This window comes from Pseudarthrobacter sp. fls2-241-R2A-127 (assembly GCF_030209355.1).
GTDB lineage: Bacteria > Actinomycetota > Actinomycetes > Actinomycetales > Micrococcaceae > Arthrobacter.
The window spans coordinates 1-82,639 of sequence record NZ_JARVSF010000007.1; the positions used below are offsets into that span (position 1 = coordinate 1).

An 82,639-nucleotide genomic window follows, 5' to 3' on the forward strand; every position below is an offset into this window, starting at 1 on the left:
CAGCTGGTTAGTCAACCCGCTGAGGATATGGGAGGTCTCTTCTCCTGCAGCCACGTCCAACCTCTCTTTGCGCGCATGAATCGGCGCACTCAGGCCAGGCAGGGTGACTGCCCGGCGTATATACGCCGTGTGCGACGTATCGGTTACAACAGCCCGGTCATGTGTGCCGGGCAGCTTCCTAGCGCTCCTAAGCCTGCCCGGAGTCACAGGGGTGCAGTCCGGTGGGCATAGTTGTCATCAGCCACTCTAGCCCTGACGGCAACACGATGCGTAGCTGCGGTCCGGGCGCTGCAGTTGTATTTCGTTCGTCATACTGGTTGTGTGGCCAAAAGCCCTTGCCTGGGCGCCGCCGCAACGGGATGTGACGCAGAATATGCGCGATCCAGGGGGCGGCAGCTTGAAGCGCAGGCACAAAGGGTGTTGGCTTGGGAGTAATGGAAATCACTATGCACAACGCATGTATGACGTATTGGAGGAACACGTGAGCGAGGCCGACGCCGCCACTTCGGTAAATGTGGCGGAAAAATTGGGTTTCAAAAATGGGGATCTGATTCAGGAGTTCGGTTACGACGACGACGTCGATTTCGACTTGCGTGACGATATTGAAGACCTCACCGGCTCAGAGCTGCTGGATGAGGACGACCACGATGTGGCCGACGCTGTCATCCTTTGGTGGCGTGACGGCGACGGTGACCTGGTGGACAGCTTGATGGATTCGCTCACCACCCTGAGCGAAAACGGGGTCGTCTGGGTCCTGACCCCCAAGTCGGGCCGGGACGGTTACGTTTCGCCGGCGGACATCCAGGAAGCAGCGCCGACTGCCGGCCTGCATGTCACCACCTCTGCCGGTGTCTCCAAGGACTGGAGCGCAGTGCGCCTGGTCAGCAGGAAGAACAAATGACGGCAGCGGTTGAGGCCGCTTCCGCAGTTGTCCCCGCTGTGGGCGCACTCGCGCCCGACTTTGAGCTGGCCAACCAGTACGGTGAGCCGGTTCGCCTCGCGTCCTTCCGCGGACAGAACGTAGCCTTGGTGTTCTACCCGTTCGCGTTCTCCGGAATCTGCACCGGCGAGCTTTGCGAGATACGTGACAACCTGGCCACGTTCGAGGATTCGAATGCCGTGGTCCTGGCCGTGTCCGTTGACAGCAAGTTCAGCCTCCGCGCCTACGCTGCCCAGGAAGGGTATGGCTTCGACCTGTTGGCAGATTTCTGGCCTCACGGGGCCGTGGCGAACGCCTATGGCGTGTTCGACGCCGGCAGCGGCATGGCCAAGCGGGCCACTTTCATCATCGATGCCGGCGGCAAGATCAGGTACAGCGTGGTGAACCCGCGGGGGCAAGCCCGCGACTTCGGTGCTTACCGTGCAGCTTTGGCGGATTTGAAGAGGGCCTGAGGCGGCATGGCTGAACAGCGGCGGGGGACAGGCCTGACAGGCTTTGCCAGCATGCCGCCGGTGGCCCCGGCCCCGCCCTCCGGCGAGGACCTTGAGGTTCTGGTCCGGATCCGTGACCTCCTGGCGGGCGAACCCTTTGCCCTGCTGACTGGTGCCGGGCTCAGCACGGATTCCGGGATCCCCGACTACCGCGGCCCGGACTCACCGCCCCGTTCACCCATGACCTACCAGGAGTTTGTCCGCGACGCCGCCAACCGGCGCCGCTACTGGGCCAGGAACCACATTGGCTGGTCCCATATGCGGCATGCGGATCCAAATCAGGGCCACTATTCCGCAGCCCAGCTCGAACGGCGCGGTTACCTCACCGGGCTGATTACGCAGAATGTCGACCGGCTGCATCAGGGCGCGGGCAGTTCAAACGTCGTCGATCTCCACGGCCGGTACGACCAAGTGATCTGCCTGGACTGCGGGCGGACCTACTCCCGGCGCCTTTTGGCCGGTGTCTTCGAAGAACTCAACCCAGGCTTCCTGGAGCGGGCGGCAGCTTCCGGGCTGGTGGAAATGGCGCCGGACGCGGACGCCACAGTTGAGGACCAGGCGCTCATCCACAGCTTCGTGGTGGCTCTGTGTCCTGCCTGCGGCGGGACCTTGAAGCCCGACTTTGTCTACTTCGGTGAGAACGTCCCCAAGGACCGGGTGGAGCGGTCCTACGCGATGGTGGACGAAGCTGCCGCCCTCGTGGTGGCCGGGTCTTCCCTGACGGTCATGAGCGGCCTGCGGTTCGTGCGGCACGCCGCCAAGCAGTCAAAACCGGTGGTCATCATCAACCGGGGTGCGACCCGCGGCGATGACAAGGCAACCATCAAGCTTGAAGCCGGAGTCAGCCAGGCATTGGCGTACTTGGCATCTGAACTCCCTGAGCTCTAGGGTGGGGCGTTCCCGGCGGGGGCCGATTCGCGTTTGCGGTCCAACGTCGGGTAGAGTTTATGTTCGTTGGTTGCGGCGTTACGGCCGGAAACCGCGTGATTTGGGTCTTTAGCTCAGCTGGTAGAGCGCCACGTTTACACCGTGGATGTCATCGGTTCGATCCCGGTAGGACCCACCACTATGAAACCCCGTTGCCCCGCCCCTCCGGCGGGACGGCGGGGTTTTTTCGTGCTTCGGCACTCCCACGCCCAATGTCAGTGCCCTGCCATAGCTTGCAGGAATGGAACACGTCATAGTTCACACAGACAACGAGGGAATGCCGACGACGGTGCTGAGCCGGGGCAGAGAATGGGCGGTGGGTGCCGAGCCGGTGAGGTGGTTCGAGCGCATCAATTGGTGGGAGACCAACCGCCGGATGCCCAAGGGCAACAGCGGCGTGGATGTCGAGGTCCTGCAGTTGCAGGTGAGGCTGGGAAGCAACAGCCGGTCTGCGCTGACCACCATGTATCTTCAGCGCGACGGACTTGGCGGCGGATGGCGGCTCAGGGAGTCGGAAGCGGGTGCGGCCTGACGGGCCCCGTTCCGTCCGCCGGCATCAGGGCATTGGAAAACCCTCCACCGCGACTATTGGGGGATGCCGCGGTGGAGGGCCTGGGATGAATATACCGTGAACTCCCGGAAACAAAAAGTCCTGTTGCGGGTGCCTTGTCCGGCAAACGGCGGCCGGGACCCCCGGCCGCCTCGGTAAGCCACTATGATGGTTTCTGTTCAGCTGAATGGACACCTGACGAGCGCACGCGCCTACTGAAGGAGAATCATGGCCGATTCCCGCACCTCACGTTCCTCCGACGGGCCCGCAAGCGCGTCGCCGGCGCCGGCCGTCACCCGAGCTGCCGCCGTCCTGGAAGCACTTGCCGCGTCCGCGGGGGGACGGTTGACCCTCAGTGATCTTGCCCGCGAGCTGGGAATCCCGAAATCCTCCACCTCCAACCTGCTCTTGGCGCTCGAAGATGCCCGCCTTATCAACAGAAAGGGCTCGGAATTCACCCTGGGCCGCAAACTGGTTGAACTTGGCGCGGCCTATCTCAGCCGCATGGACGAGGTCCAGGAGTTCTACCGGTACTGCGAGCAGGCGCCTACCCTTTCCGGTGAGACGGTGCGGATTGCCATGCTGGACGGGACCAATGTCATCTATCTGGCACGGTATGAGGGGCATCCGGCCGTCCGCCTCACCTCCAATATCGGCGACAAAATGCCGGTCTCGCTCTGCGCCGTGGGCAAGGTCTTGATCGCCCGGCTTCACGACCACGACATCGAAGCCTTGTTCCCCGATGACGCCGAGCTGCCAGTCCTTACGCCGAAGTCCCTGCGGACCGGGCGGGAGCTGAAGGGCCAGCTGCGGTCCATCCGGGAACAGGGCTACGCCTTCGAGGACGAGGAATCCACCACGGGCGTGGTCTGCCTCGGGGTAGCCGTTCCCACCAGGGGGTCCCACGGTCCAAGCCTTGGATTGTCCGTTACGGCGCTGAAGGCGACGTATACCGCGGAGCAGGGAGCGCAGATGGTCAAAGAACTGCAGGAACTCGCCCGGTCGCTGGGCAATCCCATGAGCTAGGACGGCGCCCCACAAGGGCCCGTACCCATACTTGTCCATAAACCCTTGCCTACCGTCCAACTTGCTGTACTCTGTTCAACATAGTGATCAGCACTTTTGGTGCTGTTGCTGACCCGCCAGGCCAACGGGGGCCTGGCGCGTGATGAGGGAGTTCTTGTGACAACTCGTACTAATGCACCGCAGGCCGCGGACGGCACCGTCGTTGACGCGGACCAGCTGCGAAGGGCAACTTTGGCAAGTTCAGTGGGTTCCGCACTGGAGTACTACGACTTCTATATCTACGGCCTGGCGTCCGCCCTGATCTTCGGCCCGCTCTTCTTCGCCCCGCTGGGTGAGAGCGGCGCCGTCATCGCCTCCTTCGCCACTTATGGTGTGGGCTTTGCGGCCCGGCCCTTCGGCGGAGTCGTCTTCGGCCACATCGGTGACCGATTCGGGCGCAAGATGGTCCTCATCCTCACCATCGGCATCATGGGAATGGCCAGCTTCGCCATTGGACTCCTCCCCACCTTCGACCAGGCCGGAATGCTCGGCGCCGTTCTGCTGGTAACCCTCCGCATCATCCAGGGCCTCGGGGCCGGCGCTGAACAGGCAGGTGCCACCACGCTCATCTCCGAGGTGGCGCCGCGCCGCCGTCGTGGTTTCTTTGCCTCCCTGCCCTTCGTTGGCATCCAGCTGGGCACCCTCCTCGGTGCCGGAACATTCGCCCTGATGGCCCTTGCGGACAAATCCGTCCTGCAGGGCTGGCTGTGGCGGGTGCCGTTCCTTGCCAGCATCATCCTGATCGCCATTGCGGTGTTTATCCGCCTCCGCCTCAAAGAGACGCCCGTATTCCAGGAACTTGAGAAGCACAAGGCTGTGGTGAAGAACCCGGTCTCCCAAATCTGGCGGCACTCCAAGAAGAATGTCCTGGTGGGCATCGGCCTGCGCATGGGTGAAAACGGAAACTCCTCCATCTACTCGGCCCTGCTGGTTTCGTTTATCAGCATGCCCGCGGGTGTCTTCCCCGGTGACAAGTTCATCGGCCCCACCGGACTGCTGATCGCGGCCGGCTTCGCCGCCGTCATGGTGGTCGCTTTCGGTGCCCTGTCCGACCGCGTGGGTCGCGTCCCCGTGTACCGCTATGGTGCCCTCTTCCAGGCGGTCATCGCGCTTCCGGCTTTCTACCTGGTGACGCTTGGCAACGTCACGCTCGTTTGGGTGGTCATGGTGGTTGGCATCGCCCTGGGCGTCCAGGCCATGCTCGGGCCGCAATGCGCCCTGCTGCCCGAGCTGTTCGGTTCCCAGCACCGCTTTACCGGCGTTGCACTGAGCCGCGAACTGTCTGCTGTACTTGCCGGCGGCTTCGCCCCGATGATCGGCGTTGCGCTGCTGGCGGCCACCAACCATTCCTGGCTGGTTCCTGCCCTGTACTCCCTCGTCCTGGCATTGATCTCCTTCGTCACCACTTTCTTCACGCCGGAAACCGGCGGACGCGACCTGGTCCTCGTCGAAGACGCCAGCTGACGCAGCCTGGACGCCCCGGCCCGGATTATCCGGGCCTGGGCGTTTTTGCATCTGCGGGAGAAGGTGCGGCCCGGATCGTTGAAGCCTGGGGGCCCGGGCTGTCAGTACAGGGATCGCCCGCACGCAGGGGGTGCCGGGCACAAAAAAGTACGGCCGCCGCCCCTGACGCAGGGGGCGGCGGCCGTACTGTGGTGCCGGGTCAGTAAAAGTGGATCGTGTCCACGAGGTGGGGGAGTTCGCCGCCGTCGAGGAAGATGCGCAGGTTGCTGCAGAAGCGGTCTGCGATCAGCCTGTTTTCGGCTGCGCTCAAGGCGGACGTATGCGGCGAGACCAGGACTCGCGGGTGGCTCCACAGCGGGCTTTCGAGGGGGAGCGGCTCCACAGCGAAGACGTCGAGGCAGGCGTAGGAGAGCTGGCCGTTGTCCAGTGCTTCAAGCAGCGCTTCCTCATCCACCACAGTGCCCCGACCGACGTTGACGAAGACGCTGCCGGGCTTCATGGCAGCAAATACGTCCCGGTTGAAGAGCTTCTCCGTGTACGGGGTGCCTGGGAGGGTGTTCACCACGGCATCGGCGGTGGCGAGGAGGCCTGTGAGGCCGTCGTTTCCCGTCACCTGGTCGATGCCGTCCAGGGGCTCCGGGGTCCTCTTGGTGCCGCTGACAGTCATCCCAAGGGCGCGTGCCAGCCGGGCCGTCTCAAGGCCGATCTCGCCGAGCCCGGTAATAACCAGCCTGGAACCGCTGACCAGCCGCGTGGGGGTGCGGAGTGAAGGCCAGTTCCTGGCCTGCTGGTCCTGTGCCAGCTCGGCGGTGCGCTTGAACCCGTTCAGGATGCCCATGGTCGCAAACTCCGCCAGTGGAAGTGCGTGCACGCCGGCGGACGTGGTGACTTTGAACTTTTGCAGAACCTGCTGGTCCAGGCCGGATGTCTTTACCGCCCCGCCTGCGCCTGCTGCCATGGCGTGCACCCATTGCAGGTGCCCGTTCTCGGTGGCGACCCGGGCCAGCCCGGAGGGGCTTTCGTTGGGGAACCCGTAGAGGACCTGTGCGCTGTTCAGCATCGACCAATAGCGTTCGTCCTGTTCCGGTGTCCGCCGGAAGTCCGGATCTCCGGCGTGGTCGGCCGGAAAACGCTCCGGCGGTAGGAGGTCCGGCTCGTACAGGACAGTGACGGACGGGTCAACGGCCCTGATGCGATCCACCAGCTCAGCTTCGAGCGGCACGGCAATGGCCACGGTAGTTATGGAAGTCATAGTGTTCATCATACTGAATTATGGCTAGGATATTGAACAATTCTTTTTAGACACGACGACGTGAGGCTGGGTCATGGAGGACAAGCGCGCAGGCTTTGCAGGCCTGGGGTTGATGGGCGGACTCATGGCGGCGAACGCCGTCCGGAACGGCTGGCAGCTCACGGGCTGGAACAGGTCTCCGGAGCCGGCGGCCCGGATGAAGGCTCTAGGCGGAACAGTTGCCCCAAGGGTGGAAGACCTGGGCCATCTACCCATCATCGTGTTCATGCTCCCGGACCTGCCGCATATCGAGGACGCCACAGCGGGGCTGCTTGCCGGCTGGACCAAAGAGCCGCCAGCGCCCAACACCGTCCTGCTGGTCATGAGCAGTGTCTCGCCCACCGCCGTCCAGGCCTTTGGACGCCGCGTCGCCGAACTCACCGGCGGGCGCGCCCAGGTTGTTGACGCCCCGGTCAGCGGCGGCACCAAGGGTGCCGCGGACGGCACCCTCGCCATCATGGCCGGCGGCGAGGAGTCCGCGTTCCGCGAGGTGGAGCCACTCCTGCACGCCATGGGCACCACCATTCGCCACCTCGGTCCCCTGGGCGCAGGGTCGCTCGCCAAGGCGTGCAACCAGTTGGTGGTGGGGACGACGACGGCGGCGCTCGCCGAAGCCGCTGAACTGGCGGAGCGTTCCGGGCTGGACCCGGCGTCCCTTTTCGACGTCCTGTCCGGCGGCCTGGCCGGCAGCAGGGTGCTGGATATCGTCGGCCCGCGCCTGGTCAGCAAGGACTACACCCCCACGGGCCCGGCAAAATTCATGCACAAGGACCTTTCCTTCGTGCTGGACGCAGCCCGCGCAGCGGGCACGGCAACACCCATCGCCACGGCCGCCATCGAACTTTACGCCGAACTGAAGCGCCAGGGCCTCGGCGACCGGGACCTCGCAGTAGTGCGCCAAACCATCTCCCACCTCAGCCACAGTGCCGCAGCTGCGGCGGAAGGAACAGTTGCACAATGAGTTCTCTTTTTGATTTGTCGGGCCGGGTTGCGTTGGTGACGGGGTCGAGCCGGGGGATCGGCAACGCGTTGGCCCGGGCTCTGGCCGACGCCGGCGCCACCGTGGTGCTCAACGGCGTCAACCCTGAGCGGTTGAAGGAAGCGGAAGCGGAGCTCGCGGCGGATTACCCGCCCGGCCGCATCCATGGCGTGGCCTTTGACGTCACCGACGGAGAAGCCGCTGCCCGCAGCATCGCCTGGATCGAGGAGAACGTGGGTCCGTTGGTGATCCTGGTGAATAATGCCGGGATCCAGCACCGGGTGCCGATGCTGGATCTGGACGTGGCGGACTGGGACCGGGTGCTGTCGACGGACCTGACGAGCGCGTTCCTGGTGGGGCGGGAGGCTGCCCGGCACATGATCGGCCGGGGACGCGGCAAGATCATCAATATTTGTTCGGTACAGACCGATCTGGCCCGGCCCACGATTGCCCCGTATGTGGCGGCGAAGGGCGGGCTGCGGAACCTGACGCGGGCGATGACGGCGGAGTGGGCCGGGTCCGGGCTGCAGATCAACGGGATCGCCCCGGGATATATCCACACGGAGATGACTCAGAACCTGGTCGATGATGAGCAGTTCAACTCCTGGATCCTGGGGAGGACCCCGGCCCACCGCTGGGGGACGGTGCAGGATCTGGCCGGACCGGTGGTGTGGCTGGCCTCGAACGGGTCGGACTTCGTGAACGGGCAGACCATCTTCATCGATGGCGGAATGACGGTGGTGGTCTGATGGCGTCGGCAGCAATCACGGAAAATCTGCCGGTCTCGGGGCCGGCGCTGGTGGCCCATGCCGCCGGTGACCTGCGGATCGATGAGGTCCCGCTGCCCCAGCCGGCGGAGGACGAAGCGGTGGTGGAGGTCGCGTTCGGCGGGATTTGCGGGTCAGACCTGCATTACTGGCTGCATGGTGCGGCGGGGGAGTCGATCCTCAAGGCGCCGCTGGTCCTGGGCCACGAGATTTCCGGGACGGTGGTCCGGGCCGCAGCCAACGGAGCCGGCCCGGTGACGGGGACCGCCGTCGCCGTGCACCCGGCCACTCCGGGCCCCGGCGCCGCGCGCTACCCGGCAGACCGGCCCAACCTGTCCCCGGGATGCACGTATCTTGGCAGCGCCGCCCGCTTCCCGCACACGGACGGGGCGTTCAGCCGGTACGTGAACCTCCCCACCCGGATGCTCCGGGCGCTGCCGGATGGCCTTGACCTGCGCACCGCGGCCCTGATCGAACCGGCGTCCGTAGCCTGGCACGCCGTGTCCCGTGCCGGGGACGTCCGCGGAAAAACAGCGCTTGTCATCGGATCCGGGCCCATCGGTGCCTTCGCTGTTGCGGTCCTCAAACGCGCAGGCGCCGCGCGGATCACCGCCGTGGACCTGCACCCCAAACCTTTGGACATCGCCCGCGCGGTCGGGGCCGATGAGGTGATTAACGCCGCCGACACTGCCGCGATCGCGGCCGTGGAGGCCGACGTCGTGATCGAATCCTCCGGCAACCACCACGGACTGGCCTCAGCCATTTCCGGCGCGGTCCGAGGTGGGACGGTGGTGATGGTGGGCCTGCTGCCCACCGGCGCGCAGCCGGTGCCCATCTCCCTGGCCATCACCCGCGAACTGGACCTCAAAGGATCCTTCCGCTTCAACGACGAAATCGACCAGGTGATCGACGCCCTCGCCGACGGTTCACTGCACATCGGCCCCGTCATCACGCACCAGTTCCCGCTCGCTGACGCCCTCCACGCCTTTGAAGTAGCCAAGGACTCCACCAGCTCCGGCAAAGTCCTCCTCAGCTTCGGCGCGGAAGGAAGCAGCTGAGCGTCAGTGCCGGACGGGGATGAACACCCGCGGCTGCTCCGTCCACGTTTCGGCCATCTGGGACATGGTCCGGCGCATGATCCGGTCGGAGGCCTCGCGGGCAGCCGGGGCGTCCCCCTTGGCGATGGCTTCCGCTACGTCTTCGTGCCACTGAAGGGCGGCCTGGTGGGGATGGTCCGGCATCAGGCCGTGCACTGTCCGGCCGGTCAGTGTTTCTGCCACCTGCCCCATGAGGTTGGCGAACATTTCGTTGCCGGAGCCGGAGAGCAGCAGCGAATGGAAGCGGATGTCCAGTTCCAGGAACCGGGCAACTTCGCCCTTGTTCCCCGCATCCCGCATGGCACGGGCAACGTCGACGAGTTCCAGGCGCAGCGGCGCCGGTGCGTTCTCTGCCGCCAGCTCGGCTGCTGCAGGTTCCACCGCGGCGCGGAGTTCGGCCAGGGAGCGCAGCTGGGCGCCGCGCGCGTCGCTGGCCAGCCGCCACCGGATAACCTGCGGATCAAAGGGGTTCCAGCGGCTTGAAGGCAGCACCCGGATGCCAACCCGCTTGGTGGTTTCCACCAGCCCCAGGGACTGCAGGACGCGCACCGCTTCGCGGATTACCGAGCGGGATACCTTCAGTTCGTCCTCCAGCTGCTCGGCGAGCATGACGTGTCCCGCGGGGAGATCCCCTGAGATGATCCGGGTGCCCAGGTTCTCGATGGCACGGTGGTGGAGGCTGCTGGTCATGCTGCTAAGCCTAGTTGCTGGCGAATGGTGGATCGCCGGGCGCCCGGGAACGCCGGGACAGGTGGGCGCCGCAGTCCTAGACTGGCACCGACACAATCGGGTTTCATGACGCGGACGTTACTTTCGCGTCACCGCCGGAATATATATGCTTTATTCCGACCCCCTGATATACCCCGGCAGCCAACCCGCACCGGAACCCTGGATCCGGGGCAAACAATGAATTGGAGTTATTGATGTCTGCACACATCGGTGTCACCGGCCTCGCAGTGATGGGCGCCAACCTTGCCCGCAACCTCGCCCGCAACGGGTTCACGGTTGCCCTTCACAACCGGTCGGTGGAGAAGACCGACGCGCTCCTGGAGAAGCACGGCGCGGAAGGCGATTTCATCCGCACCGAATCCCTGCAGGAACTGGTCGATTCCCTGGAGAAGCCGCGCCGGGTACTGATCATGGTCAAGGCCGGAAAGCCGGTGGATTCGGTCATCGAGCAGCTGGAGCCGCTGCTGGAACCGGGCGACATCATCATCGACGCCGGCAACTCGCACTACGAGGACACCCGCCGCCGCGAAGCCGCTCTGGCCAAGAAGGACCTGCACTTTGTGGGCGTCGGCGTATCCGGCGGCGAAGAAGGCGCACTGAACGGCCCGTCCATCATGCCCGGCGGCTCCAAGGAGTCCTACAAGGCCCTCGGCCCGCTGCTGGAGAAGATTTCCGCAAAGGTGGACGGAGAGCCCTGCTGCGCATGGATTGGCACCGACGGCGCCGGCCACTTCGTCAAGATGGTCCACAACGGCATTGAATACGCCGACATGCAGGTCATCGGTGAAGCCTTCGACCTCCTGCGCTCGGGAGCCGGCATTGAGCCCGCCGAGCAGGCGAAGATCTTCTCCGAGTGGAACAAGGGTGACCTTTCGTCCTTCCTCATCGAGATCTCGGCCGAGGTCCTGGGCCATGTTGACGCCAAGACGGGCAAGCCGTTCGTCGACGTCGTGGTTGACGCCGCCGGCCAGAAGGGCACGGGCCGCTGGACCGTCATCTCTGCCCTGGAACTGGGCTCGCCGGTATCCGGCATCGCCGAATCCGTCTTCGCCCGCGCACTGTCCTCGCAGGCAGCACAGCGCAAGCTGGGCCAGGAACTGCTGGCCGGCAACGAGGCCACGGTGGAAATCCCGGAGACGTTCGTCGAGGACGTCCGCCAGGCGCTGTACGCCTCCAAGCTGGTCTCCTACGCGCAGGGCCTGGACATGCTCACCTCCGCAGCCAAGGAATACGGGTGGGACCTGAAGCTGGACGAAATCGCCTCCCTGTGGCGTGCCGGCTGCATCATCCGCGCAGAACTCCTCAAGGACATCACCAAGGCGTACGCCGCGGACGAGAAGCCGGCCAACCTGCTGTTCGCCCCGGCGTTCACCAAGGCCATCGGCGACGCACTCCCGGCGTGGCGCCGCGTTGTTGCCACCGCTGTGCAGCTCGGCATCCCGGTGCCGGTGTTCTCCTCCTCGCTGGCGTACTACGACGGCCTGCGCCGCAAGCGCGTTGCCGCCGCCCTCATCCAGGGCCAGCGCGACCTCTTCGGCGCCCACACCTATGGCCGCGTTGACACCGAGGGTACGTTCCACACCCTCTGGGGCGAGGACAAGTCCGAGGTCTCGGCCGTCGACACGCACTAGTCCACGCCGCTTCCGGCCCGGCGGCCGGCGCTTCCCGATACTCTGGGGGCGCCGGCCGTTGGTGTTTCCGGCCGTAGCTGTCCTTTCATCCGTGCAGGCCGCCCTCCCGGTGCGCCGTCCCAAGGAGTCCCGCCATGAACCAGCCCGTCGCTTTTGTCACCGGTGCGTCCACTGGAATCGGCTTTGAAGCTGCCCGGAAGCTCGCCGCGCACGGATTCACGGTGTACGCCGGCGCCCGCCGGGTGGAGAAAATGGAGCCGCTCAGGGCCGACGGCGTCCGTATCCTGGCGCTCGACGTGACGGATGAGGCGTCACTGGAGGCCGCCGTCGGGGAAGTCCTCGCGGCCCACGGCCGGATTGACGTGCTGGTCAACAACGCCGGCTACGGATCCTATGGCTCCCTCGAGGAGGTGGAGCCGGCCGAGGGGCGCCGGCAGTTTGCTGTCAATCTCTTCGGCCTGGCGCGGATGACGCAACTCGTGCTGCCGGGCATGCGGTCCGCCGGCAGGGGGCGGATCATCAACATCTCCTCGATCGGCGGCAAGATGTACGAGCCGCTGGGCGCCTGGTACCACGCCACGAAGTTCGCGGTAGAGGGCCTTAGCGATTCGCTCCGTGTGGAGCTCAAACCGCACGGCATCGACGTGTCCATCATCGAACCGGGTGGCACCCAGTCCGAGTGGGGCGCTATCGCCGCTGAGGGCCTGTTGGCCAATTCGGGCGCCGGACCGTACGCCGCCCAAGCCAAGGTGGTGGCGGCAGCGCTGGCTTCAACCGACGGTTCGGCGCTGTCCTCGCACCCTGCCGTGATTGCGGACGCGATCGTTCACGCCGCAACTTCGCCGAAGCCCAAGACCCGTTACCCGGTGGGCAAGGGCGCGGGGGCCATCCTGCTGCTGCGCCGGCTGCTTCCGGACCGCGCGTTCGACGCCGTGTTGTGGAACATCTACAAGCGCTTCCCCGGCCAGCAGGGCCCGCGGCCAGGTCAGGGAACGAACTAGATCCGGTACTCGATATCGTATTCGGCCGGATCCACCGCGGGCTTGGTTTCCCGCTGGGCATCCCGGTGGCGCCACTTTGCAGGAACGCCGGTCACGATCGACTCCGGCGGCGCGTCCTTGACCACCACGGCGTTGGCACCAACGGCGCTGTCCCGGCCGATGGTGATGGGCCCCAGGATTTTGGCTCCGGCCCCGATCGTCACGCGGTCCCCGATGGTGGGGTGCCGTTTGATCCGCGCCAGCGAGCGGCCGCCCAGCGTGACGCCGTGGTAGATCATCACGTCCTCGCCAATTTCTGCGGTTTCGCCAATCACCACCCCCATGCCGTGATCGATGAAGAAGCGGCGGCCGACCGTGGCACCCGGATGGATCTCGATGCCGGTGGCGAACCTCCCCAGCTGCGACAGCAGCCGCGCCGGGAAGCGCAGCGAAGGGTTCTGCCACATCCGGTGCGTCAGCCGGTGGATCCAGATGGCGTGCAGGCCGGAATAGGCGAAAAAGTTCTCAAAAGAACCTCGAGCCGCCGGGTCGTGGGACCGGGCGGCCTCGAGGTCTTCTTTAAGTCTTGCGAAAAAGCCCACAAAGTTCTTTCTACACGAAACGGGCGGGCAGCTGAGTCTGCTTAGCCCCGGATGTCGTCATACAGCACGGTGGAGATGTAACGCTCACCGAAGTCGCAGACCACGGCCACGATCAGTTTGCCGGCGTTTTCGGGTCGCTTGGCCAGTTCCAGCGCTGCCCAGACGATGGCGCCCGAAGAGATGCCGCCCAGGATGCCTTCCTTGATGCCCAGCTCGCGGGCAACGCGGACCGAGTCCTCCAGCGTTGCGTCGATGACCTCATCGTAGACATTGGTGTCCAGCAGTTCCGGAACAAAGTTGGCGCCGAGGCCCTGGATCTTGTGCGGGCCTGGAGCGCCGCCGTTCAGGATGGGGGAGTCCTTGGGTTCCACGGCCACGATCTGGACGCCGGGCTTGCGCTCCTTAAGGACCTGTCCGACGCCGGTAATGGTTCCGCCGGTGCCGACGCCCGCCACGAAGATATCAACGGCACCGTCGGTGTCCTCCCAGACTTCCTCTGCCGTGGTCTTCCGGTGGATCTCCGGGTTGGCTTCGTTGGCAAACTGCTGTGCCCAGATGGAGTTCTCGGTGTTGGCCACGATCTCCTGGGCCTTTTCCACGGCACCGCGCATGCCCTCGGAGCCCGGGGTCAGAACGATCTCGGCGCCGAAGGCACGGAGCATGACGCGGCGTTCGGTGGACATGGTCTCCGGCATGGTGAGGATGACCTTGTACCCGCGGGCTGCACCCACCATGGCGAGGGCGATGCCCGTGTTGCCGGAGGTGCCCTCGACGATGGTGCCGCCGGGCTTCAGTGCACCCGACTTTTCCGCGGCATCGATGATGGCGACGCCGATACGGTCCTTGACGCTGTTGGCCGGGTTGTAGAACTCCAGCTTGACCGCAACGGTGGCGTCCAGTCCCTCGCTGAGCCGGTTCAACCGAACCAGCGGGGTCCCGCCGACCAGTTGCGTTACATCGTCATAGATCCGTGCCATGTACATACGCCTATCTCTAAGGGGTGAATACTGAGGTCAGCCTAACGAGGCCGCGTAACGCTGGCTAAGCGTTAAGCCATGCAGAGTAATATTTCCTGGCCTTGGCCAGCTTGGGGTTGATGATCACCTGGCAGTACCCCTGTTCGGGGTGCTTGGCGAAGTAGTCCTGGTGGAATTCCTCCGCCACGTGGAACCGGGGCAGGCGGCTGACTTCGGTGACGATGGGATGCTTCCACAACGTCTGGTTGCGTTCGATCGCTTCCTCGAACAGGATCTTCTCCTCCGTGGTCTCGTAAAACATGGAGGATCTGTACTGGGTGCCGACGTCGTACCCTTGGCGGTTCAAGGTGGTGGGATCGTGCAGGGCGAAGAACATGTCCAGGATGACCTCGGCCGGAATGATCTCCTCGTCGAAGGTCACGGCCACAACCTCCGCGTGCCCCGTGGTTCCGCTGCACACCGAGTAGTAGTCGGGCTGGGGATCGTGGCCGCCGGTGTAGCCGGACACCACCGATGTGACGCCCCTGGTCTTCTGGTAGACAGCGTCGAGGCACCAGAAGCAGCCCCCGCCAAGAACAAAAGTTTTCATGACCTCTTCAATGGTTGACGGCCCCGGATGATTCCCGCCGGCTCTTCCCGGCACCGCAACATGCGGCGCCGGGAAGGCGATGGGGTAAAACTAAGACTATGGAACCTGTGGACACCGACGTTACCGGCCAGGCAGATCACGACGGCGAAGCCTCCTCCGACGCGCTGGCCCACGACAGTGCCGCCGAGGCGCCAACCCTGGCCGAATTGTTGCTTGCCGTTGAGGAGCTGTGGCCTGAATCGTTGGCGGAGAGCTGGGACGAGGTAGGGCTCGTGGCAGGCCACCCGTCTGCTCCCGTCAGCAAGGTGATGTTCGCGGTGGACCCCACCCTTGACGTCATCGAAGAAGCCATTGAATGGGGTGCCGGCCTCCTCATTACCCACCACCCGCTGCTGCTGAAGGGTGTCACGTCGGTAGCCGCAACCACGGCAAAGGGCCGGGCTGTCCACCGGCTGATCGAGTCGGGGACGGCACTGCTGACCGTACACACCAATGGCGACTCCGCCGTCGGGGGCGTTTCCGACGTTCTGGCCGATGCGCTGGGACTGCAGGACGTCGCGCCGCTTACCGCCGCAGCCAACGGGCTGCCGGAGGAAGGCATTGGGCGGGTCGGCGACCTGGCGGACGCCATGAGCCTGGGTGATTTCGCTGCACGGGTGTTCGGCATCCTTCCCTCAGTGGCCGGGGGTGTTCGCGTTTCCGGGGACAAGGACGGCGTGGTGCGGCGGATCGCCGTGTGCGGAGGCGCCGGCGATTCCCTGTTTAACGAGGTCAGGGCCAGCAACGCGGACGTGTACGTCACCGCAGACCTTCGCCACCACACCGCTTCCGAGGCCCGGGAGGCTGCCCGCAATGGCCGGCCCTACTTGGTGGACGTCTCGCACTTTGCCAGTGAATGGCTGTGGTTGCCGGCCGCCGCCGCAGCCCTCGGCAATGTCCTGGCGGACCAGGGGCATGACCTGGAGATCCGGGTCAGCACCACCAACAGTGATCCGTGGGACTTCATCCTTACCCCGGGCTGAGCCCGGCAGCGAGGCAACGGTGCAGGCCAGGCGATAGAGTCTAGGAAGCGCCGGTAGGGTGCCCGGCCCGAGGCCGGATGGGATCAAGCGGAGGTAACAGTGGCGAAGGCAGCACCGGCGGAACAGTTGAAGTTGCTCGAACTGCAAGGACTGGACGCCAGGCTGACCGGCCTCGCCAACCGCCGGCGGACGCTCGAAAATGATCCCCGAATCAAGGACCTCGAAGCGGCGTTGTCCGTGGCCAATGGAGAACTGGGTGCTGCCAAGGTGGCGGTGCATGACGCCGAGTCCGCGCTCAAGCGGGCGGAAGCCGACGTCGAACAGGTTGCCTCGCGCATCGAACGCGACGAAGCCCGGCTCAACAGCGGCACCGGGCTTTCCAAGGACCTGGTGGCCTTGCAGAAGGATATTGAGTCGCTGAACAAGCGGCGCTCAGACCTCGAAGACGTGGAACTGGAAATCCTGGAGCGGCTGGACACGTTGCGGGAGCGGCAGGCCGCCCAGCAGGCGATCGTCGATGACATCCAGGGCTCGTTCGGCGCCATCCGGGCCGAGCTCGACGCAGCCCTCGCTGAAGTGGCCGCCGAGGCCGAAGAGCTCGTGGCCCGGCGCGCCGAATTCGCCGCAGGGCTGGATGCAGGCATGCTGGCCGTCTACGAAAAAACCCTCGCCAAGCGGGGCGTTGGCGCCGCGCGGCTCTTCCACGGGACGTCGGAGGCTTCGGGAATGAAGCTCAGCCCCGGCGACCTCGCCGAGATCAAGGCCGCCGCTGCCGACGACATCGTGTTCTGCCCCGACTCCGGCGCCATCCTGGTCCGCTCGGACGAGTGGGCCTGACAACAGGCGACCGGCCCGGCCGCAGGCTTACCCCGGCAGGATGATGTTCAGGGCGTGCGGCTTGCGGACGGTGCCGGGCACCAGTTCCGCGTGCCACTTTTCGCGGGCGGCCTTCAGGAGGTCCGACGGCGTGGCCGGGGCTTTTCCGCGGCGTACCAGCAGATGCCGGGCCAGTTCGCCCCGGGTGTGCTTGGCGAAGTGGCTCACCACCTTGCGGACTCCCGCGGTCTCCGTAAAGACGTTCACGGCGACTGTCTGTTCCGGCGGCGGGGCCCAGGCGGCGGCGTAGGTGCTGGACCGGCAGTCAACCAGCAGATGCCCCTGCGCCGTTGCCCCCAGGGTGTCGCCCAGCTGGGCCTTCCAAAAGGGAGCCAGCCGGCCGACGTCGGGCAATGCCGTGCCCATCGACAGCCGGTAGGCGGGAACACTGTCGCCAAAGCGCAGTGCCCCCCACAACGCGGAAATCACCAGGACGGACTCATCGGCCTTGCGGCGCTGCACTGGCGTCAGGGTCCGGTAACCCAGGGCGTCGTACAGGACGCCGGAGTAGATGCTGTGTGCCGGCGCGGCGGGCTCGGCGTGCAGGCGGGTATTGCGTTCGACGTCGTCCCGCAGCGAAGCTCCGACGCCCAGCAAAGCGAGAGCGTCCTGGTGCGCACTGACCGTGCCCAGTGCCTCAAGGACTTTGGCCCGGTACGGGTTGAGGTCCGGGAAGCCCAGGGAGGACCAGTCGACGGCGGGACCGCGCAGCGCGGGCGTCTTGCCTTCAGACGGGGGAAGCAGAATCAGCACCGTCCGATCCTACCGGCGACGAAAGCGGTCGGGAGCGCCGGTAGACTGGACCCGGATGGGACAGCCAGACGGCCGCGCGCCACGCAAGTGGCTCGAGGAACGTCCGGGCTCCGCAGGGCAGGGTGGTGGGTAACGCCCACTCGGGGTAACCCGCAGGCCAGTGCCACAGAAAACAGACCGCCTGCATGTCCGGCCTTGGCCGGAGAGGGCAGGTAAGGGTGAAACGGTGGTGTAAGAGACCACCAGCTTCCCGGGTGACCGGGAAGGCTAGGTAAACCCCACCCGGAGCAAGGCTAGACAGGACACGTTCGAGGGCTGCCCGCCCGAGTGTCCGGGTAAGCCGCTGGAGGGTGCCGGCAACGGTACTCGTAGATGGATGGCCGTCGCTCCCTTTCCGGCAACGGCAGGGGAGAACAGAACCCGGCGTACCGGCTGTCCCATCCTCAAAACCGGGTTTGACCTTGGGCGCTGTGTTGGGGATGCTTGACCGTGCCCGTTATTACTGATCTCCGGCCGGCCGCCGGAACGGCTGGAAACTTATCCGGCCTGCGCTCCCAAATTACCGCCCTCGCCGGGTTCCTTGGGCTGTCGGCCGCGGCCTGTGTGCTTGCCTCGATCCCCATCATCCTCAATTCCACGGGCTGGTACGCCGGCTCGGTCAAGGCGCCGTGGATGCCGCCCTCACTGATGTTCCGGATCACCTGGATGGTGCTGTATGTCGTAGTGGCCGCCGCGGCCTGGCTGGTCTGGCGCAAAGGCGGACTGACCGGTCCGGCCCTGGCCGGCTACGGCGTCCAACTCCTGCTGAACGCCGCGTGGCCGGTGACGTTCTTCGGGATGTACCCCATGGCCGGCGCGGCGGCCCTCTGGGCGGCGTTCCTGGTCATCTGCTGCCTGGCTGCAACCCTGGCCTTCCTGATCCTCCGGTTCGGTCCGGTCGACGCCACCGCCGGGCTGCTGGTGTTGCCGTACTTTTCCTGGGTCGTCTTTTCCGCCAGCCTGAACCTGTACGCCGCCGCCCACAACTGAGCGCGCAGCCCATGTGAGTGATTTCACGCAGCACTGGCGTGTTCGGGGGGCTGCGCCAAATTAGAATGGATCCCGGACGCAGGAGTTCTACCGCCGAAAAGTTGCGTTCGCAGCCGGCGGTTTTTCTTTGCACGCGATCCAGGTGCCTGAGGGTCGACCCCTGCAGGTGCCGGTGCCCCTGGACATCATCAGGTGGCCTACATCTGTGTACGAGGACGTACACGGCTGACCCGAGGAAGGTATTTCTGTGAGCCAGACGTCTGATTCTTGTCTTGATACGTGGATGGGCCGGGAGGCCCTCGCCGAGGCCATGATCCCGGTGATTGGCAGGCTGTACCGCGACAACAACGTGGTGACCAGCATCCACGGCCGGAGCCTGATCAACAAGTCCACCATGAACATCCTCAAGGCACACCGCTTCGCGCGCCGGATGAGCAAGGACGAACTGCTCCTGGAGGACACGGCGCCGCTGCTGAACACGTTGGCCGGCCTGGACTTGGGCGCTGCCGCGATCGACATCGCCCGCCTGAACCAGAAATTCAAGGAAGAAGGCAACGGAGCCACCCTTGAAGAGTTCCTTCGCGCCGAACTCGCCGAGATCGTTGGCAAGCGTGGTGCCGACGAGCGCACCAGCACCGACGTGGTGCTCTACGGCTTCGGCCGTATCGGGCGGCTCCTGGCACGCCTCCTGATCGAAAAGGCCGGTGGTGGCCACGGCCTGCGCCTGCGCGCCATCGTGGTGCGCCGCGGATCCGACAACGACCTTTCCAAGCGGGCCAGCCTGCTCCGCCGGGACTCCGTCCATGGCTCCTTCGAGGGCACCATCCGCATCGACGAAGAAGCCAACACCATCACCGCCAACGGCGTGCGCATCCAGGTGATCTACTCGAACGACCCCGCCACCATCGACTACACCGCCTACGGAATCAAGGATGCCCTGGTGGTGGACAACACGGGCCGCTGGCGCGATGCCGAGGGGCTGTCCCAGCACCTTCAGAGCAAGGGTGTTGCACGCGTGCTGCTGACGGCTCCGGGCAAGGGTGAGCTGAAGAACATCGTCCACGGCATCAACCACCGGGACATCAACGATTCCGACCGGATCGTGTCCGCCGCCTCGTGCACCACCAACGCCATCACCCCGGTCCTGAAGGCCATCAACGACAAGTTCGGTGTGATCCACGGGCACGTGGAAACCGTCCACTCCTTCACCAACGACCAGAACCTGATCGACAACTTCCACAAGGGCGACCGCCGGGGGCGTTCCGCCGCGCTCAACATGGTCATCACCGAAACCGGCGCCGCCAAGGCGGTTGCCAAGGCCCTGCCCGAGCTCCTGGGCAAGCTGACCGGCAGCTCCATCCGCGTTCCCACCCCGGACGTCTCCCTGGCCATCCTGAACCTCAGCCTGGAGAAGGGCACCACCAAGGATGAGGTGAACAACTACCTGCGCGAGATGTCGCTGCACTCGGACCTGCGCAAGCAGATCGACTACATCGACTCGCCCGAGGTTGTCTCCACCGACTTCGTGGGCTCCCGACGTGCAGGCATTGTTGACGGCCTGGCCACGGTTTCCACGGACAAGAACCTGGTCCTCTACGTCTGGTACGACAACGAATTCGGCTACAGCTGCCAGGTGGTACGGGTCATGGAAGAAATGGCCGGCGTGAACCCGCCTGCGTTCCCCGCCAAGGAAAGCGCGGCCGCCCTGGCCGCAATCGCCGTCTGACCAAAAGCGACACGTCCGGCCAATTCCCGGCTGGTTCACTGGAATCAGCCGGGAAACCGGACCAAACTGGTGGCATGGACAAAGAATCGACTCTTCAGCACGAAACCACCCTCGAACACGCACTCGACGTGGCGAAGGCCAACCACAAGGAAGCCCTGAGGCTCCTTGAGGGCGCCCGCGCCGCGCACCAGGCAGGAGACGCCAGCGAAGAGCGCGTCCGGCAGCTCGAGGAACTCCTGGCTACCGCGGAGGAGGATCTCCGAAGGGTCACGCGCGAGCAATAGATGAGGGCGGCGTGTGATCCATCACTCGTCCTCCACAGTGTGGATATAGGCGGCCGGCTGCGTCCCCTGTCCTAGGCTCTTGGAGTGCCTACCTTTAGCGATCGGGTCTCAGGGCCGTGACTGTCAGCTGGTCCGCCTACCGCCGTGCGCGCCGCCGTTCCCGGCAGGCCTGGGGGCTGCTGGCAGCGGTCGCCGTCTCTGTCATAGCCGGGCTGTTCTGGTTCTTTACTGCCGGACAGTTCGCCGCGGCTGGCCCGGCGCCCGCCGGACCAGCCGAGGCACCGGTGTTCGATGCCGCCTTTATGAAACCGGTGGCCGAGCCCAACCCCGTACCCGCGGGCGCCGCTCTCGCCGCCCTTGACGGCCTGGCCGTGAAAGGCAGGGCACCGAATACCGGCTACAGCCGGGAAGCCTTTGGCCAGGCGTGGCTCGATGTGGACCGGAACGGTTGCGATACCCGCAACGACATCCTGCGGCGCGATCTTGCCGGAGTGGTATTCACCGAAGGTTCCGCGTGCAAGGTAACGGGCGGCCATTTCCAGGAACCGTACACCGGACAGGCCATCGAATTCCGTCGCGGCGCCGAGACCAGCAGCGCGGTGCAGATCGACCATGTGGTGCCCTTGGGTGACGCCTGGCAAAAGGGTGCGCAGGGACTGGCGCCCAAGGAACGCCAGAGCCTGGCCAATGATCCCCTGAACCTGATCGCCGCCGACGGTCAGTCGAACCAGAAAAAGAGCGCCGGGGACGCGGCAACGTGGCTGCCGAAAAACACCGCGATCCGCTGCCATTACGTGGCCCGGCAGATCTCCGTCAAGGCTGCTTACGGCCTGTGGGTGACGGCTGCCGAGAAGGATGCCATGAAACAGGTTTTGGCATCCTGCCCCGGGCAGCAGACGATTGCCGCCCGTTGAGCGGTAAGCGGCAGGCGCTTAGTGGCCGAACGGGTCGGGATCGACGCCGGGCATCCAGATCAGCCCTGGAACGCCCCACCCGTTCTTCTTGGCCTGCTTGAGGGCCTTGCGGGAGTAGCGGTCCATTAGCCGGTTGACATACAGCTTGCCGTCCAGATGGTCGAATTCATGCTGGATGACCCTGGCAAACCAGCCCGTGGCCTCAAATTTCACCGGCTCGCCAAAACCGTCGAAGCCTTCCACCCGGGCCCACTCGGCCCGCTTGAGCGGGTACTGCTCGCCCGGGAAGGACAGGCAACCCTCTTCCTCCTCGTCCGGGTCCGGGGTGGCGCCGGAGACCTTGGAGAGGGTCAGGACAGGGTTCACCAGCACACCGCTCGGGGGAGCGCCGTCGTCGTTGGCGTACTTGTAGACAAAGATCCGCTTGCCGACGCCGACTTGCGGTGCCGCGAGGCCCACACCGTTGGCGGCGTCATTGGTCTCGAACATGTCGGCAATCAGGGTCCGCAGTTCGTCGTCGAAAACCTCGACTTCCGCTGCCCGGCGGTGCAGGACGGGCTCGCCCCAGATGGTGATCGGCAGAACGGTCATAGTATTAGTCCTTCGGCTTCGAGGCCGGCGCCGCCGGCATCACTGCACGTACCTTGGTGGGACACAACAAGGGAGGCCGCACCGGATATTCCGGTGCGGCCTCCCTTGTTGACGGCTGCAAGTGCCGCCCCGTGAGGGTGAGCGACGGGGGTTGAACCCGCGACCTCCTGGACCACAACCAGGCGCTCTGCCAACTGAGCTACGCCCACCATGAGCTTCAAGGGCTTTCCGTGTTACCGGCTCCCTGGAAACGCAACTCAAATAGCTTACCTGCTCGGAAGGGGTGCTTCGTCCACTTTCGGCGATTTCCGCGAAATTTCATCCAAACGTGGCGCAGATTACTCTCCGGCCAGGCCGGCCGCATCGTCGCTGGTGATGCGCCGGGCAATCTTCTGGGCCGTGGTGCTGTCGGGCCCGGGCGCCGGCACGAACACCGCTTCGCGGTAGTAACGGAGTTCGTCGATGGAGTCCTTGATGTCACCCAGTGCGCGGTGGCCGCCCTTCTTGGCCGGTGACTGGAAGTACGCCCGCGCGAACCAGCGGCGGGAGAGTTCCTTGATGGTGCTGACGTCGATCACCCGGTAATGCAGGTGCTCCACGACGGCGGGCATGTCGCGGGAGAGGAACACCCGGTCGGTGCCCACGGAGTTGCCGCCAAGCGGAGCCTTCCTCGGATCCGGAACCCAGGCCGAGATGTACTCCATGACGGCGGCCTCGGCCTCCGCCATGGTCTTGCCGTGGGGGAGTTCCGCGAGGAGCCCGGACTTGGTGTGCATGTCCCGGACGAAATCGGACATCTGGGCGACAGCGGCATCCTCGGGCTTGATGACCACGTCCACACCGTCCCCGAGGATGTTCAGTTCCGAATCGGTGACCAGGGCTGCCACCTCGATGAGGGCGTCGTTCTTGATGTCCAGGCCGGTCATTTCGCAGTCGATCCAGACGATTCGTTCGTTAGATATAGGCACCGGACCAGCCTACCGTTACACTCCCGGACGCCCGGCCGATGCTAGGATTTCGCATACGCGGCGGGGCGACCCGCCGCCCTCGAGTACGTCCCCGGCCGCCCTCGCGGTCCGCCGGGCCACAGCGGAAACGCAAGAAGATTGGACATTCCTGAGATGACGGCGGCCGGTACTGCCCCGGGCGGCGGTGCAGAAGTGGACAATCCCCGCTCGCCCCTGCTTGCCGGGTTCCTCGGATCGATGTTCATGATGATCGGTTCGGCCGGCGTGGGCTGGCTCGCGCCGGTCTCCGAACTCCGCCGTATGCCGCTGTTCATTTGGATGCGCACCGAAGCGCCGGGCGTGGCACTGTCCATCGTCCTGGTCGCCGCAGGGGGCATGCTGCTGGTGCGTGCCTGGCTGCGGCTCGGCCAAAAAGTGCGGGTATGGGGCGACCAGGCCCGGCGTGCCACCTTGGCGGCGGTGGTGGCGTGGGGACTCCCCATGATGTTCAGCGTGCCGTTGTTCAGCCGCGACGTCTATGCCTACATCGGCCAGGGGCGGCTCATGGTGGAAGGGTTCAACCCCTACGAACACGGCATATCCGCACTGTCCAACTACTTCCAGTTGGGGGCTGACAAGCAGTGGACCGAAGCCCCCGTTCCGTACGGCCAGCTGTTCCTCTGGATCGAGCAGTTCGTCGTGTGGGTAACCAGCGTCCAGCCGGAAACCTGCATCATGCTTTTCCGGCTTGTTTCCCTGGCCGGCGTGGCGCTCTGCGTGATCTATGTGCCCCGCCTGGCAGCGTTGCACGGCATCAATCCGCACCGGGCCCTGTGGCTCACCGCTGCCAACCCGCTCTTCCTGACCAACTTCATCGCCAGCGTGCACAATGACTCGCTCATGATCGGGCTGGCACTTGCCGGGCTCTACTACTCCGCGACCCGCCGCGAGGTCCGGGGAATTGTCCTGGTCACGCTGTCCATCGCCGTCAAGCCCATCACCATCGTCTTCCTCCCGTTCATCGGCCTCCTCTGGGCGGGGAGGAACGCTGGGTGGCTGCGGAAGTTCGCGTTCTGGGCCCTCACAGCTGGCCTGAGCCTGGCATTGCTGGCCCTCATGAGCATGGTCAACGGCTTCGGCTTTGGCTGGATCAACGGGCTCTCCGCCCCCGGAAGCATCTCCATCTGGTATGCCCCGGTGGGCCTGATTGGCATGGTGGTGGGTTCCCTTTCCAACGCCTTCGGGCTGGACGGCTCAGTCCCGGCGGGTTGGGTTTTCGACGCCGGCAAGCTGCTGGCCGTGGCCATCCTCGCCTGGCAGATCCTCAAGGGCGACCATGACCGCCTGATGCGCCGGCTCACGCTCGGCCTGGCCGCAGTGGTCCTGCTGGCGCCCATCATCCAGTCCTGGTACGTGGTATGGCTGATCCCGTTGTTTGCCGTGACCGGCATCCGCAACGACTGGCAAGTCAAGGCCCTGTACTTCGTGGTGTCGTTCTTCATGATCTACGCCATTTCGGACCAGCTGGACGTGTTCCCCTACTTGCAGACCCAGGACCTGGGCTTCGCCCTCCTGCTGGCCCGGATCGCCGCGGCCCTGACCGCACTCCTCTTTGGGCTTTACCTGATCTTCTGGGATCCCGGCACCCGCCGGCTCTTCCGCAAGACGCACGAGCCCGTCGTCGAACGCCCGGTGATCTAGCGGTACTCAGCACCGCCTGCGGCGCCGAGGCTAGGACTTGCCGGTGCCGGCGCCGATCCTGCGCAGGGCCTCCCTGCGCGACAACGGACTCAGCTCCTGCCCATGCCGGGCGACGAAATCGGCTACCCATTCCGGTGACGTTTTGGCGAACTCGCGCAGCGCCCAGCCAATCGCCTTGCGGATGAAGAATTCCTGGTCCGCCATGTTCGGCTCAATGACGTCGGCGAGCAGCGCCCTGTCGGTGGCCTGCTTCGCCCGGAGCTGCGACGTAATGGACGCGCGCCGGATCCAGAAGTCCGGATCCCGGCTCCATGTCCTGAGGACAGCGGACATCTCGGCAGGGTGCACCAACAGCAGCCCGCAGATCCGGCCGGACACGCCGTCCACAAAGTCCCACCAGGCGCCGGTGCGGATGATTTCCTCGTACACCGGCAGCATCTCCAAGTCGTTGGCAAGCAGCCGGTTGGCGGTCAGGTCGATGGCTGCATAGCGCTCTTCCCGGAACGCGGCCGTGCGCCACAGTTCCAGGACTGTGGCGCGCAGCCCGGCGGCCGATGCGGGGGGAAACTCTGACGTGGCCTGCGCCGCGATCCGGCGGACATTCGGGACACGGACCCCCAGGGACGGCACCGAAGATTTCATGTAAGCCTGCGCACCGGCGGCACGCGCGGGATCGGACAGCTCCCACAGTGCGCTCTTGACTGCAGCGATAAGGTGCTGGTCGGGTCCCGCTTCCATGTGGCAACTCTAACCAGCCGGGATCCGGCCGGATAACGTATTCTGTTTAGCGCTAACAAAACTTACTGTGAAGGACGCCATGCCCGGAACCGAAGTCCACCTGGCCCACGGACCCTACACCGCCGTCGTGACCACCCGCGGCGGCGCCCTCCGAGAGCTGCGCTGCGGTGACCGGAACCTGGTGGTGGGCTTTGGCCCGGGAGGCGCTGTGCCCGACTACCGGGGCGTCATCTGCGCGCCGTGGCCCAACCGGCTTGCGGACGGCACCTATCCCTATGCCGGCACGTCATATGCTGCAGCCGTCAATGAGCCCGAACGCGGCTCCGCCCTGCACGGGCTGGCGATCCACCGCGCGTGGGCGGTCCAGGAGGCTGGCGCGGACAGGGCGGTCCTGCGCTGCCGTATCCCGTCCGGCCCGGATTATCCCGGCGACCTTGAGCTCACGGTCACGTACTCCCTTTCGGACGACGGCCTCCAGGGAACAGTGCAGGCGGTCAACGCCGGCACCCGGCTGGCGCCGTACGGGGTGTGCCCGCATCCCTATCTGGTGGCCGGTCCTTCCCCCTTGGATGACTGGTCGCTGGAATTTGCCGCCGGCACCTACCTGGAGGTCACGCCGGACCGGCTGCTGCCCGTGGGCCTGCGTCCGGTCGAGGGAGGCGACTTCGACTTCCGCTCGTCCCGGCTCCTTGGCCAGGTCAAGATAGACCACGCTTTCAAGGACATATCCCGCGACGCTGCCGGGCTGGCACGCGTCCGGGTCCTTGATCCATCGGGAACCGGCGTTGAACTGGAATGGGGGCCGGAGTGGCCCTGGGTCCAGGTGCATACGGGGGATAAGCCTGTTGGACCGGACCGCCTGGGCCTGGCGGTTGAGCCCATGACGTGCCCGCCGGACGCCTTCAATTCCGGAACAGACCTGATCCATCTCGAGCCGGGCGGGTCCCACTCAGCAAGCTGGACCATCCGCGCCGTGGACCAGCGGGACTAACGGGAGCCGGCTGCCGCGGCTCGGGTTGTTGCGGCCGCGCAGTCCGCCCAGCCGGCACGCTCCAGCCATGACGCACACAGCCCCGTCCACTGTCCGGGGCCGGGGTCCCCAACCGCCAGGCCCAGGCCGTGGCGCCCCGCAGGGAAGACGTGCAGTTCGGCGGGAACGCCGGCGGCTATCAGGGCCTTGGCGTAGTTCAGGCTGTTGGCCACCGGGACGGCGTCGTCGTCCGCGGTGTGCCAGAGGAAAGCCGGCGGGGTCCGGGCCGTCACGTTCAGCTCGGCGGACAGCGCCACGAGGAGGTCCGACGGCGGCAGGTCGCCCAGGAGGTTGTCCACCGACCCCTGGTGCATGTCCTGGACCATGGACACCACCGGGTAGCAAAGGATCGAGAGGTCAGGGACGGCGGCGTCGACGTCGAGGTCCCGGTTGCCGGTGATGGTTGCGGTGGAGAGCGTGGCCGCCAGATGGCCGCCGGCCGAGAATCCCAGGACCCCCACGCGCTTGTGGTCCACGTCGAGCCCGTGCGGTCCGCTCCGGATGAAGAGCATGGCCTCCTTGGCGTCTTCGAGGGGCGCGGGGTGGCGGTCCGGGGCCACACGGTAGCGCAGGACAAAAGCGTGGATCCCCAGCGAAGCGAGCCATTCCGCCACCGGTTCCGCTTCGTGGTCCGCCTGGCGTGCGTAGCCGCCGCCCGGCAGGACAAGGATGGCCGGGTGGGGGCCGGCAGCATCCGTGCGCGCCGGAATTGCGGTGATCCTGTGCGGCCTCATACGGCGGCTGCCTCGGTGCTGCGCCGCAGCGTGACCTCCCCGGTAACGGCCTCGGCAGGGGCGGCGTCCTGGTCCTCGCCGGCAGGCCGGGGGCGGGTGGCGCGGGTGGCCAGGCGACCAATATCTTCGAGCGGCAGGCGCACGGTGGACAAGGCCGGCCGGAAGTCCCGCAGCGTTTCGATGTCGTCGAAACCTGCGATTGAGGCGTCGCGGGGAATCCTCAGGCCCTCGGACCGGAGGGCTGCTGCGGCACCTATGGCCATCACGTCGTTGACAGCGAAAATGCACATCTTCGGCGCGGCGGCGTCCCCGGCGGCTGCCGCTTTGATCCGTGCAGCCAATTGCAGGCCAGCCTCGTAGCCGCCCGAACGGTTGAAGGCGCTCCTAAGCACCTCTGCCGGCCCGTGCCCGGCCCGGGCCAGGCCTTCCTGGAAGCCCCGGATCCGGTCATCAGAGGTGTACAGGCCTTCCGGGCCGCCAATAATGACGAAGTCGCCGTCGCGCCCGGCAGCAAGGTCAGCAGCCAGCCGGCCGGCAAGCTCCTGGTTGGGTACTTCAATGACGTGGTAGCCCTCCAAGGCGGTGGCGCCCACCACAGGATGGCCCACCACGGCCACCCTGCCGCCGTTGCGGCAATACCGGTCAAGTTCGGCAGCCAGCTGTGCGTTCCCTTCCTGGTCTTCGGCGCGGCAGGAGCGCGAACCGGCGATCACGATGGAGTCGGCACGGCGGGCGGCGAAGGCGGCCACGGCGTCCTTTTCTTCCGCTGGGCCGCCCCCGGTGGTGGCAAGGAGCACCATTTTCCGCTGTTCCCGAGCGGCGTCCTGGACGCCGCGGGCAATGGCAGCGAAATACGGGTCGGCGATGTCGTGGACTATCAGGCCGATAAGTCCCGAGCTGGATTTGGCAAGGCCCTGGGCCTGGGCGTTGGGGATGTAACCCAGTGAATCGGCCGCCTGGCGGACGCGCTCGGCAATGTCCTTGCCGGGAGTCCGGGCCGAGCCGTTCAGCACGCGGGACGCCGTGGCGGGCGAGACGCCGGCGAGGCGGGCAACCTCGGTAAGGGTACTAGCAGCCACAGCATCTCCTGGTGGTCGGGGCGGCCTCGAAGGCTAAGGACATTATGACAGTTCAAACTACTTCCGGAAAGCGCTTGCCAAGCGGAACGGCGCGGTGCATCATGGAAACAGAGGGAATGCGCTTTCCCAATTCGTCTTGAGTACACCTTGCTCACTCACCGTGGAGGACACATGGGCTTCGAAACTAAAACGATCCGTATTGCCATGAACGGCATCACCGGCCGCATGGGCTACCGCCAGCACCTGCTGCGGTCCATCCTGCCCATCCGCGATGCCGGCGGCTTCACCCTGGAAGACGGCACCCGCGTCCAGGTTGAGCCCATCCTGGTGGGGCGCAACGAGGCCAAAATCCGTGAACTGGCGGAGAAGCACAAGGTATCCGAATGGACCACCGACCTGGATGCCGTGATCAACGACCCCACCGTGGATATCGTCTTCGACGCTTCCATGACCAGCCTGCGTGCAGCCACCCTCAAGAAGGCGATGCTGGCGGGCAAGCACGTCTTCACAGAGAAGCCGACGGCAGAAACCCTGGAGGAGGCCATTGAACTTGCCCGCATCGGCAAGGAATCCGGCGTCACGGCGGGCGTTGTCCACGACAAGCTGTACCTCCCCGGCCTGGTCAAGCTCCGCCGGCTGGTGGACGAAGGCTTCTTCGGCCGCATCCTGTCCATCCGCGGCGAGTTCGGCTACTGGGTCTTCGAAGGCGACATCCAGGCAGCCCAGCGCCCGTCCTGGAACTACCGCAAGGAAGACGGCGGCGGAATGACCACCGACATGTTCTGCCACTGGAACTACGTGCTTGAAGGCATCATCGGCAAGGTCAAGAGCGTCAACGCCAAGACCGCCACCCATATCCCGGCCCGCTGGGACGAAGCCGGCAAAGAGTACAAGGCCACTGCCGACGACGCTTCCTACGGCATCTTCGAGCTCGAAACTCCGGCCGGGGACGACGTCATCGGGCAGATCAACTCCTCCTGGGCTGTCCGGGTCTACCGCGACGAACTGGTCGAATTCCAGGTGGACGGCACCCACGGCTCGGCTGTGGCCGGCCTGAACAAGTGCGTCGCCCAGCAGCGCGCCCATACCCCCAAGCCCGTCTGGAACCCGGACCTTCCCGTCACCGAATCATTCCGCGACCAGTGGCAGGAAGTACCGGCCAACGCCGAACTGGATAACGGCTTCAAGCTGCAGTGGGAGGAATTCCTCCGTGACGTCGTCGCCGGCCGTGAGCACCGCTTCGGCCTGCTCTCCGCCGCCCGGGGTGTCCAGCTCGCCGAGCTGGGCCTGCGGTCCAACGACGAACGCCGCACCATCGACATCCCGGAGATCACCCTCTAATGACTTCACTCATCCTTCCCTCCGAAGACGGCGGCACCAGGGAGTACCGGCTGCAGGGCGGCGCCACCTGGGTCCGCCCCACGGCGCCCCTGACCGCACGCCGGGCCTACGCCGCCGCCCATGTCATCCCCGAAGTGCTCGCCGACAACACCCCGGGTGCCCCCGCGCGGCTGGACTGGGACGCCACCATGGCGTACCGGCACGAACTGTGGTCCTACGGCCTCGGCGTAGCCGATGCCATGGATACCGCCCAGCGCGGCATGGGCCTGGACTGGTCCGCCACGCAGCAGCTCATCAAGCGCACAGGCGTGGAAGCTGCCTCCGTCGCCTCGGCCGGCAATGCGGCAACTGCCGGAAAGTCCGTCCGCGACCTCGTCTCCTGCGGCGCCGGAACCGACCAGCTCGACGTCGATGCCCTGCCTTCCGGCGAGGCCGGCATCAAAGCCGTCCTCGAGGCCTACCGCGAGCAAATCGCCGTCGTCAGCGAGGCCGGACCCAAGGTCATCCTCATGGCCTCCCGCGCCCTGGCGAAGGTTGCCAAGGGCCCCGAAGACTACCTGAAGGTGTACTCCACCCTCCTGCAGGAAGTGGACCAGCCGGTCATCCTGCACTGGCTGGGCACCATGTTCGATCCCGCCCTCGCCGGCTACTGGGGATCGGACGACGTCGCCACGGCCACAGAGACGTTCCTCGGCCTCATCAAGGACAACGCCGCCAAGGTGGACGGTGTCAAGGTCTCGCTGCTCGACGCCGGCCACGAGGTGGCCCTGCGGGCGTCCCTGCCCGACGGCGTCCGGCTCTACACCGGCGACGACTTCAACTACCCGGAACTCATCGACGGCGATGGCAGCCACCACTCCGATGCCCTGCTGGGAATCTTCGCGGCAATCTACCCCGCAGCATCGGTTGCCCTGCAGAACTACGAGTCCGGAAACGCCGCCAAGGCCCGCGAAATCCTCGACTCCACCCGGGAACTGGGCAAGCACATCTTCAGCGCCCCCACGTTCTACTACAAGACCGGCATCGCTTTCATGTCCTGGCTCAACGGCAAGCAGCCAGGCTTCCAGATGGTGGGCGGCCTGCATTCCGGCCGCTCGGTCTGCCACCTCGCCAGGACCTTTGAACTGGCGGACCAGGCCGGACTGCTGAGGGATCCCGCCTTGGCGGCCTTCCGGATGTCCGACTACCTGCGCATCAACGGGGTAGGGGTATGAGCAACTTCGCGCGCCTTTCCATCAACAGCGCCACCACCAAGAAATGGACGCTCGCCCAGGTCGTTGAGGGGTGCGTCAACGCCGGCATTCCCGCCATCGGGCCCTGGCGGGACCGCGTTGAGGAAGCGGGCCTGGACAAAGCGGCCCGCCTGATCAAGGACGCCGGCCTGCGCGTGTCCTCGCTGTGCCGCGGCGGGTTCCTCACCGCGGCCGACGCCGACGGCCAGGCGGCCGCGCTCGCGGACAACCGCGCAGCGATCCTTGAAGCGGTCGCCCTGGACACCCGGGAACTGTTCCTGGTGGTCGGCGGCCTTGCGCCGGGGGAGAAGGACGTCGTAGCGGCGCGGCAGCGGGTTGCCGACCGGCTCGCGGACCTGGTTCCCTTTGCCGCCGAACATGGCGTCCGCCTGGTCCTGGAGCCGCTGCACCCGATGTATGCGGCCGACCGTGCGCTGATCTCCACCCTTGGGCAGGCGCTGGACCTCGCAGCACCGTTCGATGCCTCAACAGTGGGCGTCGCCGTGGATACCTTCCACGTTTGGTGGGACCCGGAACTGAAAGCGCAAATCCAACGAGCCGGCAGGGAGAACCGCATCGCCTCCTACCAGGTGTGCGACTTCAACATGCCCATCGAAGCCGATCCGCTGCTGTCCCGTGGATACATGGGCGACGGCGTGGTGGACTTCGCCACGATCGGCACCTGGGTACGGGACGCCGGTTACACCGGCGACATCGAGGTGGAGATTTTCAACCAGGAGATCTGGGACACGGACGGCAACACCGTCCTGGCCACCGTCAAGGAGCGGTACGCAGAGCTCGTCCTCCCGTTCGCCTGACCTGGCCCGGAAGGCCGCACAGACCGCGGGCTCCTGCTACGTCACGGCAGGAGCCTGCGCCCCGCATGGAAGGACCCGGACCGCTGCAGAGCGGTCCGGGTCCTTCGTGGTTTCCCGGACTGTCCTAGGCGTACGCCGAGGCGAGCCGGCGGTACCGTGCCAGCACGCCGGCGTCGTCCGTTTTCCCGGGGAGGTCGACGGCGTCAGCGGCCCACGCGGGGAAATGTCCGGTGAGTGCCGCGGCGGCCTGGCGGGCCGCTCCGTCGGCGACGTACTCGCCTGGGCGGGGAACCGTGACGCGGGTTCCCAGCAGGCGCGCCGCGACGTCCTGAACTGCGCCGGACTGTGCGCCGCCGCCCACCAGGAGGATCCGGCGCGCGGCCACGCCCTGGTCCTGCAGCGCTGCCAGTCCATCGGCCAGGGAACAGACCACGCCTTCGACGGCGGCACGCGCCAGGTTGCCGGGGGTGTAGTTGGCCCGTGTGATGCCATGCAGCGAGCCGGTGGCATCCGGCAGGTTGGGGGTCCGCTCCCCATCGAAATACGGGACCAGGGTCAGCCCTCCGGCGCCCGGTTCGGCGGACAGCGCCAGCCTGTTGAACTCGGCCAGGTCCACGCCCAGCAGGGCTGCGGTGGCATCGAAAACGCGGGTGGCGTTCAAGGTGCACACCAGCGGAAGGTAGTGCCCGGCCGCGTCCGCGAATCCGGCCACCAGCCCCGATGCATCTGCCGGTGCTGTGTCCGAGACGGCAAAAACGGTTCCCGAGGTGCCGAGCGACATGACGACATCGCCCAGTTCCGCTCCTGCCCCGAGCGCGGCCGCCGCGTTGTCCCCGGCGCCGGCCCCGAGCAGGGCGCCCGCGGCGGTCCTGCCCGCCGGTTCCAACGGTCCCAGCACCTTCGGGAGGGCCGGGACGTGCCCCAGTGCGGATCCCAGGACGTCCGGCAGGTACCGGCCCTCCGCCGTCGAGTAGTACCCGGTGCCCGAGGCATCAGAGCGGTCCGTTGCCAAAGCGGCCAGGCCTTCCGTGCCGCTGCCCGGCCCGTAACCGGCGAGCCGCCAGGTCAGCCAGTCGTGCGGGAGGCACACGGCAGCGACCTTGGCGGCGTTGTCCGGTTCGTTCTCCGCAAGCCAGCGCAGCTTGGTCACTGTCAGTGAGGCCACGGGGACCGTGCCGGTGGCCCCGGCCCAGTACCGTGCGCCGGCAATGGGGTCTCCGTTGCCGGCGCTGTTGATGAGCTCCACGGCTGCCCCGGCGCTGCGGGTGTCGTTCCACAGCAGGGCAGGGCGGACTACCTCACCGTCCGCGTCGAGGCAGACCATGCCGTGCTGTTGCCCGCCGACGGAGATGGCGGCCACGTCATCCAGCCCACCCGCTTCGGCAACGGCTTTCTGCAGTGCCGTCCACCAGTGGTCCGGATGGACCTCTGTGCCGTCGGGGTGGCCGGCGCGGCCCTGGCGGACCAGTTCGCCGGTGTCCGCGTCGCGGACCACTACTTTGCAGGACTGGGTTGAACTGTCGATCCCTGCGACGAGTGCCATGGCCTAGCGGGCGCCCAGGAGGTGCTCGATGGCGAGCTGGTTGAGGCGGACGAACGCGAAGGAGCGCTCGCCAGCCTTGTCGGCATCGAAGTCCTCGAAGGATGCTGCGTCAGCGAGCAGGTCCGCGGTGCTTTCGCCGGCCTTGAGCGTGGGTTCGCCGAGTTCGAACACGCCGGAGGCCTGGAGCGCTGCCTGGACGTCGGGGTCGGCGCGGAAGGCGAGGGCGCGTTCCTTGAGCAGCAGGTACATGGACATGTTGGCCTTGGCGGATTCCCAGACGCCGTCGTAGCCGTCGGTGCGGGAGGGCTTGTAGTCGAAGTGGCGGGGGCCTTCGTACTTCGGTCCGCCGCCCGGGAAGCCGTTTTCGAGCAGGTCCACGGTGAAGAAGGCGCTGGTGAGGTCGCCGTGGCCGAACACCAGGTCCTGGTCGTATTTAATGCCGCGCTGGCCGTTGAGGTCGATGTGGAAGAGTTTCCCGGCCCAGAGCGCCTGGGCGATCCCGTGGGTGAAGTTCAGCCCGGCCATCTGCTCGTGGCCGGTTTCCGGGTTCAAGCCCACGATGTCGCCGTGTTCGAGCTGGGCGATGAAGGCCAGGCCATGTCCGACGGTAGGCAGGAAGATGTCGCCGCGGGGCTCGTTCGGCTTGGGTTCCAGCGCGATCCGCAGGTTGTAGCCCTTGTCCTTGATGTAGCCCGCTGCCGTGTCCACGCCTTCCTTCATCCGGTCCAGCGCGGCGGCAAGGTCCTTGGATCCGTCATATTCGCTGCCTTCGCGGCCGCCCCACATGACGAAGGTTTCGGCGCCGAGTTCTGCGGCGAGGTCGATGTTGCGCAGGACCTTGGAGAGAGCGAAGCGGCGGATGGAGCGGTCGTTGGAGGTGAAGCCGCCATCCTTGAAGACCGGGTGGCTGAACAGGTTGGTGGTGACCATCGGAACCTTCAGCCCGGTTTCGGCCAGGGCTGCGCGGAAGTTCTTCAGGATCAGCTCCCGCTCGGAGGCTGTGGCGTCGAACGGCACCAGGTCGTTGTCGTGGAACGTGATGCCGTAGGCGCCCAGTTCGCTGAGCCGGTGGACGGCTTCCACCGGATCGAGGGCGGCGCGGGTGGCCACACCGAATGGGTCAGCGCCGGTCCAGCCGACGGTCCAGAGGCCGAAGGTGAACTTGTCAGCGGGCGTGGGGGAAAGTGTCATGATGCGTCCTTGCGATCGGGTTTCCGCGGGATTGCGAAGCTTTAGTTCATTGCTTGAACTATATGAGCGGACGTAGGGTGGGGTCAAGGGTCCGGAGAGCCGCAACGGCGGGGCCCATCTGATGACTGAGGAGCTTTGTGATGGTGATGCCGGCGCCTGCGGTGGCGGGGCCCGGGGGGACGGCCCCTGGAAGCGTGGGTGACGTCCGGCGCAGCAACCTGGCCTTGGTCCTGGGAGCCATCGCCGATTTCCCGCCGGGAGCCCACCCCAGCCGTGCCCAGCTGGCAGCGGTCACAGGCCTGACCAAGGCATCCGTGTCCAGCCTGGTGCTGGATCTCCTGGACGCCGGCATCGTCCGCGAAATTGGCCTCAACCCGCAGGGGCGCGGGCGTCCGGGTGTCGGACTGGAACTCAACCCGGGCCGCGCAGTCATGGGGATGGAGGTCAACGTGGACTACATCGCCGCCGCAGTGGTTGACCTGGCAGGAGGCGTGCTGGTCCGCGAGGTGCAGGATCGGGATAACCGCAAGAGCGTGGACGGTCCTGTCATGGCGGCGCTCGGCGTCCTGGCCGCCCGGGTACGGAGTCTCGCAGGGGAGAAGGGAGTCGAGGTCCTGGGCGGCGGACTCGCCGTGCCCGGGCTGGTGGACCCTTCCACCGGGAGGGTGCTGACGGCACCCAACCTGGGCTGGGCCGGCGTCGACCTTGACCTTGCTGCCCTGCTGCCCGAAGCGCCGCTGGGAGTGGCCCTTTTCAACGAAGCGAACGCTGCCGCCCTGGCCGAGCTGCGGCACCGGCCGGATGGTGCATCGGATTTCCTCTTTGTCTCCGGCGAGGTGGGCGTGGGTGGCGGCCTGGTGATCGGGTCTGAACTCTTCACGGGCCCCGGCGGCCATGCCGGCGAAGTGGGGCACATCGTAGTGGACCCCGACGGCGGCCGATGCTCGTGCGGCGGGACGGGCTGCCTGGAAACGGTGGCAGGCCAGGACGCCATGTTCGAGGCGGCCGGGATCGGATCCGGCGGAAATTCACGCTCGGCTGCCATGGCCAAGCTCCTCCAGGCGCTGGACGCAGGGCAGCCGGGGGCGCTGGCCGCCGTCGAACGCGCGGGGCGCTGCCTGGGCATAGCGCTCGCGTCAACGGCGCGGGTGGTCAACATCGCCTCCGTCGTCCTGGGCGGCCACTTCGCCGTCCTCGAACCGTGGCTGCGCGGTCCGCTGCTGGAGAGCCTCCAGACGTACGCGCCGGGCATGTACGCAGCCGGCCAGGTCTCGGTCTCGGCCGTGGGGGAGTCGGGGGCGCTGCTGGGTGCCGCCGGCAGTGTCATCCGGTCGCTTGTCGAAGCGCCGCACAGGCTGCAGGCATAGCGGGGTAAACCGGAAGCGCACCGGTCCGAAGACCGGTGCGACGGCTGTGTGCCCGGGTCGCTGCGGGACTACAGCGGCTGGGAATCCATGGTCCGGCTCAGGCTGCGCAGTGGCGCCCGGCAGTCGGGTTCCTCAGGATCTGCCAAGGCTTGCCCAAGCATCTCCACAGATCTGCGCTTCCCTCCGTGGCGCGCTGGCAGACTTGTGCCGTCTCCCGGTATTACCGCCCGGCCCCAACCGAGGTACTCATGAAATTCTCTTCTTCACGCATGTCCGCGATCATCCTCGGACTGATTGTCACGATGGGCTGCGGCCTCCTGTCCCCAGCCGCTTCCGTCGCCGCTCCGGTCCCGGCGTTGGTCCCGGCCACGACCATCTCCGACTCGTTCACCAAACAGACCTTCGACCTGATTAACGCCGAACGCGCCAAGGTCGGGGCGCCGCCCTTCGTCTGGAACCAGAAGATCGCCGATGTATCCCAGGATTGGGCCAACCACCTGGGCGTCGCCACGATGGACCCGAACTTCGACTTCGCCACCATCCACCGCGCGGACGCCGGCGGCAACGAAATCCCCGCCGGCGCCACCTGGTACCGGGAAAACATCGGGTTTAACTTCAGCCCCGCGCAGCTGGTCGACTGGTGGATGAACTCTCCCGGCCACAAGGCAGCCATGCTTGACCCTCGGGGGACGGACGCCGGCATCGGCTACGTGGTTCCATCGAGCGGGCCCTACGCCGGCTGGCACCTGATGGTCTCCAATATGGCGGCCTACTCGACTACCCTGATCCCGTCATCCCCAACTTCGGCCACTGCCCCAACGGGGTCTTCCTATGCGGGGCATGTGCAAAACATTGGTTGGCAGTCCAGCGTCTCGAACGGCGAAACCGCAGGCACTGTAGGGCAAGGGCTGAGGCTGGAAGCGCTCCGCTTTCCTACGTCAGGACAAACGGTTCGAGCGCATGTCCAGAACATCGGCTGGCAAAATTACAGCACTGGGGCGACGACAATTGGTACTACCGGGTTGGGGCTTCGCATGGAAGCAATACAAATCAAATCCACAATTGCCGGTGAGGCAATCCGATGCCAAGCGCACGTCCAAAATATTGGGTGGATGCCCGAGGTCGGTGATGGTGAGGTTTGCGGAACCACCGGTCAGGGACTTCGCCTTGAAGCAGTGCGCTTCCGGGTAGTGGGACAGTAAAGACCTAATTGCCGAGCGAAAGCAAAAGCGGTCTGATCTACGTTTCCGTAGGTCAGACCGCTTTTCTATGTGCCCCAGGAGGGAATCGAACCCCCGACCGGCGGATTAGAAGGCCGCTGCTCTATCCCCTGAGCTACTGAGGCATCGGCTTCCGGCCTGTACGCCGGCGCCTCGAAAAGTTTACCTTGCCGGAGTTGCCGGCGCTGTCATATCGAACCAACTGTCCCTCCACAGCGGCCCCTGAACCCGCGTTGTCCACATACGCCGGTTCACCCCTCTTCTACTTCCGCTGTCCGGCGCAATGCTGGTCTTGCCTGCACAGGGCGCCACCATTGAGACAGGACGAACAGATGAGCGAAACGATCACCATCCGGGGCTTCGTGGCCACCGAAATCACGAGTTCCACCACGCCGGGGGGAGTGGCTACGGCCTCTTTCCGCCTCGGTTCCACCAACCGCCGTTTCGACCGGGAATCCAAAACCTGGCAGGACGGCCACACCAACTGGTTCACCGTCCAGGGGTACCGCCAACTCGCGGGGACCCTTGGATGCAGCATCAGGAAAGGCCAGCCGGTCATCGTCGTTGGCAAACTGAAGATCCGTACCTGGGAGAAGGACGGGCGCGTCTACCACTCCACCATCATCGATGCCGACACCGTCGGGCATGACCTGTCCCTGGGCTCGGCCAACTTCATCCGGACATCGTCACGGCCGGCGCTCTCGCTCGTGGAACCACCCCCGGCCTCTGATCCCGGCCCCCACGCCGGCTTGGACCAACTCCAGGATGAGCCCGAGGACACGGACGACGAACATCCGGACGATGAGGGCCATGCATCAATGGTCGTCCAGGACAACGACGGCGCCATGGCCTCACTCGACCTCGAAACGGGGGAACTCGCAGAAGTCTAGGAACCACGCAACAATCTTCAGCGCTTCCCGTCCGGACCCGGGCGGGCGGAACGGCGGCACCCCCCGGCCGACCACCGCCCGTCCGCCAACAGGACCATGGCAGAATGGCACCATGCGGCACACCCTTTCCCACCGGCAGAACAACCGGGCCGGTGCAGCGCTGGCGTGCGCCGTCCTGGCCACACTCTTGACAGGGTGCGTTGCCGGTCCGGCATCGAACCAGCCAACCATGAACCAGACCGGCACCCCGGCGTCATCGGCTGCCGCCCCGGCCACTCAGGGACAGTCCGCCCGGCCCCAGGCTTCCGCCCCCACCGGAGACGGCAGCGGCGGGGCGCTCGCGGACACCTCCGGAGCGTCGCCGGCCACCGACGCCGCAGCCACCGAGGCAGTGAAACGGACTGTCACCGACGCCCTGACCAAATTGGCCGCCGGTGCCCCCAAACCTGCCACCGGCCAGGTCAGCGACGCCCTGACGGGGGCGGGCATTGCCCCCGGCGTGCTCCAGGTCTCGCAAAGCCGTACGCCTACGGGGCTGGAAGCGGACGCCATTGAGGCGGCGGTGCTTCAAGGCAAGGACTGCGTGATCGGCCAGGTCCGGGAAGGGGCGGTGACTGTCACGGTCCTGCCTGTCCTCGCCAGCGGGAAGTGTTTTGTGGGGTCTTGATCGGGCCGCCGGACCACGGTAAATGTGAGATCTGCCCGCCGACCCACTAGATTTGAAACCATGGCGGAATTTATCTACACAATGACCAAGGCCCGAAAGGCCGTTGGCGAAAAGCTCATCCTTGATGACGTAAGCATGTCCTTCTTCCCGGGCGCCAAGATTGGTGTTGTGGGCCCCAACGGTGCCGGTAAGTCCACCATCCTCAAGATCATGGCCGGGCTGGACACGCCCTCCAACGGTGAAGCCAGGCTCAGCCCCGGTTACAGCGTGGGCATCCTGCTCCAGGAGCCGCCGCTGAACGAGGAAAAGACCGTCCTGGGCAACGTCCAGGAAGGTGTTGGCGAGATCTACGGCAAGATCCAGCGCTTCAACGAGATCTCCGAGGAAATGGCCAGCCCGGACGCTGACTACGACACCCTCCTCGACGAGATGGGCAAGCTGCAGGAAGCCATCGACGCCGCCGACGCGTGGGACCTCGATTCCCAGCTCGAACAGGCCATGGACGCCCTCCGCTGCCCGCCGGCGGACGCCGATGTCACCAACCTTTCCGGTGGTGAGCGCCGCCGGGTGGCCCTCTGCAAGCTCCTGCTGCAGAAGCCGGACCTGCTGCTCCTCGACGAGCCCACCAACCACCTGGACGCCGAAAGCGTCCTGTGGCTCGAACAGCACCTGTCGAGCTACCCGGGCGCCGTCCTCGCCGTCACCCACGACCGCTACTTCCTGGACCACGTTGCGGAATGGATCGCAGAGGTGGACCGCGGCCACCTGTACCCCTACGAGGGCAACTACTCCACCTACCTGGAGAAGAAGCGGGCCCGCCTTGAAATCCAGGGCAAGAAGGATGCCAAGCAGGCCAAGCGCCTCGCGGAGGAACTCGACTGGGTCCGCTCCAACGCCAAGGGCCGCCAGACCAAGTCGAAGGCACGCCTTGCCCGGTACGAGGAAATGGCCGCGGAAGCTGACCGCACCCGCAAGCTTGACTTCGAAGAGATCCAGATCCCGCCGGGACCCCGCCTCGGTGGCGTGGTGCTGGAGGCCAAGAACCTGCAGAAGGGCTTCGAGGACCGGACCCTGATCGACGGGCTGTCCTTCAGCCTGCCGCGGAACGGCATCGTGGGCGTTATCGGCCCCAACGGCGTAGGCAAGACCACGCTTTTCAAGACCATCGTGGGTCTGGAACCGCTCGACGGCGGCGACCTGAAGATCGGCGAATCGGTCAAGATCTCCTACGCGGACCAGAGCCGCGGGGGCATCGACCCCAACAAGACCCTGTGGGAGGTTGTCTCCGACGGGCTGGACTTCATCCAGGTCGGCAACGTGGAGATGCCGTCCCGTGCCTACGTTGCAGCTTTCGGCTTCAAGGGCCCGGACCAGCAGAAGAAAGCCGGCGTCCTGTCCGGTGGTGAGCGGAACCGGTTGAACCTGGCCCTGACCCTGAAGCAGGGCGGGAACCTGCTGCTCCTTGACGAGCCCACCAACGACCTCGACGTCGAAACCCTCAGCAGCCTTGAAAACGCCCTGTTGGAGTTCCCTGGCTGTGCTGTCGTTGTCTCTCACGACCGGTGGTTCCTTGACCGGGTGGCCACCCACATCCTCGCCTACGAAGGTGACGAGGAAAACCCCTCCAAGTGGTACTGGTTCGAGGGCAACTTCGAATCCTACGAGGAGAACAAGGTGGAGCGCCTGGGACCTGACGCGGCCAAGCCGCACCGTGTGACCCACCGCCGCCTGACCCGCGACTAACAGCGCGGACGCCGCAGCCAGGCAGAATGCAGAAGGCCGGCACCCTGACAAGTTCAGGGTGCCGGCCTTCTGTGTGCCTCCGGAGCTATGGCCCATCCGGGGTGGTGGGGACCCGCACCATACCCTCCTGGGCCACGGAGGCGACGTGCTGGCCTTCCCGGTTGAAGATTTTGCCGGTGGCCAGGCCGCGGGCACCCTGGGCACTGGGGGACTCCTGGACGTAGAGCAGCCAGTCGTCCACCCGGGCGGGCCGGTGCCACCACATGGCGTGGTCCAGGCTGGCAACGTTCATCCCGGGGGTGATCCAGCTCAGCCCGTGCCTCCGGAGGATCGATTCGAGCAGGGTGTAGTCGCTGGCGTAGGCCAGGGCTGCGCGGTGCAGGTTGGGATTGTCCGGCACTGGCCCCAGGGTTTTCATCCAGACGGCGTTGCGCGCCTCGCGGGGGCCGCTTGCCGAGACGTACAAGGCAGGGTCTACGTGCCGGATGTCGAAGGGCCGTTCGTACGCCCAGTGCCGGGCCACCGGATGGTCAAACTTTCCCAGCAGGTCCGCCGTGCTGGGAAGGGACTCCGGGTCCGGGATCCCGGCAGGCATTGCGGCGGAGTGGTCGATGCCCTCGGCTTCGACCTGGAAGGAAGCAATCATGGACAGGATGGGCACCCCGTCCTGGTAGGCATGGACACGCCGGGCGGAAAATGACCTGCCGTCCCGCAGCCGCTCCACGCCGAACGTGATGGGCTTGTTGGCGTCGCCGGGCCGCAGGAAGTAGCCGTGCATCGAATGGACCAGCCGGTCCGGATCAACCGTCCTGGTGGAGGCGACGAGCGACTGCGCCAGCACTTGGCCGCCGAAAACTCTGTGGTGCGGCTGCCGCTGGGAGGGGCCAAGGAAGATGTCCTCATCCGTCCGCGCGCCTTCCAGGTCGCCAAGGTCCAGCAGTTCGATCAGCGATGAGGTGGGATCGCCGCTGGGGGGCACCAGCAGTCCGGCTTCGGCTTCAGTCATGGTCCGACTCTAGACGGCGCCCGCCGGACCACTCAACCGGCGCGCAGCCGGTAGTGTTCTTGGTGTGTCTGATCTCCTCACTTCGTCCTTCCGCTTCGCCGATCCCAGGGACCTTGCGGACCTGAAGACGTTCGCCACCCGCGCCAAAGCAATTGACGACGGCGCCATCCGGCTCCAGGCCGCCGGTTCCGTCCTGGCGGCCTATGTGTGCGTCCTGCGGCCCCGGCTGCTTGGGGAATCGACACCCACCATCCTGGGCCTGCGCACCATGGCGTTGTCGGATCCGTCGGCAACAGACGTCACGGTGCCCCTGGCGGCCGTCCTGGACCGGCTTGCCCGCGCCGGCGCGTCCGACGTCGAGCTCCCGGTTCCGCCCACCACCGTCACCGAATCCTGGACCGGGGTGGGCGCGCCCCGGGCCGGATGGGAGTCGCTGGGCTCCCTCAGCGACGGGCGCCTGCGGGAGGCCGCCGAGGCCGGCATCGCCGAAGTGGCGGGCATTGTGCCGGATAAGCCCGGCGCCCTGATTGTGAATAACGCCCGGGCTGCCGTGTGGGGACGCGAACTGGACCAGTCCGGCCTGCCCGCGGGTGCCGCCTTCGCGGCGCTCACCCTAGGCTTCCTTGCGGACGGCGAGCAGGCGCTCTACCGTGCCGGCCGCTGGTTCAGGCTCAGCGGTCCGCGCGGGCACGTCCTGGCGCGCACCGGCAGCGGCCTCCTGTAACTTCAGGACTCCTGACGGGCCGGCGTCACGCGCCGGACGGACTATTCACCATGGACAGCGCCGCCCGCTCCATGTATTCCCACAGCGTTCCCTCGTACAGCGGCGGCAGCTCCAAGGCATCCACTGCCGCGCGCATGTGGAACAGCCACCGGTCTTTTGCCTCCGGTGTGACCTTGAAGGGCATGTGCCGCATCCGCAGGCGCGGATGCCCGCGCTCCTCACCGTAGGTTGTGGGCCCGCCCCAATACTGCTCAAGGAACATCAGGAACCGTCGCTTTGCCGGAGCCAGGTCCTCCTCCGGGTACATCGGCCGCAGCAGCGGATCCGTGGCGACGCCATCGTAGAAAACGTCGATGAGCTTCACGAACGTCGCGTGCCCACCCACGGCGTCGTAGAAGCTGTCGGTGTACGCCGGCTGGCTGAAGGGGTCGTTCTGCATCAGTTGGGGACGTTGCGGCTCGATGGGAATCGTCATGCTACTCGCCGGCTTTCTGGTCGGTCTTCTTGGTCTCCACGTGAGCCGAGGCCTGGTCTGTCGTGCCGTCGTCGGACTCATTAATCGGAAGGTAACGGCCCTGCGACCGGTTCCCCACGCGCAGGATCTCACCGTTGCGCAGGTACCAGATGGCGCCGTCGTCGGAGCGGACCCGGGTGATCCGGAGCCCCATGGACTCCACCACGCCCACCACCTCACTGGTTTCGATGACATCGCCGATGCCGTACTGGTCCTCGATGGTGATAAAGATTCCGGCCAGGAAGTCGCGGATCAGCTGCTGGGCGCCGAAGCCGATGGCCACGCCCAGGATTCCCACGCTGGTCAGCAGGGGAGCGATGTTGATGTCCAGGTTCTGCAGGACATACATGCCGGTGATGACTGCCACGAGGACGCCGACGATGCTGTTCAGCAGCGAGCCGATGGTCTCCGCCCGCTGGACGCGCCGTTCGTGGTCCAGGGCCCTGAGGGCAGGCGCCACCCACTTAAACGTAGGTTTCTTGAAGAAGTTGCTTCCCGACGCCACCCTCTTGGTAATGCGGGAGATGATGAAGGTGGCGACAAGCCAGATGCCGACACCGACGCCGAGGCTGATCACGATGCCCGGGATGCTGACGCCGACGGGCTGGCTGGAGGCTGGGGGAAGGATGGACAACATACTGACCATGGGGGGAAATAGCTCCTTGGGGGATTGCGCTGTTCTCCTTCAACCCTAGCGCCGGAGCGTGAAGCAACCCGCATCCTCATCCCGGGTGGTACAGCCCTCCGCTCCTAGGAAATTTCCTGCCCGGCCACCGTCACCGGCTGGTGCAGCACCGGGAAATTCACGCTGCGGGCAATGAAGCAGACCTGGTTCGCCTCATGGTGCAGCCCGGCCGCCAGGTCCACCTGGCCGGCGTCGGCCACGGTGACCCTGGGGTGCAGTGTCACCTGTTCGAACTGGCCGCTGCCGTCGCGGTTGAGCCGCATCAGCCCGGATGCCTCGTCCCGGTAGTCAGTGACCACCACGCCATGCTTCACGGCCACATGCAGGTAGGACAGCATGTGGCACTGCGCCAGGGCCGCCAGGAGGAGCTGTTCGGGGTTGTACCGCTCCCGGTCCCCATGGAACGTCGGGTCCGCTGAGCCCTTCAGGACCGGAAGGCCCGGGATGAGCACGTCATGGTCACGGGAGTAGCTCCGGTACGACGACGTGCCCCCACCCCGGTTGCCGGTCCACTGGACTGTCAGCGCGTACGTGTGTTCGCTGAGGCTCATCCGTCGCTGCCGTCCGGGAGCACGTCGGCGGCACGCGCGCGCAGGGCACGGGCCACGCCGTCGCGGTTTTCCAGCATCATCCGCCGCAGCGCGGCGCTTTCCGCAGGCAGTGACGCCAGGAAGGTGTCCGTCTGGTCGATGGTAGCCTGCGTGGTCAGCAGCGCTGGGTAGAGGCCGACGACGATCTGCTGGGCGAGTGCGTGGGTCCGGGTTGCCACGATGGCCGGCACCGCTGCGAAATACTTCTCCGCGTAGGGCTCCAGGAGCGACCGGTCACGGACCCGCATGAAGCCTGCCACGGCCGATCCTTGCAGCGCGTTGGACAGTTCGCCCTTGACCACGATCGACTCCCAGGCGGCCGCTTTTGCCTCAGCCGTGGGAAGCGCGGCCTTGGCCAAGGCGGCGGCATTCTGCCCGCTGGCGGTGTTGTCCCGCGCCAACTCGGCGTCGATGCCGTCCTGGCCCATCCGGCCGCCGGCCACCAGCGACGCCACAAGTTCCCAGCGGAGGTCCTGGTCAATGGCCAGCCCGTCCAGGGCGGCCGAGCCGTCCAGCAGGCCCGCCACCCGGTCCAGCTGTGACGCACTGCGGGCCAGGAGTGCAAAGGACTTCACGAACTGCAGCTGCGCGTCGGAACCCCCGGGAACCTCCGACGCCAGGTCCCACAGCCGGTCTACGGCTGATACGGCGGTGGCTTCGCGGTGTTCCTCGGCCACATAGAAGTTCAGGGTGGTGGCCAGCTGGCGCAGCTGGACCAGGATCACCGAGGAGTCCGTCTCTGCGGCGATGTTGGCCAGGATCAGCTCCACGTACGTCCGGGCCGGAGCCTGGCCGTCCCGGGCCGCGTCCCACGCCGAATTCCAGACGAGGGTCCGGGGCAGGCTGTCCTCAAAGTCCTTGAGGTGTGCGGTGGCGGTAGCCAGGGACTTCGGGTCCAGCCGGACCTTGGCGTAGGCGAGATCGTCGTCGTTGACGAGGATCAGGTCCGGCTGCGCCAAGCCGGCGACGCCCGGCACGTCCGTGCGTTCGCCGTCGACATCCAGCTCCTCGCGGTGCACCCGCTCCAGCTTCCCGGCGTCGGAGAGGTTGTAGAAGCCCACGGCAAGGCGGTGCGGCCGGATGGTGGGCCACTCCGGAACCGCGGACTGCACGATCGCCAGTGACTTCAGTGTCCCGTCCGCGTCCACGTCCAGCTCGGGGGTGAGGGTGTTGACGCCCGCCGTCTCCAGCCACTGCCGGCCCCAGCCGTCAAGGTCGCGTCCGCTCGCCTTCTCCAGCTCCACCAGCAGGTCGCGCAGTTCGGTGTTCTGCCAGGAATGCTTGGCGAAGTACTCCCGGACGCCGGCCATGAACTGTTCAGGACCCACCCAGGCAACCAGCTGCCGGAGCACCGAGGCGCCCTTGGCGTAGGTGATGCCGTCGAAGTTGACCTCGACGTCCTGCAGGTCGTTGATCTCCGCGAAGATGGGGTGGGTGGTGGGGAGCTGGTCCTGGCGGTAGGCCCAGGACTTCTCCACCGAAGCGAACGTGGTCCAGGCGCTGGTGAAGGACGTGGCCTCCACTGCCGCCAGGTGGGACATGTACTCCGCAAAGGACTCGTTGAGCCAGAGGTCGTTCCACCACCGCATGGTCACCAGGTCCCCGAACCACATGTGCGCCAGCTCGTGCAGCACCGTGATGGCGCGCCGCTCGATCTGGGCGCCGGTGACCTTGCTGCGGAAGACGTAGCCCTCCAGGATGGTCACCGCGCCGGCGTTCTCCATGGCGCCGGCATTGAACTCCGGCACGAAAAGCTGATCGTACTTTTCGAACGGGTACGGGCAGCCGAACTGTGCTTCGAAGAACCCGAAGCCCTGCCGCGTGAGCTCGAAGATGTTCTCCGCGTCCAGGTACTGCATGAGCGACTTCCGCGCGAACACCCCCAGCGGGATGACGCGTCCGTCCGAGCTGGTCACCTCGCTGCGGACCGACTGGTACGGTCCGGCGATCAGGGCGGTGACGTAGGAGGAGAGTCGCGGGGTGGGCGCAAAGGCCCAAACCGACCTGGCTCCGCCGTCCTCCGCGGGCGGGGCCTGCACCGGCTCCGGGGTGGGGGAATTGGAGATCACATCCCAGTGCGAGGGGGCCGTGACCGTGAACGCGAACGTTGCCTTCAGGTCGGGCTGTTCGAAGACGGCGAACATCCGGCGCGAATCCGGAACCTCGAACTGCGTGTACAGGTAGACCTCGTTGTCCACCGGATCCACGAACCGGTGCAGGCCCTCGCCGGTGTTCATGTAAGGCATCTCCGCCACGACGGTCAGTTCGTTGTGTTCCTCCAGCCCGGGCAACTGGATCCGCACGCCGTCGGACACGGCGGCGGGGTCGAGGACGCGGCCGTTCAGGGTCACGCTGTGCACGGTCCGGGTTACGGCATCAATAAAGCTGGACGATCCCGGCACAGCCGTGAATTTCACGGTGGTGGTGCTGCCGAAGACCTCTCCGCCCCGGGTCAGGTCCAGGCTGACATCGTAGGACTCGGCGGTGATCAGTTCTGCGCGCTCACGGGCTTCGGCGCGCGTCAGGTTCATACCTGGCAAAGGAGGGCCTCCAGAGAAGTTTCGGTTGCCGGCCGGTGGTCCCGGGTGCGGCACTCTGCTGCATTCTTTCATCCTTGCAGTCCTTGGCAAGTTGCCCGGGTCACAGCGCGCCGCACCCTCCGGCCGTGTGGTTTCCGGAGCCGGGCGCAGGGGTAGCGTTGGATGCATGGGAAAGCTGCTGGATTCCGTGGATGCCAAGGCGCTGCGCTTTGCCATCGGGTTCCCCGTCGCGCTCGCCGCCGCCTTCGCCTTCTGCGCCTGGCTGCTCCGCCCCGACCTTCCGGACCCGCTCGCGGTGCGCTGGACGGACGACGGCGGTGCCGCCTTTGCCCCGTTCGGCGCCTACGTGGGTACAGGGGCGGGGGCGATTGTCATTGCCGGCTGGCTGGTCCTGCTGCAGGCGGTTCCCCTGGGCAGGCCCGTGCTGATGCGCCGGATCATGATGGGTACCGGATTCTTCCTCAGCCTCTTCATCACCTCGGCCCTCGCGGCGGGCCTCATCGGCCAGGTGGGTCTCGCTGACGCCCGGCAGTCACGCGTGGACATGACCGTGCTGGCGCTCGGGAGCGGCGCTGCGGTGTCCCTGGGCGTCACCATGGCCATGGTCTACAAGGCTGACCGGCAGTGGTCCCATGACGACGACCGGGCCCTGCAAACAGCCATCGCCAAGGAGACAGATCCGGATCTCGCCCTGGACACGATCCGCTTGTGGGTGCATGCCCGTAGCTCGGTCTTCGTCATGATCGGCATCGCATCACTCTTCCCGGCGGCGCTCCTGGCCCTTGTGGTGCCGTGGCTGGGGATACTGCTGGTCCTCCTGGCCGCCGGCAGCGCGGCATTCCTGTTCGCCCGCGTCAAGGCCGACCGCAGTGGCCTGCGGGTCCTGTTGGCCGGAGTGGTACCGGTTATGGATGTTCCCGCCGGAGCCATCTCCGCCGCCAGCGCAGCAGAGGTGAGGGCCGCGGATTACGGCGGATGGGGCTACCGGCACCACCGCGGCACCGCGGCCATGCTGGTCAGCAGCGGGCCCGCCGTCGTGGTGCGCAAGACGGACGGACAGCGTTTGGCCGTGAGCGGCGGCAGCCAGGCTTCGGCGGCGCGGCTGGCCGATGTCCTGACCCGGGTGGCGGCCAGGGCACGGCGCGGGGGCGGCCCGCCGGCGCCCACGGGGCAGCCCGAATCCTGACGCCGGGGCAGTCCGAGTATCCTTATCGGTGTTGTTCCGGCCCCCGGGCCGGCCTGCCAGCCCACCGAACCGAACGGATTTTGCTCGTGACAACTTCCCCTGCCTTCCCGCGGGTCCACATCGCCACCGACCACGCCGGCATGGAGCTCAGCGCCCACCTGGTGTCCCATCTGACAGGCAAGGGTTACGAGGTGGTGGACCACGGGCCCAAAGTCTACGACGCCCAGGACGATTACCCGTCGTTCTGCATCAACGCCGCCCTCGCCGTAGTCGCAGACCAGCAGGCAGGCGTGCATGCGCTGGGCATCGTGCTGGGCGGTTCCGGCAACGGCGAGCAGATTGCGGCGAACAAGGTCAAGGGTGTTCGGGCCGCCCTGGCATGGAACCTTTCCACTGCCACCCTGGCCCGCGAGCACAACGACGCGAATGTCGTCGCTGTGGGCGGACGCCAGCACTCAGTGGAGGAAGCCACCGAACTGATCGAGGCATTCTTGGCCGAGCCGTTCAGCAACGACGAGCGCCATGTCCGCCGGATCGGCAAGATCGCAGCCTACGAGGCCACGGGCGAGGTCATCGAGTAGTGCCTGAGGGACATTCGGTCCGCAGGCTCGCCCGGCAGTTCGGCGACGTCTTCCTCGGTGAAACCCTCGCCATCTCCAGTCCCCAGGGCCGGTTCAGCGGGGGAGCGGCCCTGCTGGACGGCCACACGCTGGTCTCTGCGGAGGCGCACGGCAAGCACCTCTTCCTGCACTTCGACCACTCGCTGGTGCTGCATGTCCACCTGGGTCTGTACGGCGCCTGGAGCTTCGGCGGCGACAGTACCTTCGCCGGCGCGTCCAGCATTGGGGCGCCGCGTCGGGTGGGGGAGCGGGAAGCTTTCGCTGACGGGGACGACGACGGCGGCGCAGCGTACGAAGGTCCGCCGCCACCGGTGGGGGCAGTCCGCGTCCGGCTGGCCGGGAGCCACGGCTGGGCGGACCTGCGCGGGGCAACCACGTGCGAAACCATCACCGCCGAGGAGACCGATGCCGTCCTTGCCCGGCTCGGGCCGGATCCGCTGCGGAACCTTCGCGGGGACGCAGGCCGGTTCGCTGCTAACCTTCGCGCCCGGAAGACGCCGCTGGCAGCGATGCTCATGGACCAGAAGATCATTGCCGGGGTTGGCAACGTCTACCGCGCCGAAGTGCTGTTCCGGCGCCGGCTGGATCCGTGGCTTCCCGGCGCGGCGCTCCCGGACAGCGATGCCCGGAAGCTGTGGCGCGACGTCGTCACCGTCATGGCCGACGGCGTCACCGACGGGCGGATCATCACCACGCCGCCAAAGTACTGGACCCTCAACGGCACCACAGCGGCCAAGACCGCCGCAGCGGGGAATCCTGTGCCGCCCAAGGGGGCACACTTCCCTGCCCGCGAGGACGTCCACTTCGTCTACAAGCGGCAGGGCCTTCCCTGCCGGGTGTGCCGGACCATCGTGCTCGTCACCGACCTCGTGGGCCGGAACCTCTACTGGTGCCCTTCCTGCCAGCAGCCGCAGGCATAGGAGGCAAACGCAAAAGGACCCCTCAACTGAGGGGTCCTTTTGTTTGGAGGGGACGACGGGAATCGAACCCGCGTAATCAGTTTGGAAGACTGAGGCTTTACCATTAAGCTACGTCCCCGAAGGAAGATCCGTTTTTCGCGGAAACTCCGGGCTGGCTGTTGAAGCCGGATACAACTAAACCTAATCCATGGCCTACGTGTCAAATGTGCATTCGCGACGTGTATCACCGTAGACTTGCCTGTGCACTTACGGGGTGTAGCTCAGCTTGGCTAGAGCGCCTGCTTTGGGAGCAGGAAGTCGCAGGTTCAAATCCTGTCACCCCGACTCTGCGGCCAGGACCAGCAGGCCTGGACATCCATTGCGTTTGCAGAAACCCATCCCACAACCCAGGAGTACTTAGACCGTGAAGAGCGCTGTCGAGAACCTCACCCCCACGCGGGTCAAGCTCAATGTTGAGGTCCCCTTTGAGGAACTGAAGCCCAGCATCGACTCGGCTTACAAGACCGTTGCGTCGCAGATCCAGGTCCCCGGGTTCCGCAAGGGCAAGGTTCCCGCCAAGCTCATCGACCAGCGCGTCGGCCGCGGCTACGTCCTGGAGACCGCCATCAACGACGGCCTTAACGGCTGGTACCAGGCTGCCGTGCAGGAATCCGGCATCCGCCCCCTGAGCCGTCCCGAGGTGGAGATCACCGAGGTGCCCGATCCCTCCGCAACCGACGGCGGCCTCAAGTTCGCCGCCGAGGTTGACGTGCGCCCCGAGATTGAACTCCCGGACTACGCCGGCATCGAGGTCCAGGTGGCCGCTGCGGAATCCTCCGAGGCTGACGTTGACAAGGCACTGGACGAGCTTCGCGGCCGCTTCGGTACGCTCAAGTCCGTTGACCGCCCCGCTGCCGACGGCGACTTCCTGACCATCGACATCACCGCCACGATCGACGGCGAAGAAGTCGACTCCGCTGCGGGCCTGTCCTACCAGGTGGGTGCCGGCACCATGCTCGAGGGCATGGACGAGGCCGTGACCGGCCTCAGCGCCGACGAAGACGCCATCTTCGACACCACCCTGGTTGGCGGCGACCACGCCGGCGAAGCCGCCCAGGTCAAGGTCGTCGTGAAGGCTGTCAAGGAACGCGAACTGCCCGAGGCGAACGATGACTTCGCCCAGCTGGCCTCCGAATTCGACACCCTCGCCGAGCTCCGCGAGGACCTCGCCAAGCAGGCTGCCGACTCCAAGATCGTCGAGCAGGGCGTCGAAGCCCGCGACAAGGTCCTGGACAAGCTCGTCGAGCTGGTTGAGGTTCCCGTTCCGGACTCTGTGGTCGAAGAGCAGCTCGAAGCCCACTTCCAGGAGGGCAACGGCCACGGAGACGGTGAGCACGACACCGAAGAGCACCGCGAAGAGGTCCGCGCCAACACGGCCCGCGCCTTCCAGAACGAAATCATCCTTGACGCCATCGCGGAGAAGGAAGAAGTCAACGTCAGCCAGAACGAGCTGATCGACTACATCGTCACCACCGCCAGCCAGTACGGCATGGACCCCAACCAGTTCGCCCAGATCATTGATCAGAGCGGCCAGGTCCCCATGATGGTTTCCGAGGTCCGCCGCCGCAAGGCACTGGCCGTCGTCCTCGGCCAGGCCACGGTTACCGACACCGACGGCAAGGCTGTCGACCTGAGCGACTTCGTCCGCCCCGGCGGCGAGGAAGCTCCGGCTGCGGAAGCCGCTGACGCTGACGCCACCGAAGCGGTCGAGGGCGAAGCTGCCGAGGCAGAGGAAACCACCGCCGAGGCCAAGGCATAGTCCTTCCCTTTCGCAGCGAACGGCCCCTGGATCCTTGAGATCCGGGGGCCGTTCGCGTTGGGCCGAAAAGTGGGGCGTGCGCGCGCTGTTCGCGGATCGTGCGCCGTCAGCGAACAGCAGTGAGTGCGCGAACAAATCATCCGTGAAACCGGTTAGTGTCCAAGTAGTGATTTTCAGTGATGTCACCGTCACCAGTGAGAGGTAAATAAACATGTCACAGCACTCAGAGGCACCCCGGATGGCGACCGTCGATCCTGCAGCCCAGGACAACTACATTTACAACCGCCTCCTCAAGGAGCGGATCATCTGGCTGGGCTCGGAGGTGCGTGACGACAACGCCAACGCCATCTGCTCGCAGCTGCTGCTGTTGTCCGCCGAGAATCCTGAAAAGGACGTCTACCTCTACATCAACTCGCCCGGCGGTTCCGTCACGGCAGGCATGGCCATCTACGACACCATGCAGTTCATCCCCAACGACGTCGTCACCGTGGCCACCGGCCTGGCAGCCTCCATGGGCCAGTTCCTGCTGTCCTCCGGCACCAAGGGCAAGCGCTACGCCACCCCGAACGCACGCGTCCTCATGCACCAGCCCTCCGGCGGCATCGGCGGCACGGCCTCGGACATCAAGATCCAGGCCGAGCTCATCCTGCACATGAAGAAGGTCATGGCGGAACTGACGGCCGAGCAGACCGGCCAGACCGTAGAGACCATCCTCAAGGACAACGACCGCGACAAGTGGTTCACCGCCACCGAAGCCCTCGAATACGGCTTCTTCGACAAGATCGCCGCACACGCCGGCTCGGTCTCCGGCGGCGGCGGAACGTCCAACTCCTCCTCCGGCGAATCAGCCTCGCAGAACTAACCGGCATCCAGAACCCCTTCGATCAGGAGCAAACACAATGAACTACAACTTTGGGTGGTCCGCCGGGAATCTTCCGTCCAGCCGCTACGTCCTGCCTCAGTTCGAGGAACGCACACCCTACGGCTTCAAGCGCCAGGACCCGTACACCAAGCTCTTCGAGGACCGCATCATCTTCCTCGGCGTGCAGGTGGACGACGCGTCCGCTGACGACATCATGGCCCAGCTGCTGGTCCTGGAGTCCACCGACCCGGACCGCGACATCACCCTGTACATCAACTCTCCCGGCGGCTCGTTCACGGCCATGACGGCCATCTACGACACCATGCAGTACATCCGCCCCGAGATTCAGACGGTCTGCCTGGGCCAGGCCGCCAGCGCCGCCGCCGTGCTGCTGGCAGCCGGTACCCCCGGCAAGCGGCTCGCCCTGCCCAACGCCCGCGTCCTGATCCACCAGCCGGCGCTGTCCGGCGGCCAGGGTGGCCAGGCGTCCGACCTGGAGATCCAGGCTGCAGAGGTCATGCGGATGCGCTCCTGGCTGGAGGACACCCTCGCCCACCACTCCGGACGCACGTCGGAGCAGGTCAACAACGACATCGAGCGCGACAAGATCCTCACGGCAGGTGAAGCGCAGGCCTACGGCCTCATCGACCAGGTGCTTGATTCCCGCAAGATCAAACCCCAGGCGATCACTCGGTAACAGTCCGGAAAGCCGGTGCAGGCCATGTTCATTTGGCCGCACCGGCCTTTTCATTCCACCCTTGGCGTCGAATGTGACCTAGAGTGGAAGATGTCACAAACCGGTCCCCGCTGGCCGGGAACGATTTTTCAGCAATGGCGCAGGGCTGCCTGGCAGCAGGATACTAAGGGGTTCACATATGGCTCGGATTGGCGAGAGCACTGATCTGCTGAAGTGCTCTTTCTGCGGAAAGAGCCAGAAGCAGGTCCGCAAGCTCATTGCCGGGCCCGGTGTCTACATCTGCGATGAATGCATCGAGTTGTGCAACGAAATCATTGAAGAGGAACTCGCCGAGGTCGCGGACCTCGGCAGCTTCGAACTTCCCAAGCCGCGGGAGATCTTCGACTTCCTGCAGGAATACGTCATTGGCCAGGAGCCCGCCAAGCGTTCCCTCGCCGTCGCGGTCTACAACCACTACAAGCGCATCCAGGCAGGCCATGCGCCCAAGTCAGGCAGCCTTGGTGACGCCGGGCACCATGACGACGTCGAAATCGCCAAATCGAACATCCTCCTTATCGGGCCCACCGGCTGCGGCAAGACCTACCTTGCGCAGACACTGGCCCGGCGCCTGAACGTCCCGTTCGCCGTGGCGGACGCCACCGCGCTCACCGAGGCCGGCTATGTCGGCGAAGACGTGGAAAACATCCTCCTTAAGCTGATCCAGGCTGCGGACTACGACGTCAAGAAGGCTGAGCAGGGCATCATCTATATCGACGAGATCGACAAAATCTCGCGTAAGAGCGAAAACCCTTCCATTACCCGGGACGTGTCCGGCGAAGGAGTCCAGCAGGCCCTCCTGAAAATCCTGGAGGGCACGGTGGCATCGGTGCCGCCGCAGGGCGGCCGGAAGCATCCGCACCAGGAGTTCATCCAGATCGACACCACGAACGTCCTGTTCATCGTGGCCGGTGCGTTTGCCGGGCTGGAAGAGATCATCGGCTCCCGTTCAGGGCGCAAGGGCATTGGTTTCGGTGCCCCGCTCAACGAGGCCAGCAAGAAGGTTGACTCCTATGGGGAGGTCATGCCGGAGGACCTGCTGAAGTTCGGCCTGATCCCCGAATTCATCGGCAGGCTTCCCGTGATCACCACGGTCTCCAACCTGGACCGGGACGCCCTGATCCAGATCCTTTCCACCCCGAAGAACGCCCTGGTGAAGCAATACCAGAAGATGTTCCAGATCGATGGCGTGGAGCTGGTGTTCGACGACACCGCCCTGGACGCCATCGCCGAGCAGGCCCTTGAGCGCGGGACCGGTGCCCGCGGCCTGCGCGCCATCCTGGAGGAAGTCCTTCTTCCGGTGATGTTCGATCTGCCCAGCCGTGAGGATGTCGCCAGCGTGGTCATCACCGAAGACGTGGTGCTGCGGGGCGCTGAACCCACCCTGATTCCGCACGCTGCCAAGCGCCGCAAGTCTGCCTGACCGAGAGGACCCCGTGACTGCACCCGTCAAGAACAAAGCCGATTTCTGGTTCGACCCCCTGTGCCCCTTCGCGTGGGTTACGTCCCGATGGATCGGTGAGGTGGAAGCCGTCCGTAATATCGAGACCGAATGGCACGTGATGAGCCTGGCCGTCCTGAACGAGGGCCGCGATCTTGATCCGGCTTACCGGGAGTCCATGGACAACGCCTGGGGCATGGTCCGTGTGATTATTGCCGCCCGTGAAGAGCATGGCCCCCAGGTCATCAAGCCGCTGTACGACGCCATGGGAACCCTGATTCACGACCGTGGCGAGAAGGACCGGCCGGCAGTCATTGCCAAGGCACTCGCCGAGTGCGGGCTCCCGGAGTCCCTGGCTGACGCCGCAAACACTGATGCTTATGATGCCCAGCTGCGGGCCAGCCATGAGGAAGGCATTTCCCTGGTGGGCCAGGACGTCGGCACCCCGGTGGTCGCCTTCAACGGAACAGCGTTTTTCGGACCCGTCCTGACCCGTATTCCCCGTGGCGAGGTGGCCGGGACGCTGTGGGACGCTACCACCGCGATCGCCGGCTACCCGCACTTCTTCGAGTTGAAGCGCAGCCGGACGGAAAGCCCCGAGTTCGACTAAGGGCTTGCCTGCTGCACACCAAGGGCCCTGGGGGAACTACATCACAGTAGTTCCCCCGGGGCCCTTGCACTTGGACCGGTGCGGGAGAACAATAGTTTTTACCCACTTCGAAAGAGGCGGGACGCAGGAACCAAAGATTCAGTGATATGCAATTTCGACGCAGCCATCGGCGAAGTCGAATGCAAGCTACCAGTGACGGTGTAGTAAGACCTGGAAACTCAGCGGATCCTGCCAGACCATTGGAAACGTCACCAGATGGCCGAAAAAGTCGAAGCCCCACCAACGGCAAAACGCTGATGGGGCTTCCCCTTTGCCCTGGAACGGGCCGGACGTCAGGCCTTGGCGGGCTCGTCGCTTGCGGCCAGGGCTACGTCGGTGACCGCAAGGTCCCCGCCACCCACCACCAAGGTAATTTCCCGGGCGTTTGATGCAGCCTTCAGATCCGCCAGTCCGGCCTGCAGCTGCGCCGTGACGGCCTCCCCGGCGGTAATCGTGGCGGACAGCACCTCCGTGCGCTGCTTGACCTTCGCCTCGGATTTGGCCTTGCGGACACCACTGAGGGCAATCCCCACGGTTGAAAGCATGGTGGTGTCACCGCCTGGGATCTCCAGCGCCGAAGGCCAAGCGGCACGGTGCACGGACCCGGTCCGCCACCAGCTCCAGACTTCCTCGGTGGCGAACGGGAGGAAGGGAGCAAAGAGCCGGAGCAGGGCGTCCAGCGTGGTGGCCAAGGCGGCCAGTACCGATGCCTGCTCCGCTTCACCGGCTGCACCGTAGGCGCGGTCCTTGATCAGTTCCACGTAGTCGTCCGTGAACTGCCAAAAGAATGATTCCGTGAGCTGCAGGGCGCGGGCGTAGTCGTAGTTCTCGAACGCCTTGGTGGACTGGGCAACGACGTCGGCCAGCTGGGCCAGCAGTGCCCGGTCCAGGGGGTTGGTAAGGACGGACAAGTCGCCGGAGAGCACGGAGTTCTCGGTGGCTCCGAGGTTCAGCACGAACTTGGAGGCGTTCAGCAGCTTGATGGCCAGCCGCCGGCCGATCTTCATCTGCGCGATCTCGTAGGCGGTGTCGGCCCCGAGCCGCGCCGAAGCAGCCCAGTAACGGACGGCATCCGAGCCGTACTCATTGAGCACATCGGTGGGTACCACCACGTTGCCCTTGGACTTGGACATCTTCTTGCGGTCCGGGTCCAGGATCCAGCCGGAAATGGCCGCGTGCTTCCACGGCGCACTCTTCTGGAGGGCGTCGGCGCGGACCGCGGAGGAGAAGAGCCAGGTGCGGATGATGTCGTGGCCCTGGGGGCGGAGGTCGAACGGGTACACCTTCGCGAAGAGGTCCTCGTCCCGGCTCCAGCCACCCACGATCTGCGGGGTCAGGGATGACGTGGCCCACGTGTCCAGGACGTCGGCATCCCCGGTGAATCCGTTGGGCTGGTCGCGCTGCGTTTCCTCGAAGCCGGGGGCGGCGTCCGCCGCCGGGTCGACGGGGAGCATCCCGTCGGAGGGGATGATGGGGTTGTCGTAGTCGGGGTTGCCGTGGCCGTCCAGCGGGTACCAGACGGGGATGGGCACGCCGAAGAAGCGCTGCCGGGAGACCAGCCAGTCGCCGTTCAGGCCGGCGATCCAGTTCTCGTAGCGGGAGCGCATGAAGGACGGGTGGAAATCGATCTCCTTGCCGCGGCCGATCAGGCGTTCGCGGCGGTCCTCATCCCGGCCGCCGTTGCGGATGTACCACTGGCGGGAGGTCACCACTTCCAGCGGCTTGTCGCCCTTTTCGAAGAAGTTCACCGGGTGGGTGATCTTCTTCGGTTCGCCGTCCAGCAGGTCGGCGTCCTTGAGCAGTTCCACCACGGCTTCCTTCGCGGAGAAAGCGGTCTTGCCGGCAATGGCGGCGTACGCTTCCTTGCCGGCCTCGCTGGTGATCCACTCGGGGGTCTCGGCGATGATGCGGCCGTCACGGCCCATGATGGCGCGGGTGGGCAGCTGCAGTTCGCGCCACCACGTGACGTCGGTCAGGTCGCCGAAGGTACACACCATGGCGATACCCGAGCCCTTGTCAGCCTTGGCCAGCGGGTGGGCTTTGACTTCCAGCTCGACGCCGAACAGCGGCGACGTCACGGTCTTGCCGAACAGCGGCTGGTACCGCTCGTCGTCGGGATTTGCCACGAGGGCGGCGCAAGCAGCCAGCAGTTCCGGACGGGTGGTCTCGATGAAGATCTTTTCACCGTCTTCGGTGAAGAAGGGGTAGCGGTAGTACGCCCCCGGTACCTCGCGGTCTTCCAGTTCCGCCTGGGCCACGGCCGTGCGGAACGTCACGTCCCAGAGAGTGGGGGCTTCGGCCATGTAAGCATCCCCGGCGGCGAGGTTGGCCAGGAAGGCGCGCTGCGACACGGCGCGGGAGGTGTCATCGATGGTGCGGTAGGTCAGGTCCCAGTCGACAGACAAGCCCAGGGTCTGGAACAGGTTCTCGAAGACCTTCTCGTCCTCCACGGCGAGCTCTTCGCAGAGCTCGATGAAGTTCTGGCGGGACACGACGTCGAAATCGCGCTGGTTCTTGGCGGGCTGGGCCGGCGGCCGGTAGTCGGCGTTGTAAGGGATGGCAGGGTCGCACCGCACGCCGTAGTAGTTCTGCACGCGGCGCTCGGTGGGCAGGCCGTTGTCGTCCCAACCCATGGGGTAGAAGACATTTTTGCCCGTCATGCGCATGTACCGGGCCTGCACGTCCGTCTGGGTGAAGGAGAACATATGCCCCACATGCAGGGACCCCGACGCGGTGGGCGGGGGAGTGTCGATCGAGTAGACCTGCTCCCGGGTGGTGTCGGGGTTGAATTTGTAGGTTCCTTCGGACAACCAGCGCTGGGTGAGCGCGGCTTCGAGGCCTTCGAGGGCCGGCTTGTCCGGAACGTTGATGGGGGCGGTGGTGGGCGTGTCTGTACCCTGCGTGTCTTCAGCCATTGGGCAATTCTTTCATGCCCGCTTCGATCCCACCCAACCAGCCTGGGGCTGCCCGGCCGGCACCGTTCTCCGGGGCCGCTCCCGGACGTGCGGAACCGCGCCCCTGGCCCTGCTTAGAGTACGTTCGGGGACGTCCTGCCGCCCTGTCCCGTTAGGGTTGTGCCATGACTGAGGACTTGCAGAAAAAGGCAGCACTGGTGACCGGCGCGAGCAGCGGAATCGGGGAAGCGGCTGTCCGCGCCCTGCGCGAGGACGGCTGGACGGTTTTCGCCGTCGCCCGCCGGGCAGACCGGCTCGCCACCCTGGCAGGGGAGACGGGCGCCGTCGCGATCGCTGCCGATATCGCAGAGGACGACGACGTGTCCCGGCTTCTGGCCCAGGTCACCGAAGCAGGCGGCATCGACACGCTCATCAACATTGCCGGTGGCGCCCGCGGAGCGGACAAGGTGGGAGACGCCAGCACGGCCGACTGGGAGTGGATGTTCCGGGTCAACGTCCTGGGAACGATGAAGCTCACCCGCGCCTTCCTGCCGATGCTCCGTGCCACCGGGCACGGAACCGTGCTGAACCTGACGTCCACGGCCGGGCTGGATGCCTATGAGGGCGGCGGCGGCTACAACGCCGCCAAGTTCGGCCAGCACGCCCTGACAAATGCCCTCCGCCTGGAGGAAGCGGAACACAACCTCCGCGTCATCGAGGTTGCGCCTGGCTTGGTGCAAACGGAGGAATTCGCGCTGAACCGCCTCGGCGATGCGCAGGCCGCCGGGAAGGTCTACCAAGGGGTGGAGAAGCCGCTGACTGCCGCGGATGTGGCAGATGTGGTCCGTTACGCCGTCTCCGCCCCGCACCACGTCAACCTGGACCAGATCGTTATCCGGCCCGTGGCGCAGGCCGCAACGCACAAATTGATCAGGAAGGGCTAGGAGCCCCTGATGTGCAGGGTTGCCACCACCGCCGCGTGGTCGGTGCCCGGAACCCGTTCGACTGAATAGTTCGAGCCCCTGATGTCGGGGCTGGTCACCAGGTGGTCCAGGGTGACCCCGGGCAGCCGGTAGTCGCGCATCGGCCACGTGGGAACGAGCCTCATTCCAAGGGAGGCGGCGACGTCCACGAGGCTGCGGGTGCCATCGGTCCCGGCCAGCAGCGAGCGGAATTCGTGATGGTCATAAGTCGCGTTGAAGTCTCCGGCCAGCAGCAGGGGACCGGTGCCGTTGTCCACCCTTCCTGCGGCCGCGAGGTCCACGCGCCACTGCTGGACGGCGTCGCCCACGGGTGCCAAGGTATGGACGGCCACCACCTGCACGTCAGTTCCGCTGCCACCGCCCAGCATGAGGCGGGCCACGGGCATGGTGAATTGCGTGCCGCGGAGCACGCCGGTTTCCCGGAGCTTATAGGAGGAGTAGATGGCCGCGCCACCTGCGCCCTCCCTGGCATGGGCAACCCGGTGGGGGAGCAACTGGTCCAGTCCAGCCTCGGTAAGCTTCCTTTCCAGCGCCGGTGTGTATTCCTCCACGGCCAGCAGGTCCACGCGCCGGTCCCGGACCATCCCCACGATGCTGGCTGCGTCCGCACCGCCCAACTCCGCGTTAATGGTCATGGCAACCAGCGGGACCGCCGTGGCTTCGGCGGCAGGTTCCCTGACGTCCAGCGGAAAAATCCACAGCAGCTGGCATCCCAGCAGGACGGCTGCCACAACCTGCTGCCAGCGGCGCCGGCCCGCGAAGGCCAGGGCAAGTGCGGCAACGCCCGGGGCCGCGAGCCAAGGTGTGAAGGCCACCAGCTGCACCGCAAGCACCGGCCAGTCGGCGGGCACGGCACGGACAGCTGAAACCGCGGCCACCGGCAGGGCCACGGGAAGGAACAGCCACCGGCACACCGCAGCCGCGCGTGCGGCCGGGGACGGACGCTTCGTTGCTGCCATGGGGCGAGTCTAGGCAATCCGTCCGCCGCGGTCAGCCCTCCGGGGGCAGTTCCTGCGGTGGGGCGCACGCAGCGTGCCTTCGCCCCCGGTTCCGGAATGGCACTGGACGCGCCGGAAATAGTAGACTGGCCACTGGCTATGACCCGGCAATCACCGGTGAGCTTCCGGAAGAACCCGCGGCTGCCCGTCCAGGGCGGCTGCGTCAGTAGAACCGGACGGGTAAGCCCGTCACAGCAGTTAACGAGAGGCCGGTGCGGCGCCCGTTCCGCGAGGGACACGCAGTGCCGGTAAGTGAGGTGGTACCGCGGTGAGCGTGCAGTCCCAGGGCGGCACGGACGCCGTCCTCGCATCCTGAACGGAACAGCCGGCCCGCGCCGGAGGTTCACCGCGCCCAACCCAGGATGTCGAACATGACGTTTTACCCCAAGGCCTCAGCTTCCAGCACCCCAGCCAGCGGCAATGCCGGCGTTTCCGCCTCCGTGAAGTTCCCGGAGATCGAAGAGCGCATCCTGAAATACTGGGACCAGGACGGAACTTTCCAGGCCAGCATCGACCAGCGCAGCGCCGACGCCCCCGGCGGCGAGCCCGGCAGCAACGAATTCGTGTTCTACGACGGCCCGCCGTTCGCCAACGGCCTGCCCCACTACGGCCACCTCCTCACCGGGTACGCCAAGGACCTGGTGGGCCGCTACCAGACCCAGCGCGGCAAGCGCGTCGAGCGCCGGTTCGGCTGGGATACCCACGGCCTGCCGGCTGAGCTCGAAGCCATGAAGCAGTTGGGCATGACGGACAAGACCCAGATCGAAGCCATGGGCATCGACAAGTTCAACGACGCCTGCCGGGCCTCCGTCATGAAGTACGCCGATGAATGGCGCAGTTACGTCACCCGCCAGGCACGCTGGGTTGACTTCGACAACGACTACAAGACCCTGAACGTCGAGTACATGGAGTCGGTCCTCTGGGCCTTCAAGCAGCTGCACGACAAGGGGCTGACCTACAACGGCTACCGCGTCCTGCCGTATTGCTGGAAGGACGAGACGCCGCTGTCCAACCACGAGCTGCGCATGGACGACGACGTCTACAAGAACCGCCAGGACCAGACGGTCACCGTCACTTTCCCCATCCTCGCCGGCGAATCCGACCTGTCCCGGCAGCTCGACGGCGTCCAGGCCCTCGCCTGGACCACCACGCCCTGGACGCTGCCCACCAACGCCGCGCTCGCCGTCGGCCCCTCGATCACCTACGCGGTGCTGCCGACCGGACCCAACGGCGTCAAGGCCGCCTCGGCCGACGCCCCGGTAGCGGGCAGCTTCCTGCTGGCGGCCGACCTGCTGGGCAACTACGCGAAGGACCTCGGATACGACAGCTTCGAGGACGCTGAAGCTGCAGTCGTGTCCACCCACCTCGGCGCTGAACTGGAGGGCCTCGCGTACCGGCGGCTCTGGGATGACTTCGCCGACAACGAAAAATACGGCATGGAGAATGCCTGGCGGTTCCTGGTGGCCGATTACGTCACCACAACGGACGGTACCGGCATCGTGCACCAGGCTCCGGCCTACGGCGAAGATGACCAGAAGGTCTGCGAGGAAGCCGGCATCCCGGTGGTGCTCTCCGTCGACGAGGGCGCAAAGTTCCTGCCCCTGTTCAAGCACGGCGACCTCCACGACATCGCCGGGCTGCAGGTCTTCGAGGCCAACAAGCCCATCACGCAGGTGCTCCGCGCCCAGGGCCGGCTGGTCCGCCAGGCAAGCTACGAGCACAGTTACCCGCACTGCTGGCGCTGCCGCAACCCGCTGATATACCGCGCCGTGTCCTCCTGGTACGTCGAGGTCACCAAGTTCAAGGACCGGATGTCCGAACTGAACCAGGAGATCAACTGGATCCCCGGCAACGTCAAGGACGGCCAGTTCGGCAAGTGGCTGGACAACGCCCGCGACTGGTCCATCAGCCGCAACCGCTTCTGGGGCAGCCCCATCCCGGTGTGGCAGTCCACGGATCCCGAATACCCGCGCACCGACGTGTACGGATCCCTTGCCGAACTGGAAGCTGACTTTGGCCGGCTGCCGCTGAACAAGGATGGCCAGGTGGACCTCCACCGGCCGTTCATCGACGAACTCACCCGGCCGAACCCGGACGACCCCCGCACCCCGGAAGAGGGCCAGTCCGTGATGCGCCGCGTCGAAGACGTCCTGGACGTCTGGTTCGACTCCGGCTCCATGCCCTACGGCCAGGTCCACTACCCGTTCGAGAACGAAGCCTGGTTCAACACGCACAACCCGGCTGACTTCATCGTGGAGTACATCGGCCAGACCCGCGGCTGGTTCTACATGCTGCACATCCTTTCCACCGCGCTGTTTGACCGCCCGGCGTTCCGGAACGTCATCAGCCACGGCATCGTGCTGGGCTCCGACGGGCAGAAGATGTCCAAGAGCCTGCGTAACTACCCGGACGTCTCCGAGGTCCTGGACCGCGATGGCTCCGACGCCATGCGCTGGTTCCTGATGTCCAGCCCCATCCTCCGCGGCGGCAACCTGATCGTCACCGAACAAGGCATCCGCGACGGCGTCCGCCAGGTCATCCTGCCGCTCTGGAACGTCTACAGCTTCTTCACCCTGTACACCAACGCCGCAAACGGGGGTGAAGGCTACGACGCGCAACTCCGCTACGACGGCTACGCCGACACCCTGGACCAGTACCTGCTGGCCAACACCGGCGACCTGGTCCGGAACATGACCGCGCAGCTGGACTCGTACGACATCTCCGGTGCCTGCGACTCGCTGCGCAGCTACCTGGACATGCTCACCAACTGGTACGTACGCCGCAGCCGGCAACGGTTCTTTGATGAGGACAAGGACGCCTTCGATGCCCTGTACACGGCCCTTGAGACGGTCACCCGGGCGGCGGCGTCGCTGCTGCCGCTGGTGTCCGAGGAGATCTGGCGCGGCCTGACCGGCGGCCGGTCCGTGCACCTGGCCGACTGGCCGGACGCGGGCCTCTTCCCCGCAAACCCCTCCCTCGTCGAAGCCATGGACCGCGTCCAGCAGATCTGCTCCACCGGTTCCTCGCTCCGCAAGGCGGCCAACCTGCGTGTCCGGCTGCCCCTGCAGGAGCTCACCGTGGTGGCACCCGGTGCCGGCGCGCTGGACGGCTTCGCCGCCGTCGTCGCCGATGAACTCAACCTGCGTTCAGTCCGCCTGCTCGACGCCGAAAGCGCCTCCCCGGAGGAATTCGGCATCCAGCAGAAACTGGTGGTCAACGCCCGCGCCGCGGGTCCGCGGCTGGGCAAGAACGTCCAGGCTGCCATCAAGGGCGCCAAATCCGGCGACTGGTCGGTTGACGACGACGGAGTGGTGACCGCTGGCGGCCTGCCGCTGGAGCCCCAGGAGTACACCCTGGAGACCGTCGTGGCGGATTCCGACGGCGGTGTCGGCGGCTCCAAGGCCGTGGCCGTCCTCCCCGGCGGCGGCTTCGTGGTGCTCAACACCAAGGTAACGCCCGAACTCGAGGCTGAAGGTCTGGCCCGCGACATGGTCCGCGCCATCCAGCAGGCCCGCAAGGACGCCGGGCTCAACGTCAGCGATCGGATCCGCACCACGGTCACCGCCGCGCAGAACGTCGTGGCCGCCCTGCTGGCGAACGCTGAACTGGTCAAGGGCGAGACCCTGACCGTAGACCTGGCTGCTGAACCGGCAGACGTGGACGAACCCGCCGTCGTGGTGGAAAAAGTGGAGGCCTAGGACATGACCGACGAATTTTCGGTGGAAAGCGTCTACGCCGAGCTGCTGGGCAGGGCACCGGAAAACAAGATGGAGCCGCGCCTGGCTCCGCTGTTCCGCGCCATGGACGTGCTCGGCGAACCCAACAAAGCGTTCCCGATCATCCACGTGACGGGAACCAACGGCAAGACCTCCACGTCAAGGATGATCGAGTCCGTGCTCCGTGCCCACGGCCTGAGTACGGGACGTTACACCAGCCCGCACCTGTCCAAGGTCACCGAGCGGATCAGCATCGACGGCCATCCCGTGCCTGATGAAACCTTTGTGAGGATCTGGGACGAGATCCGGCCCTACCTGCAGATCGTGGATTCGGAACTCGAAGCCGAGGGCCAGCCGCGGCTGACGTACTTCGAATGCCTCACCATCCTGGGCTTTGCCATCTTCGCTGACCAGCCCGTCAACGTTGCCGTCATCGAGGTGGGACTGGGCGGCATCACCGATGCCACGAACGTCGGGGACGGGCAGGTCTCGGTAGTTACCCCGATCTCCCTGGACCACACCGACCTGCTCGGTGACACCACGGAGGACATCGCCCGCGAAAAGGCGGGCATCATCAAGCCAGGCGGCTACCTCATCAGCGCCGCGCAGCCTATCGATGCTGCCCAAGTGCTGCTGGAGAAGGCCAAGGAAGTGGACGTGCCCTTCCGCTTCGAGGGCGTGGAGTTCGGCGTCGAGTCACGCACGGTGGCCGTGGGCGGCCAGATGGTCACCATCCAGGGCATCGCCGGGCGCTACCCGGACCTGCTGGTACCGCTGCACGGGTCCCACCAGGCCCAAAACGCCGCCGTGGCGGTCGCCGCGCTGGAGGCGTTCTTTGGCGGCGGGAAAGAACTCGACTTCGAGGTCCTGCAGGAAGGCTTCGCGGCAGTGACCTCCCCCGGCCGCCTGGAAGTAGTGCGCACTGCGCCCACCATCATCGTGGACGCCGCACACAACCCGGACGGCATCAAGGCTTCCGCCGCCGCCTTGCAGGAAGCATTCACCTTCACCAAGCTGGTTCCGGTGGTGGGCGTGCTCAAGGAGAAGGACGCCGAGGAGATCCTGCGCGAACTCAAGGAGTCCCTGGGCGGCCTGGCGGACGAGTACTGCTTCACCCAGTCCAACTCGCCGCGCGCCGTGCCGGCAACCGAACTCGCCGAGCTCGCCATTGACCTTGGCTTCGGCGAAGACAAGGTGCACATCGCCGAGAAACTGGACGACGCACTGGAGTGGGCCGTGGAGCGGGCCGAAGCCAACGACGACCTCTCCGGCGCCGTCCTGGTCACGGGCTCCATCACCCTGGTGGCCGAGGCCCGGATCCTGCTCGGGAAGACTGAGGCGTAGTCCATGGCCAGGCTTACAAAAGCTCAGCGCGAGTGGCGCCCCGGGATGCCAAAGAAGCGCCGCTCCACCAAGGTCATGTTTGCCTCCACGGTGCTGCTGCTCGAAGCGTTCGTCATCTTCTTCGCCACCTTGGTGGTGTTCGGCCTGCGCCGCGGCGAGTTCCCGCCCGCCCTCATCCTGGGCGTGGGCCTTGCCCTCAGCGCCGTCATGGTGGTGGCCTGTGCGGTCCTCAACAGGCCATGGGGCGTGGCGCTCGGGTGGATCCTGCAGGTCATCCTGGTCTTGACCGGCATTTTTGAACCGGCCATGTTCCTGGTGGGGGCCTTGTTCGCCATCGCCTGGTGGTACGGGATCCGCACCGGCATCCGGCTTGACCGGGAAGCCGGGCAGCGCGCGCGTGAGCAAGCTGAATGGGAAGCCTCCCACCCGGACCAGGCCGCCGGGCCCGCCCAGCCATAGTCCCCGTAGACTTGACCCGAAACCCCACCCAACCCATTGGAGCAGTTGTGACTACAGAGCGCACCCTCGTCCTGATCAAGCCCGACGGCGTCGCCCGTAACCTGACCGGCGCCATCCTGGCCCGGATCGAAGCCAAAGGCTACAGCCTTGTTGAGCTGAAAAAGGTTGACGCCACCCGCGAACTGCTGGAGCAGCACTACGAAGAGCATGTGGGCAAGCCGTTCTACGAGCCGCTGGTGGAATTCATGCTCAGCGGCCCGGTCGTGGCGGCCATCTTTGAAGGCCACCGCGTCATCGAGGGCTTCCGCTCACTGGCCGGCACCACCGATCCCACGACGGCGGCGCCGGGCACCATCCGCGGCGACTTCGGCCGTGACTGGGGCCTGAAGGTCCAGCAGAACCTGGTGCACGGCTCGGACTCCACCGAATCCGCCGAGCGCGAGATCAAGATCTGGTTCCAGGGCTGACACGTCCCTGAACAGCAAGAAGCCCTTGGTTCCTTTGAACCAAGGGCTTCTGTTGTCTGCGGCCTAGAAGCCGGAGGTACCCGCGAACACCTGGATAAACGCGAAGAAAATCGTTGCGATAACGGCAACATAAAGCAACACCGTGATGATCCAGCCGGAGTCACCCAGGATGCGGGCCGCCCGTGCAGGCACGGGAATGACGCCTGCCGTGATGTTCCTGATGGTGGTCCAGACGAACAGCGGAATCATGGCCGACCACACGATCATGCACAACGGGCAGAGGATGTGGATGGAGTAGAGGGCCTGGGACCACAGCCACACCACAAACGCGAACCCAAGGGTGACGCCCGCCTGCAGGCCAACCCAGTACCAGCGCGCGAAAGTGGCACCGGACAGCAGTGCCATGCCGACCGTAATGATGATGGCGAACGCCACGATGCCGATGAACATGTTGGGGAAGCCGAACAGGGAGCTCTGCCAGGTTTGCATCACCTGGCCACACGAGATCCAGGGATTCACATCGCACACGGTGGTGTGGTTGGGGTCCTTGAGTACTTCGAGCTTCTCCAAAACGAGGGTTCCGGAGGCGAGCCACCCCACGATTCCGGTGATGACCAGCAGCCAGCCAAAGGGCCGGTTCCGGGTCATCAGGGGAAGGTTGTCGGCAGCACTGGTGTGCGGCTCGACGGCGCGGTCACTGCCGCGGGCGCTGACGGGGGAGATGCTGGGCATGGGTGTGGCGTCCTTTTCATCCGGTGCTCCTGTGCCTGATTCTAACGCCGGTGGCTGGTCCCGCCATCCAGGAAAGGCAACGGGAGTGTGGGCTTCCGCGGCGATCCAGCCCGGGTGTGAGAGAATGGACGTGGCTGGAAGCCGATCCACATTCGGACTCCGGTCCGGTGGTTTGTTCCCAAGACCGCCAATGATGAGCAGGGCAGGCTTCGGAATTCTCCGGCACTCCCGCGACTCCATTGAGCGGCACCTGGTTGTGGCACGCAGAACAACGGGTTTCAGAACATCCACCGGCTCCTGTGGGCTGCCGCACCCCAATGCCGGTGCGAACCTGGGAGCATCCACTTGACTTCTGTCAACGCCTGCGGGTTTTGACAATATGTGCCCCAATGGGTGCCGGATGTGGCGGTACGTCAGGGGCAGGAGTGTTGCCACATATGGACAATGATCGAGAACTGGCCGTTAACGACGAAGCTGTGGCCACGGAGGCCGCTGCTGCACCGAAGAGGGCCCCGCGCACCCGGCGCAAGGCGGCACCCAAAGCTGCCGAAGCCGTGAGTACGGAGGAGGCCACAGCGCCGGAAGCACCCGCGGATGCCCCGGTGGAAGAAGCCGCCGCCGAGAAGAAGGCCCCGGCCCGCCGCACCCGCGCCCGGAAGAAGGCCGACGCGGCCGAACCCCTGCCGGCGTTCGCCGATGACCTTGGATCCGCCGCCGTCGGCGACGTTCCCGTTGTTGAGCTGTCCGCAGCGGCGCCGGCTGAGGAGGCCCTGCCGGCCGACCCCGCGCCGGACACTGCGGCGGACGTCGAAACAAAGCCTGTGCGCCGCCGTCGGGTAGCCACCCGCAAAGCTGCTTCCCCCACCCCGGCCCCGGAAACGGCAGCGCCGGCCGACCCTGCCGCCGCTCCGGCAGGGCAGGACGCGGTTGAAGAGGCCGTAACCGAAGAAACCCCCGTTCCGGCCACGGAAACAGCCGCTGGCCCGGGCGCAGTCCAGGAGGTCCCGCAGGAGGCGGCGCAGGCACAGGAGCCCGCCGCCGCAGCTGCACCTCCCGAGGCCGAAAGCGACGCCGCGTCCGCCGCGGCAGCAAGCCCCTTTGGTTCGCTGTTCCTGGAACCCGGCTCCGCCACGTCTGTCCTCTTCCAGGCGCCGGACCTGAGCACTGTGGTCCGCCCGGCGACGCCCGCCGCGGAAGAAACCGATGAGGAAGAAGCCGACGAAGCGGACGACTCCGCCAGCCGCCGCCGGCGCCGCAGCCGTGGCCGCCGCGGCCGCAGCCGCATTGGTGACCGGACGGACGAGGATGCCGAGGGCGGCAGCGGTGACGAGGACGCCGGGGACGAAGCGGACGACGACGCCACTGGGCCGCTGGAAGACGGCGTGACCTCGCGCCGTCGCCGTCGCCGCCGCCGCGGTGACCAGGACCTTGAGCTGACCGGCGGCGGGGATGACGATCCGCCCAATACTGTGACCCGTGTCCGTGCGCCGCGTACGGTCACCGAAGCGCCGGTGAACAACCGCGTCACCAGTGTTAAGGGCTCCACCCGCCTTGAGGCCAAGAAGCAGCGCCGCCGCGAGTCCCGCGACACGGGCCGCCGCCGCACCGTGATCACCGAAGCCGAGTTCCTGGCCCGCCGTGAGTCCGTGGACCGGCAGATGATCGTCCGGCAGCGTGACGACAGAATCCAGATCGGCGTCCTCGAAGACGGCGTGCTGGCCGAGCATTTCGTGTCCAAAACCCAGCAGGACTCGCTGATCGGCAACGTGTACCTGGGCAAGGTCCAGAACGTGCTGCCGTCCATGGAAGCGGCGTTCGTCGACATCGGGCGCGGCCGCAACGCCGTGCTGTATGCCGGCGAGGTTAATTGGGAAGCCGTCAACCTCGAAGGCAAGCAGCGCCGCATCGAAAACGCGCTCAAGTCCGGCGACACCGTCCTGGTCCAGGTCACCAAGGACCCCGTGGGCCACAAGGGCGCACGCCTCACCAGCCAGATCTCCCTGCCCGGACGCTACCTTGTGTACGTGCCCGGCGGTTCCATGACGGGCATCTCCCGCAAGCTGCCCGACGTCGAACGCAACCGCCTCAAGCGCATCCTCAAGGACCGCCTCCCCGAACACGCCGGTGTCATTGTCCGCACCGCGGCCGAGGGCGCGTCCGAGGAAGAACTGACCCACGACATCAACCGCCTCCGTGCGCAATGGGAAGGCATCGAGAGCCAGTCCAGCTCCACCAAGGTCCTTGCTCCCGAACTGCTGTACGGCGAACCGGACCTGACCATCAAGGTGGTCCGCGACGTCTTCAACGAGGACTTCTCCAAGCTCATCGTCTCCGGCGAGGAAGCCTGGGACACCATCGAGGCTTACGTCACCTACGTGGCCCCGGACTTGGTGGGACGCCTCGAGAAGTGGACCAAGGACCAGGACATCTTCTCCGCCTGGCGCATTGATGAGCAGATCCACAAGGCGCTCGAGCGCAAGGTGTTCCTGCCCTCGGGCGGCTCCCTGGTCATCGACCGCACCGAAGCCATGACCGTGGTGGACGTCAACACGGGCAAGTTCACCGGCAGCGGCGGCAACCTCGAGGAAACCGTCACCAAGAACAACCTCGAAGCTGCCGAGGAAGTGGTGCGCCAGCTGAGGCTGCGCGACATCGGCGGCATCATCGTGATCGACTTCATCGACATGGTGCTCGAATCCAACCGCGACCTCGTCCTGCGCCGGCTCGTCGAGTGCCTGGGCCGCGACCGGACCAAGCACCAGGTTGCCGAGGTCACGTCCCTGGGCCTGGTCCAGATGACCCGAAAGCGCATGGGCACCGGCTTGCTGGAAGTCTTCGGCGAGCAGTGCGAGGCGTGCGCCGGACGAGGCGTGGTGACCCACGACGATCCCGTGGAGCACCGCCGCGCCAACATCGTGGCCGCCGAACACCACGTCCAGCGGGCCGACAACCGCCCCGACACCCGCGTGGAGGTCCGTGGAGATGCCAACCGCCCCGAAGGGCAGCGGGCAGACGCCGGACAGCCAGGCGTGCGCCCCGAGCGGAAGCGCCGCCGGGGACGCGGCGGCCAGCAGGCCGAGACGGTAGCGGCACCGGCAGTGCATGTGCACACCGTCCAGCCGGATGCCGCCGACGCCGAGCGGCACGCCAAGGCCGAGGCCACCCGGCTTGCCCTGGCGAACATCGCTGCAGCCGCCCACGCGGCGCACCTGCACGACGACGAGCTGGCAGCCGCCCGGCACGCGCCGGCAGAGCAGGCTACGGCCCAGCCGGCGCCGGTCCAGCCCGCTCCGGACGCTGACGCTGAGGGGGAGAAGCACGACGCCGATACGCACGGGCGTCCCGCAGCAGTCCTGACGTTCGGTGGCGAGAAAGTCCCGCTCCCGTTCGTGGAGCACGCGGAGGAGCAGCACCCCCAGCCCGCCCTGACCCTGGACCGGCTCGCGGAAGCATTCGCGCACCTCGGCCAGCCGGCATCCGCCGTCCAGGCCGCGCCGGTGAACGCCGCAGCCGCCGAGCCGGCCACGGAACAGGCCGCGCAGGAGCGCCGGCCGCAGGGCGGCGAAGCCCGGGCACACGCAGGGGAAGCACCGGCTGAGAAGGACTACTCCGATCACACGCTGGAGCAGACCAGGCAGCGCAGGCCGCGCCGCCACCGGGCGGCCAGCCGTGCCCAGGGTGCCGCGAACGAAACCGCCGTCGAGCACCATGAGAACGTCCAGGCCGCCACCACCGGGCACTCGCACGCTGCCAAGGCCCCTAAACCCGCGCAGCAGCAGACGGCAGTGCCGGCTGATGCCGGCAAGCGGTCAGAGGGACCGATCATCCTGGGTGTCGGGGTGCCGGCTTCGGAGCTTTAAGACGCCACGAAGGTTGCCAGGGAAGTCCCCGCCGCGTGGACCATTCCCCCTTGTATGTCGGGGGGAACAGTCCATACGGCGGGGACTTCCTGCATTCGGCGGCTGTCACCTTTACCGTGGCCGCACGCCACCGGCTAGGCTGGGAAACCGACACGGGGTGCCGCGCAGAAGGCCGGCTGAGATCCACACCCGTTGAACCTGTCCGGCTAGTACCGGCGAAGGGATGTCTGTTGTCTTCGACCCTCTCCATGCCCCTGCCAGCTGCTTCCACTGCTACGTCCGGGATCCCGGCGGGGCGGGAGGTACCACGCGTCCTCTCCATCGCGGGCTCCGATCCATCCGGCGGCGCAGGAATCCAGGCGGACCTCAAAAGCATTGCAGCGCACGGCGGCTACGGCATGGCCGCCATCACCGCACTCACCGCCCAGAACACCCGCGGCGTTGTGGCCGTCCACGTTCCGCCGGCTGCATTCCTGGCCCAGCAGCTTGACGCCGTCAGCGACGACATCACCATCGACGCCGTCAAGATCGGGATGCTCGGTGACGAAGCGGTGATCCGCACCGTCCGCCAATGGCTCGAGAAGGTGCGTCCCGCCGTCGTGGTCCTGGACCCGGTAATGGTGGCCACCAGCGGCGACCGGCTGCTGAAGGAATCCGCCGAAGCCGCCCTGCGCGAGCTGCTGCCCCTTGCCCACCTCATCACCCCCAACCTGCCGGAACTGGCCATGCTGGTGGGCGAAGAGCCTGCGGGGGACTGGGGCGCCGCCCTGGAGCAGGGCAGGCGCCTGGCGGATGCCACCGGGGCCACGGTCCTGGTCAAGGGCGGACACCTGTCAGGCGAGGGCTGCCCGGACGCGCTTGTGAACACCGTCGGCGTGCTGGCCCGTGACGTCGTCGAAGTGCCTGGCACCCGCATCAACACCCGGAACAGCCACGGCACGGGCTGTTCGCTGTCTTCCGCCATGGCAACGGTCCAGGCCCGGCTGGGCGACTGGGAGGCGTCACTGCGGACGGTCAAGCCGTGGCTGGCCGGAGCGCTTGAGGAGTCCGGCAAGCTCGAGGTTGGCCAGGGGAGCGGACCCGTACACCACTTCCACCATGTTCGGCCCCAGTTCCGGGAAGGCGGCTTCGCTGCCCGGCTTTGGGCCGAAGCCCGGCAGGACCTGGCTGACATCTACGCCCTGGACTTCATTCACGGTCTGGTCTCGGGCGAACTGGCCGAGAAAGACTTTGCCTACTACCTCGCCCAGGACGCCCAGTACCTCAACGGCTACTCACGGGTCCTCGCCCGGGCCAGCGCCCTGGCCCCCACCGAGGCGGAGCAGCTGTTCTGGGCAGGGTCGGCACGGCAGTGCCTGGAAGTGGAGTCGGAACTGCACCGCTCATGGCTCAGCACCCGGCCGTCACAGACGGGCCTCGGACCCGTGACCAAGTCCTACGTTGACCACCTCACTGCCGTGTCGGCGTCGGGCAGCTATGCGGTCCTTGCCGCCGCCGTCCTGCCCTGCTTCTGGCTCTACGCCGAGGTTGGCCGGACACTGCACGCCCAGTTCCTCGCCGCGGGCGAACCGGACGGGCACGCCTACGCTGCCTGGCTCCGCACCTACGCCGACGAGGGCTTCGCAGAGGCCACCCGGCAGGCCATCGCCATCGTGGACACGGCCGGCCGGAAGGCCTCCGACCACGAACAGGCCGCCATGCTGACGGCGTTTAAACAGTCCTGCCGGCTTGAAGTGGAATTCTTCGACGCGCCGCGCATCCACTCCTGACGTCCTGCGGCGGCGACGCGGCTACAATGGATACGCACGGTTGCGGCGCTGCATGCCGGGTTGTGGTTACTATCACAGCCGGCCCGCCGGAACCAGCCTCATTTGCGGCTGGAGACGGATTTAGCGTATTCTGGATCTTCGGTGCTTACGCCAACACTTGGGTTATGACCCCACGGCGTTGAGGCACAGCGAGAAACCAGGCTTTTAGTGAGTCGGTTCCGCACGCAAATTTTGTTATAAACGTCGAGAGAAGTGAGTTCCCAAGTGGTGTACGCGATTGTCCGCGCAGGCGGCCGCCAAGAGAAGGTTTCCGTTGGAGACTTCGTTACCCTGAACCGCGTCGCCGGTGGAGCCGGCAGCACCATTGAGCTGCCCGCACTGCTCCTGGTTGACGGTGACAAGGTCACCTCCGCAGCGAAGGACCTGGCCAAGGTAACTGTTACGGCTGAAATCCTCCAGGACCTGCGTGGTCCTAAGATTGTCATCCAGAAGTTCAAGAACAAGACCGGTTACAAGAAGCGCCAGGGTCACCGCCAGGAATTGACCAAGGTCAAGATCACCGGCATCAAGTAACCACCGGTTACTGTTCAGGTATTTCAACAGATTCCCCAGAATTTAGAGGCAGGCATTTCAGATGGCACATAAAAAGGGCGCGAGCTCCACTCGCAACGGCCGCGATTCCAACGCTCAGTACCTCGGCGTCAAGCGCTTCGGCGGCCAGGTCGTTTCGGCAGGCGAGATCATCGTCCGCCAGCGTGGCACCCACTTCCACCCGGGCGCCGGCGTAGGCCGCGGCGGTGACGACACCCTGTTCGCACTGACCCCGGGCGCCGTTGAATTCGGTACCCGCCGCGGACGTCGCGTGGTCAACATCGTTGCTGCTGCAGCCGCAGAGTAACAACCAGTCTTGAAGCGGTGGAGCGGGCCTGAGGGCCCGCTCCACTGTTCTTTTAACCGCATTACAATCGTTGTGGCGTCCCCGGGCGCCGCGTAAACAGCATTCTGAGGAGATCCCCGTGGCCAGCTTTGTAGACCGGGTAGTACTGCACGTATCCGGCGGAACCGGCGGCCATGGATGCGTTTCCGTCCACCGTGAGAAGTTCAAGCCCCTCGGCGGCCCCGACGGCGGCAACGGTGGCAACGGCGGCGACGTGATCCTCCGGGTGGACCACCAGACCACCACCCTCCTCGATTACCACCACGCCCCGCACCGGCACGCCAGCAACGGAGGCCCCGGCATGGGCGACTGGCGCGGCGGCAAGAACGGCGAAACCCTGGTCCTTCCCGTTCCGGACGGCACCGTCGTCAAGTCAAAGGACGGCACCGTGCTGGCGGACCTCGTAGGGGAGGGCACCGAGTACATTGCCGCAGCCGGCGGACTGGGCGGCCTGGGCAACGCTGCGTTGTCCTCGCAGAAGCGGCGCGCACCGGGCTTCGCCCTGCTGGGAATCGAAGGCGACTCCCGCGATGTGGTCCTGGAACTGAAATCCATCGCGGACATCGCCCTGGTGGGCTTCCCGTCCGCGGGCAAGTCCAGCCTGATTGCCGCAATGTCAGCGGCCCGGCCCAAGATTGCCGATTACCCCTTCACTACCTTGATCCCCAACTTGGGCGTGGTGCAGGCAGGCGATGTCCGCTTCACCATCGCCGACGTCCCCGGCCTGATCGAAGGCGCCAGCGAAGGCAAGGGCCTGGGCCACAACTTCCTGCGCCACGTTGAGCGCTGCGCCGCCCTGGTCCATGTGCTTGACTGCGGCACCCTCGAATCCGACCGCGATCCGCTTTCGGACCTCGCCATCATCGAGGGCGAACTCGAAAAGTACGCGGTGGACATGAGCTATGCGGGTTCCGACGGCCAGGTGGTTCCGCTCAACCATCGCCCCCGCCTTGTCGCCCTAAACAAAGTGGACCTGCCCGATGGCAAGGATATGGCCGAATTCGTGCGCCCGGAACTGGAATCGCGCGGATACCGTGTCTTCGAGGTCTCCGCCACCAGCCACGAGGGCCTCCGCCAGCTCGGCTTCGCCATGGCGGAGATCGTCCAAGCCGCGCGCGACGCCGTTGCCGCCGAGCCGCCCAAGGTCCAGCCCGTCGTGCTGCGGCCGCGTGCCGTCAACGAAACCGGCTTCAAGATCCGCCGTGAGGAAAAGAACCTGGAGCCGCTGTTCCGGGTCCTCGGCGAGAAGCCCGAGCGCTGGGTCAAGCAGACGGACTTCACCAACGAGGAAGCCATCGGCTACCTTGCCGACAGGCTGGCCAAGCTCGGCGTGGAAACAGAACTGTTCAAGCAGGGCGCCAAGCCGGGGGACACCGTGGTCATTGGCGGGGACGACGGCGTCGTCTTCGACTGGGAGCCCACCATGATGGCGGGCGCCGAACTCCTGGCCTCGCCCCGTGGCACGGACGTCAGGTTCGCTGATATTGGCGACCGGCCCACGCGCGGCCAGAAGCGTGAGGAGCAGCAGGAACGCCGCGACGCCAAGGCTGCCGCCCGCGCCGAACTCGAGGCCGAACGCAAGGCCGGTATTTGGACCGAGTCCGTCAGCGCACGCCGTGCTGCCCAGTCCGTCAAGGACAGCGGAATGGAAGCGGACGATGACCTCTAGGGTCGTGGACGCGGCGCCCGTTGCGGGCTCCGCGGACAGAAGCCTGCTGGCAGGTGCCCGCCGCATCGTGGTGAAAGTGGGGTCCTCCTCACTCACCAGCATCAAGGGCGGCATTTCCGAGGAGTCGCTCACCGCACTGGCCGATGCCCTGGCCGCCAAGCGCAACGCGGGAGCCGAGATCATCCTGGTCTCCTCCGGCGCCATCGCCGCCGGGCTGGCCCCGCTGGGACTGGCCAAGCGTCCCCGCGACCTGGCCACCCAGCAGGCCGCGGCCAGCGTTGGCCAAGGCCTCCTCATGGCCCGGTACACGCAGGCGTTCGGCGCCCATGGCGTCACCGTCAGCCAGGTCCTGCTCACGGCAGAGGACCTGATGCGGCGCAGCCAGCACACCAACGCCCTCCGCGCCATGGACCGGCTGCTCAGCCTCGGGGTGGTGCCCGTCGTCAACGAGAACGACACCGTGGCCACACACGAAATCCGCTTCGGCGACAATGACCGGCTCGCCGCCCTGGTGGCGCACCTGGTGCGCGCCGACGCGCTCGTGCTGCTGTCCGACGTCGACGCCCTCTACGACGGGCCGCCCGCCCACGGTGCCAAGCGCATCCCCCTGGTCACGGGCGCACACGACCTCGAGGGTGTGTCCATCGGCAAAGCAGGCAAGGCCGGAGTGGGCACCGGCGGAATGATGACCAAGGTGGAAGCGGCCGGCATGGCCGCAAGCTCGGGAATCCACGCCCTGGTGACCTCCACGCCCAACGCGGCCGCGGCCCTGAACGGCGAAGACGTCGGCACCTGGTTCTCCGTGAACGGCTCGCGCAAGCCCGTGCGCCTGCTGTGGCTGGCCCACGTCGCTTCCGTCCAGGGCCGCCTGGTCCTGGACGACGGCGCAGTACGGGCGGTACGCCACCACCACACCTCGCTGCTGCCGGCGGGCATCTCCGCCGTGCACGGCGACTTCGAAGCGGGCGACGCCGTCGAACTGGCCGGCGCCGATGGCACCGTTGTTGCCAGGGGACTGGTCAACTACTCATCCCACGAGCTGCCGAACATGCTCGGACGCTCCACCCGGGAGCTGGGCGAGGAACTCGGCAGCGGCTATGACCGCGAAGTTGTTCATGTAGATGACCTGGTGCTGGTCTAAGCAGCCGGCTCGCCTAAACTTGGACCATGACTGAAGCCCTGACCCACGCCGCTGAAACTACCGGAACCACTGCTGCCCATGCGCAGCCGGGTCCGGCGGCAGGACAGGCAGCAGGCGTGCCGGCCTCCGCAACAGATGTTGAAAGTGCAGTCCACGCCATCGCGGACCGCTCCCGCCGCGCCGCCCGCAGCATGGCCACCGCCAACCGGGCATGGAAGGACCGCGGCCTCCGCGCTGTTGGCGAGGCCCTGCGGGAGAATGCGCAGGCCATCCTGGCCGCCAACGCCATGGACGTCCGGCGCGGCAAGGACAATGGCACCTCCAAGGCGCTCCTGGACCGGCTCACCCTCACCGAAAGCCGCATTGACGGCCTGGTCGCTGCGCTCGAGAACCTGGCCAACCTCCCGGACCCCGTAGGCAACGTGGTGCGCGGCCAAACCCTTCCCAACGGACTGCGCCTGCGCCAGGTCAACGTGCCCATGGGCGTGGTGGCAGCGATCTACGAGGCACGCCCCAACGTCACCGTGGACATCGCCGGGCTGGCGCTCAAGAGCGGCAACGCCGTGATCCTGCGCGGCGGCAGTGCAGCAGAAGCCACCAACCAGGTCCTGGTGCGGGTACTGCGCGAAGCCCTCGAATCGGTGGGCCTGCCGGCCGACGCCGTCCAGACTGTCGACCAGTTCGGCCGCGCCGGCGCCAACGTCCTGATGAAGGCCCGCGGCAGGGTCGATGTCCTGATTCCCCGCGGCGGCCGGGACCTTATCCAGACGGTCGTGACCAATTCTGCAGTACCGGTCATCGAGACGGGTGAGGGAAACGTCCATATCTTCCTGGACGAATCCGCGGACGAGTCCATGGCGGTGGAGATCCTGCTCAACGCCAAGACCCAGCGGCCAAGCGTCTGCAACACCGTGGAAACCCTGCTGGTCCACTCCGGCACCACCGTGTTCCCCGCCGTTGCAACGGCCCTTCGAAACGCGGGGGTCCGACTGCACGTTGACCAGCGGATCAGCGCTGCGTTGCCCGCCGGGCTCGAGGCGGAGCCGGCCACAGATGCGGACTGGGCCACGGAATACATGGACCTGGACCTTGCCGTGGCCATGGTGGACAGCCTTGACGAAGCCATCCAGCACATCCGCACGTGGTCCACGGGGCACACGGAAGCGATCCTCACCAACAGCCTTGCCAACGCGGAGCGTTTCATCGCGGAGGTGGATTCAGCGGCGGTAATCGTCAACGCCTCCACCCGCTTTACCGACGGCGGCGAACTCGGCCTCGGTGCGGAAGTGGGGATCTCCACTCAGAAGCTGCACGCCCGCGGTCCTATGGGCCTGACCGAGCTGACCACCACGAAGTGGATTGTCCAAGGCGAAGGCCAAGTCCGCGGGTAGCAACGCGGTAACATAGACCAGAACCTTAGAAAGCGGCGGAAGGTTCCGCTGCCTGAAAATCCTTGAACATAGGGGAGAAAATGCTGCTCCAGCAGATCGTCACGTCCATCGCCGCCGCAGGCGACGCAGCCCATGAAGAGCCTGCACCGCTGCTGGCACAGCCGTGGGTCTTCGGAGTGTCAATGTTCGCCCTCCTGGTGGTCCTGCTGTTCGTCGCCTGGTCCTACAACAACTTGGGCAACCGGCACGCAGCTACCGACGAGCACGCGGATCCGCATCGCCAGCACCCGAACAAGCACGATCGCGGGCAGGGCCACTAACATTCCGCGCAACCTGCACCGCAATGGTGCCCGGGGAAGGCTGCGGCTTGGTGTCATGGGCGGGACATTCGATCCAATCCACCATGGGCACTTGGTGGCAGCCAGCGAAGTCGCGGCCGAATTCGACCTCGACGAGGTTGTCTTCGTCCCCACCGGGCAGCCATGGCAAAAGTCCCAGAAACAGGTCAGTGAGCCTGAACACCGCTACCTGATGACCGTGATCGCCACGGCCTCCAATCCGCGCTTTACCGTCAGCAGGGTTGACGTGGACCGGCCAGGTCCCACGTACACCATCGACACCCTGCGCGATCTTCGGGCCCAGCGGCCGGATGCCGACTTGTTCTTCATCACGGGTGCTGACGCCCTGGCGCAGATCCTGTCCTGGAAGGACATTGACGAGCTCTGGTCGCTGGCACACTTCGTGGGAGTTACCCGCCCGGGACACGTCCTTGACGGGATGGGCCGCAAGGACGTCAGCCTCCTGGAAGTCCCTGCCATGGCAATCTCGTCCACCGATTGCCGGGCCCGCGTGGCAGCGAACCATCCGGTCTGGTACCTGGTCCCGGACGGGGTGGTGCAATACATCGCCAAGTACGATCTTTACGCCGATCCGCCGGCAGGCGCGGACGAACCACTTTCCGAAGCACGCGAACCAGCCAGTACTGAATGAGTTCTCAATGAGTCAGGAACAGCCTCCTATCCGCAGCCGCCGGGAACTCCGGAAGGCCAGGGACGCCCAACAGGGAACCCCGGCCACCACGGAACAAGTCCCGCCTGCCGCGAATCGGCCGGCCGCCGGGGCACCCGAACCTGCCAGCCAGGAACCTGCCACCCAGGATCCTGTACCCAGCCCTGCCTTGCCCTCAACTGCCGAGACCGCCGCGCGTCCGCAGTCCGTACCAGGCCAGGGCGCCCCCCAGCGCTCATCGCAGATCCGTGCCCGCGACCGCGCCGCCCTCCGCACCATCAAGGAGCTCGAGGAGAAGGAAGGGCAGCTGTCCGCCGGCGGGCCGCCCACCCGACGACAATTGCGGCTGCAGCAGCTCAAGGAGCAGGCCCTGACGCAGGCGAACCCGGTGGTTCCACCCGCAGCAGGCCCAAGCGCCCCGCCGGCCACCCGGACTCCCGCGCCCGCGGCCAAGCCCGACGCCGGAAAGGACGCCGCGACGGCGGACACCACCACCCCTGGGACTACGGGAAGCCCGAACCAGGCGCCGGACGGTATGACGGTGGAGCAGGCTCTGGAAGCGCGCGCGCTCATCGCCGCGCAGGCGCGGAACCAGATCGCCAAAATGGAGCACATTGCCTCCCAGGACCCCGAAGCAGTGGATCCGGCAATCCTGGCCGAACAGATCGCGTTGGCCGAGCGGGCTGCGGTCATGAACCGGCGGGCGATGGCCCGGCAGAAACTCGCCGAACAGGCGGGGGGCCAGGCCGCGGTCCCCGCACCTCCCGCACCGGACGCGGGCTCCCGGGACAACGCCGGCCCGTCCACCGCCAGCAACCTTGCCATGGTCACGCCGCTTGAGTTCGTCCAGGTGCCCGGCGTCGAGCGCCCGGTGATGAAAGCGCCGGCAACTTCGCATGTCCCGGTCACCACCCGGCCCGGCACCAAGGTCCAGGGTCCCGGCAAACGCCGCCCCGCAGCGCGCACCAAAACAGCCCCCGCCGATTCCGGTACCGGCCGGTCCCAGGTAATCGCGAGGGCCGAAGCGGCCGCCAAGGCGGCCAGCCGGCCCAAACCGGCAACGGGTGCCGAAGCCCAGTCTGAAGACCTGTTCGAGGACCTTCCCCGGGTGCCGGCCAGGTCCGCCTATGGCCTTGATCCACTGGACGCCGCAACGGCGGGGCTCACCAGGGCGCGGCGTAACCGCGTCCTCCAGTTCTGCGTCCTCGCGTTCGGGATCCTGGCACTCGTTGCCGGCATCATCCTGATCGTCACCGGCATGTCCCGCTGACCCAAACAGCGGCATCGAACACTTAACCCAAACAAGGAGTCCCGTGACTGCAACAGAATCGTCCATCGCCATGGCCCGTACGGCCGCCAAGGCTGCCGCTGACAAGATAGCCCACGACATCGTGGCCCTGGACGTGAGCGAACGGCTGGCCCTGGCCGACGTCTTCCTCATTGCCTCCGCGCCCAGCGAACGCCAGGTCAACGCCATTGTTGACGGCATCGAGGAAGAACTCGCCAAGCAGGACCTCCGCCCGGTGCGCCGTGAGGGCCGGTCCGGCGGCCGGTGGGTACTCCTGGATTACTCGGACATCGTCATCCACGTCCAGCACGAGGAAGACCGCGTGTTCTACGCCCTCGAACGGCTCTGGAAGGACTGCCCTGTGGTGGACTTGCAGCTGGCCGAGGACGTCCCGGCCCAGGCCGGCGCGGTGTCCGACGGCGAGTAGCCGCACCCGGCTCCGCGAATATTCCCGATTTGGAATTTTCGGAATTGCTGTTCTAAGATATTTGAGTTGCTTCGGGGGAGACCCGGAAGGAAGCTTCTCGGAGCGGCAACATTCCGGGGCTGTGGCGCAGCTGGTAGCGCACCTGCATGGCATGCAGGGGGTCAGGGGTTCGAGTCCCCTCAGCTCCACCGGTAGATCCGCCGGAACCATCATGGTTCCGGCGGATTTTTTGTTTGCGCTGCGTTCGCGGCCGTGCACTGGCGCAGGTTCCGGCGGCAGCCGGTGGAGGCCAGCGGGACCGTAGACACCCGATTGGCGTCCAGCGCAAAAGTGCATTACTCTGGTCAGGTTGCTCCGGGGAATTTGGCCGGAAGGAACACTTCGTACGGGGCTGTGGCGCAGCTGGTAGCGCACCTGCATGGCATGCAGGGGGTCAGGGGTTCGAGTCCCCTCAGCTCCACCGTGCAAAGCTTGGAAAAGGGGAACCATCACTTGGTGATGGTTCCCCTTTTTCGTTGCGTCCGGAATCGGAGCAGACCCCATGCCAAACTCTTCCCGCGCAGGTCAAACGGGGGTACAACTGTTCATGGAGGGCACACGGTCCCGCCGCTGGGCCGGACTAACCCGGAGCTCAGCTTCGGGACGTCGCTGACGAGGAGGTCGCAGATGTCCCATGCAGGTGATTCCGGCTACGGCGCGAATGGTGAAGCGTTTCCCCACGGAACGCCACTTTCCCGTGATACGGCCATCCGCGGGCCGGCCCGGCCGGCCCCGTACATTGGTGCGGGCGTACTGCTGGCGGCCGCGATTCTGCTCCCGCTGATGCCGCAGCTGTACTCATTCGATGCCCCCCGGCTGGGCGGCATGCCGTTCTTCTACTGGTACCAGCTGGCCTGGGTCCCGGTTTCAGCGGTGCTGACCGGCACAGCCTACTGGCTGGTCAACAGGGAAGACCGACGACGCCGTGCCGAGGCACGAGCGGGCGGCGCCCCGAAGGTGGGCGGCACCTCCGCCGGGGCCGGGCTGGGAGGGGACCGGCCATGAACGGACGCGAAATCAACTGGACCGCCCTGATCATTGTGGTGTTGCTGTTTGTGGTCGTGGCGGTGATGGGGTTCCTCGCCGCCAAGTGGCGGCGTGGATCCGAGGTGGAGGGCCTGCACAGCCTCGACGAGTGGGGACTGGGCGGTCGCGGCTTCGGAACCTGGATCACCTGGTTCCTGCTGGGCGGAGACCTCTACACCGCCTACACCTTCGTAGCAGTCCCGGCGGCGATGTGGGCCACGGGCGCGGTCAGCGGCTTCTTCGCCGTCCCCTACACCATCGTCCTCTACCCGATCATTTTCATCATCATGAGCCGGCTGTGGTCGGTCTCCCACCGCCACGGCTATGTCACCTCCGCGGACTTCGTGGGCGGCCGGTACGGCAGCCGCTGGCTCTCCCTGGCCGTGGCCGTGACCGGAATCGTAGCCACCATGCCCTACATCGCACTGCAGCTGGTCGGTATCAAGGCGGTCCTGACGGTCTTGGGCCTGGGAAGCTCCGGCAACGTACTGTTGACCGACCTGCCGCTGATCCTGGCCTTCGTGGTCCTCGCCGCGTACACGTACACCTCGGGCCTGCGGGCACCGGCCATGATCGCGGTGGTGAAGGACCTGCTGATCTACCTCGCCGTCATCGTGGCAGTCATCTACCTGCCCATCAAGTTCGGCGGCTGGGACACGATCTTCAACTCCGCGCAGGCCAAGCTGGGCACTGTCAGCCAGGCCACGGGCAAGCCGGCCGGCGCCTTCATCCCCGGCGCCGCCAACTACTCCGCGTACTGGTCACTGGCGCTTGGGTCGGCCATGGCACTGTTCATGTACCCGCACTCGGTGACGGCCGTGCTTGCCTCGAAGGCGCGGAACACCATCCGCCGCAACGCCGCGATCCTGCCGCTGTACTCGCTGATGCTCGGTTTCCTGGCGCTGCTGGGATTCGTTGCCATCCAGGCCGGCACCAAGCCCATCGACCTGGATGGATCGGTCAACCCGCAACTGGTGGTTCCACAGCTTTTCCTTGACCACTTCCCGGCCTGGTTCGCCGGAATCGCGCTGGCCGCCATCGCCATTGGCGCCCTGGTGCCGGCAGCAATCATGTCCATCGCGGCCGCGAACATGTTCACGCGCAACATCTACCGCGACTTCATCCGGCCCGACGTCGATGCCAGGACCGAGGCGAAAGTATCCAAGATCGTCTCCCTGGTGGTGAAGGTGGGCGCCCTGGTTTTTGTCATCGCGATGGACCAGTCCGCTGCCATCAACATGCAGCTGCTGGGCGGCATCTGGATCCTGCAGACGTTCCCGGCCGTGGTGGCCGGCCTGTACACCCGCTGGTTTGACCGGTGGGCCCTGCTGGCCGGCTGGGCGGTGGGCATCGTCTTCGGAACCGTTTCCGCCTACAACGTGGTCAATCCGGTCACGAAGGCGCATTTTGGCGGCTCGGTGGCCGCCATCCCGGGGACGGACTTCAGCGTGTACATCGCCGTGTCAGCGTTCGCGCTCAACCTGGTGGTCGCCGTCGTCCTGACCGTGGTGTTGCGGGCGCTGAAGGTCCGGACAGGGGAGGACCTGACCCGGCCGACGGACTACGCCGCGGACGAAACGGATCCGAAAGTGGTACAGATCGAGCAAACCCAGCATTACACCCAGCCGGGCGGCCCTTCGCCGGTCGCCTAGCTGTACTGAGTCAGGACGTTGGTTACATCGTGAATAGGTGAAGACCTCTTAGGTTG

75 protein-coding genes, 7 tRNA genes, 1 other RNA gene and 1 riboswitch are annotated in these 82,639 nt (G+C 66.1%); of the genes, 59 read left to right on the forward strand and 24 right to left on the reverse strand.

From position 1 onward, the window contains the following. Positions 1–481 precede the first annotated feature (481 nt). The 7 genes from QRN53_RS04165 (at position 482) to QRN53_RS04195 (ending at position 5,437) form a co-directional block, all read left to right on the forward strand. Positions 482–901 carry a DUF3052 domain-containing protein gene (locus QRN53_RS04165; RefSeq protein ID WP_285242834.1) on the forward strand — a complete coding sequence of 140 codons (420 nt, stop codon included), beginning with the start codon at positions 482–484 and terminating at the stop codon, positions 899–901. Beyond that, complete coding sequence (locus QRN53_RS04170) at positions 898–1,392, forward strand: peroxiredoxin (protein ID WP_285242768.1); 495 nt, start codon at positions 898–900, stop codon at positions 1,390–1,392. The genes QRN53_RS04165 and QRN53_RS04170 overlap by 4 nt, the downstream gene beginning before the upstream one ends. Before the next feature lie 6 nt (positions 1,393–1,398). Continuing rightward, positions 1,399–2,319, forward strand: coding sequence for an NAD-dependent protein deacetylase (locus QRN53_RS04175; RefSeq protein ID WP_285242769.1), 921 nt, complete (start codon positions 1,399–1,401; stop codon positions 2,317–2,319). A 102-nt stretch (positions 2,320–2,421) separates the two neighbouring features. Continuing rightward, positions 2,422–2,497 (forward strand) — tRNA-Val (locus tag QRN53_RS04180). Positions 2,498–2,599: 102 nt separating this feature from the next. Then, the gene (locus QRN53_RS04185; RefSeq protein WP_285242770.1) at positions 2,600–2,890 is read left to right on the forward strand and encodes a hypothetical protein; all 291 of its coding nucleotides are present in this window, start codon (positions 2,600–2,602) and stop codon (positions 2,888–2,890) included. Between the two features lie 246 nt (positions 2,891–3,136). Next, complete coding sequence (locus QRN53_RS04190) at positions 3,137–3,934, forward strand: IclR family transcriptional regulator (protein ID WP_285242771.1); 798 nt, start codon at positions 3,137–3,139, stop codon at positions 3,932–3,934. Positions 3,935–4,090: 156 nt separating this feature from the next. After that, positions 4,091–5,437, forward strand: coding sequence for an MFS transporter (locus tag QRN53_RS04195; RefSeq protein ID WP_285242772.1), 1,347 nt, complete (start codon positions 4,091–4,093; stop codon positions 5,435–5,437). A gap of 199 nt (positions 5,438–5,636) precedes the next feature. Here QRN53_RS04195 and QRN53_RS04200 read toward each other — a convergent pair whose 3' ends face one another. After that, complete coding sequence (locus tag QRN53_RS04200; RefSeq protein ID WP_285242773.1) at positions 5,637–6,701, reverse strand: D-2-hydroxyacid dehydrogenase; 1,065 nt, start codon at positions 6,699–6,701, stop codon at positions 5,637–5,639. Between the two features lie 61 nt (positions 6,702–6,762). Between QRN53_RS04200 and QRN53_RS04205 the strand changes: the two genes are divergently transcribed. The 3 genes from QRN53_RS04205 to QRN53_RS04215 are packed head-to-tail and all read left to right on the forward strand — an operon-like array spanning position 6,763 to position 9,532. Further along, positions 6,763–7,689 (forward strand): NAD(P)-dependent oxidoreductase, encoded by a 927-nt coding sequence (locus QRN53_RS04205; protein WP_285242774.1) that lies wholly within the window; start codon positions 6,763–6,765, stop codon positions 7,687–7,689. Next, positions 7,686–8,456, forward strand: a complete 771-nt coding sequence (locus QRN53_RS04210; protein WP_285242775.1) for an SDR family oxidoreductase — start codon at positions 7,686–7,688, stop codon at positions 8,454–8,456. The genes QRN53_RS04205 and QRN53_RS04210 overlap by 4 nt, the downstream gene beginning before the upstream one ends. Next, on the forward strand, positions 8,456–9,532 hold the full coding sequence (locus QRN53_RS04215; protein WP_285242776.1) for an L-idonate 5-dehydrogenase: 1,077 nt from the start codon (positions 8,456–8,458) through the stop codon (positions 9,530–9,532). Before QRN53_RS04210 ends, QRN53_RS04215 begins: the two co-directional genes overlap by 1 nt. A gap of 3 nt (positions 9,533–9,535) precedes the next feature. Here QRN53_RS04215 and QRN53_RS04220 read toward each other — a convergent pair whose 3' ends face one another. Continuing rightward, a complete protein-coding gene (locus QRN53_RS04220; RefSeq protein WP_285242777.1) occupies positions 9,536–10,261 on the reverse strand; it encodes a FadR/GntR family transcriptional regulator in 726 nt (241 codons plus the stop codon). A 233-nt stretch (positions 10,262–10,494) separates the two neighbouring features. Between QRN53_RS04220 and gnd the strand changes: the two genes are divergently transcribed. Together gnd and QRN53_RS04230 are read left to right on the forward strand one after the other, a co-directional pair. Then, entirely contained in the window at positions 10,495–11,931 is a 1,437-nt protein-coding gene (gnd, locus tag QRN53_RS04225; protein ID WP_285242778.1) for an NADP-dependent phosphogluconate dehydrogenase, read from the forward strand. A 134-nt stretch (positions 11,932–12,065) separates the two neighbouring features. Continuing rightward, complete coding sequence (locus QRN53_RS04230; RefSeq protein WP_285242779.1) at positions 12,066–12,932, forward strand: oxidoreductase; 867 nt, start codon at positions 12,066–12,068, stop codon at positions 12,930–12,932. Here the strand turns inward: QRN53_RS04230 and epsC are convergent. From epsC to msrA, 3 genes are all read right to left on the reverse strand, one after another. Continuing rightward, positions 12,929–13,513 carry a serine O-acetyltransferase EpsC gene (epsC, locus tag QRN53_RS04235; protein ID WP_285242780.1) on the reverse strand — a complete coding sequence of 195 codons (585 nt, stop codon included), beginning with the start codon at positions 13,511–13,513 and terminating at the stop codon, positions 12,929–12,931. The genes QRN53_RS04230 and epsC overlap by 4 nt on opposite strands. Positions 13,514–13,554: 41 nt before the next feature. After that, positions 13,555–14,490 (reverse strand): cysteine synthase A, encoded by a 936-nt coding sequence (cysK, locus tag QRN53_RS04240; protein ID WP_285242781.1) that lies wholly within the window; start codon positions 14,488–14,490, stop codon positions 13,555–13,557. A gap of 64 nt (positions 14,491–14,554) precedes the next feature. Further along, positions 14,555–15,079 carry a peptide-methionine (S)-S-oxide reductase MsrA gene (msrA, locus tag QRN53_RS04245; RefSeq protein ID WP_285242782.1) on the reverse strand — a complete coding sequence of 175 codons (525 nt, stop codon included), beginning with the start codon at positions 15,077–15,079 and terminating at the stop codon, positions 14,555–14,557. 98 nt (positions 15,080–15,177) lie between these two features. Between msrA and QRN53_RS04250 the strand changes: the two genes are divergently transcribed. Together QRN53_RS04250 and QRN53_RS04255 are read left to right on the forward strand one after the other, a co-directional pair. Next, entirely contained in the window at positions 15,178–16,101 is a 924-nt protein-coding gene (locus QRN53_RS04250) for a Nif3-like dinuclear metal center hexameric protein (RefSeq protein WP_285242783.1), read from the forward strand. Between the two features lie 99 nt (positions 16,102–16,200). Then, positions 16,201–16,938 (forward strand): zinc ribbon domain-containing protein, encoded by a 738-nt coding sequence (locus QRN53_RS04255; protein ID WP_285242784.1) that lies wholly within the window; start codon positions 16,201–16,203, stop codon positions 16,936–16,938. A gap of 27 nt (positions 16,939–16,965) precedes the next feature. On the opposite strand, the gene QRN53_RS04260 is transcribed toward QRN53_RS04255, so the two are convergent. Next, positions 16,966–17,730: a YaaA family protein gene (locus QRN53_RS04260; protein ID WP_285242785.1), complete on the reverse strand. Its 765-nt coding sequence runs from the start codon at positions 17,728–17,730 to the stop codon at positions 16,966–16,968. A 56-nt stretch (positions 17,731–17,786) separates the two neighbouring features. On the opposite strand from QRN53_RS04260, the gene rnpB reads away from it, so the two are divergent. From rnpB to QRN53_RS04285, 5 genes are all read left to right on the forward strand, one after another. Continuing rightward, positions 17,787–18,174, forward strand: an RNA gene (rnpB, locus tag QRN53_RS04265) — RNase P RNA component class A. A 45-nt stretch (positions 18,175–18,219) separates the two neighbouring features. Further along, a complete protein-coding gene (locus QRN53_RS04270; protein WP_285242786.1) occupies positions 18,220–18,759 on the forward strand; it encodes a TspO/MBR family protein in 540 nt (179 codons plus the stop codon). A gap of 247 nt (positions 18,760–19,006) precedes the next feature. Beyond that, positions 19,007–20,485 (forward strand): glyceraldehyde-3-phosphate dehydrogenase, encoded by a 1,479-nt coding sequence (locus QRN53_RS04275; protein ID WP_285242787.1) that lies wholly within the window; start codon positions 19,007–19,009, stop codon positions 20,483–20,485. A 74-nt stretch (positions 20,486–20,559) separates the two neighbouring features. After that, positions 20,560–20,769 carry a hypothetical protein gene (locus QRN53_RS04280; RefSeq protein WP_285242788.1) on the forward strand — a complete coding sequence of 70 codons (210 nt, stop codon included), beginning with the start codon at positions 20,560–20,562 and terminating at the stop codon, positions 20,767–20,769. Between the two features lie 116 nt (positions 20,770–20,885). Further along, positions 20,886–21,683 carry an HNH endonuclease family protein gene (locus tag QRN53_RS04285; protein WP_285242789.1) on the forward strand — a complete coding sequence of 266 codons (798 nt, stop codon included), beginning with the start codon at positions 20,886–20,888 and terminating at the stop codon, positions 21,681–21,683. Between the two features lie 18 nt (positions 21,684–21,701). Here QRN53_RS04285 and def read toward each other — a convergent pair whose 3' ends face one another. From def to orn, 3 genes are all read right to left on the reverse strand, one after another. Continuing rightward, a complete protein-coding gene (gene def, locus QRN53_RS04290) occupies positions 21,702–22,274 on the reverse strand; it encodes a peptide deformylase (RefSeq protein WP_285242790.1) in 573 nt (190 codons plus the stop codon). A 136-nt stretch (positions 22,275–22,410) separates the two neighbouring features. Further along, positions 22,411–22,483 (reverse strand) — tRNA-His (locus QRN53_RS04295). A 129-nt stretch (positions 22,484–22,612) separates the two neighbouring features. Continuing rightward, on the reverse strand, positions 22,613–23,242 hold the full coding sequence (gene orn / locus QRN53_RS04300) for an oligoribonuclease (RefSeq protein WP_285242791.1): 630 nt from the start codon (positions 23,240–23,242) through the stop codon (positions 22,613–22,615). 153 nt (positions 23,243–23,395) lie between these two features. Here orn and mptB point away from each other — a divergent pair, with 153 nt between their 5' ends. Next, on the forward strand, positions 23,396–24,922 hold the full coding sequence (gene mptB, locus QRN53_RS04305) for a polyprenol phosphomannose-dependent alpha 1,6 mannosyltransferase MptB (RefSeq protein WP_285242835.1): 1,527 nt from the start codon (positions 23,396–23,398) through the stop codon (positions 24,920–24,922). A 30-nt stretch (positions 24,923–24,952) separates the two neighbouring features. Here mptB and QRN53_RS04310 read toward each other — a convergent pair whose 3' ends face one another. Beyond that, on the reverse strand, positions 24,953–25,660 hold the full coding sequence (locus tag QRN53_RS04310; RefSeq protein WP_285242792.1) for a DNA alkylation repair protein: 708 nt from the start codon (positions 25,658–25,660) through the stop codon (positions 24,953–24,955). 79 nt (positions 25,661–25,739) lie between these two features. On the opposite strand from QRN53_RS04310, the gene QRN53_RS04315 reads away from it, so the two are divergent. Continuing rightward, positions 25,740–26,651, forward strand: coding sequence for an aldose 1-epimerase family protein (locus QRN53_RS04315; RefSeq protein ID WP_285242793.1), 912 nt, complete (start codon positions 25,740–25,742; stop codon positions 26,649–26,651). Here QRN53_RS04315 and QRN53_RS04320 read toward each other — a convergent pair. Together QRN53_RS04320 and QRN53_RS04325 are read right to left on the reverse strand one after the other, a co-directional pair. Continuing rightward, on the reverse strand, positions 26,648–27,424 hold the full coding sequence (locus QRN53_RS04320; protein WP_285242794.1) for an alpha/beta hydrolase: 777 nt from the start codon (positions 27,422–27,424) through the stop codon (positions 26,648–26,650). The two genes, QRN53_RS04315 and QRN53_RS04320, sit on opposite strands and share 4 nt — an antisense overlap. After that, positions 27,421–28,503, reverse strand: coding sequence for a LacI family DNA-binding transcriptional regulator (locus QRN53_RS04325; protein WP_285242795.1), 1,083 nt, complete (start codon positions 28,501–28,503; stop codon positions 27,421–27,423). Before QRN53_RS04325 ends, QRN53_RS04320 begins: the two co-directional genes overlap by 4 nt. Positions 28,504–28,674: 171 nt before the next feature. Between QRN53_RS04325 and QRN53_RS04330 the strand changes: the two genes are divergently transcribed. From QRN53_RS04330 to QRN53_RS04340, 3 genes are read left to right on the forward strand one after another with little or no spacing between them, the layout of a single operon-like run. Then, positions 28,675–29,844 (forward strand): Gfo/Idh/MocA family protein, encoded by a 1,170-nt coding sequence (locus QRN53_RS04330; RefSeq protein WP_285242796.1) that lies wholly within the window; start codon positions 28,675–28,677, stop codon positions 29,842–29,844. Then, entirely contained in the window at positions 29,844–31,058 is a 1,215-nt protein-coding gene (locus QRN53_RS04335; protein WP_285242797.1) for a dihydrodipicolinate synthase family protein, read from the forward strand. Before QRN53_RS04330 ends, QRN53_RS04335 begins: the two co-directional genes overlap by 1 nt. Beyond that, a complete protein-coding gene (locus QRN53_RS04340; protein ID WP_285242798.1) occupies positions 31,055–31,894 on the forward strand; it encodes a sugar phosphate isomerase/epimerase family protein in 840 nt (279 codons plus the stop codon). Before QRN53_RS04335 ends, QRN53_RS04340 begins: the two co-directional genes overlap by 4 nt. Before the next feature lie 124 nt (positions 31,895–32,018). Here QRN53_RS04340 and xylB read toward each other — a convergent pair whose 3' ends face one another. Next, a complete protein-coding gene (xylB, locus tag QRN53_RS04345; protein ID WP_285242799.1) occupies positions 32,019–33,437 on the reverse strand; it encodes a xylulokinase in 1,419 nt (472 codons plus the stop codon). A 3-nt stretch (positions 33,438–33,440) separates the two neighbouring features. Next, positions 33,441–34,628, reverse strand: a complete 1,188-nt coding sequence (gene xylA / locus QRN53_RS04350) for a xylose isomerase (RefSeq protein ID WP_285242800.1) — start codon at positions 34,626–34,628, stop codon at positions 33,441–33,443. Positions 34,629–34,768: 140 nt separating this feature from the next. Between xylA and QRN53_RS04355 the strand changes: the two genes are divergently transcribed. Together QRN53_RS04355 and QRN53_RS04360 are read left to right on the forward strand one after the other, a co-directional pair. Beyond that, positions 34,769–35,995, forward strand: a complete 1,227-nt coding sequence (locus QRN53_RS04355) for an ROK family transcriptional regulator (RefSeq protein ID WP_285242801.1) — start codon at positions 34,769–34,771, stop codon at positions 35,993–35,995. Positions 35,996–36,243: 248 nt separating this feature from the next. Further along, positions 36,244–37,197: a CAP domain-containing protein gene (locus QRN53_RS04360; protein ID WP_285242802.1), complete on the forward strand. Its 954-nt coding sequence runs from the start codon at positions 36,244–36,246 to the stop codon at positions 37,195–37,197. A 70-nt stretch (positions 37,198–37,267) separates the two neighbouring features. Here QRN53_RS04360 and QRN53_RS04365 read toward each other — a convergent pair. Next, positions 37,268–37,340: transfer RNA gene (locus QRN53_RS04365), tRNA-Arg, on the reverse strand. Between the two features lie 207 nt (positions 37,341–37,547). Between QRN53_RS04365 and QRN53_RS04370 the strand changes: the two genes are divergently transcribed. The 3 genes from QRN53_RS04370 (at position 37,548) to ettA (ending at position 40,515) form a co-directional block, all read left to right on the forward strand. Next, positions 37,548–38,105: a single-stranded DNA-binding protein gene (locus QRN53_RS04370; protein WP_285242803.1), complete on the forward strand. Its 558-nt coding sequence runs from the start codon at positions 37,548–37,550 to the stop codon at positions 38,103–38,105. 112 nt (positions 38,106–38,217) lie between these two features. Beyond that, positions 38,218–38,772 carry a DUF6993 domain-containing protein gene (locus QRN53_RS04375; protein WP_285242804.1) on the forward strand — a complete coding sequence of 185 codons (555 nt, stop codon included), beginning with the start codon at positions 38,218–38,220 and terminating at the stop codon, positions 38,770–38,772. Positions 38,773–38,832: 60 nt separating this feature from the next. Then, positions 38,833–40,515 carry an energy-dependent translational throttle protein EttA gene (ettA, locus tag QRN53_RS04380; RefSeq protein WP_285242805.1) on the forward strand — a complete coding sequence of 561 codons (1,683 nt, stop codon included), beginning with the start codon at positions 38,833–38,835 and terminating at the stop codon, positions 40,513–40,515. A gap of 85 nt (positions 40,516–40,600) precedes the next feature. On the opposite strand, the gene QRN53_RS04385 is transcribed toward ettA, so the two are convergent. Further along, positions 40,601–41,521, reverse strand: coding sequence for an acyl-CoA thioesterase (locus QRN53_RS04385; protein ID WP_285242806.1), 921 nt, complete (start codon positions 41,519–41,521; stop codon positions 40,601–40,603). A gap of 64 nt (positions 41,522–41,585) precedes the next feature. Between QRN53_RS04385 and QRN53_RS04390 the strand changes: the two genes are divergently transcribed. Continuing rightward, positions 41,586–42,245: a DUF8185 domain-containing protein gene (locus QRN53_RS04390; RefSeq protein WP_285242807.1), complete on the forward strand. Its 660-nt coding sequence runs from the start codon at positions 41,586–41,588 to the stop codon at positions 42,243–42,245. 25 nt (positions 42,246–42,270) lie between these two features. Here the strand turns inward: QRN53_RS04390 and QRN53_RS04395 are convergent, their stop codons facing one another. From QRN53_RS04395 to pepN, 4 genes are all read right to left on the reverse strand, one after another. Further along, positions 42,271–42,720: a globin gene (locus tag QRN53_RS04395; RefSeq protein ID WP_285242808.1), complete on the reverse strand. Its 450-nt coding sequence runs from the start codon at positions 42,718–42,720 to the stop codon at positions 42,271–42,273. Between the two features lies 1 nt (position 42,721). Next, a complete protein-coding gene (locus tag QRN53_RS04400; RefSeq protein WP_285242809.1) occupies positions 42,722–43,405 on the reverse strand; it encodes a mechanosensitive ion channel family protein in 684 nt (227 codons plus the stop codon). 104 nt (positions 43,406–43,509) lie between these two features. Beyond that, complete coding sequence (locus QRN53_RS04405) at positions 43,510–43,995, reverse strand: OsmC family protein (protein ID WP_285242810.1); 486 nt, start codon at positions 43,993–43,995, stop codon at positions 43,510–43,512. Further along, positions 43,992–46,565: an aminopeptidase N gene (pepN, locus tag QRN53_RS04410; protein ID WP_285242811.1), complete on the reverse strand. Its 2,574-nt coding sequence runs from the start codon at positions 46,563–46,565 to the stop codon at positions 43,992–43,994. The genes QRN53_RS04405 and pepN overlap by 4 nt, the downstream gene beginning before the upstream one ends. A gap of 175 nt (positions 46,566–46,740) precedes the next feature. Between pepN and QRN53_RS04415 the strand changes: the two genes are divergently transcribed. The 3 genes from QRN53_RS04415 (at position 46,741) to QRN53_RS04425 (ending at position 49,300) form a co-directional block, all read left to right on the forward strand. Next, on the forward strand, positions 46,741–47,760 hold the full coding sequence (locus QRN53_RS04415) for a hypothetical protein (RefSeq protein ID WP_285242812.1): 1,020 nt from the start codon (positions 46,741–46,743) through the stop codon (positions 47,758–47,760). 86 nt (positions 47,761–47,846) lie between these two features. Beyond that, positions 47,847–48,341, forward strand: a complete 495-nt coding sequence (locus QRN53_RS04420) for a ribose-5-phosphate isomerase (protein WP_018761584.1) — start codon at positions 47,847–47,849, stop codon at positions 48,339–48,341. Beyond that, positions 48,341–49,300, forward strand: coding sequence for an Fpg/Nei family DNA glycosylase (locus tag QRN53_RS04425; RefSeq protein WP_285242813.1), 960 nt, complete (start codon positions 48,341–48,343; stop codon positions 49,298–49,300). Before QRN53_RS04420 ends, QRN53_RS04425 begins: the two co-directional genes overlap by 1 nt. Before the next feature lie 44 nt (positions 49,301–49,344). On the opposite strand, the gene QRN53_RS04430 is transcribed toward QRN53_RS04425, so the two are convergent. Then, positions 49,345–49,418: transfer RNA gene (locus QRN53_RS04430), tRNA-Gly, on the reverse strand. A 131-nt stretch (positions 49,419–49,549) separates the two neighbouring features. On the opposite strand from QRN53_RS04430, the gene QRN53_RS04435 reads away from it, so the two are divergent. The 6 genes from QRN53_RS04435 to QRN53_RS04460 all read left to right on the forward strand — a co-directional run bounded on the left by QRN53_RS04435 (position 49,550) and on the right by QRN53_RS04460 (position 54,744). Next, a tRNA-Pro gene (locus tag QRN53_RS04435) sits at positions 49,550–49,624 on the forward strand. 79 nt (positions 49,625–49,703) lie between these two features. Next, positions 49,704–51,098 (forward strand): trigger factor, encoded by a 1,395-nt coding sequence (gene tig / locus QRN53_RS04440; RefSeq protein ID WP_285242814.1) that lies wholly within the window; start codon positions 49,704–49,706, stop codon positions 51,096–51,098. A 238-nt stretch (positions 51,099–51,336) separates the two neighbouring features. Continuing rightward, positions 51,337–51,960 (forward strand): ATP-dependent Clp protease proteolytic subunit, encoded by a 624-nt coding sequence (locus tag QRN53_RS04445; protein ID WP_285242836.1) that lies wholly within the window; start codon positions 51,337–51,339, stop codon positions 51,958–51,960. Positions 51,961–51,997: 37 nt separating this feature from the next. Further along, the gene (locus tag QRN53_RS04450) at positions 51,998–52,657 is read left to right on the forward strand and encodes an ATP-dependent Clp protease proteolytic subunit (RefSeq protein WP_285242815.1); all 660 of its coding nucleotides are present in this window, start codon (positions 51,998–52,000) and stop codon (positions 52,655–52,657) included. 178 nt (positions 52,658–52,835) lie between these two features. Next, complete coding sequence (clpX, locus tag QRN53_RS04455) at positions 52,836–54,116, forward strand: ATP-dependent Clp protease ATP-binding subunit ClpX (protein WP_018761579.1); 1,281 nt, start codon at positions 52,836–52,838, stop codon at positions 54,114–54,116. Positions 54,117–54,129: 13 nt separating this feature from the next. Then, positions 54,130–54,744, forward strand: a complete 615-nt coding sequence (locus QRN53_RS04460; protein WP_285242816.1) for a mycothiol-dependent nitroreductase Rv2466c family protein — start codon at positions 54,130–54,132, stop codon at positions 54,742–54,744. A gap of 332 nt (positions 54,745–55,076) precedes the next feature. On the opposite strand, the gene valS is transcribed toward QRN53_RS04460, so the two are convergent. Then, the gene (gene valS / locus QRN53_RS04465) at positions 55,077–57,698 is read right to left on the reverse strand and encodes a valine--tRNA ligase (protein WP_285242817.1); all 2,622 of its coding nucleotides are present in this window, start codon (positions 57,696–57,698) and stop codon (positions 55,077–55,079) included. A gap of 164 nt (positions 57,699–57,862) precedes the next feature. Between valS and QRN53_RS04470 the strand changes: the two genes are divergently transcribed. Further along, on the forward strand, positions 57,863–58,621 hold the full coding sequence (locus tag QRN53_RS04470) for an SDR family oxidoreductase (RefSeq protein ID WP_285242818.1): 759 nt from the start codon (positions 57,863–57,865) through the stop codon (positions 58,619–58,621). Here the strand turns inward: QRN53_RS04470 and QRN53_RS04475 are convergent. Further along, positions 58,618–59,619, reverse strand: a complete 1,002-nt coding sequence (locus tag QRN53_RS04475; RefSeq protein ID WP_285242819.1) for an endonuclease/exonuclease/phosphatase family protein — start codon at positions 59,617–59,619, stop codon at positions 58,618–58,620. The genes QRN53_RS04470 and QRN53_RS04475 overlap by 4 nt on opposite strands. A gap of 410 nt (positions 59,620–60,029) precedes the next feature. On the opposite strand from QRN53_RS04475, the gene ileS reads away from it, so the two are divergent. The 4 genes from ileS to ndk are packed head-to-tail and all read left to right on the forward strand — an operon-like array spanning position 60,030 to position 65,644. Then, a complete protein-coding gene (ileS, locus tag QRN53_RS04480) occupies positions 60,030–63,356 on the forward strand; it encodes an isoleucine--tRNA ligase (protein WP_285242820.1) in 3,327 nt (1,108 codons plus the stop codon). A gap of 3 nt (positions 63,357–63,359) precedes the next feature. Then, positions 63,360–64,718 carry a bifunctional folylpolyglutamate synthase/dihydrofolate synthase gene (locus QRN53_RS04485; protein ID WP_285242821.1) on the forward strand — a complete coding sequence of 453 codons (1,359 nt, stop codon included), beginning with the start codon at positions 63,360–63,362 and terminating at the stop codon, positions 64,716–64,718. 3 nt (positions 64,719–64,721) lie between these two features. Next, the gene (locus QRN53_RS04490; protein WP_285242822.1) at positions 64,722–65,177 is read left to right on the forward strand and encodes a DUF4233 domain-containing protein; all 456 of its coding nucleotides are present in this window, start codon (positions 64,722–64,724) and stop codon (positions 65,175–65,177) included. Positions 65,178–65,224: 47 nt separating this feature from the next. After that, the gene (gene ndk / locus QRN53_RS04495) at positions 65,225–65,644 is read left to right on the forward strand and encodes a nucleoside-diphosphate kinase (RefSeq protein ID WP_285242823.1); all 420 of its coding nucleotides are present in this window, start codon (positions 65,225–65,227) and stop codon (positions 65,642–65,644) included. A 63-nt stretch (positions 65,645–65,707) separates the two neighbouring features. Here ndk and QRN53_RS04500 read toward each other — a convergent pair whose 3' ends face one another. Then, positions 65,708–66,376: a vitamin K epoxide reductase family protein gene (locus QRN53_RS04500; protein WP_285242824.1), complete on the reverse strand. Its 669-nt coding sequence runs from the start codon at positions 66,374–66,376 to the stop codon at positions 65,708–65,710. A 437-nt stretch (positions 66,377–66,813) separates the two neighbouring features. On the opposite strand from QRN53_RS04500, the gene QRN53_RS04505 reads away from it, so the two are divergent. The 15 genes from QRN53_RS04505 (at position 66,814) to mctP (ending at position 82,583) form a co-directional block, all read left to right on the forward strand. Then, complete coding sequence (locus QRN53_RS04505; protein WP_285242825.1) at positions 66,814–70,236, forward strand: Rne/Rng family ribonuclease; 3,423 nt, start codon at positions 66,814–66,816, stop codon at positions 70,234–70,236. A 143-nt stretch (positions 70,237–70,379) separates the two neighbouring features. Further along, positions 70,380–70,477: riboswitch (TPP riboswitch) on the forward strand. A gap of 7 nt (positions 70,478–70,484) precedes the next feature. Continuing rightward, entirely contained in the window at positions 70,485–72,005 is a 1,521-nt protein-coding gene (gene thiD / locus QRN53_RS04510; RefSeq protein WP_285242837.1) for a bifunctional hydroxymethylpyrimidine kinase/phosphomethylpyrimidine kinase, read from the forward strand. A 264-nt stretch (positions 72,006–72,269) separates the two neighbouring features. After that, positions 72,270–72,578 carry a 50S ribosomal protein L21 gene (rplU, locus tag QRN53_RS04515; RefSeq protein ID WP_018761567.1) on the forward strand — a complete coding sequence of 103 codons (309 nt, stop codon included), beginning with the start codon at positions 72,270–72,272 and terminating at the stop codon, positions 72,576–72,578. Positions 72,579–72,639: 61 nt separating this feature from the next. Beyond that, positions 72,640–72,903: a 50S ribosomal protein L27 gene (gene rpmA / locus QRN53_RS04520; RefSeq protein WP_009372867.1), complete on the forward strand. Its 264-nt coding sequence runs from the start codon at positions 72,640–72,642 to the stop codon at positions 72,901–72,903. 118 nt (positions 72,904–73,021) lie between these two features. Beyond that, positions 73,022–74,611, forward strand: coding sequence for a GTPase ObgE (gene obgE / locus QRN53_RS04525; RefSeq protein WP_285242826.1), 1,590 nt, complete (start codon positions 73,022–73,024; stop codon positions 74,609–74,611). Beyond that, positions 74,601–75,752, forward strand: a complete 1,152-nt coding sequence (gene proB / locus QRN53_RS04530) for a glutamate 5-kinase (RefSeq protein WP_285242827.1) — start codon at positions 74,601–74,603, stop codon at positions 75,750–75,752. The genes obgE and proB overlap by 11 nt, the downstream gene beginning before the upstream one ends. 26 nt (positions 75,753–75,778) lie before the next feature. Beyond that, positions 75,779–77,143 carry a glutamate-5-semialdehyde dehydrogenase gene (locus QRN53_RS04535; protein WP_285242828.1) on the forward strand — a complete coding sequence of 455 codons (1,365 nt, stop codon included), beginning with the start codon at positions 75,779–75,781 and terminating at the stop codon, positions 77,141–77,143. Between the two features lie 80 nt (positions 77,144–77,223). After that, positions 77,224–77,463, forward strand: a complete 240-nt coding sequence (locus QRN53_RS04540; protein ID WP_285242829.1) for a hypothetical protein — start codon at positions 77,224–77,226, stop codon at positions 77,461–77,463. Positions 77,464–77,503: 40 nt separating this feature from the next. Further along, a complete protein-coding gene (gene nadD / locus QRN53_RS04545) occupies positions 77,504–78,133 on the forward strand; it encodes a nicotinate-nucleotide adenylyltransferase (protein WP_285242838.1) in 630 nt (209 codons plus the stop codon). 7 nt (positions 78,134–78,140) lie between these two features. Continuing rightward, complete coding sequence (locus QRN53_RS04550; protein WP_285242830.1) at positions 78,141–79,421, forward strand: hypothetical protein; 1,281 nt, start codon at positions 78,141–78,143, stop codon at positions 79,419–79,421. Positions 79,422–79,464: 43 nt separating this feature from the next. Continuing rightward, positions 79,465–79,866, forward strand: coding sequence for a ribosome silencing factor (rsfS, locus tag QRN53_RS04555; protein ID WP_285242831.1), 402 nt, complete (start codon positions 79,465–79,467; stop codon positions 79,864–79,866). A gap of 115 nt (positions 79,867–79,981) precedes the next feature. Continuing rightward, positions 79,982–80,054: transfer RNA gene (locus QRN53_RS04560), tRNA-Ala, on the forward strand. A 199-nt stretch (positions 80,055–80,253) separates the two neighbouring features. Next, positions 80,254–80,326 (forward strand) — tRNA-Ala (locus QRN53_RS04565). Between the two features lie 206 nt (positions 80,327–80,532). After that, positions 80,533–80,910, forward strand: a complete 378-nt coding sequence (locus tag QRN53_RS04570; RefSeq protein ID WP_285242832.1) for a DUF3311 domain-containing protein — start codon at positions 80,533–80,535, stop codon at positions 80,908–80,910. After that, the gene (gene mctP, locus QRN53_RS04575) at positions 80,907–82,583 is read left to right on the forward strand and encodes a monocarboxylate uptake permease MctP (RefSeq protein ID WP_285242833.1); all 1,677 of its coding nucleotides are present in this window, start codon (positions 80,907–80,909) and stop codon (positions 82,581–82,583) included. Before QRN53_RS04570 ends, mctP begins: the two co-directional genes overlap by 4 nt. Positions 82,584–82,639 lie beyond the last annotated feature (56 nt).

Excerpts from the sequence above, each read along its gene's own strand:
- msrA (WP_285242782.1), bottom strand. The coding sequence starts at position 15,079 with ATGAAAACTTTTGTTCTTGGCGGGGGCTGCTTCTGGTGCCTCGACGCT.
- QRN53_RS04395 (WP_285242808.1), bottom strand. The coding sequence starts at position 42,720 with ATGACGATTCCCATCGAGCCGCAACGTCCCCAACTGATGCAGAACGAC.
- QRN53_RS04355 (WP_285242801.1), top strand. The coding sequence starts at position 34,769 with ATGGTGATGCCGGCGCCTGCGGTGGCGGGGCCCGGGGGGACGGCCCCT.
- QRN53_RS04190 (WP_285242771.1), top strand. The coding sequence starts at position 3,137 with ATGGCCGATTCCCGCACCTCACGTTCCTCCGACGGGCCCGCAAGCGCG.
- QRN53_RS04175 (WP_285242769.1), top strand. The coding sequence starts at position 1,399 with ATGGCTGAACAGCGGCGGGGGACAGGCCTGACAGGCTTTGCCAGCATG.
- gnd (WP_285242778.1), top strand. The coding sequence starts at position 10,495 with ATGTCTGCACACATCGGTGTCACCGGCCTCGCAGTGATGGGCGCCAAC.
- thiD (WP_285242837.1), top strand. The coding sequence starts at position 70,485 with ATGCCCCTGCCAGCTGCTTCCACTGCTACGTCCGGGATCCCGGCGGGG.
- def (WP_285242790.1), bottom strand. The coding sequence starts at position 22,274 with ATGACCGTTCTGCCGATCACCATCTGGGGCGAGCCCGTCCTGCACCGC.
- rpmA (WP_009372867.1), top strand. The coding sequence starts at position 72,640 with ATGGCACATAAAAAGGGCGCGAGCTCCACTCGCAACGGCCGCGATTCC.
- QRN53_RS04310 (WP_285242792.1), bottom strand. The coding sequence starts at position 25,660 with ATGGAAGCGGGACCCGACCAGCACCTTATCGCTGCAGTCAAGAGCGCA.
- QRN53_RS04570 (WP_285242832.1), top strand. The coding sequence starts at position 80,533 with ATGTCCCATGCAGGTGATTCCGGCTACGGCGCGAATGGTGAAGCGTTT.
- QRN53_RS04215 (WP_285242776.1), top strand. The coding sequence starts at position 8,456 with ATGGCGTCGGCAGCAATCACGGAAAATCTGCCGGTCTCGGGGCCGGCG.
- proB (WP_285242827.1), top strand. The coding sequence starts at position 74,601 with ATGACCTCTAGGGTCGTGGACGCGGCGCCCGTTGCGGGCTCCGCGGAC.
- mctP (WP_285242833.1), top strand. The coding sequence starts at position 80,907 with ATGAACGGACGCGAAATCAACTGGACCGCCCTGATCATTGTGGTGTTG.
- QRN53_RS04200 (WP_285242773.1), bottom strand. The coding sequence starts at position 6,701 with ATGATGAACACTATGACTTCCATAACTACCGTGGCCATTGCCGTGCCG.
- QRN53_RS04475 (WP_285242819.1), bottom strand. The coding sequence starts at position 59,619 with ATGGCAGCAACGAAGCGTCCGTCCCCGGCCGCACGCGCGGCTGCGGTG.
- QRN53_RS04210 (WP_285242775.1), top strand. The coding sequence starts at position 7,686 with ATGAGTTCTCTTTTTGATTTGTCGGGCCGGGTTGCGTTGGTGACGGGG.
- QRN53_RS04360 (WP_285242802.1), top strand. The coding sequence starts at position 36,244 with ATGAAATTCTCTTCTTCACGCATGTCCGCGATCATCCTCGGACTGATT.
- mptB (WP_285242835.1), top strand. The coding sequence starts at position 23,396 with ATGACGGCGGCCGGTACTGCCCCGGGCGGCGGTGCAGAAGTGGACAAT.
- QRN53_RS04490 (WP_285242822.1), top strand. The coding sequence starts at position 64,722 with ATGGCCAGGCTTACAAAAGCTCAGCGCGAGTGGCGCCCCGGGATGCCA.
- pepN (WP_285242811.1), bottom strand. The coding sequence starts at position 46,565 with ATGAACCTGACGCGCGCCGAAGCCCGTGAGCGCGCAGAACTGATCACC.
- QRN53_RS04485 (WP_285242821.1), top strand. The coding sequence starts at position 63,360 with ATGACCGACGAATTTTCGGTGGAAAGCGTCTACGCCGAGCTGCTGGGC.
- QRN53_RS04535 (WP_285242828.1), top strand. The coding sequence starts at position 75,779 with ATGACTGAAGCCCTGACCCACGCCGCTGAAACTACCGGAACCACTGCT.
- QRN53_RS04370 (WP_285242803.1), top strand. The coding sequence starts at position 37,548 with ATGAGCGAAACGATCACCATCCGGGGCTTCGTGGCCACCGAAATCACG.
- QRN53_RS04400 (WP_285242809.1), bottom strand. The coding sequence starts at position 43,405 with ATGGTCAGTATGTTGTCCATCCTTCCCCCAGCCTCCAGCCAGCCCGTC.
- QRN53_RS04415 (WP_285242812.1), top strand. The coding sequence starts at position 46,741 with ATGGGAAAGCTGCTGGATTCCGTGGATGCCAAGGCGCTGCGCTTTGCC.
- QRN53_RS04470 (WP_285242818.1), top strand. The coding sequence starts at position 57,863 with ATGACTGAGGACTTGCAGAAAAAGGCAGCACTGGTGACCGGCGCGAGC.
- QRN53_RS04185 (WP_285242770.1), top strand. The coding sequence starts at position 2,600 with ATGGAACACGTCATAGTTCACACAGACAACGAGGGAATGCCGACGACG.
- QRN53_RS04335 (WP_285242797.1), top strand. The coding sequence starts at position 29,844 with ATGACTTCACTCATCCTTCCCTCCGAAGACGGCGGCACCAGGGAGTAC.
- QRN53_RS04375 (WP_285242804.1), top strand. The coding sequence starts at position 38,218 with ATGCGGCACACCCTTTCCCACCGGCAGAACAACCGGGCCGGTGCAGCG.
- QRN53_RS04540 (WP_285242829.1), top strand. The coding sequence starts at position 77,224 with ATGCTGCTCCAGCAGATCGTCACGTCCATCGCCGCCGCAGGCGACGCA.
- QRN53_RS04405 (WP_285242810.1), bottom strand. The coding sequence starts at position 43,995 with ATGAGCCTCAGCGAACACACGTACGCGCTGACAGTCCAGTGGACCGGC.
- xylB (WP_285242799.1), bottom strand. The coding sequence starts at position 33,437 with ATGGCACTCGTCGCAGGGATCGACAGTTCAACCCAGTCCTGCAAAGTA.
- QRN53_RS04505 (WP_285242825.1), top strand. The coding sequence starts at position 66,814 with ATGGACAATGATCGAGAACTGGCCGTTAACGACGAAGCTGTGGCCACG.
- valS (WP_285242817.1), bottom strand. The coding sequence starts at position 57,698 with ATGGCTGAAGACACGCAGGGTACAGACACGCCCACCACCGCCCCCATC.
- QRN53_RS04320 (WP_285242794.1), bottom strand. The coding sequence starts at position 27,424 with ATGAGGCCGCACAGGATCACCGCAATTCCGGCGCGCACGGATGCTGCC.
- QRN53_RS04220 (WP_285242777.1), bottom strand. The coding sequence starts at position 10,261 with ATGACCAGCAGCCTCCACCACCGTGCCATCGAGAACCTGGGCACCCGG.
- QRN53_RS04330 (WP_285242796.1), top strand. The coding sequence starts at position 28,675 with ATGGGCTTCGAAACTAAAACGATCCGTATTGCCATGAACGGCATCACC.
- QRN53_RS04250 (WP_285242783.1), top strand. The coding sequence starts at position 15,178 with ATGGAACCTGTGGACACCGACGTTACCGGCCAGGCAGATCACGACGGC.
- QRN53_RS04450 (WP_285242815.1), top strand. The coding sequence starts at position 51,998 with ATGAACTACAACTTTGGGTGGTCCGCCGGGAATCTTCCGTCCAGCCGC.
- QRN53_RS04205 (WP_285242774.1), top strand. The coding sequence starts at position 6,763 with ATGGAGGACAAGCGCGCAGGCTTTGCAGGCCTGGGGTTGATGGGCGGA.
- QRN53_RS04315 (WP_285242793.1), top strand. The coding sequence starts at position 25,740 with ATGCCCGGAACCGAAGTCCACCTGGCCCACGGACCCTACACCGCCGTC.
- ileS (WP_285242820.1), top strand. The coding sequence starts at position 60,030 with ATGACGTTTTACCCCAAGGCCTCAGCTTCCAGCACCCCAGCCAGCGGC.
- QRN53_RS04500 (WP_285242824.1), bottom strand. The coding sequence starts at position 66,376 with ATGCCCAGCATCTCCCCCGTCAGCGCCCGCGGCAGTGACCGCGCCGTC.
- ettA (WP_285242805.1), top strand. The coding sequence starts at position 38,833 with ATGGCGGAATTTATCTACACAATGACCAAGGCCCGAAAGGCCGTTGGC.
- clpX (WP_018761579.1), top strand. The coding sequence starts at position 52,836 with ATGGCTCGGATTGGCGAGAGCACTGATCTGCTGAAGTGCTCTTTCTGC.
- xylA (WP_285242800.1), bottom strand. The coding sequence starts at position 34,628 with ATGACACTTTCCCCCACGCCCGCTGACAAGTTCACCTTCGGCCTCTGG.
- QRN53_RS04445 (WP_285242836.1), top strand. The coding sequence starts at position 51,337 with ATGGCGACCGTCGATCCTGCAGCCCAGGACAACTACATTTACAACCGC.
- QRN53_RS04385 (WP_285242806.1), bottom strand. The coding sequence starts at position 41,521 with ATGACTGAAGCCGAAGCCGGACTGCTGGTGCCCCCCAGCGGCGATCCC.
- QRN53_RS04230 (WP_285242779.1), top strand. The coding sequence starts at position 12,066 with ATGAACCAGCCCGTCGCTTTTGTCACCGGTGCGTCCACTGGAATCGGC.
- cysK (WP_285242781.1), bottom strand. The coding sequence starts at position 14,490 with ATGGCACGGATCTATGACGATGTAACGCAACTGGTCGGCGGGACCCCG.
- QRN53_RS04280 (WP_285242788.1), top strand. The coding sequence starts at position 20,560 with ATGGACAAAGAATCGACTCTTCAGCACGAAACCACCCTCGAACACGCA.
- QRN53_RS04550 (WP_285242830.1), top strand. The coding sequence starts at position 78,141 with ATGAGTCAGGAACAGCCTCCTATCCGCAGCCGCCGGGAACTCCGGAAG.
- QRN53_RS04170 (WP_285242768.1), top strand. The coding sequence starts at position 898 with ATGACGGCAGCGGTTGAGGCCGCTTCCGCAGTTGTCCCCGCTGTGGGC.
- QRN53_RS04340 (WP_285242798.1), top strand. The coding sequence starts at position 31,055 with ATGAGCAACTTCGCGCGCCTTTCCATCAACAGCGCCACCACCAAGAAA.